Below are 98,293 nucleotides of genomic sequence, written 5' to 3' on the forward strand. Positions count from 1 at the left end.
AAGACAGTTGCTCCCACAGTGGTTTGTGGCGTTAGAAAGTCAGCACTTGCCTTCAAGAATCGCCGCATAACCTTCGCGGTAACTCGGGTATTTCGGCGTCCAGCCCAGCGCCTTCGCACGAGCATTGCTGCAGCGTTTACTGCCAGTGCGGCGTACGCTGGCGTCGTCAGCCCATTCGGTAACCCCCAGATACTCCCGCAGCCAGGCGACCACTTCGGCCAACGGTGCCGGCGCATCGTCCACACCAATATAGATATCCTGCAACGGCTTGCCCTGATGAGCCGCCTGCAGCAGAAACGCCATCAGCCCCGCCGCGTCATCAGCATGGATGCGATTGCCGTACAGCGGCGGCTCGACCGCCACCCGATAACCACGACGCACCTGAGTCAGCAGCCACTCACGTCCCGGGCCGTAGATACCGGTCAGTCGCACAATGCTCGCCGGGATGCCGCTGTTCAGCGCCACTTGCTCAGCTTCGAGCATCAGTCGCCCGGAGTATCCGCTGGCGACAGTCTCTGAATTTTCGTCGACCCACTCCCCTTCCTGCTGCCCGTACACGCTGCTGCTGGACACGAACAGCAGTCGCTCAGGCACCTGGCCAAAGTCATTCAGCCAGCTCAGCACATTCTGCAAACCCTGTACGTAGGCAGCGCGGTAACCGGCTTCATCGTGATCGGTCGCCGCCGCGCAATACACCAGATAGTCCACCGCCCCGAATGGCCAGTTTTCCGGGCAATCTTCCTTGAACAAATCACCAGCGACGCCGATGACGCCGTCCGGCAAACGCGACACATCACGGCGCAGACCCTGCACCTCCCAGCCGGCGGCCAACAATTGCGTAGCCAGACGACTGCCGACATCACCACAACCGGCAATCAAAACAGAAGGCGCGGACATCAAAAAACTCCCGAAAGAAAGGAACAGACTAGCCCTCGTACAGGACGAACGGCTAGCAATGAAGGAAAAAAAGAAACTCTATTACTTTTGTTAACAAGAATTACTTGCAATAATGCACCCCACTTTTGTTCTCGGCCTTACGAGGCCTGGAAGAGCATTACCGTTTTTCTACCTCAGGTCCGGCCAGCATGACACGTAATCAAAACCCCGCTTCGCCAACCAAACGACCTCGCGCCTTCAGCGCAGTGGCGGCCCTGCTGCTCAGCCTGATGCTGGCACCGACCGCCGCTTTCGCCGACGCACAAGCGCCAACCGCTCCGGCGGCCACCGAACAGCACGCACCTGCAGCCGCGCCAGCCACCACCGACCCGGTGCCGGCAGTAGACGCCGCCCCCGCAGACACCCCTGAAGTACTCGAACCCGACAACACCTTGGGCATGGCCCACGACCTGTCGCCATGGGGCATGTATCAGAACGCCGACATCATCGTGAAAATCGTAATGATCGGCCTGGCCATCGCTTCCATCATCACCTGGACCATCTGGATCGCCAAAGGCTTCGAGCTGATGGGCGCCAAGCGGCGTCTGCGTGGTGAAATCGCGGCCCTGAAAAAAGCCGCCACCCTCAAGGAAGCCAGCGCCACTGCGGCGAAGGAAGGCACCCTCGCCAACCTGCTGGTGCACGACGCCCTCGAAGAGATGCGCCTGTCGGTCAACAGCCGCGAGAAGGAAGGCATCAAGGAGCGCGTCAGCTTCCGCCTTGAGCGCCTGGTCGCCGCCTGTGGCCGCAACATGAGCAGCGGCACCGGCGTCCTCGCCACCATCGGTTCCACCGCGCCGTTCGTCGGCCTGTTCGGCACCGTGTGGGGCATCATGAACAGCTTCATCGGTATCGCCAAGACCCAAACCACCAACCTCGCCGTCGTGGCGCCGGGTATCGCCGAAGCGCTGCTGGCCACCGCGTTGGGTCTGGTTGCTGCGATTCCTGCGGTGGTGATCTACAACGTGTTCGCCCGCTCCATCGCCGGCTACAAGGCGCAGGTGTCCGACGCTTCGGCGCAGGTCCTGTTGCTGGTCAGCCGTGACCTCGATCACCAGCCTGAGCGCAGCAGCTCGCAACCACACATGGTGAAAGTGGGGTAATCGGCCATGGGCCTGCATTTGAAAGAAGGCGCAGACGACGATCTGGCCGAGAACCACGAAATCAACGTCACGCCGTTCATCGACGTGATGCTGGTGCTGTTGATCATCTTCATGGTGGCCGCGCCGCTGGCCACTGTGGACATCAAAGTCGACCTGCCGGCCTCGACCGCCAAACCGGCGCCGCGCCCGGAGAAACCGGTGTTCCTCAGCGTTAAAGCCGATCAGCGCCTTTACATTGGCGACGACGAAGTCAACGCCGATACCCTCGGCGCAACGCTCGACGCCAAGACCCAGGGCAAAAAAGACACCACCATCTTCTTCCAGGCCGACAAGGGTGTGGACTACGGCGACCTGATGAGCGTGATGGATAAACTGCGCTCGGCCGGTTACCTGAAGGTCGGTCTGGTGGGCCTTGAGAGCGCAGCCAAGAAATGATCACGACGCGCCATAAGCTGACGCGTTACAGCGGTAGCCTGGCCGTGGTGCTGGGCGTTCACGCGCTGGCCATCGCGCTGGCGCTGAACTGGACCGCCCGCCCGCCCATCGAACTGCCGCCGCAGGCAATGATGGTCGAGCTGGCACCGGTTCCGACCCCGCCACCGCCTGCTCCGCCGAAAGTCGTCACACCGCCGCAGCCACCGACCCCGGTCGAAGAGTTGCCGATTCCGAAACTGGCTGAAGCACCGAAGGCCGAAATTGCCGTACCAAAGCCCAAACCCAAGCCAAAGCCGAAACCGCAGCCGCCCAAACCGGTGGAGAAAAAACCGGAGCCGGTGAAGGAAAAACCTTCCGAGGAAAAACCGGCGGAGACGCAGCCGACCCAAGCACCGACGGAGAAATCCGCCCAGCCGGCACCGGGGCCGTCGCCCGCACAAATGGCCGCCAAGGCCAGCTGGCAAAACACCCTGCTCGCGCACTTGGGCAAGTACAAGAAGTATCCGGCCAGTGCGCAGGCTCGCGGCAAGGAAGGCGTGAACCGTCTGCGTTTCGTCGTCGACGCTGAAGGCAATGTGTTGTCGTTCGAACTGGTGGGCCGCTCAGGCAACGCCGATCTGGATCGGGCCACCCTGGAAATGATCCGTCGCGCACAACCGCTGCCCAAGCCGCCGGCCGATATGCTGAACAACGGCTCGATCGAAATTGTGGCGCCGTTTGTGTACTCGCTGGACCGTCGTCGTTAAGTAGCAAGATCAAAAGATCGCAGCCTTCGGCAGCTCCTACAGGTATTCGCCCCCCTGTAGGAGCTGCCGAAGGCTGCGATCTTTTGTTTTTCAGCTCATCCATAAACGGCAAACTCACATTGCCCGGTGTCGCATTCCTCACTCAGTCTGATAACGTGCGTCTATCGATTGCAGCCGTTATGCTTGGCCCGCAACTTCATGGACGCTCGCTATGACCCTCACAGAATTACGCTACATCGTTACCCTCGCCCAAGAGCAGCACTTCGGCCACGCCGCCGAGCGTTGTCACGTCAGCCAGCCGACCCTGTCGGTGGGCGTGAAAAAACTTGAAGACGAACTCGGTGTGCTGATTTTCGAGCGCAGCAAAAGCGCCGTGCGCCTGACTCCGGTTGGCGAAGGCATCGTCGCCCAAGCGCAAAAGGTGCTGGAGCAAGCGCAAGGCATCCGTGAACTGGCCCAGGCCGGCAAGAACCAGCTGACCGCGCCGCTGAAAGTCGGTGCGATCTACACCGTCGGGCCATACCTGTTCCCGCACCTGATTCCGCAACTGCACCGGGTCGCCCCGCAGATGCCGTTGTACATCGAAGAAAACTTCACCCACGTGCTGCGCGACAAACTGCGCAACGGCGAGCTCGATGCAATCATCATCGCCCTGCCGTTCAACGAAGCCGACGTGCTGACCCTGCCGCTGTACGACGAGCCGTTCTACGTCCTGATGCCGGCCCAACACCCGTGGACGCAAAAAGAATCCATCGACCCGGGCCTGCTCAACGACAAGAGCCTGCTGCTGCTCGGCGAAGGCCACTGCTTCCGCGATCAGGTGCTGGAAGCCTGCCCGACCCTGACCAAGGGCAACGACGGCGCCAAGCACACCACGGTGGAATCCAGCTCGCTGGAAACCATCCGCCATATGGTCGCGTCCGGTCTGGGCATTTCGATCCTGCCGCTGTCGGCGGTGGACAGCCATCACTACGCCCCGGGCGTGATCGAAGTACGCCCGCTGTCGGCGCCGGTGCCATTCCGCACCGTGGCGATTGCCTGGCGCGCCAGCTTCCCGCGGCCGAAAGCCATCGAGATCCTCGCCGACTCCGTTCGCCTGTGCTCGGTGGCCAAGCCCGCCGCGCCGGTCACGGCCGGTTAAGCCAGGGTCATGACCGAGCTGTCGCAAGTGTCGGTGACGGCACTCAAGGGTGTCGGCGAAGCCATGGCCGAGAAACTGGCCAAGGTCGGCCTGGAGAATCTCCAGGACGTGCTGTTTCACCTGCCGCTGCGTTATCAGGATCGCACCCGCGTGGTGCCGATCGGCCACTTGCGCCCGGGCCAGGACGCGGTGGTCGAAGGCACCGTCAGCGGCGCCGACGTGGTCATGGGCCGGCGGCGCAGCCTCGTTGTGCGCATGCAGGACGGCACTGGCGGGCTGAGCCTGCGCTTCTACCATTTCAGCAATGCGCAGAAAGAAGGCCTCAAGCGCGGCACGCGGATTCGCTGCTACGGCGAAGTACGGCCCGGCGCTTCGGGGCTGGAAATCTACCACCCGGAATACCGCGCCATCACCGGTGACGAACCGCCGCCAGTGGATGAAACCCTGACCCCGGTCTACCCACTCACCGAAGGCCTGACCCAACAGCGCCTGCGCCAGTTGTGCATGCAGACCCTGACCCTGCTCAAGCCGAACACCCTGCCCGACTGGTTGCCGACCGAACTGGCCCGCGACTACCAACTGGCACCGCTGGCCGATGCGATCCGCTATCTGCACAACCCGCCCGCCGACGCCGATGTCGATGAGCTCGCCCTCGGTCATCACTGGGCGCAGCATCGGCTGGCTTTCGAAGAACTGCTGACCCATCAACTGTCGCAACAACGTCTGCGCGAAAGCATGCGTTCACTGCGCGCACCAGCGATGCCGAAAGCGACGAAGTTGCCGCCGAAGTATTTGGCTAACCTCGGCTTCAACCCGACCGGCGCCCAGCAACGCGTCGGCAACGAAATCGCCTACGACCTCAGCCAGCACGAACCGATGCTGCGGCTGATTCAGGGCGATGTTGGCGCGGGCAAAACCGTGGTCGCCGCCCTCGCGGCACTGCAAGCGCTGGAGGCCGGCTATCAAGTCGCACTGATGGCGCCGACCGAGATCCTCGCCGAGCAACACTTCATCACCTTCAAGCGCTGGCTCGAACCGCTGGGCATCGACGTCGCTTGGCTGGCCGGCAAGCTCAAGGGCAAGAACCGCGTCGCCGCGCTGGAACAGATCGCCAGCGGCACGCCGATGGTGGTTGGCACTCACGCGCTGTTCCAGGACGAAGTGCAATTCAAGAATCTGGCGTTGGTGATCATCGACGAACAACACCGCTTCGGCGTCCAGCAACGCTTGGCGCTGCGGCAGAAAGGCGTCGGCGGGCGCATGTGCCCGCACCAACTGATCATGACCGCCACGCCGATCCCGCGCACGCTGGCGATGAGCGCCTACGCCGACCTCGACACCTCGATCCTCGACGAACTGCCGCCCGGTCGCACCCCGGTCAACACCGTGCTGGTCACCGACACCCGTCGCGTCGAAGTTATCGAACGGGTGCGCAGCGCCTGCGCCGAAGGGCGTCAGGCCTATTGGGTGTGCACGCTGATCGAAGAGTCGGAAGAGCTGACCTGTCAGGCCGCCGAAACCACCTTCGAAGACCTCACCGCCGCCCTCGGCGAGCTGAAAGTCGGGCTGATCCACGGGCGCATGAAGCCCGCCGAAAAAGCCGCGGTCATGGCCGAATTCAAGGCCGGCAACCTGCAACTGCTGGTCGCCACCACCGTGATCGAAGTCGGCGTCGACGTGCCCAACGCCAGCCTGATGATCATCGAAAACCCCGAGCGTCTCGGCCTCGCGCAACTGCACCAGTTGCGCGGTCGCGTCGGCCGGGGCAGCGCGGTCAGCCACTGCGTGCTGCTTTACCATCCGCCGCTGTCGCAAATCGGCCGCCAGCGCCTGGGCATCATGCGCGAGACCAACGACGGTTTCGTCATCGCTGAAAAAGACCTCGAACTGCGCGGCCCCGGCGAAATGCTCGGCACCCGTCAGACCGGCCTGCTGCAATTCAAGGTCGCCGACCTGATGCGCGACGCCGACCTGCTGCCTGCCGTACGCGATGCCGCGCAAGCGCTGCTGGAACGCTGGCCGACTCACGTCAGCCCATTGCTCGACCGCTGGCTGCGCCATGGGCAGCAATACGGCCAAGTGTGAGCACCGTCGCAGTTTGTGAAGGATCGTTCCGACAGAGCTGGTTATACTCCTGCCATTGTTTCAAAAACGGATACAGACCATGACTGACGCAGCTCTCGCCCCCGAACTCCCGCACGCGCCGTCTGTAATTCGGCTGCTGCTTGGCAAGCTGGGGATCGCCTACGAAGAAGTGCTCGACCACCACGGCCTCAATGCTTCGCGCAAGGTACAAGCCGTGCTGCTGGACGACGCCGTGGGCGCGCTGATGGTGCTGTTTCCGCAGAGCCAGTTGCTCGACCTCAATCGCCTCGCCGAACTGACTGGCCGGCGCCTGACCGCCGTCTCGACCGAGCGCCTGGAAAAGATGCTCGGCAAACACAGCCTGAGCCTGCTGCCGGGCCTGCCGGCGCTGACCAGTTCGCCGTGCCTCTACGAAGAAAGCCTGCTGCGCGAGCCTAAGCTGCTGATCAACTCCGGCGAGCCGGGCGTGCTGCTGGAGATCACCAGCGAAGCCTTCAAGAGCATGCTGACCAAGGCCAGCGCCGCCAACTTCGGCGAAGCCCTGAGCAGCATCCGCCCGAACCTCGACCGCCCGGACGATGACCGTGAGGAAATCACCCAGGCCGTGCAGGCGTTCACTGCACGCCGGATCCAGCAGCGTCTGGAAGCGACCATCGAGATTCCGCCGCTGGCCGAGACGGCGCAAAAAATCATCAAGCTGCGCGTCGACCCCAACGCCACCATCGACGACATCACCGGCGTGGTCGAAACCGACCCGGCGCTGGCTGCACAAGTGGTGAGCTGGGCGGCGTCGCCGTACTACGCTTCGCCGGGCAAGATCCGCTCGGTGGAAGACGCGATCGTTCGCGTGCTCGGTTTCGATCTGGTGATCAACCTCGCGCTGGGCCTGGCCCTCGGCAAGACCCTGAGCCTGCCGAAGGACCATCCGCAACACACCACGCCGTACTGGCAGCAATCGATCTACACCGCCGCCGTCATCGAAGGCCTGACCCGCGCCATGCCGCGCGCCCAGCGCCCGGAAGCCGGCCTGACCTACCTCGCCGGTCTGCTGCACAACTTCGGTTACCTGCTGCTGGCCCACGTGTTCCCGCCGCACTTCTCGCTGATCTGCCGCCACCTGGAGGTCAACCCGCACCTGTGCCACAGCTACATCGAGCAGCACCTGCTGGGCATCAGCCGCGAACAGATCGGCTCGTGGCTGATGCGCTATTGGGACATGCCCGATGAACTGGCCACCGCCCTGCGCTTCCAGCACGACCCAAGCTACGACGGCGCCTACGCCGAATACCCGAACCTCGTCTGCCTGGCCGTGCGCCTGCTGCGCAGCCGCGGCATCGGCTCCGGCCCCGACGAAGACATCCCCGACGCCCTGCTCGAACGCGTCGGCCTGACCCGCGACAAAGCCAACGACGTGGTCAGCAAAGTGCTTGAGGCAGAAGTCCTGCTGCGTGAGCTAGCTTCGCAATTCAGCCAGGCTTGAAAACTTCGCGAGCAAGCTCGCTCCCACAAGGTTTCGGTGACCTCCTGTGGGAGCGAGCTTGCTCGCGAAGAATCCACCCCAATCTACCTGCCTGACACAAAACCTGTGGAGAGGGGATTTATCCCCGACCGACTGCGCAGCAGTCGCAAAACCAGCCAACAAGATATGCCTGACACAACAAGGCCTCAGGGTTCAGGGCCGCTCCGCAGCCCAGCGGGAGCAAGCTCCCTCGCCACAAAAGCTCTTCTCATCAAGACTCGGCTCAAGCCTTAGGCTTGGCCTTCCTCGGCTTCAAATACTTCATCAACCCCTGAAACCACATCACCAGCGCCGGATTCCCCTTCAGCTGGATCGACTTGTCCTGAATCCCCTGCATGAACGCCAGCTGCTTGTTCTTGGCCTGCATCGTGGCAAAGGCATAACCCGCATCCTTGAACGCAATCGCAAACGCCGGCTCCGCCACCACGCCAGACTTGCTGGTAACGCGCTGATTCTTCACTACGAAATACCGCGCCACCTTCCCGTCCAGGGTCTGCAGCTGAAACACCAGATCCTTGTCACCCAACTGCTGCTGGAACGCAGGATTTGTCCGGCTGGCCTTACCCATCAACAAACCCATCATCCACAGAAGAAAACGAAATTTCATGCGCACAGCCTCAAAAGGAAAATGAACGGCCGGGGCAGTGTAAGGGATTCAGACGATAACGCCACTATCGACCGCCATTGGAAGATGATGCAACCCATTTCCCGCACGATGACCACCAAGTCACACTTCTGCACCCACCGTCCTACATCTGTTGAAACACATCCCTGTAGGAGCTGCCGAAGGCTGCGATCTTTTGATCTCCCGGCCTGCAAACCTATGGGAAATTTCCTGCAAAGTACCGCGATACCTATGAACTAGGCAGGTTGGCAGTTCGTCGATAGCCTCTGTGTGTCGCCGCAAAATCGGTGACCGGATGTGCAAGTCCGAAATCCGGAGCAAATCTCTTCTAACTCCAAAGGATTTACGCCGATGACCAACCCGACACCCGACACTGAGGACACCTCGCCCTACGAATCTGTCGATTCAAGAAAACTCCACGAAGCCGCCGAACGCGCCCTCGACCACCACTTCAAACCGCGCACCGAATCCCAACCCAAACGCGAAACCGGCCTCTTCAGCCTCACCCCCGGCACTGACGCCGAAGCCCTCATGGCCAACGCCTCCGAAGACCTCCTGTCCATCAGCACCATCGCCTGCGACCTCGCCGACGACCTCCACGGCTCCCGCCGCTCGGTTGCACTGGCCCTGAGCAGAATGGCGGATGGGGTGCGATTGATGGTGGAAGGGACGCTCGACCATATTGAAGTGCGGAACCTGGCGGCCAAGTCGTAGCGGGATTTGCGGATGAAAAAAGGGGACATTAAGTCCCCTTTCATGAGCTTCGGCATTAGCGACTAGCGAAAGTCTTCTGCGCTTTTTGGTCGTGACTCCAACCCTTGGAGCGCCGCTCGGTTTATGAAGGAATAACTTCCTGCGCCGCATCGCTGCCTGAATACAACTTTTTCCATCCATCACTTCTTCCTGCCGCCAGCATTGCCCACTAACAAACCGATACTCAACGCAATAAAACGCACAAACATGTTCAATTTTTCATTCCCTGAATGACGGAGCGCTCAACTGCACGTTGAGGTATTTTTCGCGCCTTACCTTCGGCGCTCATCGCGTCGCGGTACTGGCTGTAATAGCGTTGCGCTTCATCTTTGCGATCAAGGCGCCAGAGGGAGTCGGCGATGTTCAACATCAGCACTGTGCGTTTACCAACGGTCTCAACGCCGCGATAAAACTTCAGCGCCAGCTCATCTCTACCGCCCTCAGCCAAATAGAAAGCCAAGTCGTTGAAAGCTTGGACATTCCGCGCCGGTGGGTGACAGGCCATATAGGACTCTGGACTTATAGTCCGAAGATTGAATGCGAGTTCTTCCACGCGAGATTGCGGCATCTCAATATTTGAGACCTGCTTCAATAAGTCCTTTGGAGACGGCGTCTGCATGACGAGGTCAGGCGCATCCTCTTCCCCAGAAATCCAACGATTGCCCTCCCACTTGCCGTAGCAAAACTTGGCTACGTGTTGACTGAGCACGCAACCGGTCTCCATTGAAATGACCCCGCAACCAGTTTCCTCTGTGGAGATTTCTTCACCCTCTTGGCCAATGACAACGCCATACAGAGTCTGAAGGAGGAGCAATGTTTTCTTGTCGGGACTTAACCAAGCCTCATGCGTTTCAGTACCCACCGCGGGTACATAGAGGGGAAACGTTTTTCCATTGGCGGTAAACGAGGCAACCGCCGACTCCGCAGCAGGCCTGCCCCATGTCTTTTCCTTCAGCGTCACTAAGTGCTCGCCAACCCCCACGATCTGAATATTTTCAGACAAGGCATTGGCTGAAGCTGACAGGCTCATGACAATCATCAACCACTTAAGGCTGCCCGCGAGAAGACGGTTCATCCACTCACTCCTCATCCATCGGCGACGATTTCACGTCGGTCATGCTCAGCAGCCGAAACTCATTGTTCACAAACTCGTAGTAACGATCCCGGTTAACACTTTCCAACGCATTCCCCTGCGCATCTTCTTCGCCGTCGAGCGTGATGCCGGACACGATGATCAAGCGGCTGTCGGGCTGGTAAACCATACCGAACGTGCTGCCGTCGTAAGCATTCGGCAGACCGCCAACTACTTCACCGGTCTGGGCGTCCAGCACTTCGCCGCAAATGGCGCTACCGCCACAGCCGAGCCTGTGCAGGATGTAATGGCCGGCGAAGTTGACCTTGCCTTTCAGGGCTTGTGCCCGCGCTTGGTCCATCATTGGGCTGCTGTTTTCTTGCGGCACCAGCTTATGGTTGGGGCCGTTGAAAACTGGCGTGACGGTGTAATCCTTGAAGGTTGGATCTGCAGCGAAGGCCATGGCGGTTGAAATTGCCAAGAGACTGCCCGCTACCAGTGACAGCCAGTTCATACGCAACAATAGTGTTTTCACTTCCTATCCTTCGAATTAATCAATTGCAACTCAGCATCCCGATACAACACCTCACACCCCACCCACGCCGGATCCACCTGTGGCATCACCGCCGACGGCTTTCGCAATTCGCGCAGCAACGTCGAGCCATGCGACAACCGCCCACCCATCCGCGCAATCACTGCTCGCGCCGTTTGGTAATGCGCGTGCCGCCCCGGATCGAGGGTGTCTTCGAGCAAAATATCCTCGCCGAGAATGCCTTGCACTTGTCCCGGATAAATCATGAATCCGGTCGCTTGCTCCGCACCTTCGCGACCGTCCTGCCAAAAGCTGCCATCGCGGGTGCGCACGTCGGGATGCGGCGCGAACCAATGTTCGCGATCCGCCATGGGCATGGCGTGGTGCAGACGGAAGAAGATGCGCATCAGATTGTCGCGATACCACTCGCGCACTTGCAGGTAGTAACCGCGCAGGCCCGGCAGGCCGGTCGAATGCGCGAGGCGGATCAGTCCGGACCATTGCGGGAATGGCTGTAGCGGCAGCTCGCTCGACGCAGGTCGAGGGGTGGCCGGGTCCGTTTCCCACGGCAGTCGATGAGGACTGTTTTCCAGATTGTCGTACGCGGTCGGCGGGCGGCCCAGCCAATCGCCGCCGCTGCTGGCCAGTGCCGTGGCGATGCACAGATTGCCTTGCACCACGAACACGTAGAACCGGGTGAACCAGTCTGCTAATTGCTGGCCATCGGCAGCTTGGGCGACCAGTTCGGCAAGCTCCCGATCGAAGCGCTGCAAGCCGTTTTCAAGGTTCAGCAAATGGCCGCGAGCCTTGCGTTGCATACGCAAAAACAGCGGCAACGAACGCAGCATTTTGTGTGGTTGCCACGGCAGATGCGGGGTCGCGCCGCCGACTTCACCTGCATAGTTGCTGGCGCTGATGCCCCAGTCGGCCAACCGGGCAAGAAACAGGTCATTGTTGATGTAGGAAGCACCGCCGAACACAGCAGTGAATGGCTCGTTGTCCTGCAACACTCGCGCATCCCAGCGCGCCATGATCGCCGGGATACTCGCTGCCGCGCGGCGCTGGGCGTACTCGACCAGCACGCTCGGTTGCGGCGGCAGGATCTCGGCGATGTTGGCGGCGGTCAGGTGCCGGCGCCAGCCGTAGTCACTGATCGGCCGGTATTGCAGCAGCCAGAGTTGCGAGCCGTCCCAGGCCCATTCGACGTCGCCGGGCACGTAGTGGAACACGCGCAACACGTCTTGCAGAAAGCGCCACAGCAGGTCTTCGGTCAAGCCGTGGGACGGCATGAACGTGCCGCTGCGCCACGCATCACCTAGCCGCGAAAGCGTTGCTCGTGAGGGGCTGACGTGACCGTCGGCCAACGATTCGAGATGGCCTTCAACCCATTCCAGTTCTACAGACAGATGTCGCACAAAGGCGATCCCGGAAACTACCGGCGTGATGAAGCGCTGCACCACCACTTCCTCGACGCCTTCGGCCGTCAGTTCGGCGATGCGTTTCGACACATTGGCGGTCGGCTCGCGCAGATAGGTTGTGCTCAAACCGGCATTTGCCGAATCGGCCTGATCCTCGCCATAACTGGAGGAGCGCACCGCCCAGGTCACGTCGGGTTGGGCAGCGAGAAATGCTGGCAGACGCGGATCATTGCAATCGTTGAGCGTCAGCGCCGCCGGCACCGCTTGCCGCGCCAGTTCAGCCAGGCGCAAACGCCCGCCCTTGGTGTGCGCGACAAACCCGCGCTCGCCCGACTCCAGCCACTGCGCGAACTGCGCGGGCGAGTCGATCCATGGGTAATGACCCCAACCGGGTTTGAGGCTGATAGTCAGATCAGCGCGAGCGAGAATCGTCGACCACGCCGCCGCTTGCTCGATGCCGAGCACAGCGTCCTGATCGCCCCAGACCAGCTCGACCGGATCGGTGATCCACTCCAGCAGCGGCAGCGCAGTGTCGGCACGAATCAGATCCCAATGCGGAACGAACGCACGGCAGCGCGCATAACCGGCGCCCATGCGCTGGTATTGCGCGGGGGTCCAGGTCTGGTTGGAGAACTTGCGCGCGAACAGCGCGGGTTTGTTCGACAGCAGCCAGTGAATGGTCTTGCGAATCGGCAGCGGCGACATCAGCGCCGGCAACCGCCGCTGCCATAGAAACGCACCGACTGGCGCCAACAAAACGCTGCGGAAGAAGTGCCCCGGCCGACGTTGCAGCGCATGCAGCACCAGCAACGCGTTGACTCCGACGGCCATGATCGCGCTGCCCTTTTGCGTCATCATCAGCAAGGTCTGCGCATAAGCCGCCAGATCCTCGCAGGGCGGCTGCGGGTTGGCGCCGAAACCCGGCAGCTCCAGCGGCACCACCTCGTAACGCTGAAAATGCGGCAGCGCGTCATCCCACCAATCGGCGGCGCTGCCGTTGCCGGCCAACAGGTACATCAGGGGCTTGCTCATGGGCGATCCTCAGGCCAGATCGGGCAGCGCGGCGTCAAGAGTCGGATAGCGGAACGTGTAGCCCGCCTCGCTCAAACGCTGCGGCACCACACGCTGACCGTCGAAGAACAATTGCGCCATCTCCCCCGCCAGCGCACGAACTGGCGCGGCGGGAATGTGGAACCACACCGGACGCTTGAGGACCTTGCCGGCCTGCTCGGCGAACGCTGCCTGACTGACCGTTTCCGGCGCCACCATGTTATAGGTGCCGCGCAGACTGTCGTCATTGAAAGCCCTTGCGATCACCTGAAGCACATCGTCGCGGTGCACCCAGCTCATGATCTGCCGACCATCGCCCATGCGCCCGCCGAAGCCCAGGCGGAACGGCATTAGCAACGGTGTCAGCGCACCACCCGGGCCGAACACCACGCCGAGACGCAGCACCACCTGACGCACTCCAAACTCGGTGGCCGGTTGCGCGGCGGCTTCCCAACGCGCACAGAGTTCGGCCATGAAACCGTCGCCCTTGCTGGCGTGTTCATCGAGGCTTTCGCTGGCATCGCGCACGCCGTAGAAGCCGATGGCCGAAGCTTGAATCCACAGCTTTGGTTTTTGCTCGGTGTTCTTCAACCAAGTCATCAACGCTTCGGTGGTGCCGACTCGACTGGCGAGCAGTTGCGCCTGACGCTTGGGACTCCAGCGTGGGCCAGCGACGGGCGCGCCAGCGAGATTGATCACTACGTCGAAGGTTTCGTCGTGGCTGAGTTCGCCGAGGGAATACACACAGCGGACGCGGCCGTTGAACAAGGTGGCGGCGCTCAACGGATCACGCGTTAGAACGCTAATTGAATGACCGGCGTCGAGTAACTGGTGGACTAAAGCTTCACCTATAAACCCTGTGCCGCCGGTGATCAGTACGCGCTTGAAAGCGCCGCCGGCAAACGGGTTGGACAGGCTCGTTGTCTTTACTGCAGGAGACTTCCGGCGGTCATGGCGATACAGCCAGATCAGCGGCGGCAACAGCATCAGCAGCGCAAAACCGTCAAGCCACAGGTGCGACCAGACCTGTTGTTGCGCCGAGAGCCACATGTCTTGCGGCGCCCATAACAGGATGCCCGCGATCAACCAGCCCCAAACTGCCGGGGCTTTCAAGCGATTGCCCAAGTGCACCAGCGCGAGCATGTACAGCGAATAACTTTGCAGCGTCGCGCCGAACAGCGCGAGCCACCAGACTTGTTGTTCGCGGCCGGCCGCAGGCACCGCATCGGCGCCCCAGAATGCGAGTTCGAGGGTGTGCAAATAGCCGTCGAGTAATCCGGAGTGACCGGCCCAAGTCAGGGTGAGGCCGGCGAGAATGTGCACGATTGCGGCGGCGTATAGCCAGAGTACTAACGCGGGGCGAAGGGAGATCGAGGGGGCTGGCATTCCGTGTCCTGAGCGCATTCCTTGGGGGTGGGGAGTTTAAAGGAAAATCGCAGTCGTCAGATGCTCAAGCATTAAACGTTTTAGCGTGAGGGATTCAGGCTCAACGCGTGCGAAAGCGCATCAAACATGCCCCAAAACTCAGATGCAGCGACTAGCCTTGATCGGCGCGGTGCCTGACGATCCCAATCGCCACACTTGAAGAGGCCCAACTGATTACCTTTGTCAGCCGCCATTTGATAACAGTCTAACGCCCGAGACATATCCTTCGCTCTAAGCTCGCCACAACAAACCGTTTCACTGTGTTCTTCCTTGAGTCATTCAGGCTTTGCGTTTGGAGAACCGGGTGACGCATTGCTTGGTTATGTTCATTTCCCAGTAGGTGCTGAGCAACACTTTACGCTTTTTGTCGACGCGCAAATTAACGAATCCATCGCCGCAATCCGGCTGCAATTCTTCGAAGGTGCCGATTCTGGCTTGGTAAATGAACACCCGGTAGTAGTCGTAAGTACCCATGCCGTCATCAAGCTGCCAGATCGCGAAATCCTGAGCGCCGTCGAAATTGAAATCGTCGAACTGCATGTGGAGTTCGTTTACGGCTTCAAAATCGACCGTCCGCGACTCGTTATGCGTTTCGCCTTTAACCGCGACGTTCAGCGTGGAGCCTTTGAGAACCAGCGTTGTTTCAACGCCTTGGGTTGGGCTGAACGTAGCGGTTTCGGCTAGCGACGGGATCGTCCACAGCAGGCCCAGCAGTGATAACGCTAAAGTTTTGAAATGCATGTACTCGCAGAACAGATCCATTAAAGCCCCGTAGCAAACGTCCCATCAAACAATAAAGTTTCCAAGGCCTAGTCATGACCCGCGAGCCTTAACAGAAGGAGAGTAGTCTGCAACTTCTTCTATTGCTGCGTTGTAGCACGCTGCCTAACCCGATCAGGAACCTTGGCTTGCTTGCCATTCTCGCTCATGAGATCGGTGTATACCTTATAGTTCTTTCCTGCGGATGTTTTATCACCCGCCTCCCAATAAGCATCTGCGAGATTAAGATAGGCAACTGTCCGCTTCGGATTTTCTGAAATAACTTTTTTCAAGAGCCAAATTGCGTCGGTATTGAAGCCTGCTTGCTGCCAAAAAAATGCTACGTCATTGAAAACTTGTTGGCTGGCAGAAGAGTAACCATACTCACCAATGTAGCGTTCAATAAAATCATGTTTCGGAAAGCTAGAAAATCTTGCTTTATCCTTATAAAGGCGCGACGTGGCGTTTTTGAACTCGACCAAAAGTTCTTCTTTTATATTTTTCTCAACACCAGAGACCATTTCTATCTTACTCAGACATTCAGCGCTTTCACATTTCTGCGCTTCATCATGTTCAAGCACTGAATAGCAATATGGTTGTGGTTGCCCCGCAGAGCCAGGACCTTTCTGTAGATACACCAGACTTTGACCACTTGCATTAATTGGTTGGCAATAAGGAACCACACCGAAAGCGTCAGGTACTCCGGATTTATTCTTGATAATATCCACGCCACTTACGATCTTGCTCGCATCAAGTGTTTGCACTTTTCCGTCAGCACTCAAAATCCAGAAGGTGTTTTCCTGAGAGCTACAGTCACATTCACAGCTCAATATATAACTCTGGCTCCTGATATCAAACTTTGCCTTTGGAACGCCATCAGAACCACAGAAGTTCTCAGAAATAGCCACTGAGCAAATATTGGTATCAGGATCGCATGCCAGCTTTTTCCCTTCGCTCCACGCTGGAGACGAAAAAAAAATCAAAATAATAAACCAGCGAAATTTAAAGCTCACAGATGTCACCCTCTACGATTATTCCGTAATTGCCATTTTCTCGCGTGGCAGTATTGCCACTCATTGTAGCGGTATACTTTTGCCCCTGAATGATTCCCATCCGGCGACTGAAGGCATCGGCCCTATACGCCTCTGAGGCTTTTTCCGCTCGTTTTTTACAAACAAAAATCAGTAGCTCTTTTTGGGTAGTAATATTAGCACTAGGGAACTCGGTTCTAATAAGCTGCTCCGCCTTCGCGAGATGATTTTGCTGAACACACAAGTCGTATAGCGCACAGTAAGTACGCAGTTGAATTTTCACCATCAGATTCGGTGCCAATTCGCGCATCAACTTGATACAAGACATCACATTCTCATTATATTTCGCCGCATGATTCAGCTGAATCTTTTGAAACGCTTCGACCTCGCCAAGCTTCTTGAAAGCCGATTTCCATCCTGCATTGTTGCTGGCGATTACTCCCGTCGCCCAACTCATTTGGGCGGCGGTATTCGCAGAGTTCAACGAATTCATCAGTGTCTGGAAATTCATGTTGGCACCAAAACATCCGTCAAACGTGGCTTGATCTGCTCCACGCATCTCCAGCAGAACCGGCCCTAACGTGCCCTGCCCGAAGTTCCACTGAATAACACCGAAAGACATACCTTGACCATCGAAATTACCGGCCAGTGCCTCATAATCCAACTTGCTCTTTCCTTCGTATCCGGAGGAAACCAATAGTGCGATTTCTTTGGCCTTGCTGAGTGGGATACAAACGGCCGACAGCGCATTCGCTACAAAGGCAATCGAATGGAAATGCCATATCAAGTCGGTACTGATAGCAGCCTTTTCTTTCAGTTCATCCCAAAACACATAGCTGCTGATCCTTTCTTTCTCATGCTTCAGTGTCTTCGGGGCGTGCTCAAGCTCAGTATCAAGCCGGCTCCATTTTGGAGCATCTGCTTTCGCTTTCCACTCCGTCGGATGATGTGCAACCAGCTTGGACCATTGCGACCGCGTATCAGGGTTTTTCAACGCCTCGGCCAACTCGGCCGGATCGACGTCCCCGCTCTGGTCTTTATCGACCTTCGTGAACAGATCCTGAAAGAACGCAGGCATGTCCTTTGGATCGAGAAACCCGTCCGCTGTCGCATTGGTTTCTTCGACGATCTGAAACCCCAGCTTTTCCCAATCATGCTGAGTGATAATTTGTGCGCCCACTTTCTTGACTAGGCCATTGACGGCCTGAGCATTGTCAGTAACGGTCACATCGTAGTAATCGTCGGTACCCACTTTGATGACCGGCGTCTTGTTCAAATCAACTGCATGTTCCGTTTTCAGCACCGTACTATCCGTCGCAGGTGCTTTTTTCTTCAGCTCACCTCCAGCCGGCAAATACAGATATTGCTTGCCGATCTTCAGCCCAGCCGTATTCTTGAGGAAGTCTTTTACGTCTGCTTCAGCAGTGAATATCTCGACGTGCACTTGATACTTACTCGCTACACCGCCATCTTCACCGGTCAGGTTTTCAGTCAGTCCCAGGTAGCCAATCGGATCTCCAGCCTTGATTCCAATGCTTGCGGACTCCACAGAGTCAAAGCTGCTCGGGATTACATCCCAAGCAACAAAGTCGTTTTCCACAATTGCCCAGAAGCTGGGAGGAAGGCTTCCTTCCCCAGCCAAGCTACCGCTGCTCGTACATTTCGCCATTCGACGAATTGTCCCTGCAACATTGAGGTTCAGTACCTCTTTGCTTTCAAATTCCACCGAACTTTGAGGGTTAAGTTGCAGCGAGCCAATCTTATCACCGGCATTTTGCCCATTTTGGGCAGAGATAGGACCCTGATAAAGATCCAATCTTGTCAACGCGGTTCCTTTCACCTTACCTTGCCAATATTTTGGCTTTAAACGCTCCGGGATCGGGTCTGCCAGCCATATACGTGCGGGTTTGGAGTTTTTGTAGGGTACTCCGTCTTTCAAGTATGCGAACCAGACCTCCTTTCCAGCCTCGCGAACTTTGTGACCGTTCTTTTTAACGCTACCTGAAAGAATTTTCCCTTTCGCATAGGTAACGTTGCCTAGGGCCTTTTGATCCAGTATTTCAAGTTTGGTCCCCGCAACGAGCTTGCCAACGTTCTGAACGCTACTGGATTCAGGGAAATCGTCGTAAGCGTTGAAGTCACTTACCTTCATGGTCACTTGAGGCTTCGGAGTTTCTTCCTCAGTCAGCGGATAACGCTTGAAGGGCAGAAGGTGCATGTACAAGCTGTAGAAGTTCAGCTTGTTTTGTTTGCCTTTATTCGGTCCTTCTTCTGGGTTTGGCGCAGATTTGTACTCATGTCGCACCAAACAAAACGAGTTGGAATACTGCAGTTTTTTCTCATTTTCGCCGAACGTAGATTCTAGATAGTCTTCGTTAAGCCGATAGGCCACAACCTCGCCGTCAGCCATGCAGCGGATCGGTTCGTTCAAGATGCATTGAGGGGCACTGGCATTGCTAATGTGAATACCACCATGCCAGAACTTATTACTGCCCAAGAGATAGTGGCCCGATGTTTCTTTTTCTAGTGCTTTATATATTTCGTCGGCGCTCTCGAATTGCTTCCCGTCCGCCTTTCTGAACGGGTATTGAAAACTCATGAGCGGTGATCCTGCCGGAGCCGGGGTCGCTGCAGGCGCCGGAGCAGGAGCAGGCGTCGGTTGCGCACCGGTCCTGTACTCCGCCTTCGGCCGGAGGTACTTGTTCGGCATCGGCCAGTAGCCGCTACCCGCACCGTACTTTGCGGACTTTGGCCCGGTCGAACTCTGTGAGCCGAAGAAATTCCCCTTGACCCGGTTAGCGTCCATGTCCTCAATCACGCCGGTATGGTGCATTCCTGTCCATAGCGCGATATCACCCGGCTGAACGCTGTCGAGGGCAATGAACTCGAAATGCGTGGTGTCTGTCGCAAGTTGACTTGTAGTGCGGTAAGGGATGTCATACCCCGCATCACGGAGCATTAGATTTAGTAAGTGGGAACAATCAATTTCCTTCCGACCATTACCGTCTTCGTCCGCAGATCCGCCTTTACCATAACCGTATTCATATCCGCTATAAGGGTATTTCGCGCGCTGTTCAAGTAGACCTGTACTCATCAATAGCATCCTGCTTTAAAGGCAATGAATTGAATTATTTGCGGTAATGCCTTGGGTGCTTAGTCGTTCGACGCCTCTAGCACCTGCCTCATTGCCTTTCTTGTCGGCCTCCTGATAACACGCCATCGCCCGAGCCAAATCACTAGGGATGATTGCGCCGGCTTCATAGGCGCCGCCTAGTTGAATCAATGCACTCGGGGAACCGAGCCGGGCAGAGCTTACAAGAGCCCCCAATGACTTTTCTGGATTTACACAGGCTCGCTTCTCTTCGTAATTGCCTTCATCGCAATAGAAGTCAGCAAGGGCAATCCCTGCTTCAGGTACGCTCTTGGCAGCTGACTCCAGTAGTTTAAGGATCTTTACGTTTTCCAACCGTGGAGCTTGACCTGAAAGGCTGATCCCCGCCGCTGCAAAGGCGGCCTCTGCGGAGCCTTGGTCTGCCCCATGTAAATAACTATTCAGAGCAGAAATGTACAATTGACTGGAAGAAGAGGAGTCGGTATCGATACCCAGCTGGTTATACATCGCCCCTCTTTTTAGTGCGCGTTCACCCGGTGAAGCCTTTAAATTCGGGTATTGAGCATCAAGTACAGCCTCAAGCGACCAGTCTTCAGCACGGGTCAATACCCAACAGTCGTTATGTTTGAAAGTGAAGATCTTGAGCACTTCACCGTTTGAATCGCGAACAATCACGTTGCTCGGCAGCTGGACTTGCATGCTCAGCCCAGATTTCGCGATGTTGTCAGGAGCAAGCATCACCAACGATTGAAGGTCCAACAACCTCGACTTTCGCTCCACCACTCGCGGCTTTGACTCGGTGGAGACTACCTTTTGCTCGATCACGGGCGAGGCGATAAACGCTTGCTGCACCTCAGGCTTGGACGAGAACTCTTTTACGAAATCTGCGAAGTTGTCGCTCGGGCATTGCACGGTGCTAGATTGCGCCGCAAAGGCGTCTGAACAAAACCCAAACGCCAAAAGCACCAGACATTGCAGCTTGAATTGACGCACTCGATTGTTCTTTGTCATCACGAACTCATCACTCAGAAAACACAAAAAAAGCCTTCGGCTTAACCTTCTCAGGCGGCGCATTCAACAACGCCTGATCCATCAAACTCCCCGCCTTATCCTTATCCGCCGCCCCCGGCAGCACCGGCGGTTTGATCCCGATGCCAGTGCCCGCTCCCGGCGAGCCCCCTGCGTTGATCTTCACCACCGGCCCAACCACCGTCACCCCACCGCCATCGAGCTTGATAAAGCTCCCACCCCCAAGCATGGTCAGCTCCGTCCCCGCCTCAATAACAATCTTGTCACCAGCCTTGAGGTGAATCTCTTTCCCCACGCTGGTCAGTTGTGCCGTGCCCAGTTTCACATGCTGGTTCTGCCCAATCGTCAGGTGATCATCCAGCTTCGCTTCAACCTTGCGATCGGAAATCGTGGTGCGATGTTCTTCGGCCTTCAGCTCGGTGTAGGTGTTCTTCACCACAGTGTCGTGGCGTTCATTCCCGACGCGGATTTTCTGGTCGTGTTCGACGTTTTCATCCCAGTCGCGCTGGGCGTGGATGAAGATTTGTTCGGCGCCTTTTTTGTCTTCGATGCGCAGTTCGTTGTACCCGCCGCCCCCCGGGGAGCTAAGGGTCTTGAACACGCTGCGGGTTTTGTTCGCCGGCAAGGCGTACGGCACCGGGTTTTCCTTGTGGTACAGGCAGCCGGTGACGAGGGGTTGGTCGGGGTCGCCTTCGAGGAAGGTGACGAGGACTTCCATGCCGATGCGCGGGATGCTGATCGCGCCGTAGCGGTCGCCGGCCCAGGAGCTGGAGACGCGCAGCCAGCAGCTGGTTTTGTCGTCGGCGAGGCCTTCTCGGTCCCAGTGGAACTGGACTTTGATGCGGCCGTATTGGTCGCAGTGGATTTCTTCGCCTTTGGGGCCGGTGACCATGGCGGTCTGGCTGCCGAGCACCCGCGGTTTCGGGTGTTCGAGAGCCGGGCGGTAGAACACGTCCCACGGGGTGGCGAGGAAGGTGTTGCGGTAGCATTGGTGGAAGTCGTCCTTGTTGTCGGTGGTGTCGCTGGTCACGCCTTCTTCGAGGACTTGCGGCTGTTTGCCTTCGTGGAAGATTTCGGTGAGCAGCCACAGGTCGTTCCACTCGCTGCGCGGGTGGTCGGACATGGCCATGAAGTGGCCGCTGACCAGTTTGGTCTGGTCGCCGCGACCTTCGGCCTGGCGGTAGTCGGCGCGGTGGCGTTCGAGGGCGCGCTGGCTGAGGAACTTGCCGCGCGCACGGTCGATGAAGCGGCCCGGGTAGTCGTAGTCTTCCAGATCCGGTTCAGTGCTCTCGCCATCCGGTTTGTACGCCGCTTCCATTTGCAGACGTGGTTTTTCAAAGTCGTAATCGCGGCGCGTGGTGCGGCTGGTGCGGGTTTCCAGGCGCAGTTTGAAGCCTTTGATCACCGGCTCTTCGGCGACCATGCCGCTGCCCTGTATGTAGGCGGTCGGCTGGCCGAGGTCGGGGAACACGGTCTGGTCGTCGCCGAACACCAGCAGGTGGCCCTTGTCGCTGTGCTGGAAGTGGTAGTGAATACCCTCCTCCTCGCACAGGCGCTGGACGAAGTGCAGGTCGGTTTCGTCGTACTGCACGCAGTAGTCGCGATCCGGGCACGGCTGGCTCAGCTGGAAGCTGTAGGCGTTACCCTTGATCCCGTGTTCGTCGAGGATCAGCGCGATGATTTTCGGCGCCGACATCTGCTGGTAGATGCGCTGGTTGGTGCGGTGATGCAGGTATTGCAGTTGCGGCACCAGCGAGACCTTGTAGCGGGTCAGGCGCTTGCCGGCATCACCCTGGGCGACGCGGTAGATCTGCCCGTGAATGCCTGACCCTTGTGGATCGAATGCGAGGAACGCCTGCTTGTGCAGGAGTTTTTCCAGGTCCAGATCGGGGTTTTCGCTGACCAGTTCGAGGTCGAAACGAAACGGCTGGCTGATGCCTTCAGTGCCGGTGAACGACAGCACTTGCAGGTCGCCCACGTAGTCTTCGACCTTGAGGCTGAAGTGGGTTTCGTTAGCTGGGTTGAACATAAAGCGCTCCCTGTTCGAATGTCGTCCGTTACGCCCGAAGTCGCAACCGTTGCAGCCAGGACGAAGTGGCGCCCAAGGCGTCACGCAATTGATCGGCGGTGATGGTGCGTTCTGCCGCATTGAAGCTCAGCGCGGTTCGCAGCGCTGGCCAGCCGTGTTTCGGTAAGTTCGCCGGGGCTTGCAGCTCGCGCTCCAGGTGCTCGTCGCGGGCCTGGGTCGAGGGCAAGCGGCGGAACGGGTGTTTGCCGCTCGCCAGTTCATAGATCACGCAGGCCACGCCGTACACGTCCGCGCTGGCCGACAACGGTTGGCCCTCAAGCAGTTCGGGGGCGGCGTAGCCCGGGGTCCAGGCATTGAAACGTTCACGGCTCAGGTGTGGCAGACCGGGCAAAACGCCTTCGTCTGCCTGGCCAAGACCGAAGTCGAACAGGCGCAGGCCGTCTTCGCTGAGCATGACGTTGCTCGGTTTCATGTCACCGTGCAGCACGCCGCGACGGTGGGCGTAGGCCAGCGTATCGAGCAGCGGCAGCGCGATGTCGCGCGTTTCTTTCCACGGCAGGCCGAGGGGCCGTTCGCAGAGCAATTTGTCCAGGGTCAGGCCACGCATGTATTCCATGGTGATGAAGGCCCGCTGGCAGTCGGTGTCGACTTCAAAAGTATGTGCACGCACGACGTTGTCGTGGCGCAGGCGTCGGGTCAGGGCGAACTCGCTGTAAAGCAAGGCACTGGCGTCCGGCGATTCGGCAAATTCTTCGCTGAGGATTTTCAGCGCAATGTAAGGATCGGGATCGCCGAACTGCTCGTGCAGCAGATCCCGTGCCCGATAGACCGCGCCCATGCCGCCCGCCCCGAGCAGACGCTCGAGGTGGTAGCGGCCGGCGAGTACGTCCGGCAGTGCACCGATGCTGGCCTTGGTCGGCGCCAGCAACGGCTCGGCGTTGTTTGCCTTGGCGAAGGCGAAGTAGGTCAGGTTGCTGGCCTGCTCTTCGCTCATCAGCAAGTCATCGACTGAGGATTCGATTTCAGTCATTGGCGGATCACCACGGCAGTCAGGTTATCCCGGGCGGCGCCACGCAGGGCGCCGTCGAACAGACGTTCCAGCGCCACATGCGGCGCGCTGAGGCTGAGGGCGTTGCCGAGAGCATCGCTGCTCAGGCCCTGATACAAACCATCGCTGCACAACAAAAACGCATCGCCTGGATAGACCTCGAGTTCGAGGACATCCAGGGTCAGCTGTTCGGCCGCACCGACGGCTCGGGTCAAGGCCTGAGCCGCCGGGTGCGCTGCCGCCTGTTCGACGCTCATTTGCTGTTCGTCGATCAGTTGCTGTTGCAGCGAATGATCCTTGGACAGCTGATACAGCCGCTGCCCGCGCCACATATAGCAACGGCTGTCGCCGGCCCAGATGCAGGCCGCGCGGCTGCCTTCCACCAGCAGCGCCACAACGGTGCTGCCCATGATGCTGTCGTGGCGTCCGGCGGTGACCGTCAACTCTTGCCCCAAGCGCCGGTTCAGCCAGTGCAGGCACTGGCGGATGGCTTTGAGGCGTTCGTCGAAGTCCTCGTGTTGCGGCAGTTCAGCCAGGCTGGCGACGATCAACTGGCTGGCGATGTCGCCACCCTGATGACCGCCCATGCCGTCCGCGACCACCCACAGCCCCTGCTGTGGCGAGTCGAGGAAGGCATCTTCGTTGCGCGCCCGCACCTTGCCCGGGTCGGTACGCGCCGCGCTGCGCCAGGGACTGGCCACCAGCATCAGAGCTGCACCGGCATACGGAAGGTGCGCAGCACGCCCATGTCGAACGGGTTCGGCGTGCGCTGGCTGGTCAGCAGGTAGTTGGCGCGCAGGCCACCCACGTCGGCTTTCAGCACCAGCACGTCGCGACCGGTCAGGTACTCGGTCTGCATCAGGTCGAACAGACGGAACAGCGACCATGGGCCGGAGTTCTTCTCGATACCGATCGGACGCCCCGCCATCTTGTCCATCACCAGGCTGGTGCGACCGTCTTCAGCATCGGTCGGCCACTTGAACGTCATCGGCAGGATCGGACCGTGGCGGTACTCCATGGTCTTGTCGCCGAACTTGAACTCGGAGCGGCTGACCGCCGGATCGAGGGTGTACGGCTCCAGTTTGAACTGCACGGTCGGCTCGGCCGGGTTGATCGAGAAGAAGCTCTGACGAATCGTCAGGGCTGCCGCCATCTGGTCGAGGTACATCTTCGACACCGGCAGGCTGTGACCGTCGACGCTGCGCATCCGGTAGTTGCCCGGATCACCGCTGACGAACGGACGCATGTAGCTGTCGAAGAAGCGGTCGACGGTACCTTGAGCCCGGAAGAACTCGCGGAAGTCGCTGATCGCCACGTCGCTGGTGCTGCTCGCGCTGAACGGATAACGCTTGCTGATGGTTTTGCCATACACGCTGTACAGCTCGTTCTGATAACGGCCGTTCAGGTATTGGTAGGCATCGTTGAGCACCAGGCGCCACGAGTCTTCGGCCAGCACGTTGAACCACACGCTCAGTGGACGCGGCAGGCGACCCGAGGCCGCGCGCAGGTTGGTCAGCGCATCACGCTGGCCGCTCATGCGGGTTTTCGCCATTTCGAACGCGGCTTGTTCCGGCGTGCTGGAGCGGGCCAGACCGGACAGTTGCAGTTGCAGGTCGTTGAGCGCGCTGATGGCCGGGGTCAGGTCAGCGGCCGGGCCGTTGTTGTCATCGAGCAAACGATGCAGCGGCTCGAAGCGCCGTTGCAGCGACTTCTTCGCGGTGTCCGGCAGGCTTTTCGCCACGGCCATCGCCGAAGCCTTGTCCGCCACGGCAGACGCCAGTTTACCGACCTTGCCCAGTTTGCCCTTCTGCCCTGCCAGTGCATCGGCGGCATCACCGGCTTCATCCACCGGATCGGCAGCGGCCGGGAAGCGCGTGTTTTCACGTACTTCAGTGAGCAACGCCAGCACCGGCGAGTTGGCCGACGTCAGGCCCGCCAGTTGCTCGGCGCCTTCACCGGCGTCGCTGATCGGCGGCAAGGCCACCTGGCCAACGGCTTCGCTCCAGTAGTTGGCATAGTCACGGAAGTACAGTTGCTCCAGCTCGACCATCAGGCGACGCAAGTCCATGTCGCTGATGCCCGCACCTTCGCCCAGCACCCAGTTGTCACGCAGGATGTCGGTGACCAGCGCCGAACCCTGCACCGAGAAATACTGCTGATAACCCTGCTGGGTGTAGAACCCCGGGATCACGTATTCGGTGCCGATGAACAGCGAGCCCTGCGGGCCAAGGTGTTGGCTGAAACGGTATTCCGGCAGGTTGCGCGCCTGCTCGCGGAGCATGCGGTAGACCACGGTAGCCAGCGATTCGGCGCGCAGCACCTGACGTGCCTGAGTCACCAGTTGATCGTTCAGCGGGTAGATGAACGGCTGCTTCAACAGGCGTTCGAGGTGGGTGTTCAGACCATTCTGCACCGCGGTGTTGCCGGTGTAGCGCTGCGACCAGTCAGTGGCGACCCAGTCCTTGAGCCACGCTGCGTCACGACGGTCCTTCATGTTCAGCATCAGGTACGCACGCAGGCTGTTGAGCAGCTTGTCGCGGTCCTTCATGTTGGCGCGGATCTGCCCTTCGAGCATCGTCGCGACCCGTGGCAGCAATTGTGCTTCGAGCTCATGCTCGTAGGCTTGCTTGACCACCGGGTTGACGTCTTCGCCCTGATACAGGCCGCCACGCTCGTGGTACGAGACGTCGCCCTTCTTCGGGAACACCTGAGTCGCGGCGTAGCTGGTGTCGAGGGTTTTCAACACGCCCATCGCGTCATCACGCGGGGTCAGCGCCGAACGCTGCTGAGTCCAGTTCTGCGCCAGCGTGCGCAGGTTTTCCAGACGCTCATAGTTGGCCGAGAAACCACCGGCCCAGAGCATGCCGAACAGCGCCAATGCCGCCAGTGCGCCGACGTACAACGCACGCTGACCCCAATGGATGCGGCTGCGCTCGCGTTTGTCGAGGCCGGCCAGATCCGACTCGGGGAAAATCACCCGACTGAACAGATGATGGATGAAGCGCGAACGGCCACTGCGCAGGGTCGGCAGCACACCGGCATTCATGCCGAGGTTGGCGCCGATGCCGGCGGTAGTTGCGTCCATTTCCTGCGTCAGGTGCGGAGCACTGGTCAGGTAGAAACCCCGCAGCAGCGACGCGCGCTGATACCGGTTGCCAGTGAACGCCATGTCGACGAACAGGCACAAGCGCTCGCCGATCTGCCCCAGTTGATGCGGGAAGTCGAGGATGCGGCCACGGCGCTGGGTATCGCGCTCGGAGTGCATGCGCATGATCACCTGATTGTTCAGGCGCCGCAGCAGCTCTTCGAACTCGCCGCGCAGTACCGCGACGTCGGTACCAACCTGATCCTTGCGGAAACTGGTGCCCAGCACCTGATCGCTTTCTTCGCGGGTCAGTTGATCGAAGAACTCGTCGAAACCGAGCAGCTTGTCCGCCTTGCTCAGTACCAGATACACCGGCACATCGACGTGCAGTTTCTGATAGACGTCTTGCAGACGACCGCGCACCTGGCGCGCCAGGGTGTCGATGTCCTGCTCGCTGCCACCGATCAGCGATTCCACTGGAATGGTCACCAGCACACCGTTCAACGGACGCCCGCGACGACGCTTGCGCAGCAACTCGAGCAAGGTGGTCCAGGCACTGCCGTCGACTTCCGCGTCCGGCTGCGTGGTGTAGCGCCCGGCGGTGTCGATCAGTACACCGTGGTCGGCGAAGTACCAGTCGCAATGACGGGTGCCGAGGGTGTCGCGGGTCAGCTTGCGGTCGATCTTGTTGATCGGGAATTCCAGCCCGGAGAAGTCCAGCAGGCTGGTTTTGCCGGAGGCCTGCGGACCGATCAGCAGGTACCACGGCAAGTCGTTGCGCCAGCGTTCGCTGCGGCCGCGATACAGGCTCGAAGTCTTCAGGGTTTTCAGCGCGTCCTTGAAGCGCGCCTTCAACTCTTTTTGTTCTTCTTCGATCAGCTCGTCACGACGGATGCGATCCTGGCCGTCTTCGGTTTCTTCGACGGCTTTCTTGCGGATGCCCGCGCGCCAGCTGACGAAGACCATGGTCAGTCCCCAGATCAGGAACAACACGGCGATGGTCAGCAGACGCGAGGTCGCGCTTTCCCAGAACTTGTAGTCATCCACCGCCAACAACGGGCCAACGAACCACACCAGCAGCGCCACGAACAGCACCAGCAGCAAGGTCCAGACCCAGGTCTGGCGCAGGAAGGCGCCGACTTTCTTGAAAAACTTTTTCATCACACGTCCCTGTTTACGGCTGCGACTGCGGTTGCACCGCGGCCGGATCAAGCGGCTGATAAGGTTGCAGAACGGTGTCGCGCTGCTCGCCCAGGACCCAGGCGAAGCCCGAATACATCACCACCAGGCAGACCAGCGTGAACAGCACCACCATCCACGCCGGCACGATGCGCACCAGGTTGCGGCGCTGATCGTTGAGGCCTTCCCAGTGCGGCGACAACTCGCGCGGCACGTCGCCACGCAACTGACGGATCTGCCGGTACAGGGCGTCGCGGATGCCTTCAAGCTCAAGCATGCCACGGGCCTGCACGCGGTACTTGCCCTCGAAACCGAGGGACAGGCACAGGTACATCAGCTCGAGCATCGGCAGGTGTTTGACCGGGTTCTTCGACAGCCGATCGAGCAGCTGGAAGAACTTCTCGCCACCGAACGTCTCGTTGTGGAAGCTGCTGAGCAGACTCATCTGCGACCACTCGCTTTCGTTACCCCACGGCGTGGTCACCACAGCTTCGTCGACCACGGTGCAGAGCACGTAACGCGCGGCCATCACCTGGCTGCTTTCGGCGCCGTTGTGCAACGCGCGCACTTCAAACAGCTTGAGCCCGGCGGTCAGGCGCTCGTTGAGCGCGTAGAGGTCTTCGCGGGTTTCGCTGTGTTTGAGACGCACCACTTCCGAGAGCAGTTCGGACGACGCCGCCACCAGCGAATTCAGGCTGATGTTGAACGCCTCCGCCGGGCGCAGGCGCGCGGCGTAGATCATCCGTTCTTCCAGTTGCTCGAAGCGCGGCGGCGCGGCGAAGTCGGTCAGCGGACTGGCTGCCGGTCCGTGGCCCTGACGATCGAGCAGGACGGTTTTGTCGTCCTGGTTGTAATCCGTTTCCTTGATCATGTCGGTCAGTTCCTGATGGCCCAGAATTTCAGTTCAAGCTCGGCGAATTCGCCGGACACGTGGAACGCGAAGCCGCCGGAGCGCTCGAGTTGCGCCAGGTCTTCGGAGCTGAGTTCGAGGATGAAGTAGGTTTTGTTCGAGTGGAACGCGATCTGCCGCGGGGCCACCGGCAACGGTTTGACCTTGATCCCCGGCAAGTGCAGGTTGACCAGTTGGCGGATACGCTCCACCGGGCCGACCTTGAGGTGCGCCGGCAAGCGGTGGCGCAGTTCTTCGGAGTCGCAGTTGGCACTCGCCGCCAGCACGAACGACGCCGAGCCGAGCAGTTTGTGGTCGTGCAACGGCGACACGATGATCCCGTACTGACGCGCCTGCAGGATCAGTTCGATGGCGTGCTGTTCGAGCACCATCGACAGCACCTGACGAATCGCTTCCATCAGTTTGCGGAAGCTTGCACCCTGATCGGCGTGGGAATAGCGGCTGTCCAGACGCGGGCGTTTGCTGTCGCTGGAGAAGGTCGCCAGATCGCCGAGCATGGTCAGCAGCGTGCGATACAACTCTTCCGGATGCACCTGCTCCAGACCGAGGTAATGGCGCAGCAGCAGCTCGGTGCGGTTGATCAGTTGCAGCATCATGAAGTCGCCGACTTCCGCGCCACCGACCTTGCCGTTGGAGCGGATCCGCTCGGCAATCGTGTCGCCCCGGTGGTTGAGCATGCTGATGACTTCTTTGAGGCACGACAGCAGATAACTGGACGCGTGAGCCTGAATGTAGGTCGGCACGAAATCCGGGTCGAGGCTGATCACGCCGTCCGGCGTGGTGTCGAGCACGTCGCAGATCTTCAGCTTCACGTAGGCCTGATCGCTCTGCTGCTCGCCGAGCAGCAGTTTGAAGTCCGGGCGACCACAGCTGACCTGGCTGGCGGAATCGTCGCCGGCGTTGGAGTCGGCCACTTCGGCGTCGTACGCGGTGTAACGCGCGAGCACGTCGGACTGCTCCGGGCGACGCGCTTCGATGTGGTTACCGGTGACCAACGGCAGCGCCAGGTAAATCGGCGTGTTACCGGTGTTCGGCGGCACGTCCAGCGCCAGCGGCTCGGTGTTGCCGCCGAGTTCGAACAGGCTGCCGTCCGGCAGGATCCCCGACGCGGCACTGATCACCAGTTTGCCCATGTTGAGGAACTGCAAGTCGATCTCCAGATTGAGGAAACCCCAGGTGTAACCACCCAGCAACTGGGTGCGGGTTTTCATCTGGTGATCGTAATAGCGATCGTTGTGCTGGAAGTGCTGCGGCCGCAGCAGCATGCCTTCCTGCCAAATGACTTTATGGGTATTCATCTTCAGTCATCCGCCTTGGCGAGCGCTTCATGGGTGTTGCGGATCCCGGCCTGATCCAGGGTCAGATCGGCTTCGGTCAGCTCCAGCGGGGTGACCTGAACGGTGTAGCGCCACTTGGTTTCCGGCAGATCGCGGTACGCAGCGAGAACGCCGACGTAGCGGCTGCCCTCCTCCACGCTGAGTTTCATTTCCACGGTTTCACCCGGGCGCAGTTCGAGTTCTTCGCTGGCCACCAGATCCGGGTTGAGGGATTCCTTGGCGCGCTCGTAGAGGCTGAAGAAATCAGCGTTCTCGAAGGTCACCGGGTGCTTGAGTTCGAACAGACGCACCACGATCGGCGAAGGACGGCCGTTGAGGTCCGGGTTGAGCTGATCACTGCCGGTCAGCTTCAGGTTGATCTTGGTCACTTTCGAGTACGGCGACAGCGACGAGCAACCGGCGAGCAGCACCAGCACGGTGAGCGCAGTCAGCGTCTTGAAAAAAGCGGTCGAGCGGCGAGACATGCGCATCATCCTTGGTGGTCGGTGTGTAGGGTAGAAATCAGGCGGATCTGTTCTTCGTAGGCCTGGGCGAAATCGCGGGCCAGCAGACGCTCGCTCCAGTCATCGTCCTGACGCAGGGCCTGGTGGTAACGGCCGAACGCTCTCCAGCGTCCGCCCGAAGTGGCGATCAACGGCTTGTTGTCGCGCTCGAAACGCAGGGTCAGTTGCTCCGGCGAGAAGTGCTCGAGGGTGCCGCGTACGGCGGCGCGGCTGGCGGTCAGCAAGGCCACCTGATGCGCCTGCAGATCCCGGAACGCGCGGGAAATCGCCTGCTCGGCCGGCAGGTGCCCGGGCTTGTGCGGCTGCAACAGAATCTCCAGCGCTTCGCTCGGATCGACGGCGAATTTCAGCGGGTTCTTGTTGGTGCCTTGCACGGTGGTCTGGGCCAGACGCAGTTCGTTTTTCAGCTCCGAACGGGTGCGCAGGCTCTGCTGCAGTCCGCCGATGCTCTGGCGCAACAGACGCGCGGCGTTCAGCGCCAGGGCTTCGCGGGCGTCGTGATCAAGGCCTTTGAGATCCACGCCCAGTGCTGCACCGAAATGCTCCCAGAAGCCTTCACTCTGACGCTCGACGGCTTTCGGGGCCGGAGCTGGCTCGGGTTCAACCGGGGCGACCAGCTCGGGCACCATCAGGCTTTCCATGTCGATGCGCGCGTAGTCGGCACGCTGACGGGAGTCCTCAGGCTTGGCGGTCGGCGCCAACAGTTCGTCGATTTCCGAATAGACGCGCTCTTGCTGTTCGATCGCGTTCAACGGATCAAGGTCGAGGAAGGCGTCGTCCGGAATGATGCTGCCGGCGGCACGCGGACGGCCGACCTCACCGTCGAAGGTCGCCGGGTCACGCACCAGCCGCGCACGAATCTCGAAGTCGCCCAGCACGTAGGTGCTGCCGTGCTCGATGCGCACCGGTTCGCCCTTGTGCAGGCGTGCGCCACTGTCACCGTCCTGGACGCCGTTGCTGCTGGTGTCGGTGAGGAAAAACGTGCCTTCGCGGTAGCTGACAATCGCGTGGTGATTGGACAGATGCCGCTTGCGGTCAGGAATGATCCAGTCGCAGTCCTCGCCCCGCCCGATCACGCCGCCGGCCTGTTTGAAGGTCTTCTGGCACAACTCGGTAGGCACGAACTGCTTGGTGTTCAGCATTTCGAAAACCAGTTCCATGTTTGATGCTCCTTGCGGTCACTTGCCGCGATTGACCGCTTGCGGATCACCCAACGGGCGATAGTCGTTGTCGTTGAATTTGTAATTGCCGCTACAGCCGCCAAGGCCGCATAGAACGACGAGGGTCAGCAGGACAGCGTGCCAGTGACGAACAGACATCAGAGGGTCTCCAGGGGTAGACAAAGCACAAAGCGCCGACCCTTGCGGGCGGCGCTGAAATTAATTCTTTGAGTGGTCTCGAAGGCTCTGCATCGGGGCCTTGAGCCAGACCAGCGAGGCGTACGCACCTCCTGTGGCAAGTGAGCAATTTGTGGTGAGGGAGCTTGCTCCCGCCGGGGTGCGCAGCAGCCCCAAAACCAGACACTGCAGTGCCACAGGGAAACCGAGCTCATCGGGTTGCGACTGCTGCGCAGTCGAGCGGGAGCAAGCTCCCTCGCCACAGGGGAATATTCCGATCCAGAGCACTTCTTCAGGTCAACCATCGAAGTCACCCAGGTTGATATTCAGGCGCCCGAGGCGGTACAGCAGGGTGCGGCGCGGCAGGCCCAGTTCGCGGGCGGCGAGGGTCTGGTTGCCGTCGTTCTTGCGCAGGCAATCAAGCAACAACGTGCGTTCGACTTTCTCCAGGCGCTCGCGCAGATTCAGGCCGCTGTGGTCTTCCGGTATCGGCTCCATGCGCAGGGAGAAATGCTCGGCCAGCAACTCGCCGCCCTCGCACAACAGCACCGCGCGTTCGACCAGTGCCTTGAGTTCGCGCACGTTGCCGGGGAAGGTGTAACCGGACAGGTGCTCCAGCGCCGCGCTCGACCAGCGCACCGGATCACGCTGCAAATACGCGCAGGTCTTGTCGGCAAAGTGCTGAGCCAGTTCGAGGATGTCGCCTTCGCGCTGACGCAAGGCCGGCAGCTCGATCGGGAACTGCGCGAGGCGGTAATACAGGTCCTCGCGGAATTTGCCTTCGCTGACCAGCGTCGACAGATCGCGGTGCGTCGCGGCGATGATGCGCACGTCGATCTTGTGCGTGTCGTTGGAACCCAGCGGGCGAATTTCGCCTTCCTGCAACACGCGCAATATCTTCGCTTGCAGCGACAGCGGCATGTCGCCGATTTCGTCGAGCAACAACGTGCCGCCGTTGGCCGCATCGAACAGCCCCGCGCGGTCACGATCAGCGCCGGTGAAGGCGCCTTTGCGATAGCCGAACAGCTCGCTTTCCAGCAGGTTTTCCGGGACGGCCGCGCAGTTCTGCACGATGAACGCCTGAGAGCGACGCGGGCCGCAATCGTGAATCGCCCGGGCCACGACTTCCTTGCCAGTGCCGGTCTCGCCGCGCAGCAGCACGGTGTACGGGCTGTGCAGGACTTTGCTGATCAGCGAATGGGTCTGGCGCATGGCGGCGCTTTTGCCGATCAAGCCATAACCACTGATGCTCGGCACACTGCGCGCCACCGTGGCCGACTCGGCCAGCGGCTGGCGCAGACGCTGCAGCAAGTGCAATTGACCGAGCACGAACGAGCCGAGCTGACCGAGCGAATCGGCAAAGCCTTGCAGGTCCACACGACGACGGCTGGCGCACAGCAACAAGCCTTCGACCGCTTTGTGCTGATTGACCAGCGGCACGCACAGCAGCGATTGCCACGGTGTCGCCACGGCCGGCAGAAAACTGGTCTCGTGCAGGCTGCCGCTCAGGTCGTCAAGGCACACCACGCGGTTCTGGCACAGGGCAAACTGCAGCAGCTGCTCACCGTTGTAGTCCGCCGGCAGGCTGGTGGCGGCGCGCGGTTGCAGCGCGCCGTCGAGGCATTCGGCGTTCATTCCCAGGCAGGTGTGGGTGGCGTCGAGCAGGTACAGCTGCGTCAGTTCGCAGCCGCTCAACTCGGCCAACCCGCGCACGAAGTCACCCAGCAGCGCAGCACCGTCCGCCGCGCGCGACAGACTGGCAAACTGCGCCAGCAAGGCTTCGGCATAGACCAGTGGCTGCGGCACTTGAGTGAACATCACACCCACCTCAGGCGAACTCGCACGTCACGCTGGCGTTGCCGTCGAGCGTGGCATGCACACGCTTGAGGCTTTCACCGGTGGCCATTGCATCGAGCAAGCGGTCGGCCACCAGCGGCAGCACGTGCTGATCGAGCAAATGGTCGATCAGGCGCGCGCCGCTTTCGCTTTGCGTGCAACGCTCGGACAGGTGATCGACGAGGTTCTGGCACCAGCTGAAATCCAGCTGACGACGGTTGAGGCGTTCGCCCAGACGACCGAGTTTGATCTCGATCAGCTCGCGCAGCACCGGGCCGCCCACCGGGTAATACGGCACCACTTTCATCCGCGCCAGCAGCGCCGGTTTGAAGTGTTTGCTCAGCACCGGGCGAATGGTCTCTTCGAGCAGCTCGGCGGTCGGACGGGCGCCGTCTTCGCAGAGGTCGCTGATCTTGTCGCTACCGAGGTTCGAGGTCATCAGGATCAAAGTGTTGCGGAAGTCGATTTCGCGACCTTCGCCGTCGTTGGCCACGCCCTTGTCGAAGATTTGGTAGAACAGGTTGAGCACGTCCGGATCAGCCTTTTCGACTTCATCGAGCAGCACCACCGAGTACGGCTTCTGGCGCACCGCTTCGGTGAGCATGCCGCCCTCGCCGTAACCGACGTAGCCCGGTGGCGCACCGATCAGACGCGAGACGGTGTGCTTCTCCTGGAATTCGGACATGTTGATGGTGGTGATGAAACGGTCGCCGCCGTACAGCAGGTCAGCCAGGGCCAGCGCGGTTTCGGTCTTGCCGACGCCGCTCGGGCCGACCAGCAGGAACACGCCGACCGGTGCATCAGGTTTGTTCAGACCTGCTGCTGTGGCGCGCATCGAGCGGTCCAGTGCGTGCACGGCTTGCTCCTGACCACGGATGCGCGTGCGCAGGTCGGTGGCGAAACTCGCGACTTTGGCGTTGTGTTCGCGGGCCAGTTGCGCCAGCGGCACGCCGGTCCAGGCGCTGATCACTTCGGCCACCAGACGCGGGCAGACTTCGAAGCTGACCAGACGCTCTTTGACTTGAGCCGCGGTCAGGGCGCTGTGGGTCTGGTGCAGTTCGGCTTCCAGCGCTTCGACGCTCTGGCCTTCCTCGACCTCGGCGGCGATGGTTTCGATCACCGTGCCTTCGGCGTCTTCTTCAACGCTGACGGTCGGCTCGACAGCGGCAGCTTCGCGGGCCTTGGCCAGTTGCTGACGCAGTTCCAGCAGGCGCTCGGCCAGTTGCTTCTGTTCGGTCCACAGACTTTCCAGCGCGACCCTTTCGCTTTCGGCTTCGTCGAGCCGCGCTTCCAGTGCATCCAACGCTTCGTGGTCGATCAACAGACCAGCCTCGGCATCGCGACGCAGAGCCTGACGCTGGCGACCACCTTCAGCCAGTTCGCCACGCAGGCGTTCGAGGCTTTCCGGGGCAGCGGCAAGGCTGATGCGCACGCGAGCACAGGCGGTATCGAGCACGTCGACCGCTTTGTCCGGCAGCTGGCGACCGGCCAGATAGCGGGCCGACAGCTCGGCAGCGGAGACCACCGCGTCATCGCGCAGGTAGATGCCGTGGCTCTTCTCGTAGACCTGCGCCAGACCCCGGAGGATGGTCACTGCTTCGCTGACGGTCGGTTCGTGCAACTGCACCGGCTGGAAACGCCGGGCCAGCGCCGGGTCCTTCTCGAAGTATTTCTTGTACTCGGCCCAGGTGGTGGCGGCGATGGTGCGCAGTTCGCCACGGGCCAGCGCCGGTTTCAGCAGGTTGGCCGCGTCGGAACCGCCGGCATTACCGCCCGCGCCGATCAGGGTGTGGGCTTCGTCGATGAACAGGATGATCGGTTTCGGCGAGGCTTTGACTTCGTCGATCACGCCTTTGAGACGACGCTCGAATTCACCCTTGACGCTGGCGCCGGCCTGCAGCAAGCCCATGTCCAGCGACAGCAGCTCGACGCCCTTGAGCACCTGCGGCACTTCACCGGCCGCGATGCGCGAGGCCAGGCCTTCGACGATGGCGGTTTTACCCACGCCAGCCTCACCGACCACGATCGGGTTGTTCTTGCGGCGACGGGCAAGGATGTCGACCATCTGCCGAATCGCGCCATCGCGGCACAGCACCGGGTCGAGTTTGCCGTCGCGGGCCTGTTGGGTCAGGTTGTGGGTGAAGCGCTGCAGCAGCGATTCGCCCTGCGCCGCCGGCTTGCCGCTGGCGGCCGGTTGCTCCTGTTGCGACAGGGCAAATTCCTTCAGGCGATCGATGTTCAGTTTGGCGAGCAACGGCTGGTAACGGCTGCCGGCGTAGCGCATCGGGTTACGCAGCAGCGCGAGGATCAGCGCGGCGTCTTCCACCGAGGTCTGGCCCAGTTCGAGGTTGGCCACCAGCAGCGCGTCTTGCAGCCACTGCACCAGTTCCGGGGCAAACACCGGGTTGCGCGAGGCGCTGTGTTCAACGCGAGATTGCAGTGCGGCGCTCAGTTCACCGGCATCGACATCCGCATCCTGCAAGGCGCGCGACAGCAAGCCGTTCGGACGCTCCAGCAGGCCCAACAGCAAGTCTTCGACGAGGATCTTGCTGCCGCCACGAGCCACGCAACGTTCGGCCGAACGTTCCAGATCACGACGGGTTTCGGCGTCCAGCGCCTGGATGAGTTGTTGCAGGTCTACGTTGATCATGGCTCACGTCCTTAATGAATTTTGCTGCCCAGGGTGACCACGCCGTCTGCTTTTTCGCAGCCCAGCCAACTGGTCCACCCCAGGCGACAGTCGTTCTTCTCACCAATGCGCAGTTCGCGGATTTCTTCCGGGCGCAGCACCAGGCGAATGTCGTAATCGAGCGGGTCACGCAGGGTGAACCGCACCAGCGCGCACAGCGGCTGGTAACCGAAACCGATCGGCAGGAATTCGTGGAATCGCTCCCAGTCGAGTTCGGTGATGTGAATGCGGAATTTGCCGCTGCGGTCGCGCACCCGCTCGCCCAGCACCAGGTCTTCACCGAGCAGGCTGTTGGCGCGACCGAGGCGGTTGCGCTGCTCGTCGAGGATCTCCACGCGACGCTCGATGCACTGCTCGATGACCAGGTCTTCGTGCTTGAAGTAGTAACGCAGCACGGCTTCGATCAGCGCCGCGGAGTGCGCGCGCAAGCTGAGCAAACCGAGGTACGGCAGCAGGCGTTTCCAGTTCAGCTCCTTGGCCTTGCGGATCTCGTCACCACCCAGACCGATCAGCGCGAACAGCTGCGAAGAGAACGGGTCGATCGCGCCGCTCTGGAAGCTGGCGCGATAGCGGTATTTGCGCCAGATCGGCAGCATCAGTCGTTGCAGGCGATGGTGGAACAGGTCGAGGAAGTTGCGCGTCGGGTTGCCGTCCTCGCTGTCGCCCAGCGCTTGTTCGCCGTAGAACGCCGGCAGCGGCGAACCCGAGCCGACCAGCCCGATCAGGTTGAAACGCATGCGTGCGCGCATCTGCCCGTGCTCTTCGAAAAACTCCACGCGATCAACGTCGCTGCGCGGAAAGCCCAGGCTCGGGTTGGCCTGAAACTCCACCTGATCGTACAGATCGTCTTCGCTCAGGTACGGGTGCGCCTCGCGCAGCCGGTCGATCACCAGCAGCACGGCCTGAAACAGCGAGTACTCGCGTATTACCTTGGTCAGCCCGCTTAAAGCAGGGGCTGCAGGCCCATACGTGGTGTCCATTGGTACACCTCTCCCTGTGTGCTTTTTACCCGCAACTCGTGGTACGAATTGAGACTGGCGTAAAGCGCGAAAAACTCGTTAAGAACCGAGGCGAAAACGAACAGGTCGCCTTCGCCGATATACCCTTCCGGGTCGATGGTCAGTTCGGTGCGCAGACCACGTACCGGCAAGCCACGGTGCAGCCGGTCGACGTGGTGGTGCTTGATGTGCTTGAGGCCGCCGAGCAGGCGTTTGCTGACCTTTTCTGCGTGCTGGTCGTAGTAGCGCGGCAGGTCGTAGGTTTCGAGAATCACCTTCAACGCGTTGACGTCGGCCAGCGACAGATAGTTGAGCGACATGTTGCTGATCAGCTTCCACAGGAAGTCACGGTTCAGCGGCGGCGCAAAGCTCGACGTGGCCGGGGTGATGTTGCGGAAACTGAGGAACTCCGGGGTCTCTTCACAGGCCATGCAGATGTCGCCGAGCTTGAGCTTGCGCGGCAGGTTCTGGTTGGTGCAGATCAGCTCGATCGACAGGGTTTCGTGGGCTTCGGTGTGGCGGATGCCGAAGCTCAGGTAGGTGTCGAGGCCGTCATGCAGCAACGACGAACGCTGGCGGATGCTGTAATGCGGACGGCTGTTGGGCACGTCGAAACTCGGGTCATGCTCGAAGGATTCGAACGGCACGTACTCCTGATAACCGAGGCCGCCGGGCTTCCAGCCGGTGACGGTTTCCACCGAGAACACGCCGCAGTTTTCCAGATCGTATTCCGCCGGCAGCAGCAGGTATTCATCCTGTTTGCCATCGAGGCGGATCGGCAGCGCGTCGTGGGCGAACAGGTTGGCAATCGGCGTGCAGAACAGCTTCACGTTATCCAGGGTCGGCCGCATGCGCATGATGCCGCTCTTGCGAATATCGAAACGCAACTCCAGGCCGCGCATCTGCTTGAGGGTGTCTTCCGGCAGCGCCTTGAGAATGTCCAGACCGTTGACGTCGACAAACAGGAACTTGTCCTGGAAGGCGAAGTATTCCTGCAGGTAGCGATAGCCACGGAAGGTGTTCAGCGGATACGGGATCAACGCTTCTTCTTCGGCAAAGCCCACTGGCTTGACCCGGTCACCCGGAATCTTGAACGCCATCGGCTTGCCCGCCACGCCATCGATTGGCTTGCCGGCGCCGTCGAGCGGGATCAGCTCGATGCCTTCCAGGTTGCGCAGCAGACTCAGGTAGAGCATCTGGCTGATGTAGCGCTCGCCGGCAAAGTGCAGGCGCAGCTTGCTCAGTTCCAGCTCACCGAGGTGACCGTCGGCGCTCATCTCCAAACGCAGACTGAGCAGCGAACCGTCGCCCTTCACCGAGTAGTTCAGCGCGGCCAGATCCAGCGGCAAGACTTCGGTCGGGTAGCAGGTGCGGAAGCGGCAACGCACGTCTTCGATCGGTTTGCTTTCGATCGGCGTATCGCGCTCGACCACCAGCGCCGGCCCCGAACGCTTCAGCGGATCAAACTGCAAAATGCTGAATGCCGGCAGCGGACGCATGTAGTTCGGCCACAGCAGTTGCATCAGCGAGTGGCTGAGCTCCGGCAACTCGTCATCGAGCTTCTGCCGCAGACGCCCGGTGAGGAACGCAAAACCTTCCAGCAACCGCTCCACATCCGGATCCCGCCCGGCCTGGCCCAGGAACGGCGCCAACGCCGGACTACGCTCGGCGAAACGGCGACCGAGTTGGCGCAGTGCGGTGAGTTCGCTTTGGTAGTAGTGGTTAAAGGACACGGGTTACCTGCCTGGTAGTGAAACTCATGGAATAACTGTCCTGCGGATTACGCTCGATGTCCGACCTGGTCATTGGATTGCACCTGCAGGCTGACTTGGCTGAATGCGACCTGCGATGTTTCGCAAAGCCCAACGCAACTCGATGACTTGAGTGGTGAGGATCGCCAGCAACGTGACGCAGCCTTGAGCTACGCCGTAAAACAGGGCTCTTAACGGGTTGTCGGGTAGCATCCAGAGCAGGATGAAGCCCACCATCAGAAAAAGGATGGCCAGCTTGGCGACCAGACCTGGAATCAGCGCAACGATCAGGTTGACGCCCAGAAAAATGTAAAACAGTGCGTAAGTCGCAATGCCGATGGCGACACCATGGGAGGTAAATCCGCCGTTAAAAAGCCTGTAAGCATGCACAACCGCGTCATTCAAAAATGCATACGCCACGCATCCGAGAGCGTGGATTAATAGGCATAGGGCGAGACGAACGTAGCTGTTCATACTGCTATCAATTTTCCAGAATCTCGTAGGGTGTATTACTGATGAAAATATTCAGCCAGTTTTCTTCCCATTGCGGCATGGAAATTACAAAAGCCTTATCTTTCTTTTCGAAGGTGATCCAAGTAATTCCAACCTCAGCATCATCTTCGAATGTGCGCATATCCAACGACTGCGTATCATACAACGGGGTTCGATATACCTTCCCTGGCTCTTTCGAGTCGATAACTCTTAGATACGCCATACCGCCAAGCATAAAGATCCTGCCGACACGCACATTCTCAATTGTGTAGCGGCCCGAGGGGCTAGCTGTAGTTGTACTTGCGGGATACCCTAGCATTGAATTTACGCAATAAACGAGCAATGCAATCAACACCAAGAGCAAACTGACAGGCACTAGCCATTTCTTTTTAAGCGTAGTCATTTTTTCGCCACACCCACTTCAACAGCGATTGTACATGAGCAAAAAATGCGCATCATTTATTCCAAACATTAATAACTGTCACGGGAACATTCTGATATTTGATATCAGACAAAACCTGGAAATCACCGCCTTTTTTAAATTCTGTTCGATATTTTAAAAAATGAGAATTCGTAATATAGAAATAACGCGAGCTTTCTATTTCCCGAAACATCGCCTGAGAGTCTTCTGCACTGATATAGGGGTTTGAAGCGATGTCTGACTTCATCTGCGCCGCACCGGCATTTGCAGTGGCCGCATAAGCCGGGTTAGCTATACCATCGAAGTTCCAGAACCCCAATGGCTGACTGAAATTGTCATCCGGTGCGTCATTGAAGTCATAGGCGTCCTCAGCGTAAAAACCGATTCGCTCCACAAACAGTTGAATGCTGTCTACGGAAACAACCAACTTCCCCTCTGGAAATACGCGGACGTTAAAGTTTGCCAGCGCAGCTCGCAATTCATCAGTCTTCTCTATTAAACCGAACTTAACTGCTCGATTATTACTGTATCCAAACTCTTCAACCTTCCTGGCGCTCGCAAACTTAAAAGGATAGACACCCGGCGCCGAGCCAAGATACTTATCTTTAATCTTCTTGCTTATATTATTGCGGCCTGCAGGATTATCCCAGGCTGACTTAAGCTCTTCAATGACAGCTTTCGCAGGTTCAAACTTTTCCAACCAAGCCATTTTTACGATGGTGTCATTTACGTAGGCGATGTCAGCAAGAGCAATATGGTCTTTAACCTCTTTACTCATGGCACCATCGGCAGTTGGCCATGGTTTGCCATCAAACCAATGGCGCATCAGCTTCGCAGCAACTGGCCACTTCATCTTATCCATTGCATCAGGTATATCTGTGATTTTGAATTGACGGACAGCTGCAGACTTACCAGTTTGGTTACTGGCCGGCGTCAGACTTGATGCTATTTTCGTATCCGCCATAACAAAATCCTTTTATCCAATTACGACTTCAGATTGCTGTTCAATAATCAACTCATAGGACTCCGCTACAGAGGACGAGATTTTTTGCGTCTTCCCGTCGGCTCCCGTGACGCCACTGATAACTTTCCCCGAGGCGGTTTTGAAACTGTATGCCACTCCCGCCAATGGCTTCCCGGAGTCCTGACAATTGATGACGTAGTGCTCGTTAAACGGCCACTTGATCTCCACCGGCAAAGGCGGCACAAACGGCGCCGGCGAATGCGAATTGCCGATAATCACCGTCCCGGAACCCGCCGTGACTTTGTTGCCATGGGTCCCCACTGAATCAACCGTGGCGGCCGGTTTGCCATTGATCAAAACCGTGGTCGCCAGATCGCCAACCAACGCACCACCACACGCCGAGGCATCGCCTTGGCGGGCGGCCGCGAGGCCGTCGAAGAACACGTCGCCGGATCCGGCGGCGATCGGGTTGGTACCGTGGCCAGGAAGTGGGCAAGCGGTGGGGTCGGATACGCGTGCTGCGGGTTTGCCAGACATCGGGAATCTCCTTAGGTGACCTTCACTTGACCGCTGCCATCCAGGCGCGCGGAAAAACTGACCTGACGCTTGAAACCCTCGACTTCCAGCAGGCCTTCGATGCTGAAGGCCAGCCGTAGCTGGTCGTGGTCACGCGGCAGGGAAATGACACGCACGTTGCTCAGGCGCGGCTCGTAGGCTTCGATGAAGTTTTCGATGGCCAGACGGGCCTGACTCAGGGAGTCGTGCAGGCTCAGACGCATGTCATTGAGATCGGGCAACCCGTAGTCGGCCAGCGTTTGCACGCTGCCGGCCCGGGTGCTGAGCATTTTGGCCAGATGGGCAGCCACTGACGCCATGGCACAAGCCTCAAGGCTGTTGCCCTTGCGTAGTTCCGCGTCGCCGTTGAGGCGCTCGAACAGGCTGCCGTATCCGTCCATGAGTCGCTCTTACTCTTTGTCCAGCTTGCCAACCAGCGACAGGGTGAAATCGGCACCCATGTACTTGAAGTGCGGACGCACGTTCAAGCTGACGCGGTACCAGCCCGGCTCGCCTTCAACGTCGCTGACGATCACTTGCGCAGCGCGCAGCGGACGACGGCCACGCACTTCGGCGCTCGGGTTTTCCTGGTCGGCCACGTATTGGCGGATCCACTTGTTCAGTTCCAGCTCGAGGTCGGTACGCTCTTTCCACGAACCGAGTTGCTCGCGCTGCAGCACTTTCAAGTAGTGAGCCAGGCGGTTGACGATCATCATGTACGGCAGTTGGGTGCCGAGCTTGTAGTTCAGCTCTGCCGCCTTGCCTTCTGCGCTGATGCCGAAGAACTTCGGCTTCTGCACCGAGCTGGCGGAGAAGAACGCCGCGTTGTCGGAGCCTTTGCGCATGGTCAGGGAAATGAAGCCTTCCTCGGCCAGTTCGTATTCACGGCGGTCGGAGACCAGAACCTCGGTCGGGATCTTGGTTTCGATTTCGCCCATGCTTTCGAAATGGTGCAGCGGCAGATCTTCAACCGCGCCACCGCTCTGTGGGCCGATGATGTTCGGGCACCAGCGGAATTTGGCGAAGCTGTCGGTCAGCTTGGTGCCGAACGCGAACGCGGTGTTGCCCCACAGGTAGTGCTCGTGGCTGTTGGCAACGGTTTCCTTGTACACGAACGATTTGACCGGGTTTTCTTCCGGATCGTACGGGTTACGCAGCAGGAAACGCGGCACGGTCAGGCCAACGTAACGGGAGTCTTCGGAAGTACGGAAGCTCTGCCATTTGGCGAATTGCGGGCCTTCGAAGTGGTCTTTCAGATCTTTCAGATCCGGCAGGCCGGTGAAGCTTTCCAGACCGAAGAATTTCGGGCCGGCCGCGGCGATGAACGGCGCGTGGGACATGCAGGAAACGCTGGCCACGTACTGCATCAGTTTCACGTCCGGCGAGCTTGGGGACATGAAGTAGTTGGCGATGATCGCGCCGACTGGCTGACCACCGAACTGGCCGTATTCAGCGGTGTAGATGTGCTTGTACAGGCCCGACTGCATGACTTCCGGCGAATCTTCGAAATCGTCCAGCAAGTCTTCTTTGGAGACGTTGAGGATTTCGATCTTGATGTTTTCGCGGAAGTTGGTGCGGTCGACCAGCAACTGCAGGCCACGCCACGACGATTCCAGCGCCTGGAAATCCGGGTGGTGCAGGATTTCGTCCATCTGACGGCTGAGCTTGGCATCGATCTCGGCGATCATGCGGTCAACCATGGCTTTCTTGACCGGCTCACCGTTGTTCTGCGGCTTGAGCAGTTCTTCGATGAACGCCGACACGCCACGCTTGGCGATGTCGTAGGCTTCGTCGTCCGGGGTCAGACGGGTTTCGGCGATGATGCTGTCGAGAATGCTGTATTCGCCGCTTTCGGCGCTCTTCTCTTGTGCTGCGCTAGTGCTCATTGTGTTGGCTTCCTTGGCTGGAGTCTCAGGCGTCCGGGGCTGCGGCGTTCAGGCCCAGCTCACCGAGTACGCGACCGCGGGATTCGTCGTCGGCGAGCACGCCTTCGATCGCTTTACGGAACGCAGGTGCGTTACCCAGCGGGCCTTTGAGGGCCACCAGCGCATCGCGCAGTTCCATCAGTTTTTTCAGCTCAGGCACTTGCTCGACCAGGCTGGCCGGGTTGAAGTCCTTCATCGAATTGACGCGCAATTGCACAGCCAGCTCGTCGGCCTCGCCATCTTCCTGCAGACGGTTCGGCACGCTCAGCGTCAGACCCAGTTCTTGCTTGGCCAACACTTCGTCGAAGGTCATCTTGTCGATGCTGATCGGCTTGCGATCTTCGATTTTGCGATCGTCCTTGCGGTGGGTGTAGTCACCGATTGCCAGCAGCTTCAGCGGCAGTTCAATCTCTTCCTGAGCACCGCCGGTGGCGGGTTTGAAGGTGACGTTGATGCGTTCCTTGGGGGCTACCGAGCCTTCTTTGGCCATGGCTTTTCTCCTTGCGGTTGTGGCCCTGGGGCCTATTCGAGTACCACTTCGAGATCGAGGTGGCACAGCCTGCGATAAATCTCTTCCTTGCGTTCACGCACTGCATGGTTCTGCGGCAACAGCTCGCAGCAACTGTGCAGCAGGTGCAGCACTTCCAATGCAAGATCGGGCTCCCAGGCGTGCAGGCCTGAGTCCTGTAATGTCTGATCGAGGGTTTCGAGCTGGTTCTTGGCCAGTTCGTATTTCTTGGCCATGAAGCACAGCCGCGCGAGGGCGAACTGCCAGAAGAACCGCTCGCGCCCGCCGTGAGCCGTTTGCAGCCCTTGCTTGAGCGTCTGCACGGCAGGCTTGAGGCCTTCCTTGCGCAGCAGCGGCAGCACTTCCTGCAGGGCCTTTTCCCAGGCGGGCTGGGTTTCGACGTCGTCGGTTTCGACCTTGCGCGGCGCGCTGGCGCTTTGCAGGTGCGGCATGACATTGCCGGCGATCCACGCCCGAGTGGACGGATCGGCAAACGGCGCGCCGTCATGGAAGCGACATTCGATGATGCCGGGCAGGCGCTGAACCAAAAGCGCGAAGTGGATTTCCACTTCGCGCATTGCCATCTCGGCGTTGAGGTTCTGGAGACATTCCCAGACCATCCTCTGGCCATCGAACCAGAACGGCGCCTTCGCCAGGCTCGCCTCCAGTTCCACCAGCAGGTCGGCGTATTTGCCTTGATCGAAGCGATCCTGATACTGCTTGAGTTTGTCCACCGGCAGACCGCGCAACACGGTGATCTGCTCGGCGTTGCGCTCGGGCACCGCGTCGATCGGCAGCCACAGCAAGGTGCGGTTCAGACGCAGGGCGCGCAGGTCGGTGGCCTTCTGCTTGAGCCACCAGGCACACAACGGACGCGCGCTTTCCTGCTGGGCGCGCAGTGCCTTGTAAGCATCTTTTTCGTTGTCGATCGGTGCGCCGGGGGTCAGCAACTGGCTCGCGGCCTGCTTGACCTGCGCCACCGCTGCGCCCACCACACCGGGGGCCGGCTGATTGTCGGCGGCACGCTGGATCATGGTTTTCAGGCGACGCGAGAGCGGCAGCAACAGCGGCGCGTCGTCGCCCAGGTGCTCGGTGCACGCGGCATCGAGCCCGGCCAGATGCTCGGACAACTGCCGAAACATCGGCAGCTGTTCCTTGATCGCGATGTTTTCGGTGAGCACCTGCTCCAGACGCGGCACCAGCCAGCCGATGGCGGCGGCACGGGTGCGCGGTTTGAGCGGGTGAACGTCGGTCCAGTGGTTTTCCGACAGATGGTGCAGCAGACCGAGGCCGGCCAGCAGCCCGGGGAAGGATTCACGCTGGTACAACGACCAGGTCAGCCAGGCGCCGACACGCAAATCCTTGGATTGGGTGCGCAGCAGGTTTTCGCTGTTTTCGCGGATTTTCAGCCAGTCGATCTGCCCGCTTTCGTGCATCGACGAGGCTTTGGCCAGCTCGCTTTCCAGCGCCTCGAATTCGCTCGAAAAACGAACGTCTTCGCCCGCGAAATTCTCTTTGGAAACAGAGACTTTTGCGAGTTCGAGGTAATGGGCGGAAAGTTTGCTTGAGTAGGACATCCATGGCCTTTATTCAGGATTACAGTCAGGCGCCTATTGGAGTTACCGCGGCGCGGGACAGTATCGAAGAGCGGTGAAGCGACTCATCCAATTGAGATGTGCTCTTTCAAGTGGGCGCATCGTAATCACTATGATGGCCACTAGCAAGCATCTGATTAAACAACAAGACGAAGTGTTCAGTGGAGCGTGTAAGAGATCGCCCTCTATATGGCAGGGGAATCCCTGATGGCGAATTATATTGCGCGCATTTGCCTCGCCCCCTCAGAACCCTTGATCCAGAGCGGCCTAACCCGCTCTGTGCGAATCGCCTCGAACACCCGTCCCAATACACGGCGGCAAGCATGACAACTCTCGTAAGAAATAGAAGTAGGACTCTTCCGAAAATTCGCGGAATTTTACAAACAATTCGCTGACGACAACGCCGAACAACAAAAGTGCCATCAATTTGATGGCAATTCATTTTTCTGAAACTTTATTCAGCTCATGAATGCTGTACTTCAGTGCCAACTCAATAATTATCGAAGTGCGACCGTCCAACATTCCCTTCAATCCGAACCAGCGTTTCACGCCCAGAATGTTCTCACGAATTTCAGAGATACTTCTTACATCAATTTATTTCCTGCATTGCCAGCTTGCCTTGAAAACTCTCTTAACCCGGCTATGCCGACCAAGCGGGTTGACTGTTGAGCCACAGTCACAAAAGCTGCGTCTCATTTGGCGCCTGAAACGGAGCCGCCCAGGAGCTTTACCTCATGGAATTGAAACCCCTGCTTTTCGCAGCACTGATGTCGCTACCCGTCACTCAAGCCTCCGCAGATACCCCACCACTGGACGGTCATTACTATCTGACCGGCGCAATGGAAATGGGCGCCGAATTGCTGCTGCGCAAGGACGGCACGTTTGACGCAGGCGTGGCATATGGCAGTGCTGACGGCTTTGCCAAAGGCACCTGGCAGGTGGAGAACAACACCGTGACACTGAAGAGCGAGACCAAAGCGGCGTCAAACAGCGATTTATCCGGCCTGTTTCAGGATCTGCAACTGGCAATCGAGCCGAACTGCCTGGCCGTGGATTTCGGCAACGGCAAGGCCTGTTTCCGACGTCAGTAAGCCGATTGGCAGCCACAAAAAATGGGCACCCGACCGCAATCGGTGTGCCCATTTTTATTGCAGTTCTCCCTGCTTGTCAGGGAGTTCGCCGCAACTTAAGGATTGACGCTGTCTTTCAACGACTTGCCTGGCTTGAATGCAACAGTGTTGCTGGCCTTGATTTTCACCGGTTCGCCGGTTTGCGGGTTCTTGCCGGTGCGGGCGCCGCGGTGGCGTTGCAGGAAGGTGCCGAAGCCCACCAGCGTGACGCTGTCCTTGCGGTGCAGAGCGCCGGTGATTTCTTCGAGGACGGCGTTGAGCACGCGGTTGGCCTGTTCTTTGGTCAGATCCGCTTTTTCAGCGATTGCAGCGGCGAGTTCTGGTTTACGCATTAGTGAAGCCCCTTTGACGGTTTTTTGTTGTTATGTCCGTGCTGTTCTCGTTGGAACAGCGCCCAAGGCGCCGCAGGCTCTACTCTGCGGCAGACGGGAGTGAGAATGGCACGCGGATACCGGCGGCGCCAGTCTCCCCGCGACCTTTGTAGGGGCAAAAGCGGGGTGATTCCGACAGAACGACCGGTATTTACGCCAGCAGGGGCGGAAGCTGTTTGTTCAGGGCGAGTTTTTCCATCACCGCCGCGCCGGTCAGCGCGTAACCGAGCAACTGACCCTCGGCACTGTGGCACAGGGCCTTGATGTCGGCGCCCTGCCCTTCGACGGTCCAGACACCTTCGCTGCCCCGAGGCGGTGGCGACACGACCAACGGGCATACCGGGGTTTTCACCGTGATCGGCATCGCGCCGTAGCTCACGGCTGTCGGATTGCCGGCCAGGGTTTGTGCCAGCGCACGCGCACAGCTCATGAGGGGCATCACGTACAACAGATTCAGCCCATCGACCTCGGCGCAGTCGCCCAGGGCGTAGATATTGGCGTGGGACGTTTTCAAATAACGGTCGACGACAACGCCGCGATTGACCTGCACCCCGGCAGCCGCCGCCAGATCGATGCGCGGACGCAGGCCGATAGCCGACACCACCACATCGCAGGCAATCACCTGGCCGTCGGACAGATGCGCTTCCAGCCCATCCGCGACTTTTTGCAGGCGGGTGAGCACCGGGCCAAGGTGAAAACGCGCGCCCAGGCTTTCCAGCCCGGCCTGCACGGCGGCCGCAGCGGCCGGGTGCAGCAGCATTGGCATCACTTGCTCGCACGGCGCCACCAGTTGCACCTCGTAGCCGCCGAGGATCAGGTCGTTGGCGAATTCGCAGCCGATCAGGCCCGCTCCCAGCAGCAACACGCGGCGCTTGCCAGCAGCGGCGGCACGAAAGCGTGCGTAGTCTTCGAGATCGTTGATCGGGAATACCCGTTCGGCGCCATCGCCTTCGATCGGCACCCGCACGGTTTCCGCGCCCCAGGCGAGGATCAGGTCGCGGTAGTACACCGCTTCTTCGCCGATCCACAGGCGCTTGTGGCCGGCGTCGATGCCGCTGATGCGCGTGTGGGTGCGCACTTCGGCCTTCAATTGCTCGGCCATGGCGCCGGGTTCGGCCATGCTCAGGCCATCGGCGTCCTTGTTCTTGCCGAAACCGGTGGAGAGCATCGGTTTGGAGTATGAGCGGCCATCATCTGCAGTAATCAGCAGCAGCGGGGTTTCGCTGTCGAGCTTGCGAAACTCCCGGGCCAGGTTGTAGCCCGCCAGGCCGGTGCCGATGATGACGACAGGTGCGCTCATGCCTTACTCCTTGTTGGTGCTTAGTTGATTTCGATCATTTCGAAGTCGAGTTTGCCGACGCCACAGTCCGGGCACAGCCAGTCTTCCGGCACGTCCTGCCACAGCGTGCCCGGCGCGATGCCGTCATCCGGCCAACCGTCAGCTTCGTTGTAGATCAGGCCGCAGACGATGCATTGCCACTTTTTCATTCAGGTACTTCCTCAGGATTCAGGCTTTGGTCGGCGCGGACGGTCGATGGTGGTTGCGCTGCCGTCCGGCTCAGGGCGTTTTGTACTGAGGGTGCCGGGCAGATGCAAGCCTGTTCGGCGCAACGGCGACCCGGATCCATCAAATTCGCAACACGCCATGTTAAGCTCGCCGCCTCATTTGCGGCCAATAATGACTCATTGTGCACCATTCAAATGCCTGCCCGGCCCCGCTCTGGCTGACTCAAAGCCGACTGACGCCCCTTCCCGATTCGTTGACCCTGAACTGGTTGTTCGACGAAGGCTCGCTGACCCGCCGCCTGACGCGGCTGTCGAATGACGGCTTCAGCGTCACACCGTTGTTCGAAGGCTGGGACACTCTGCGCAGTGACGAATGCGCGGCGCTGGATCTGGCCGAAGGCAGCGAAGGCTGGGTGCGCGAGGTGTATCTGCGCGGTCACGGCGAGGCCTGGGTGTTCGCCCGTAGCGTGGCGTCACGCGCCGCCCTGCAAGGCGACGGCTTGCACATGGACGAACTGGGCAGCCGCTCGCTGGGCGAACTGCTGTTTTGCGACCACGCCTTCCAGCGCCGCGCCATCGAGGTCTGCCACTACCCGCAGGACTGGCTGCCGTCAGAATGCCGCGCGCCGGAACTATGGGGCCGCCGCTCGCGCTTCGACCGTGGCGCCCTGAGCGTGCTGGTGGCGGAGATTTTCCTGCCGACGCTGTGGAGCACCGCCCGCGCCCATCCGGAGAACTGCTGATGTACCAGAGCCTGCTCAAGTCCCTGAACCGCTTGAATCCGCGCGCCTGGGATTTCATTCAGTTGACGCGCATGGACAAGCCGATCGGCATTTACCTGCTGCTGTGGCCGACGCTATGGGCGCTATGGATTGCCGGTAAGGGCTCGCCTTCGCTGGCCAATATCGTGATTTTTGTCCTCGGCGTGGTACTGACCCGCGCCGGGGGTTGCGTGATCAACGACTGGGCGGATCGCAAGGTTGATGGCCACGTCAAACGCACCGCGCAACGACCGCTGGCCAGCGGCAAGATCAGTTCGAAAGAGGCGCTGGTGTTCTTCGCGTTGCTGATGGGCGTGAGCTTCCTGCTGGTGCTGTGCACCAATGCGCCGACCATCTGGTTGTCGCTGGGCGGTCTGGCGCTGGCGTTCACCTACCCGTTCATGAAGCGGTACACCTATTACCCGCAAGTGGTGCTCGGCGCAGCGTTCTCATGGGGCATGCCGATGGCGTTCACCGCTGAAACCGGTGAACTGCCCGCCGCCGCGTGGCTGCTGTGGATCGCCAACCTGTTGTGGACGGTGGGTTACGACACCTATTACGCGATGACTGACCGTGATGACGACTTGAAGATCGGCGTGAAATCCACGGCGATTCTGTTTGGTGATGCGGATCGGGTAATCATCCTGACCCTGCAGACGCTGTCATTGGGCTGTCTGCTGCTGGCCGGGTCGAAGTTCGAGCTGGGGACGTGGTTCCATCTCGGCCTGCTGGTGGCCGCGGGCTGTTATGCGTGGGAGTTCTGGTACACCCGCGATCGCGACCGCATGCGTTGCTTCAAGGCGTTCTTGCACAACCATTGGGCCGGATTGGCGATTTTTGTCGGGATCGTGCTGGATTACGCGTTGCGCTGATCCACAAAAACCTGTGGAAGCGAGCCTGCTCGCTCCCACAGGAACGTAGTTGCTGCAGGAATCAGTGTTTAGGCATGTGCCACATGTCCTTGAACCCTTCCCCCTTCATGTCGCCCGGTTTTTCATCCATTTTGAAGGTGTAAAGCGGCTTGCCGTCATATGCCCACTGCATGGTGCCGTCATCACGCTTGATGGGGGTGAATTTGCCTTCAGCCTTGGCACCCGCCGGCGCCATCATCGGCGGCCAGTTCTTCGCGCAATCGCCGTTGCACATCGATTTACCGCCCGTGTCCTTGTCGAAGGTGTACACGGTCATGCCTTTGTGATCGGTCATCATGCCGTCTTTCATCATGACCGGGTCAGCGGCGAACGCCATCGACGGTAATGCAACGGCAGCAGCCATTAGCAGGGCTTTGAAAGAAGCAGTCATTTGAGTCATGGAAACCTTCTTTTGTGGTTGTCAGGATTCGGACTTAGAGCTTAGCCCAGGATCACGCCAACCGCCGGGCGACTAAAATACTGTCACACGACTGCAATAATTCCGTTATCTAATGCGGCGCAAGACAGTTAAATGACAAGAGGATTAAGGCATGGTTGGCAGGAGCATTCTGATCGTCGACGACGAAGCGCCCATTCGCGAAATGATCGCCGTTGCGTTGGAAATGGCCGGCTATGACTGCCTCGAGGCGGAGAACTCGCAGCAGGCACACGCCATCATCGTTGACCGCAAACCGGACCTGATCCTGCTCGACTGGATGCTGCCCGGCACCTCCGGCATCGAACTGGCCCGCCGCCTCAAGCGTGACGAGCTGACCGGGGACATCCCGATCATCATGCTCACCGCCAAGGGCGAAGAGGACAACAAGATCCAGGGGCTTGAAGTCGGCGCCGACGACTACATCACCAAGCCGTTTTCCCCACGCGAACTGGTCGCCCGCCTCAAGGCTGTGCTGCGCCGCGCCGGCCCGACCGATGGCGAAGCGCCGATCGAAGTTGGTGGCCTGTTGCTCGACCCGATCAGCCACCGTGTGACCATCGACGGCCGTCCGGCCGAGATGGGCCCGACCGAATACCGTCTGCTGCAATTCTTCATGACCCACCAGGAACGCGCCTACACGCGCGGGCAGTTGCTGGATCAGGTCTGGGGCGGCAACGTCTATGTTGAAGAGCGCACCGTCGACGTGCACATCCGGCGCCTGCGCAAAGCCCTCGGCGATGCCTACGAAAATCTGGTACAAACCGTGCGCGGCACCGGCTACCGGTTTTCCACCAAGGCCTGATCCGACCGCCAGACTCGCTGACAAGGACCGTATTTTCCGTGAATCAAAACTGGCATGGCACCCTGATTCGCCACATGCTGTTGCTGGTCACCGCCTGCCTGGTGATCGGCTTGATCAGCGGCTATTACGGCTGGAGCCTCGCTGCAGGCCTGGGCCTGTATCTGGCCTGGACGCTCAAGCAACTGCTGCGCCTGCACGAATGGCTGCGTCTGCACCAACCCGATGAAGCACCGCCCGATGGCTATGGCCTGTGGGGCGAGGTGTTCGACAGCATCTACCACCTGCAACGCCGCGACCAACGGGTACGCGGACGCCTGCAAGCGGTGATCGACCGGGTACAGGAGTCCACCGCCGCGCTCAAAGATGCAGTGATCATGCTCGACAGCGACGGCAACCTGGAATGGTGGAACCGCGCCGCCGAAACCCTGCTCGGCCTCAAGACCCCGCAAGACAGCGGCCAACCGGTGACCAACCTGGTGCGCCATCCGCGCTTCAAGGAATACTTCGAGCAGGACAGCTACGCCGAACCGCTGGAGATCCCTTCGCCGACCAATGATCGTGTGCGCATCCAGCTGTACCTCACGCGTTACGGCAACAACGAGCATCTGATGCTGGTGCGCGATGTCACGCGCATCCATCAACTGGAACAGATGCGCAAAGACTTCATCGCCAACGTCTCCCACGAACTGCGCACGCCGCTGACGGTGATCTGCGGCTACCTGGAAACCCTGCTCGACAATGTCGAGGAAGTGAATCCGCGCTGGAGCCGCGCCCTGCAGCAGATGCAGCAACAGGGCGGACGCATGCAGACGCTGCTCAACGACCTGCTGTTGCTGGCGAAGCTGGAAGCCACCGATTACCCGTCGGACAATCAGCCGGTGCAGATCGATACGCTGCTGCAATCGATCAAGAGCGACGCCCAGCAGTTGTCCGGGCAGAAAAACCAGAAAATCACCCTCGAAGCCGATGGCAAGATCCTGCTCAAGGGCAGCGAGGCGGAACTGCGCAGCGCCTTCTCCAACCTGGTGTTCAACGCTGTGAAGTACACCCCGGCCGAGGGCAACATCCGCATTCGCTGGTGGGGCGACGAGCAAGGCGCGCACCTGAGCGTGCAGGACTCCGGAATCGGCATCGACAGCAAGCACCTGCCGCGCCTGACCGAACGCTTCTACCGTGTCGACTCCAGTCGCAACTCCAACACCGGCGGCACCGGGCTGGGCCTGGCAATCGTCAAACACGTGTTGCTGCGCCACCGCGCACGGATGGAGATCAGCAGCGTGCCTGGTCATGGCAGCACGTTCACCTGCCACTTCGCCCCGGCCCAGGTGGCCCAGGCACGGGCCATCAGCGCCGCCGAGTGATACCGGCCAGCACGCGCCACTAGGCAATCGCCAAGTCAGCCGCTACATTGGCTGACTTGCGTCTGCCTTTCAGGCGCGATTTTTTCTCTCTTACGAATCACACGGAACCTGCAAAACTCCATCATGGACCCTTCCCCTGGCTTGTCCCTCGCTACGATTTTCGCCGATTTCGGCATGATTCTTTTCGCTCTGATCCTGGTGTTGCTCAACGGCTTCTTCGTTGCGGCGGAATTTGCCATGGTCAAACTGCGCTCGACCCGGGTCGAGGCCATCGCCGACAAGAACGGCTGGCGCGGGCACATCCTGCGCACCGTTCACAGTCAACTGGATGCGTACCTCTCGGCCTGTCAGCTCGGTATCACCCTCGCCTCCCTCGGCCTGGGCTGGGTCGGTGAACCGGCGTTCGCGCACCTGCTCGAGCCGCTGCTGAGCGCGGTCGGCGTGCAGTCGCCGGAAGTGGTCAAAGGCATTTCGTTCTTTACCGCGTTCTTCATCATTTCCTACCTGCACATCGTGGTCGGTGAGCTGGCGCCCAAGTCATGGGCGATCCGCAAACCCGAGCTGCTGTCGCTGTGGACGGCAGTGCCGCTGTACCTGTTCTACTGGGCGATGTACCCGGCGATCTACCTGCTCAACGCCAGCGCCAACGCGATTCTGCGCATCGCCGGCCAGGGCGAACCCGGCCCGCATCACGAGCATCATTACAGCCGCGAAGAACTGAAACTGATCCTGCACTCCAGCCGTGGTCAGGACCCGAGCGACCAAGGCATGCGCGTGCTGGCCTCGGCAGTGGAGATGGGCGAACTGGAGGTGGTCGACTGGGCCAACTCCCGCGAAGACCTGATCACCCTCGAATTCAACGCGCCGCTGAAAGAAATCCTCGCGATGTTCCGTCGCCACAAGTTCAGCCGTTACCCGGTGTACGACAGCGAGCGCCAGGAGTTCGTCGGCCTGCTGCACATCAAGGACCTGCTGCTGGAACTGGCGGCGCTGGACCACATTCCCGAGTCGTTCAACCTGGCCGAGCTGACCCGCCCGCTGGAGCGCGTGTCGCGGCACATGCCGCTGTCGCAGCTGCTGGAGCAGTTCCGCAAGGGCGGCTCGCACTTCGCCGTGGTCGAAGAGGCCGACGGCAACATCATCGGCTACCTGACCATGGAAGACGTGCTGGAAGTGCTGGTCGGCGACATCCAGGACGAACACCGCAAGGCCGAGCGCGGGATCCTCGCGTATCAGCCGGGCAAGCTGCTGGTACGCGGCGACACGCCGCTGTTCAAAGTTGAACGCCTGCTCGGTATCGACCTGGATCACATCGAAGCGGAAACCCTCGCCGGGCTGGTCTACGAGACCCTCAAGCGCGTCCCGGAAGAGGAAGAGGTGCTGGAAGTCGAAGGCCTGCGGATCATCATCAAGAAGATGAAAGGGCCGAAGATTGTGCTGGCCAAGGTGTTGATGCTGGATTGATCGCGATTGCAGGACAGCTTTTGTGGCGAGGGAGCTTGCTCCCGCTCGGCTGCACAGCAGCCGCAAAGCCGCGTGCAAGGTGTATCTGATCGAACGCGGTTTCAGGGTTTTGGGGCCGCTTCGCAGCCCAGCGGGAGCAAGCTCCCTCGCCACAGTTGAGCTCCACTGCCTTTATTGTTTGCCCAACGCAAAGTTGGGCAACGCCCCCAGCGGCTGGTTGAACTGATACGGAATCGACACCAGCCCCTGCCCGGTATTGCGCTGCACCACAAAGTGCAGGTGCGGGCCACTGCTGTTGCCGGTATTGCCGGACAGCGCCAGCGGGCTGCCGACCGTCACCCGCTGCCCCTCGCGTACGCTCACCGAACCTTGCTTGAGATGCAGGTACACACCCATCGTGCCGTCGTCATGCAGCACCCGGACGAAATTGCCGGACGCATCATTGCCGCGCCCGCTCTGCGAGTTTTCGGTTTTCACCACCACCCCGGCCCGTGCGGCAATGATCGGCGTGCCGACCGGCATGGCGATGTCCATCGCATACCGGTTCTTCGGCCCGTAGTGACTGTACTGACCGTTGGCGCCCTGACTCAGACGGAACGGCCCGCCCCGCCACGGCAAAGGATAGCGATAGCTCTGCGCGGCGCCTGCAGGGTCACCCAGCGAATACTGAAATTGCGGTGAATACACCAGCGGCTGACCCTGGGTAATCGCTGTGAGCAGCGCCAACCGGGTATTACTGCGCGCAGGCAGCACTCGGCGGATGGTCTGGGCCGGCACGCCACGCACGTTGCTCATCCCGGTAAACGCCAGCGCAATCTCGACCGGTGCATACAGATCGTTGCGCACGAACACCACGTCGGCGCCCTTCTGCTTCTTGATGTCGAGGTACACCTGGCGCTCCAGATGTTCGACCATGCGGTCCTGAAACACGAACACCTGCGAGCCTTTGCTCGGTCGGTCGCTGTACGAGACGACACCGTTGGCATCGGTGGATTTGTAGATGGTCATGGCCACAGTCGAGGTGGAGGCCAGGAAAAGACCACAGAGAAACAGCAGGCGCGCGAGCATGGGCAGGAATCTGTCGAAGGAAGGCCTGGAAAAGAGCCTAGCAGCTGAGACAGACCAGGCTAGTCGACAGATGTTTCAAGTTGCCCAGCGCACAAAGCAAAAGATCGCAGCCCGCGGCAGCTCCTACAGGGAAATGCATTCCAATGTAGGAGCTGCCGCAGGCTGCGATCTTTTCACAGACGCCGCTTACGCGCCCGGAACGAAGTGCTTCTGCGCCGTACCGCGGGCGATCAGGCGGGAGATGTAGTCGAGCTTCTGCGCATCCTGGTCGACGAAACGGAACGTCAGTTGCAGCCAGTCGCTGTCGGCTTTCTGTTCGTGGGCTACGATAGCGTGCAGGTAGCCGTTGAGGCGGGCGATTTCGGCGTTGTCGCCCTGCTCCAGATCGAGCACGGCGCTGTCGAGAATCTGCGGCAGGGCATCGGTGCGTTTCACCACCAACAGCGCTTCCTTGATGCTCAGGGCCTTGATCACGCATTGCTGGGTGCCGCCGGGCAGGCGCAGTTGGCCTTGGCCACGACCGCCGGCCGGCGCTTTGGAGGCGGCCGGAGCCTGGACTGGCGGGCTGTTGAGCAAGCCGCGGGACGGCGCCGCAGCAGGTGCCGCCGCAGCGGCTGGCTTGGCGAACGGATTGGCCGCCGCAGCGGCCGGCGCAGCACCGACCACCGCAGGCTTGCCACCGGTCAACGCGCTCAGGGAATCGTTGCCAAACGCCGAATTCATCTTGGTCGGCGCGCTGTTCATCAGGGTGTCGAGCTTGCCGACCTTGTTCAGCGCCTGCTTGACCTTGGTCAGCAGTTGCTCGTTGGTGAACGGCTTGCTGACGTAGCCGGAAACGCCGGCCTGAATCGCCTGCACTACGTTCTCTTTATCACCACGGCTGGTGACCATGATGAATGGCATGGTCTTGAGATTGTCCTGCACGCGGCACCAGGTCAGCAGTTCAAGACCGGACATTTCCGGCATTTCCCAGTCGCACAGCACCAGGTCGAATGCTTCCTTGGCCAACATGGCCTGAGCCTTTTTGCCGTTGATGGCATCCTCGGTGCGGATCCCCGGGAAGTAATTACGCAGGCACTTTTTCACCAGGTCGCGAATGAACGAAGCATCGTCCACGACCAACACACTGATCTTGCTCATCCAACACCCCTATAAAAATCCCGGCAAGCATACCGCTTTGCTGATGGCACATTGCCAACAATCTTCAGTCACGCCGGGACTTTTCGTTCGCGGGTGCTGCTTTTCAATTCGATTTTCTGTTCAAGCGCCATAAACAAAAACGCCCGGCCAAAGGGCCGGGCGCTTTTCTCAGGCAATCTTACTTATCGTCAGCATCGCCCGGAACATTAGCGGTTTCGCCGCTTGTGCCTTGAACTTCTTCTTTCATGCGTTTGAGGCCCAGGTGGCGCACATCGGTGCCGCGTACCAGGTAGATCACCAACTCCGAGATGTTGCGCGCGTGGTCGCCGATACGCTCCAGCGAACGCAGCACCCAGATGATGCTCAGAACCCGCGAGATAGAGCGCGGGTCTTCCATCATGTAGGTCGCCAGCTCGCGCAGGGCGGTCTTGTATTCGCGGTCGATGACCTTGTCGTATTGCGCCACCGACAGCGCCAGATCGGCGTCGAAGCGGGCAAAGGCGTCCAGCGCATCGCGCACCATGTTGCGCACCTGGTCGCCGATATGACGCACTTCGACATAACCGCGCGGCGCTTCGCCTTCTTCGCACAGCTGGATGGCGCGGCGGGCGATCTTGGTCGCTTCGTCGCCAATGCGCTCCAGATCGATCACCGACTTGGAGATGCTGATGATCAGCCGCAGGTCGGACGCCGCCGGCTGACGACGGGCGAGAATGCGCAGGCATTCTTCGTCGATGTTGCGTTCCATCTGATTGATCTGGTCGTCGATCTCGCGCACCTGCTGGGCCAGACCGGAATCGGCCTCGATCAGCGCGGTGACCGCGTCGTTGACCTGCTTCTCGACCAGCCCGCCCATGGCCAGGAGGTGGCTGCGCACTTCCTCAAGCTCGGCGTTGAACTGCGCGGAGATGTGGTGGGTAAGGCCTTCTTTACTAATCATGTTGGCGTCCTTGGAGCGTCCGGTAAGGTGCGGTGGGCCGCAGCGTCAATTCTGTGAATAACCGCAACTGTCAGCCATAACGACCGGTGATGTAGTCTTCGGTCTGTTTCTTCGCCGGATTGGTGAACAGGGTATCGGTGTCGCCGAATTCCACCAGTTTGCCCATGTACATGAACGCCGTGTAGTCGGAAACCCGCGCGGCCTGCTGCATGTTGTGGGTCACGATGACGATGGTGAACTTTGACTTCAGCTCGTAGATCAGCTCTTCGACTTTCAGGGTCGAGATCGGGTCGAGGGCCGAGCACGGCTCGTCGAGCAGCAACACTTCCGGTTCAACGGCGATGGTGCGCGCGATCACCAGACGCTGCTGCTGACCACCGGACAGGCCGAGTGCCGAGTCGTGCAGACGGTCTTTGACCTCATCCCACAGTGCAGCGCCTTTCAACGCCCACTCGACCGCTTCGTCGAGGATGCGCTTCTTGTTGATGCCCTGGATACGCAGGCCGTAGACCACGTTTTCGTAAATGGTCTTGGGGAACGGGTTGGGCTTCTGGAACACCATGCCGACGCGGCGACGCAGCTCGGCAACGTCTTCACCCTTGCGGTAGATGTTGTTGCCGTACAGGTTGATCGCACCTTCGACACGGCAACCGTCAACCAGGTCGTTCATACGATTGAAGGTGCGCAGCAGCGTGGACTTGCCGCAGCCGGACGGGCCGATAAACGCGGTCACGCGCTGTTTCGGGATGTTCATGCTGACGTCGAACAGCGCCTGCTTCTCACCGTAGAACAGGCTCAGGCCCGGGACTTCGATGGCCACCGTTTCCTGCTCGAGGCTCAGGCTCTGCTTGTCGCGACCCAGGGCCGACATGTTGATGCCGTGGGTATGTGTTTCGTGCTGCATGGGAGGCTCCCTGTGCTAACAAATTCGGTTCGTTGTACCGCCGGACAACGCCAGCGGGTTACTCAAATTCTGTGTCTGTCGCGATTCCTGTGGGAGCTGGCTTGCCAGCGATGGCATCACCGCGGTGTTACTGGCAGACCGAGTCGTCTGCATCGCTGGCAAGCCAGCTCCCACAGGGTTTGTGTTAACTATCCAGTGCTTTGTATTTTTCGCGCAGGTGGTTACGAATCCACACCGCCGACAGGTTCAACGTGGCGATCACCAGCACCAGCAGCAACGCCGTGGCGTACACCAGCGGCCGTGCCGCTTCGACGTTCGGGCTCTGGAAGCCGACGTCATAGATGTGGAAGCCCAGGTGCATGATCTTCTGGTCCAGGTGCAGGTACGGGTAGTTGCCATCCACCGGCAGCGACGGTGCCAGTTTCACTACACCCACCAGCATCAGCGGCGCCACTTCACCGGCGGCGCGAGCCACGGCGAGGATCATGCCGGTCATCATGGCCGGGCTGGCCATTGGCAGGACGATCTTCCACAGCGTCTCGGCCTTGGTCGCGCCCAGTGCCAGCGAGCCTTCACGGACGGTGCGCGGGATACGCGCCAGACCTTCCTCGGTCGCCACGATCACCACCGGCACCGCCAGCAGCGCCAGGGTCAACGAAGCCCAGAGCAGACCCGGTGTGCCGAACGTCGGCGCCGGCAGCGCTTCAGGGAAGAACAGACGGTCGACCGAACCACCCAGCACGTAGACGAAGAAGCCCAGACCGAACACGCCGTAGACGATCGCCGGCACACCGGCGAGATTGTTCACCGCGATGCGGATCACTCGGGTCAGGGTGTTCTGCTTGGCGTATTCACGCAGGTACACCGCCGCCAGCACGCCGAACGGGGTGACGATCATCGCCATGATCAGGGTCATCATCACGGTGCCGAAGATCGCCGGGAAGATCCCGCCTTCGGTGTTCGCTTCACGCGGGTCATCCGAGAGGAACTCCCAGACCTTGCCAAAGTAGAAACCGATCTTGGTCATCGTGCCCATGGCGTTCGGCTGGTAAGCGTGAACCACTTTGCCCAGGCTGATTTCGATCTCTTTGCCGTTGGCATCGCGGGCGGTCAACGCGTCGCGGTTGAACTGCGCATGCAGATCGCTCAGGCGTGCTTCGACGTCCTGATAACGCGCGTTCAGCTCGGCACGCTCGGCGTCCATGTCCGCTTGCGCGGTGGCGTCGAGCTTGCCGTCCAGTTCCAGCTTGCGCCCGTGCAGACGGATGCGTTCCAGCCCTGCGTTGATCGCACCGATGTCAGTCTTTTCCAGCGATTTGAGTTGGGCCGCCAGGCCGTTCACCCGGTTGATCCGCGCTTGTAGCTCAGGCCACGCCGCTTCACCTTCGGCGATCACCTTGCCGTCCTGTTTGACGTTGACCAGGTAGCCGTAGAAGTTGCCCCACTCGCGACGCTCGATCGCCATCAGTTCCGGCGGCGTGGTCTGCTTGGTCAGCCACTCGCCGACCACCCAGGTGAAATCGTTGCCGTTCAGGTCGCGGTTGCCGACCTTGATCAGCTCGCGGGTCATGAATTCCGGGCCCTGATCAGGCACCGGCAGGCCGGCGCTTTTCAGGCGTGCGCGCGGTACTTCTTCTTTCTGTACCACTTCGCCGATGACCAGGTGATTGGCCTGGCCCGGTACGTCGTAGCTGGCGTGGATCAGGTCCGCCGGCCAGAAGTGACCCAGACCGCGCACGGCAATCACCGCCAGCAGGCCAATGGTCATGATGACCGCGATGGACACCGCGCCACCGCTGATCCAGACGCCCGGGGCGCCGCTCTTGAACCATCCATTCAGGGAGTTCTGTTTCACAGACTTCTACCTTTCTTAAAGCGACGAGTATTTCTTGCGCAGACGCTGACGAATCAGTTCTGCCAGGGTGTTCATGACGAAGGTGAACAACAGCAGCACCAGCGCCGAGAGGAACAGCACGCGGTAGTGACTGCCGCCGACTTCCGACTCAGGCATTTCCACCGCGACGTTGGCGGCCAGGGTGCGCAGGCCTTCGAACAGGTTCATTTCCATGACCGGAGTGTTACCGGTGGCCATCAACACGATCATGGTTTCGCCGACCGCACGGCCCATGCCGATCATCAGCGCCGAGAAGATCCCCGGGCTGGCGGTGAGGATCACCACGCGGGTCATGGTCTGCCACGGCGTGGCACCAAGCGCCAGGGAACCGAGGGTCAGGCCACGCGGCACGCTGAACACGGCATCTTCGGCAATCGAGTAGATGTTCGGGATCACCGCAAAACCCATCGCCAGACCCACCACCAGAGCGTTGCGCTGGTCGTAGGTGATGCCCAGGTCGTGGGAGATCCACATGCGCATGTCACCGCCGAAGAACAAGTTCTCCATGTACGGGCTCATGTACAGCGACAACCAACCGACAAACAGGATCACCGGAATCAGCAGCGCACTTTCCCAGCCATCCGGGACTTTCAGGCGGATCGACTCAGGCAGGCGACTGAAGGTGAAGCCGGCGACCAGAATGCCGATCGGCAACAGCATCAGCAGGCTGAAGATGCCCGGCAGATGCCCTTCCACATACGGGGCGAGGAACAGACCGGCGAAGAACCCGAGGATCACCGTCGGCATCGCTTCCATCAACTCGATCACCGGCTTGACCTTGCGGCGCATGCCCGGGGCCATGAAGTACGCGGTGTAGATCGCAGCAGCAACCGCCAGCGGTGCCGCCAGCAGCATCGCGTAGAACGCGGCTTTCAGGGTGCCGAAGGTCAGTGGCGAGAGGCTCAGTTTCGGTTCGAAATCGGTGTTGGCCGCCGTCGATTGCCAGACGTATTTAGGCTCGTCGTAGTTCTCGTACCAGACCTTGCTCCACAACGCGCTCCACGACACTTCCGGGTGCGGGTTGTCGAGTAGCAGCGGTTGCAGCTTGCCGCCGGCCTCGACGATCACCCGGTTGGCGCGCGGCGACAGGCCGAACAGGCCCTGACCTTCGGCCACCGGCTCGACCAGCAACGTGCGGTGCGCGGTGCTGTGGAACACGCCGAGCTTGCCGCTGGCATCGAGGGCAACGAAGCCCTTGCGACGCTCTTCGGCGGTGATTTCAACGATCGGCATGGTGCCCATCTGGAAGGTACGGATCTGCTTCAGGCGCAGTTCGCCATCGGTATCACGGGCCATGAACCACTGGGCCAGGCCACCCTTGGAGTCACCGATGATCAGCGAGATGCCACCCACCAGTTGCGTGCTCGCAGTGACTTCGGCGTCAGCGTTTTCCAGCAGTTTGTAGCGACCGTTGAGGCTCTTGTCGCGCAGGCTGAACACGTCGGCCTGTGCGCGCCCGTTGACCACGTACAGCCATTGCTGGCGCGGGTCGACGAAGATGTTTTTCACCGGCTCGGTCATCTGCGGCAGTTCGATACGCTTCTGCTCGTTGGTGACTTCGCCGGTCATCATGTTTTCTTCGCTGGTCAGCGCCAGCACATTAAGTTGCGCACCGGTCGAGCCGACCAGCATCAGCGTCGAATCGGTGGCGTTGAGGCTGACGTGCTCCAGCGCACCGCCGCTCTCGTTCACTGCGATCGGGGCTTCGCCGTACGGGTATTCGATGGCCGGGGTGATGGTTTTCTTGCCATCGGGATAGCTGACTTTATAGGTGTGACGGAACACCAGCGCCTGGCCGTTGGACAGGCCCACCGCTACCAGCGGATGACCTGGCTGATCTTCGCCAATGGAAGTGACGGTCGCGCCAGCAGGAACCGGCAGATCGACGCGCTTCAATTCAGCGCCACTGTCGATGTCGAAGAACAGCGCCTGGCCTTTGTCGGAAACGCGCATTGCCACCTGATTCTGCTCTTCGAGCGAAATCATCAGCGGCTTGCCGGCGTCCTGCATCCAGGCTGGGGTAATGGCATCTTTCGCGGTCAGGCTGGCACCCTGGAACAACGGGGCAACGACGTAGGCGAGGAAGAAGAAGATCAGCGTGATGGCTGCCAGCACCGCCAGACCGCCAACGAGGACGTACCAGCGGGTGAAGCGATCCTTGAGCGCGCGAATGCGGCGCTTGCGTTGCAACTCAGGCGTGTTGAAGTCAATGCGCTTGGGAGGGTTCGTAGTCATTTTGGAATTGGCCAGATCATTCATGCGCACACCCTAGCGATCCTGTATGACAGAAAGATGACAATGCAGTGACGCAGCAAATCCGCCGCCAGCGGGGCACTGGCAGTGGATAAAAGAATTCGGGGAGTGTGGGGCGAACTTGCTCGCGAAAGTGCCGGTTCTGAAGGCCGCTTCGCGAGCAGGCTCGCTCCCACATGAGTCAGGCGGGGTTTACCCCTGACTCAGTTTGTTACTTTTTTGCGACTTCAGCGCCGCCTTCCTGCAGACCCAGGTCAGCCAGTGCTTTTGCAGCAACCTTGGCTGGCAGTGGGATGTAGCCGTCTTTCACCACCACTTCCTGGCCCTGTTTGGACAGAACCAGTTTCACGAACTCGGCTTCCAGCGGGGCCAGAGGCTTGTTCGGGGCCTTGTTCACGTAAACGTAGAGGAAGCGCGACAGTGGGTACTTGCCGTTCAGGGCGTTTTCTTCGGTGTCTTCGATGAAGTCAGTGCTGCCTTTCTTCGACAGAGCAACAGTCTTCACGCTGGCAGTCTTGTAGCCGATGCCCGAGTAGCCGATGCCGTTCAGCGAGGAGCTGATCGACTGCACAACCGACGCCGAACCTGGTTGTTCGTTGACGTTAGGCTTGTAGTCGCCTTTGCACAGGGCTTCTTCCTTGAAGTAGCCGTAAGTGCCGGATACCGAGTTACGACCGAACAGTTGCACTGGCTTGTTGGCCAGGTCGCCGGTCACGCCCAGGTCGCCCCAGGTTTTCACGTCGGCTTTGGCGCCGCACAGACGGGTAGACGAGAAGATCGCGTCAACCTGTTCCATGGTCAGGTGCTGGATCGGGTTGTCCTTGTGCACGAACACCGCCAGGGCGTCCACGGCCACCGGAATAGCAGTTGGCTTGTAGCCGTATTTCTGTTCGAAGGCCGCCAGTTCGGTGTCCTTCATCTTGCGGCTCATCGGGCCCAGGTTGGAGGTGCCTTCGGTCAGCGCAGGTGGCGCGGTGGCGGAGCCAGCAGCCTGAATCTGGATGTTTACGTTCGGGTATTCTTTCTTGTAGTTCTCAGCCCACAGGGTCATGAGGTTGGCCAGGGTATCGGAACCGACGCTGGACAGGTTGCCCGACACACCAGTGGTCTTGGTGTAGCTCGGGATAGCAGGGTCAACAGCGGCGAACGCGTTGGCAGTCGCAACGCCAGCAGCGACAAAAGTCATTGCCGCCATCAAACGCTTCAGTTTCATGCCTTACTCCTAGCAGATAGGGTGTGTTAAGTCGGGGCCAAGTATCAGCAGGCCGTGTGAACACTCTATGGCTGAAATATGACAATTGGATGAAAGGCCAGCATGGGAGTTTTTAATGGATGATTCGAGTCGCCCCCTTCGCGAGCAGGCTCGCTCCCACAGTTGAAATGCATTCCAATGTGGGAGCGAGCCTGCTCGCGAAGGGGCCGGTACTGCTGGAGGAAATTACGGATCAGCGACCCTTGTTCCAGAGCCACGCGCCAACAAGAATCCCCATCGCGCACAGCACCGCCACATAGTAGGCCGGGCCCATCGCACTCTCTTTAAGCAGCAGGCTGACCACCATCGGCGTCAGGCCACCGAAGATCGCGTACGCCACGTTGTACGAGAACGACAGCCCGCTGAAGCGCACCACCGGCGGGAACGCCTTGACCATCACGTAGGGCACCGCACCGATAGTGCCGACCAGCAGACCGGTCAGCGCATACAGTGGGAACAGCCAGTTCGGGTGGTCGGCGAGGCTGTGGTAGAAAGTCCAGGAGCTGATCAGCAGGCCCAGGCTACCGAAGACAAACACCCGGCCGGCGCCGAAACGGTCCGCCAGGGCACCGGAGATGATGCAGCCGACGCTGAGGAACACGATCGCCAGACTGTTCGATTGCAGCGCCACCGTTGGCGAGAAGTGATAGACCGTCTGCAGCACGGTCGGGGTCATCAGAATCACCACGACGATCCCGGCGGACAGCAGCCAGGTCAGCAGCATCGAGATCGCAATCGCCCCGCGATGGTCACGCAGCACCGCACGCAGCGGTACTTCTTCGGCCAGCGCCTTGCGCAGTTGCAATTCGGCGAACACCGGGGTTTCGTGCAGCCAGCGGCGCAGGTACACCGAGAACAGGCCGAACACGCCGCCGAGCAGGAATGGAATCCGCCAGGCGTAGTCGGACACCTCCACTGGCGTGTAGATGCTGTTGATTGCCGTGGCGACCAGCGAGCCGAGCAAGATGCCGGCGGTCAAACCGCTGGTCAGTGTCCCGCAGGCGTAGCCGATGTGCCTTTGCGGCACGTGTTCGGAAACGAAGACCCACGCCCCCGGCACTTCCCCGCCAATCGCCGCGCCTTGGATCACTCGCATCAGCAGCAACAGAATCGGCGCCCACAGGCCGATCTGTGCGTAGGTCGGCAGCAGACCCATGATCAGGGTCGGCACGGCCATCATGAAAATGCTCAGGGTGAACATTTTCTTGCGCCCCAGCAGGTCGCCGAAGTGCGCCATGACGATGCCGCCCAGCGGCCGCGCGAGGTAACCGGCGGCGAAAATGCCGAAGGTCTGCATCAGGCGCAGCCACTCGGGCATGTCGGCCGGGAAGAACAGCTTGCCGACCACGGTGGCGAAGAACACGAAGATGATGAAATCGTAAAACTCCAGCGCACCGCCCAAGGCCGATAGCGACAGAGTCTTGTAATCATTGCGGGTCAGGGGGCGTGCAGGTTGCTCGGGCTGCGCGAGGCTCGAAGGCGCTGTGGTCATGGCAAGGGCTTCTCTTATAGGCGGATCTACCGCCACAACAACGCTGGCTGTGGCTTGGGCAGGTTCGGCACCATAGCAAATTGTTCGAAAAAGCACATAGAGGCGCGTATTTGACGGTCAAAATCAGAACCCGATGGTCGTCGTGGAGTCTACCGACCGATATACTCGCAACCTTGCTCCGGTTTGTAGGGGGTTGCTGTGCGAAAACGTCGTTGGTCGCCCTGGTGCGTGGATCCAGCCGCTTTCGCAGAGTTTCCCTTTAGACGCCTACGGAAAACGTGACGAACGCAGTATGTTCGGTGCTGAATCGTTTTTCCTGAAGACGGCTACCACCAGCAATACCAACGAAGAGTCACGGGTCAGAGGCACCCCCGGCATGATAGAGCTCGAACAAGAAGATCCGATCCCGCAAGGCGACCTGGCCTTGCAAATCACCGCACTCCCTCGCGAGACCAACGGCTTTGGCGATATTTTCGGCGGCTGGCTGGTGGCGCAGATGGACCTGGCGGGGACCGCGATGGCCAGCCGCGTTGCCGGTGGCCGTGTGGCGACCGTGGCCATCGACCGCATGGCCTTTCTGGTGCCGGTCGCGGTCGGTGCGCAATTGTCCTTTTATACCCAGACCCTGGAAATCGGCCGCAGCTCGATCCAGATGATGGTCGAAGTGTGGAGCGACGATCCGCTGTCCAGCGAGTGGCGTAAAGTGACCGAGGCGGTGTTCGTCTTCGTCGCCATCGACGGCAGCGGTCGCACCCGCTCGGTGCCGCCGCGCGCACGTTAAACCTCGCCGCGGTTTTGCGGTCGATAGTCGTCCCAAGTGTCTGATCGAGAGCTGTCCCATGAACACGCCCAGCGTTGAAGCCGTGAAACTGGATGAACTGAACTGCTGGCGCATCCGCCACGGTCAGGCCGAAGTGCTGGTGGCCCAGCAAGGCGCGCACATCCTCAGTTATCAAATCGACGGCCAGCCGCCGATCATCTGGCTCAACGACAAGGCGGTGTTCAAGACCGGCAAGAGCATCCGCGCCGGTGTGCCGGTGTGCTGGCCGTGGTTCGGCAAGTTCGAACGCAACCCGCAGCACGTGCAGGCCATGTACACCGGTGAGCAACCGGCACCCGCACACGGTCTGGTGCGAGCGATGGATTGGGAGCTGGGCGGCATCGAATCAGAGGCTGACGGCGTCAAGGTCGAATTCAAGCTGCCCTACCCCGAAGGTGGCCTGCCGGGCTGGCCGTATCAGGTCGATCTGACCCTGACCCTGCATCTGAATGATCAGTTGCACATCAGCCTGACCAGCCATAACCGGGGTGTCGAAACCGTCAGCATCAGCCAGGCGCTGCACACTTATTTCGCAGTCAGCGATGTGCGCAACGTGCACGTCGACGGTGTGGACGGTCTGGAGTACATCGAGACCCTGGACAACTGGAACACCCACCACCAGCAAGGCGCACTGCGCTTCGCCGGGGAAACCGACCGCATCTACCTCGAGGCTCCGCCGCAACTGAGCATCGTCGACCCGACCTGGGAGCGGCGCATCGTACTGACCGCAAGCGGCTCACGCACCGCAGTGATCTGGAACCCGTGGATCGACCGCGCCGCCGCGTTCAGCGACATGGACAACGACGGCTGGCAGCGCATGCTGTGCATCGAGACGGCGAATGTGATGAATGATGTGGTGAATCTGGCGTCGGGTGCGAGCCATACGATGGGTGTCAGCGTCGGTAGTAAACCGCTTTAACCAGTACCGCAAAACAAAATGTGGGAGCGAGCCTGCTCGCGAATGCGTTATGTCAGCCACACTTTAAGTGTCTGATACACCGCTTTCGCGAGCAGGCTCGCTCCCACAGTTGTTTTGGGGTGACGATTACAGATCGGACTCCTGCACCACCCGCACCTTGTCCGCTTCCAGCGCATACGCCGCGTCGGCCAGGTCATTGCTGACCTTCTCGATCTTCAGCGTGCCGGTTACCCACAACGGCGTATAGATGTCATCCAGCTTCAAGCCCTTTGGATAACGCACCAGCACCAGTTGATTCGGCGGCGGTGGCGGTACGTGGATGCACGCGCCCGGGTATGGCACGAGGAAGAACAGCGTGCTGCGACCCTTCGCATCGGATTCCAGCGGCACCGGGTAACCACCGATGCGGATGTGCTTGTCGTTCATCGACGCCACGGTCTTGGTCGAATACATCACCGCCGGCAAACCCTTGGCCTGCTTCATGCCGCCCTTCTCGGTGAAGGTGCCGGTGGCTTCCGGGGAATTGTGGTCGATTTCGGGCATGGCCTCGAGGGCTTTCTGGTCCGACTTGGGCATCAGTTCCAGCCAGTCGGTTTCCGGCAGTTCGCCGGCGTGGGCCAGACCGCTGCCCAGCAAAAGGAGAGTCAACAAAAGACGGCGCATGGAGGTGCTCGGTAAAAAATGCTCGGATAAAGGAAGGACGTTGAATCGCCGAGCATTCTAGCCCTCCCTGCCGCGTTGGCAGAGAGGACTTGGTCGCTTGGATCAGTTCTTTTTGATCAGGCCGTAGATCACCAGCAGCACGATCGCGCCGACCAGCGCACCGATGAAGCCAGCGCCTTGACCTGCCTGATAGATACCCAGGGCCTGGCCGCCGTAAGTGGCCGCCAGCGAACCGCCGATACCGAGCAGGATGGTCATGATCCAGCCCATGCTGTCATCGCCCGGTTTGAGGAAGCGTGCCAGCAGGCCGACGATCAAGCCGATAAAGATGGTTCCGATAATTCCCATGGCATTTCCCTCTGACACTCAATAGTAGATATGCCAAAGCCTAGTCAGACTTTGGCATCCTGCCATGAGAGAACGGCGAGCCCTGAATGGTTCCGCCGCTGCCAGATGAAACTGTCGTTACTCGGCGATCAGCGCTTCGACCTTGACGATCTGCGCCTGCAGCGTGGCCATGTCGGCGCAGCGCAGGTTGGCGTGACCAACCTTGCGCCCGGCCTTGAAGGCTTTGCCGTAGTGGTGCAGATGGCAATCTTCGATGGCGATGACTTTCTCCACCGGTGGAACCACACCGATGAAGTTGAGCATCGCGCTCTCGCCGACCTTGGCCGTCGAGCCCAGCGGCAGGCCGGCCACGGCGCGCAGATGGTTTTCGAACTGGCTGCACTCGGCGCCTTCGGTGGTCCAGTGCCCGGAGTTGTGCACGCGCGGGGCGATCTCGTTGGCCTTGAGACCACCGTCGACTTCAAAGAACTCGAACGCCATCACGCCGACGTAATCCAGCTGCTTGAGCACACGGCTGGAGTAGTCTTCGGCCAACGCCTGCAGCGGGTGATCGGTGCTCGCCACCGACAGCTTGAGGATGCCGCTGTCGTGGGTGTTGTGCACCAGCGGGTAGAAGCGGGTTTCGCCATCGCGGGCACGCACGGCGATCAGCGAAACCTCACCGGTGAACGGCACGAAGCCTTCCAGCAGGCAGGCCACGCTGCCCAGCTCGGCGAAGGTACCGATCACGTCTTCAGGCTTGCGCAGGACTTTCTGACCCTTGCCGTCGTACCCCAGGGTGCGGGTTTTCAGCACGGCCGGCAGACCGATCGAAGCCACGGCGGCGTCCAGGTCGGCTTGCGATTGAATGTCGGCGAAGGCCGGGGTCGGAATGCCCAGGTCCTTGAACATGCTCTTCTCGAACCAGCGGTCGCGAGCGATGCGCAGGGCTTCGGCACTCGGATAGACCGGGACGAATTGCGAGAGAAACGCCACGGTCTCCGCCGGGACGCTTTCGAACTCGAAGGTCACCAGGTCGACTTCGTCAGCCAGTTGGCGCAGGTGATCCTGATCGCCGTAATCGGCCCGCAGGTGTTCGCCCAGCGCGGCGGCACAAGCGTCCGGCGCAGGGTCGAGGAAAGCGAAGTTCATGCCCAGCGGAGTGCCCGCCAGCGCCAACATGCGGCCCAACTGGCCGCCACCGATTACACCGATCTTCATCTCAACAACCTCAGGCAATACGTGGGTCTGGATTGTCCAGGACGCTGTCTGTCTGCTCGGCACGGAAGGTTTTCAGTACCGCGTGGAATTGTGGATGCTTGGCGCCGAGGATGCTCGCCGACAGCAGCGCGGCGTTGATCGCGCCGGCCTTGCCGATGGCCAGGGTGGCAACCGGGATGCCCGCTGGCATCTGCACGATCGACAGCAGCGAATCGACGCCCGAGAGCATCGACGACTGCACCGGAACGCCCAGCACCGGCAGGTGGGTCTTGGCCGCACACATGCCTGGCAGGTGGGCTGCGCCACCGGCACCGGCGATGATCACCTCGATGCCACGGCCCTCAGCCTCTTCGGCGTACTGGAACAGCAGATCCGGGGTGCGGTGGGCGGAAACCACCTTGACCTCGTACGGGATGCCGAGCTTTTCCAGCATATCGGCGGTGTGGCTAAGGGTGGACCAATCGGACTTGGAGCCCATGATCACGCCAACCAGTGCACTCATCGTCGCGCCTCTTCTCTCTGGGCGCCCGCAGGCGCGTCAAAAACAACAAGCCACGCAGGATTGCGTGGCTTGATTGTACGAAAAATGGCCGGACGTACCGGCCGAAGGCCGCGCAGTATACCGCAAAGAAAGCAATAAACAGCCCCCGAAACGACCATCTGTCAAATCAGCGAAAGGCCCGGTTTTATTGACTTGAAGGTCAGCGCTCCAGCATCACTCGATACCTGTGGGAGCTGGCTTGCCAGCGATGGCGTCGGATCAGTAACCACAGGCGGTGACTGACCCACCGCCATCGCTGGCAAGCCAGCTCCCACAGGGTTGTTGGGTGGGTTCAAGAAGCCTGCGCAGCGCCGCCTTCAAGCTTGCGCCACAACAACCGCACGTTAGCCTTGCGCACCAGTGCGCAGCGGTACAGGCGAATTTCCAGCGGTACATGCCATTGCGGGCCGCCGCAGACCACCAGTTCGCCGCGGGCCAGCTCGGCGCGCACGCTCAGTTGCGGTACCCAGGCGATGCCGAGGCCTTCCAGGGCCATGCTTTTCAGGCTGTCGGCCATGGCGGTCTCATAGATGGTGGTAAAGCGCAGCTGACGCTGACGCAAAAGACCATTTACCGAGCGCCCGAGAAACGCCCCGGCGCTGTACGCCAGCAACGGTACGCTGACGTCACCTTCCAGATCGAACAGCGGCTTACCCTCGGCATCCGCCGCACACACCGGGAGCATCTCGGTCTGGCCCAGGTGCAACGACGGGAAGATTTCCGGATCCATCTGCATCGCTGCGTCCGGGTCGTAGAACGCCAGCATCAGGTCGCAGCCGCCTTCGCGCAGCGCGTGCACCGCGTCGCCGACGTTGGTCGCGACCAGCCGTGTGGCGATGTTCAGCCCTTCATTGCGCAGTTGCGCAATCCAGCGCGGGAAGAAGCCCAGCGCCAAAGAGTGCGCGGCCGCGACTTGCATCACTTCGCCCTGCCCGCCTTCCAGGTGATGCAGGTGGCGCAGCACTTCGCCGAGCTGTTCGACCACGGTGCGCGCGGTCACCAGAAACAGTTGCCCGGCCGCCGTCAGTTCGATCGGCGTGCGCGAGCGGTTGACCAGCGTCAGGCCCAGCGCCGCTTCGAGGCTGCGGATCCGCCGACTGAACGCCGGCTGGGTCACGAAGCGCCGTTCGGCCGCCTGCGAGAAGCTGCGGGTGGCGGCCAGGGCACTGAAGTCCTCGAGCCATTTGCTTTCCAGATTCATCACGCCCTCCCGGGAACGCACCAAAACAGGTCACACGTCTGCCGCGCAGGCGGCGTCACACGGGCATTATGCCGAATGTGCATAGGCCAGTGTTTAACAGCATTGGCCCAAAAAATCCTGTAAGCCTAGCATTCGCAGCGTTCCGGCATAGACCGGGTCCATATCGAGATGATTTCTATCATGTCCTCCGCTGCATCTTTCCGCACAGAAAACGACCTGCTTGGCGCCCTCGAAGTACCGGCTCAAGCGTATTACGGCATCCAGACCCTGCGAGCGGTGAACAACTTCCGTCTCTCCGGCGTTCCGATTTCGCATTACCCGAAACTGGTTGTGGGTCTGGCGATGGTCAAACAGGCCGCCGCTGACGCCAACCGTGAGTTGGGTCATCTGAGCGAAGCCAAGCACGCTGCCATCAGCGAAGCCTGTGCCCGATTGATCCGCGGTGATTTCCACGAAGAGTTCGTGGTCGACATGATTCAAGGTGGCGCCGGTACGTCCACCAACATGAACGCCAACGAAGTGATCGCCAACATTGCGCTCGAAGCAATGGGTCACCAGAAAGGCGAGTACCAGTACCTGCACCCGAACGACGACGTCAACATGGCGCAGTCAACCAACGACGCCTACCCGACCGCGATCCGTCTGGGTCTGCTGCTGGGTCACGACGCGCTGCTGGCCAGCCTCGACAGCCTGATTCAGGCCTTCGCCGCCAAGGGTGAAGAATTCAACCACGTCCTGAAGATGGGTCGTACCCAACTGCAAGACGCCGTGCCAATGACCTTGGGTCAAGAGTTCCGCGCATTCGCCACCACCATGGGCGAAGACCTGGCCCGTCTGAAGACGCTGGCCCCGGAACTGCTGACTGAAGTGAACCTGGGCGGTACCGCGATCGGCACCGGCATCAACGCCGACCCGCGCTATCAAGCGCTGGCCGTTCAGCGTCTGGCGCTGATCAGCGGTCAGCCGCTGGTACCCGCTGCCGACCTGATCGAAGCCACTTCCGACATGGGCGCCTTCGTGCTGTTCTCCGGCATGCTCAAGCGCACCGCGGTCAAGCTGTCGAAGATCTGCAACGACCTGCGCCTGCTGTCCAGCGGCCCACGCACCGGCATCAACGAGATCAACCTGCCGGCGCGTCAGCCAGGCAGCTCGATCATGCCTGGCAAGGTCAACCCGGTGATTCCGGAAGCCGTTAACCAGGTGGCCTTCCAGGTCATCGGTAACGATCTGGCGCTGACCATGGCAGCCGAAGGCGGCCAACTGCAGCTGAACGTGATGGAGCCGCTGATCGCGTTCAAGATCCTCGACTCTATTCGCCTGCTGCAACGCGCCATGGACATGCTGCGCGAGCACTGCATCGTCGGCATTACCGCCAACGAAGCCCGCTGCCGCGAACTGGTCGAGCACTCGATCGGTCTGGTCACCGCGCTGAACCCGTACATCGGCTACAAAAACGCCACCCGCATCGCCCGTATCGCCCTTGAAAGCGGCCGCGGCGTGCTGGAACTGGTGCGCGAAGAAGGTCTGCTCGACGAAGCCATGCTCGCCGACATCCTGCGCCCGGAAAACATGATTGCCCCGCGTCTGGTTCCGCTCAAAGCCTGAGCCGACGCGTTATTTGTAGCACCGCTCACCAGGTCGAGGGACTAGACACCTCTCACCTTTTGAGGGCTTGGGGATCAGTCCCCAAGCCCTTTTTTTTAACTTCTTTGCGGGCAGGACGTTAAATGTTTTATGTATTTGATACCGCCAAGATCGCAGCCTTCGGCAGCTCCTACATGAACGACGTGTACCTGTAGGAGCTGCCGAAGGCTGCGATCTTTTGATCTTGCAGCACCCTCGTTTCGTCGCTTGCACCACGAGCGTGCAGACGGGCGCCGCACTGATCGGTATAGTGCCGCCCCTCTTCGCGTGAGCGGTCGTCGGTAACGAGGCCATAACCCATGCGAAACCCGAACTAATAACAAACCCGCGAAATGGATCCGGGACGAAACCTTCGCCTCACCTGTCGTGCCGCGCGCAAACCGGTGTAACGCGATGTTTCTGAACATCCAGCATTTGCTTACACAAAAAACAGCGAGGAAAAATCCATGCTCGAAGTCATCAACGACTTCCTCTCAGGGAAAGTACTGATCGTGCTCATTGTCGGGCTCGGTAGCTACTTCACGATTCGCTCGCGTTTCGTTCAATTGCGCCACTTCTTCCACATGTTCGCGGTATTCCGCGACAGCCTCAAAAGCAGCGGCGGGCAACTCAGCTCGTTCCAGGCCCTGATGCTCAGCCTTGCTGGCCGCGTCGGTGCAGGCAACATCGCCGGTGTCGGCATCGCCGTGACCCTCGGTGGTCCGGGTGCGGTGTTCTGGATGTGGGTGACCGCACTGGTCGGCATGTCCAGCAGCTTCTTCGAATGCACCCTGGCGCAGGTCTACAAGCGCGCCGACGGTGACGGTCTGTACCGTGGCGGCCCGGCTTACTACATCCAGCACGGCCTGAAACTCAAAGGCATGGCGGTGGTGTTCTCGGTCCTGCTGCTGGTCACCTACGGCTTCGCCTTCATCGGCCTGCAGTCCTACACCGTGACCCACTCGCTGCAAAACGCCTTTGCCTTCGACCCAAGCCACACCGGGATCGTCCTGGCAGTGCTGCTGGCCATCACCTTCATCGGCGGCATCAAGCGCATCGCTGCCGTGTCCGACCTGCTGGTACCGGTCAAGACTCTGGCCTATATCGGCGTGACCCTGTACGTGATCGGCACCCAGATCGAACACGTGCCAGCGATGCTGGAAACCATCTTCAAGAGCGCCTTCGGTCTCGACCCGGCCTTCGGTGGCCTGCTCGGCAGCGCCATCGTCATGGGCGTGAAGCGTGGCGTGTTCGCCAACGAAGCGGGCCTGGGCAGTGCGCCGAACGTCGCCGCCGTGGCCTCGGTGAAACACCCGGGCGCTCAGGGCGTGGTTCAGGCCTTCAGCGTGTTCCTCGACACCTTCGTGATCTGCACCTGCACCGCGCTGCTGATCCTGCTGTCGGGCTTCTACACCCCGGGCTTCGAAGGTGACGGCATCGTTCTCACCCAGAACTCGCTGGCCGCCGTGGTCGGTGACTGGGGACGCATCTTCGTCAGCGTCGCGCTGTCGCTGTTCGTCTTCACCTGCATCCTCTACAACTACTACCTGGGCGAAAACAGCCTGCAGTTCCTCAGCCGCAACCGCGCGTTGCTGATGGTTTTCCGCGGTCTGGTCCTGGCGCTGGTGGTATGGGGTTCGATGCAAGACCTCTCGACCGTATTCGCCTTCGCTGACATCACCATGACGTGCCTGGCCTTCGTCAACCTGATGGCCCTGGCCATGCTGTTCAAGGTCGGCATGCGTGTCATGCGCGACTACGACGAGCAGCGCCGCGCCGGCATCAAGCAGCCGGTGTTCGATTCCAGCAAATTTGCCGATCTGGATTTGGACTTGAAGGCCTGGCCGACCGAGGCGCCAGCCGTCGGCAAGACCGCAGTCGAGCCGCAAGGCATCCCTGCAGCGCAACGCTGACAGGTGAATGACGGGCGCATCCCCTGCGCCCGTCAGTTACAGTTCGTAAAACTGTGGGAGCGAGCCTGCTCGCGAAAGCGGCGGATCAGTCGACATTCTGGTATCTGACCCACCGCATTCGCGAGCAAGCCCGCTCCCACAGGAACTCATCGTTTCGGAGAATCCTATGAACCCTTCGACTTATCCCGCCGCCCAACACGTCATGGTGCTCTACACCGGTGGCACCATTGGCATGCAGGCCAGCGCCAACGGCCTGGCCCCGGCGTCCGGTTTCGAAGCCCGCATGCGCGACTACCTGCACAGCCAGCCCGAACTGGTGGTGCCGCAGTGGCGCTTCCGGGAAATGTCGCCGCTGATCGACAGCGCCAACATGACCCCGGCCTACTGGCAGCAACTGCGCGAAGCGGTGGTCGATGCGGTGGACGTGCAAGGCTGCGACAGCGTACTGATCCTGCATGGCACCGACACCCTGGCCTACAGCGCTGCGGCGATGAGTTTCCAGTTGCTCGGCCTGCATGCCCGGGTGTGTTTCACCGGCTCGATGCTGCCGGCCGGCGTCACCGACAGCGATGCCTGGGAAAACCTCGGTGGCGCGATGGTTGCTCTGGGTCAGGGTCTGGCGCCGGGCGTGCACCTGTATTTCCATGGCGAGCTGCTGGCGCCGACCCGTTGCGCGAAAGTGCGCAGCTTCGGTCGGCATCCGTTCAAGCGCCTGGAGCGTCAGGGCGGCGGGGTGAAAGCGCCGTCGATTCCAGCCGCACTGAACTACAACCAGCCGAAACAACTGGCCAAGGTTGCTGTGCTGCCACTGTTCCCCGGCATCGGCGCCGAGGTGGTTGATGGCCTGCTGGCCAGCGGTATCAAAGGTCTGGTGCTGGAGTGCTACGGCAGCGGCACCGGACCGAGCGACAATCCCGAGTTCCTTGCCAGCCTCGGCCGCGCACGGGACAACGGTGTGGTGGTGGTTGCGGTCACGCAGTGCCATGAAGGCGGCGTCGAGCTGGATGTGTATGAAGCCGGCAGCCGTTTGCGCGGCGTGGGCGTGCTATCCGGCGGCGGCATGACCCGCGAGGCGGCGTTCGGCAAGTTGCAGGCGTTGTTGGGTGCAGGTCTGGAATCGACCGAAGTGCGCCGGCTGATCGAACTCGACCTGTGTGGCGAACTGATCTGACACACATTTCCCCTGTGGGAGCGGGCTTGCTCGCAAATGCGGTGTGTCAAACAGGCTGATATCGACTGACACGACGCTTTCGCGAGCAAGCTCGCTCCCACAATTGGATCTGTGTGCGGCATACAACTTGCTGCGTTCCAGCCATCCCCAGGCTGGAAGATCACATGCTGCACTCCCACCTCACTACCCTCAACGCCGTCTCTCTTATCCTCAACACCTTCAAAGATGAAGGCCTGTCGAGCGACGCGCTACTGGCCGGCAGCGGCATCAGTGCGGCGGATCTGAACCGCGCCGACACGCGCATCACCACCAATCAGGAGATGCAGGTCTGCGCCAACGCCGTTGCGCTCAAGCATGACATTGGCCTGGAACTGGGACGGCGGATGCATGTTTCCTGCTACGGCATCCTCGGTTACGCGCTGCTGACCTGTGCCACCTTCGGTGACGCTTTGCGCCTGGCGATTCGCTATCCGGCGCTGTTGGGAACACTTTTCGAACTGAGCCTGGAAGACGATGGCGAGCGCGTCTGGTTCGTCGCTGCCGATTACCGCGAGAGCCCGGAGATGGCAGTGTTCAACGCGGAATTCTGCCTGGTGTCGCTGAAGGTCATCTGCGACGACCTGCTCGGGCATCCGCTGCCACTGCTGGCGACGCGTTTTGAACATGCCGCGCCGGATTATCGCGACAGTTATGCCGAGCACTTCGCCAGCCCGCTGCACTTCGCCGCCAAGGACAACGCCTTTGCCTTCGACCGGCGCTGGCTCGATCAACCGTTGCCATTGGCCGACAGCATCACCCACCAGGCCATGGCCGACCGCTGCCGCAAACAAAACATCGAGTTCACCGGACGTCAGGCGTGGCTGGGGCGGATTCGCCAGTTGCTCAGTGCCCAGCTCAATGCAGCACCGGGGCTGGAGGGACTGGCCCAGCAGATGAAATGCTCGCCGCGCACCTTGCGCCGCCACCTCAAGGACATGGGCAGCAGTTATCAAGAGCTGCTCGACGAACTGCGTTTCGAGCGCGCCAAACAGATGCTCTTTGAGGATCAGTTGCCGATCTACCGCATCGCCGAGACCCTGGGTTTCAGCGAAACCGCGAGTTTCCGCCATGCGTTCGTGCGCTGGAGCGGGGTGGCGCCGAGTCAGTTCAGACCGCACTGATGATTCCTGTGTGGGAGCTGGCTTGCCAGCGATGACGTCAGTACAGCCGCCAAAGATCTCGCCTGACACGACGCTATCGCTGGCAAGCCAGCTCCCACAGATTTTGTATTGCCTGCCCATGACAGGTGCAAACCTGCGCCAACAAGGGGCGAATTTCGGTCAGCGTTTTTGGCCATATCGATCCCCTTTTGGCCTTTCCTGCCGTTCTCCGATTCGCCGCGCACCGCAACACTGGGGGCAACCGAATCAGCCCCCTGCGGAGAACAACAAATGCTGACGATCTACTCGGACGATCACCACCTGCACCACGGTCGCTGCGAACTCATCGACGGCCAGCTCAAGCCGTGTTTCGAAATGCCGTCGCGCGCCGACCACGTGCTGCAACGGGTCAAGAACCAAAACCTCGGTTCGGTGGAAGCGCCAAAGGATTTCGGTCTCGAACCGATCGCGCGCATCCACAGCCGCGACTACCTCGACTTCTTCAAAGGTGCGTGGGCACGCTGGACCGAATTCAACACCGACGGCGACTTGCTGCCCTACACCTGGCCCGCACGCACTCTGCGGCAGATCAAACCGACCAGCCTGCACGGCCAGCTCGGCTACTACAGCTTCGACGGCGGCGCGCCGATCACCGCCGGCACCTGGCAAGCAGCCTACAGTGCAGCGCAAGTGGCGCTGACTGCGCAGGCCGAAATCCAGCGCGGCGCCCGCAGCGCCTTCGCCCTGTGCCGGCCACCGGGACACCACGCCGCCAGCGACTTGATGGGCGGTTATTGCTACCTCAACAACGCCGCTATCGCTGCTCAGGCATTCCTCGATGCAGGCCACCAGAAAGTTGCGATCCTCGACGTCGACTATCACCACGGCAACGGCACGCAGTCGATTTTCTACGAGCGCAGCGACGTGCTGTTCACCTCGATCCACGGCCACCCGGAAGCGGAGTTTCCGTTCTTTCTCGGCTACGAAGATGAACGCGGCGAAGGCGCCGGTGAAGGCTTCAACTTCAACTATCCGCTGCCGGCCGGCTCCGGCTGGAAGGTGTGGAGCGCGGCGCTGGAACAGGCCTGCAACGAGATCGACAGCTACGGTGCCGACATCATCGTCGTGTCGCTGGGCGTCGACACCTTCAAGGACGATCCGATCTCGCAGTTCAAGCTCGACAGCCCGGATTACCTGGCCATGGGCAAACGCATCGCCGCCCTCGGCAAGCCGACGCTGTTCGTCATGGAGGGTGGTTACGCGGTGGAGGAAATCGGCATCAACGCAGTGAACGTGCTCGAAGGGTTCGAACAATGAACCGACTCAAGCACTGCATTGCACCAGCCCTGTGCGCGGCGCTGCTCAGCGTCGGCGCCCACGCCGAAGAACGCACCTTGCGCGTCTACAACTGGTTCGACTACATCACGCCCAAGGCGCTGGAAGACTTCAAGGCGCAGAACAGCCAGACCAAACTGGTCTACGACATCTTCGACACCAACGAAGCGCTGGAAGCCAAGCTGCTGACCGGCAACTCCGGCTATGACGTGGTGGTGCCGTCCAATGTGTTCCTCGCCAAGCAGATCGAAGCCAGGGTGTTCCAGCCGCTGGACCGCAGCAAGCTGCCGAACTGGAATCACCTCGATCCGAAACTGATGAAGCTGATCGAGGCCAACGACCCGGGCAACCAGTTCGCTGTGCCGTACATGTACGGCACCATCCTGATCGGTTTCAACCCGGCCAAGGTCAAGGCCGCACTGGGTGACAGCGCGCCAGTGGACAGCTGGGACCTGATTTTCAAGGAAGAGAACATCAGCAAGCTCAAGCAGTGCGGCGTCGCCCTGCTCGACTCGCCGTCGGAGATCCTGCCGCTGGCCCTGCAACACCTGGGCCTGGACCCCAACAGCAAGAAGCCGGCGGACTATGCCAAGGCCGAGGCGTTGCTGATGAAGATCCGCCCGTACGTCACTTACTTCCACTCGTCCAAATACATGGCTGATATTGCCAACGGTGACATCTGCGTCGCGGTGGGTTATTCCGGCAGCTTCTCGCAAGCGGCCAACCGCGCCAAAGAGGCGAAGAACGGTGTCGTGGTCGACATGCGCCTGCCCAAGGAAGGCGCACCGATCTGGTTCGACATGCTCGCCATTCCCAAGGGCGCGAAGAATCCGCAAGACGCCTACACCTTCATCAACTACTTGCTGCAACCGGCGGTGATCGCCCCGGTCAGCGATTTCGTCGGCTACCCGAACCCGAACAAGGACGCTACCGGACTGGTCGATCCGGCGATCCGCAACAACCCCAACCTGTACCCGACCGATGCGGCGATGAGCACGCTCTACACCCTGCAACCGCTGCCGCGTGATGCCGAACGGGCGCGCACACGGGCCTGGACCAAGATCAAGTCCGGCACCTGACCTTCACTTCGGTTTTTTTATTGGCCTGCGTTGATGCAGGCCTTTTTTTGTCCGCGATATCTATATACCGCCATGCCGGCCCCGACGGTCATTACCTTGAGCCCGAACGCGCACCGAACGCCCAACGGTACCCGCGCCCACCTCACAGGAAGTGACCATGAGCGAAGATTCCGCCCCACCCGCCGCCCTCCCGAATGAGCAGAATGACCTGCTCACCCAACTGGTGACGGGGCCCTCGATCAGGGAAGTCGCCACCCAGGCGCTGTTGCCGGCCCTGAAAACCCTCTACCCGCAACTGACCATTGATCCGCGTCTGGCCATGGTGGTGACACCGACCTGGGCCTTTGCTGCAACGCAGGTCATCCCCGGCGCAAGACGCTACGAATCACTGACGGGCGCCCTGGTCCGTCATGGGGTGGCATCCACGCCCGTGCTGTATTTCGATGGCGAGCATTACCTCACCCTGGAACCTCTGGCGCCGGTACCGGTGCAATTGCCGGTCAACATCGAGGCTATCGGGCGCTTGCTCAACGAACTTGCGCCCTTGCTGTTCATTGCGTTTCAGGAGCAACAGCTCAATTACTGGAACCAGCTCACGCGCCCCTCGACGCCACGCTGGAAGCAGTTGTCCCACTCACTGCGCGAGCGCTGGAACATTGAACCCGGGCCATCATGGGATGCCGATCAGGTTGCCATGGCCCGCCACTTGTTCACTTATCCGGAAAAGGGCGCTCGCCTGACCAACGACCGCTATCAATCGCGGGCCTGCCTGATCGACCTCGACCAGGTCGACGACGGTGCTGCAAGACACCTGAACACCCTCGACATGGCGGTGCTGACCGGAACGCTGGGCACTCGCACGCTGATCCTCACTTACACCGTAACCGGTGGTTTTCAGAGCTACGAGTCAATGCAGGCTCTGGGCGAGTCCCTGCTGAGCTACACGGCAGAAAATGACGCCGGCAATGCCTGGCAGTGGCGCCTGATCGAACCCGAAGGCAATTACTTCGACCACCTGGCCTGTAACCTGATTGCCCTGCAAGCCGATGCGATCGGTGCACTGGCGACCGATACCGACATCCGCAACCGCGATCTGGCCCCCCACATCAGTCGGGCGGCAGATGGACACGACCCGACGGACAGGCAGGCACCCTCGCGCTTCAACCGGGTCGAGCAAGGGTTGCCGGACTGGATGCTCAACGCGTCCTCCGTCGATCTCACGGCCTACAGTCGTCATCTGATGGACTTGGCGACCCTTCGCACACAGAACGCCAACCAGTCGTTTCAGGACGGGATCAAGCCGATCCGCGAGTACACCCTGGAGAAACTTCGCGAGGCCATGCTCAAGCAACATCCCGAGGCTGCAGATCTGGATCTGGCAGACATCGAAATCGTGGTCGACAGTGTCGTGGTCTGGGGCACTTTTGTGCCACCGACGGTACCACAACGTAGCACCTTGAGCCTGGTCGATCTGGCGCTGCAAAACCTGATCGCCGTCCCCCTGGGTGACAAGACCGTGCGCAGCAAAAGTGCTTCGACGCTGCCGTCCTGGATGAACGCGGCGTACCTGGAGGCCTTGATCGTCAGTGTCGACATCGGCAAGGCCTACCCGGCCCTGATCAAAGGCAAATTGCTTGACGATCCGCTGGAAAGCCTGCGCCGGCAGAATCTGTTCACCGGCCATATGCGGGTTGAGCTACCGCTGTTGGCCTTGCAACAAAAGATTCGCGGCCAGGGCGGGATCAATGAGCTCGGCTATCGCTATGTCGCGGCCGTGGTGCAGGTGCTCGATGCCAATCGCCGGGTCGACGGCCAGGAAATTGTCATTCGCCCACTGGCATTCAATCCCGGTTGGCGGCTGCTTGCCTCTGCGGACGAAGTGGCCAACATGTTTGTCATCGGTCCTCGGCAGATGGACAAGGGCCCCTGCCTGCTTTACCAGCCGTTACTTGACCAGTCCTTGCGCCAGTACCCGACACCGGCCAACCTGATTTATGCCATCAAGCATTCGGCCACCCTGCGCCAATCGGTGCTTGCCTGGTTACCGGACAGGGTACGCAGCCATTACTCCGACTACGTATTCACCGGCAGCCTGCCCTCGGTCTGGTCGCTCTCGCAGCTGTTGGCAGACCCGCTGACCCCTCTGCAAATGGGCGGCACGCTGTCCCTTGGCACGCAAGTCATTGCCAACGATTACCTGGCTGCTGTGTTCAAGAGCAACGCCTTGGCACTGGTGGATCTGGCACAGCGGCAATCGGTGTCCAACGCGCAAAACCGCTGGGCGACTTTCAAACAGGCGGCGTGGGCGATCCTCAATGCGGCGCTGCCCTTTCTGGGCAGTACGGCCGGTACCGCCGCGTGGATCTGGCAGATTCTGGAGGACCTGCAACAAGGCCTGGACGCCACAGAAACAGGCGACCGTGACCAGCAGAAAGCCGTGATGACCGACCTGTTGCTGACATTGGCCATGGTCCTCGCGCACCGCGGTGCGACGCGTCATACCACGGCCCGCCAGATCGAAGAAAAGCCTGTCGGTGCCATCACGACCGAGATTCGGCAAGCCGTCGAACCGCCACCGGCCTCTATCGTGCAACTGCCCGACAGGGCAGGCGATTCCGCTACTGCCCGGCACCCTGTATCCCTACTGACCGGCCCGGCCCTGAGCCTTAGGGAAACGCTGGACCGTTTCCAAATCAGCAGACCCGAGCCTCTGACTCCGCCCGCTGCCGATAGCGGTGCGTACCGACATCTCTACAGCCACGACAACCGCTACTACACCCAGGTCGGGGAGCGCTGGTTCGAGGTGGCCGTGGAGGAAAACGGCGAGGTCTCGATCATCGACGCTCGCCAACAACCGCCACGCCAAGGGCCGCCGTTGATCGGCAATTCCCGTGGGCAATGGTTCGTCGACACCCGCCTGCGTCTGCGAGGCGGCGGCTTGTCTGCCCGGCGCAAAGCGATCAAACAGCAAAACGCTCAACGGATCGCCGAGCTCAAGCAGCAGTTGGCCGCGTTTGATGAGGAACGCGCCAACGCCAAAACCGAACTGATCGCCGCTTACAACCAGATGAAAGCTGCCAGCACCGAGGCTCGACCGGCATTGCAGCAACAATTTTTAGACCTGCTCGAGCAGCGCAGCAGCCAGTACGAAGCCCCCATCGAACAGCTCAAGGCGCTCAGCCTGCTTGAAAGCTTGCCCAACTACCGCTCCGCCATGACTTCGATGCTGGATACCCAGCTGTACTTCAACCAGAGCTGGCTCGATGAGAACAATGCCACCTTCAGCCGGACACTGCGTGAAACCCTGGCACTGCTGGAGGCGCAAGAGACTGCCGCGGGCGTGGGCGACCGGACGATCTATCGACAGATGATTGATCTCGCTGAAGGCGTAATCGGCAAGATCGAGTTTGCCCACTCGCGGTTCCAGGCGCTGAGCAGGCTAGGCAGAAACGCTGCCGAGATCACCAACAAGTACCGCAGGCAATTACCCGCTTTCAGCGTGAATGACCTCAAGGCGCTGCAAGTTTCACTGGCGCGTGAGGTCTGCTTCGAAGCAGGCGACAGCGTTGCTCTGAATGAGGCGCGAGGCGACTTCACCCGCCTGCTCGACACCACCAACCTGGCGATCCAGACCTCACAGGAACTGATTCAGGAAGACAGCGCCGAGGGGATTATCCAGCGCGCCGAAGCGCTTGATGGCGTGCTGGAGCAGTTCACGGGCATTACTCAAGCCTTCGAAGACATGTCCCTCAGCCACAAGGAAGTGCTGATCCAGCCGTCCTTCGAGCAAGTGCGCAAACGGGTCAGCGAATTCCACAAAGACACTGAAGATCATCTGGCGCAATTGCTGCGTGAACTGCCGACGACGGAGTCACGTTCCGTACCTTCACAACCGCCGCGAACCTCGCGCAAACGGGTCATCAAGACGCGCTTCAAAGGCACCGTGGTCGGCGAAATGCGCCCTTCGGCTCCCGGTGAACCCGTTTTGCTGGAGGTTCGCGCACCCGTGACCGGCAAGGTCATCGCCACCTTTCACGAAAAGACACCCGGGGTCTGGCTGGAACGCATCCCGGCCCCGCGGCGCCGTCCGGTCGCGCCTGCACCGGCGCTGGCAGTACAGCTGGTGCAGGGCCAGGCACTGCTTGATGGCCTGGAGGATTTCATTCGGCGAACCGAAGCCCAATCGAAGAAACCCGGCCGTATCCCGGTGGAAACCGAGGAGCTGTTTCGACAACAAGCCGAACACCTCGGACAAAGCGCCAGTGCCCTGGCGCAAGCCATGACCCCTCTCAGCACGATTGACGGCCAGAGCCAGACCGCCACCCGATTGCAGGCGGCGCTTGAGAAAGCAAAGGAGCGACTGTACGCCGAGGGTTACCGGGTTCGCGTCGACATGATCAAGCGGCAACCGCCGACGGCGGCGCGGGTGGAATGGCTCCTGAGCAAAGGTGAAATCGACATCGTGCGCAACGGTGATCGGCGCCGGCTCAAGGGGCCGCGCAAGGATTTTCTTCAGGAATACGAGATTCGCGAGCGTCGCGGGGCAGCGACTCTCTGGTACGCACACTTTCATTACCCACGGCTCGACGCGGCCATCAACGCCTTTACCGCAGCTCATTTGAAGACCCGGGAGCAGCGCTTGCTGGCCGGGGCTTTCGACGTCCGCGCCGACACTGCAAACCCGCAGCTCATCGCGATTTATCGCAGCGAGATCAGCCCGCAACTGGCTCGTGCCCTGTTCTTTTCGCATGCCTGAAATGTCAAAAAGGAAACTGACAATGACCGACTCTGTCGACAACCTCCGTCCCCCCGTCCTGCTGAAGAAAAACCTCGTCGTGCGGCAGACGAGCCAAGGCCCCACCGTCGACGAAGTGGCGGCTCAAATGCTGCGTAAAGCGCTGAAAGAGAGGTTTCCCGAACGCGATATCGACCCCGACCATACGCTCATCGGCACCCCTCAATGGCAATGGGACGACGGTACGCTGACGGCAATGCCCATCCGGTTCGAGTCTCTGACCCAAGCTGTAGTCCGGCAGTTCTTCACCGCCACCAGCGCCAATTACCTGGAAGGCGAACACTTCCTGACAACCGATCCGCAAGCCACACCCGTGCTGCACCTGGACATCGGCATCGAAGCCATCGCCACCTTGCTCAACGACTACGCGCCCCTGCTTTTCACCGCCTTTGGCGAACGTCAGCTGGATTACTGGAACAGCGCCGGACCCAAGTCAACGCGTTGGCAGGAGTTGTCCGATGCCCTGCGCAAAGCCCTTGATGTGCAGACCGACAGTGGCTGGGATGAAAGCCAATGCCACGTGGCCAGAGCCGTCTCGCAGTTCCCGGACAAGCAGCAGAGGCCGACTCGGGCTCCCGAGGTTTCGTCGATCAAGGCCTGCCTGATCGACGTCGATACGGTCGATGACAAGGGCGAGACCCGGCATCTGATCGTCGGCGGCGCGGCCGTGCTCACGGGGCGTTATCGGCAGCGCGACCTGGTGATGATGTACTCGGTAGAGAAGGGTTATGAGTCGTTCGACACTCTGGAATCGCTCGGAGCGTCTTTATCTGATCGCCTGCCCGAACAATTGGCCGGACGCAACCTGAAGTGGCAGTTGTTCGAGCCTGCAGGCAATTTCTTCGATCACATGGCCTGGGCGTTGATTGCCAGTCAACTCGATGCCATCGCCTCGATCACCAGCGCAGAACTCGCCGCCGATCACACGCCGTACGCCCCGGACTTCACTCGTGCCGACCATCCCCGCGATACCGGACTGGACGACGCCATTCCCGACTGGCTGATCGGCGCCTCGGCGGCGGACATGGAGCGCTACAGCCGATCGGTCAGTGCGCTGGGCAAGCTATACAAACTGGCAGACAAGAACCTGTTCCGGATTGCGTCCATCACGACCTTCGCTGGCAGGTGTATGCGCGAAGCCATTCTGGCCGATAAAAAATCTGCGGCCGGGCTGCCGCTGGAAACCCTTGAAATCACCATCACCAACAGCTTCGAGTCGGGGGGCCTGACGCTGCCCAACCCCAACGATACTCATACGGAAACCCTGGGTGAGTTTGCACTGCAGAACGCCGCCCCCTACCAGGCAAGCCTGCGCTTCAATCCGCCGCAAGCCGTTCCCCGCTGGTTGAACGCGACCTATCTGACAAACATGGCGAGCCAGGTCAACATCGGCACGACCTATCCACAGTTGATCAAGGAAAAACTGATCAATGATCGGCCGCAAGCTGCATTACAAGCACAGTTCTATATCAGACAACTCCAGGCTGTGCTGCCGCTCGTTGCACTGGAGAACAAAATCCGTCGCATCGCCGGTTTCAATGAGCAGGGCTATCGCTATGTGTGCGAATGGCTCAAACCGACACCCGCTCATCCGCAACCGGTGGTGATACGCCCTCTGACCTTCATCCGCTCCGGAGAAAGCATCGGTGATACGGTGGACAACATGTTCATCATCGGCCCCCGTCAGCCCGAGGCCGGCCCCTGCGTGCTGTACCGGCCACTGTTCGAACAATCGCTGATGCAGTTCCCTTCTGCGCAAAACCTGCTGTACGCCTTGCACCAACCGGGAGAGCTGAGGGATTCGGTGCTGGCGTGGTTGCCCGATGCAGCCATCAGCTTCAAATACGCTCAATTCACCTTCCCGATCGGCTTGCCCACCCCATGGCTCGGCGCTGAGTTGCTGCTGGAACCCTGGACCTCCGTGAACTGGGCCGGGCCGGTCGAGCTCGGGTCGCAGGAACTGAGCGGCGATGTATTCGCCAAATTGTTCCAGTCCCATGCCCAAGCGATGGCACAACTGGCTGACCGGCAATCGCAATCCAATGCTGAACGCCGCTGGGCCTTGCTGCGAGACAGCGGCTGGGCCGTGTTCAATGTTGCTGCGAACTTTCTCAGCGGCCCGGCTGGCGCGGCCATCTGGATCTGGCAAAGCCTCACTGAAATCGAACATGCGCTGGAGGCGCATCAACGCGGCGACAGGCTCAACGAATGGAGTTCGGTGGGCGACATGTTGCTGACCTTGGGCATTCTCCTGGCCCATCACGCTGCCGTACGCCGCAAGGCCGGCCCACGCCCATGGTCAGACATCGACAACAACGTAGCCGACTTGCCGCAGAAACCGGCCGTAGCGCCCGCCAAACCTGTCGTGACCCTGATTCCCACGCCACTGACCGATGAACTGCCTCCCGCTCATTACAATTCACTGGAAGCCAGCGGCTCCATACCTCGCAGGAGCCCTGCGGCCTTGATCGCGTATCTGCAAGATGCCGCAGTCCCGGCTCCGGACCTGACTGATCCGAATGTGCAGACCCTGCGGCGCGGTCGTGCCAGCCTGTACAGGCTCAATGATCAGCTGTACGCACAGGTCGGCGAACACTGGTACACGGTGATCGAAAACGATGATCAACAACTGCAGATCGTATTTGCCGGCAATCCGCGGAAAACCGGGCCGCTTCTGGCGCAATTTGCTCAAGGCCAGTGGGTGGTCGATACGCGTCTGCGCCTGCGCGGGGGAGCCGGTGGGCAGAGTCTGCAAAACCGGCTCAGGGCCCAACGCAGGGAGAAGGAGCAACAGCGAAAACAGCTGGAAACCGCGCTGAATGACTTCAAACGCCAGGAACCCGCGGCCGATGCCGCGTTGCAACGGGCGCTGGATGAAATGCTCGCGGCCAGCGGCCCTGCGCACGAGCAAGCCACCGAGCGCTATCTCGCACAGGTTGAAACGCTGATTGGCGATTATGACGCCGCCCTGAAAAACCTCGAGCAATGGCGCCAGAAAGGCGGCAGCGAAGGCTATTTGCATGATGTGCTGCGCCTGACCACGCTGCTGCAGAAAAACCTCGCCCTGTGGCTTTCCCTCAAACGCAACGCCTATGCCAGCCTTGCCCACAAGCTGGTCGAGAACAACGAGATCGAATCGGACACCGCGCTGCAAACTCATATCGAAAATGTCAGACAGACATTGGCATTGAGTCAGGACATGGTGACGCGCCTGCGATTGTCCCAGACCTCACTGGCCGCTCTCGAAACCCTGGGAAGTGCCGGTATCACCGCTGCACAACGCTTGCGCGCGTTGCTGCCGTCATTCACCGAGTGGGATCTGAAGTCCAACGAAATCGGCATGTCCCACGAGCTGTGCATGCGTAACTCGGCCAGCGCAGCGGCCGCGCCGGAGCGTGACGTGGTGGGATTGCTGATCATCGAGGCAGCTACCGCCACCCATCAGCATGCACAATTGCTCAAAACGCCGACCGCGACAGATGCAATCGCGCTGCACATCGAACGTCTGAGCAAGCTGATCGATGTTTATGCCGACACCGATCAGCGCCTCACAGACCTTCCTGGTGAAATGCCGGACAAACTGGAACCGACCCAGCTTGAACGAATACGTGGCCTGATCAACGAGTTCCGGCAACTGGCTCAGGATCAATTGAACGCGCTGCTGCCCGAGAACGTTGTCAGCGCCCCCCCCAGACCGGCCGTTGCGGGGCCCTCCCGCCCAGCCATAAAAGTGACCAAGAGCCGTCCTCGTGAACCGCAATCCATCAACGCTTCAACCACAACCGAACAACCTCTGGAGAGCGTACTGCCGCCGAGGCCGCGTCCGAATCGGCAACCGCCGTTGGCAGACATCGATATTGTCGCCAATAGCCTGAAACTGGTTGATGACGTGCAGACTTTCACGCAACAGACACGCAAGGACGCGTTACGGCCCAACCGGATTCCGGCGGACATGCAGGATCTGTTCGATCAACGAGCAGCGCTTCTGGAGCGAGCGGCGGCCGATGCTGCCCAGGCCCTCGCCCGCATTCGCGCAACTGGCGGCGCAACGCCGCCGGTGGGCAATATCGGGGCGTATCTCACCGCCGATGCCCAGCGATTACGGATCGAAGGCATCAACCTCCGCGCCAGCATGCTCAAGCAGCGCCAGCCTCGTCAGGCTTATCTGCAATGGATGCTGGACAATCATCAAGTGCAAATCGAACGCAATGTTCAGGGAAGGATCAGGACCAAAAAACGTCGCGATTACTTTCAGGAATACCGGATTCTGGATGTAACCAACAAGCATCAACCATTGTGGTTGGCGCATTTTCACTACGACTCGCTGGAGGCTCCACTGGAAAGCTTCACAGCGGCGCACCTGAAAATCGCTGATGCGCATTTGCAGCAATTCACTGCCGAACGCCGCGAGGCACTCGGCACATTGGCACCGATTGACTATGTGCTGCGACGAATCAGCGACCCGGCGCTGTTTTTCAAACTTGAACCCCAGCCCTGACTCAGGCGACGGGGCGGTCTGGAGCCCGCCCCTTTCAATCCACCTGCCAGGCCCTGCGCAACCTGTCCAGCGCGGCGTCGATCGCCGGTTCAGGCACCGCAGCAAACCCCATCACCAGACCGGCGCGCTGCTCCAGCTCAGCGCCGGAGTCTGGCAACCAATAGCTGCTCAAGCCATTGATCTCGACCCCGACGTCACGGGCCAATTCGATCAACTCCCGCTCACGCGCCACGCTGTCCACTGGCACGGTCATATGCAGGCCTGCGGCCACGACGGGCAACGGGCCGACTCCCGGGATGTGCGCCGGCCACCCCTTGAGCAGCGTGTCGCGCCGGCTCAGCGCCGCTCGCCGCATACGGCGGATGTGCCGCTGGAAGTGTCCGCTCGCCATGAATTCGGCCATGACCGCCTGGGTGCTGACTTCGGAATGCCTTACATCCACCGCACGCCGTTGAGCGAACGCCTCCACTAACCCCGGAGGCAGCACCAGATACCCCAGGCGCAATGCCGGAAACGCCACCTTGCCGAACGTGCCGACATACAGCACCCGTCCCTGCCGATCCAGCGCCGCCAAAGGGGCCAGCGGCGCGCCGCTGTAGCGGTACTCGCCATCGTAGTCGTCCTCGACGATCCAGCCTCCTGTGCGCTCGGCCCAGGCAAGCAGTTCAAGGCGTCGGGCAAGACTCATCACCACCCCGGTGGGATATTGATGGGAAGGCGTTACATAAGTCAGGCGACAGTCGTTCAACCTCGTCAGTTCGGCACAGTCGATGCCCTCGTTATCCACAGCCACACCGTGCAGATTCGCACCGGCCACGGCGAAGGCGTGACCCGCTGCTCGATACCCCGGATTTTCAATCGCGACGCCGTCACCCGGCTCTACCAGCAACTGTGCACAAAGGCTTATTCCCTGCTGCGCACCGCTGGTGATCACAATTTGTTCAGCTGTGCATTGCATGCCCCGAGAACTGCGCAGATAGGCAGCGATCATCCCGCGCAACCGTGCATCACCGGCCGGATCGCCATAACACAGCTGCTGCAAATCCGGTTTTCGCCAGAAAGCCGCATTCAGCTTGGCCCAGACGTCGAACGGGAACAGATCAAACGCCGGTACACCGACCCGAAAAGCCCGGGGCGGACCACTGGGCGGCCGGGCCAAATGGTTATTTCTGACCCGGGTCAGCGGATCGTTGTGGATAACGTTGCTGGATGGATCCACAGGTAAATCCGGGCATTTTGTGGATAAGGCTGTGGGTAAGCCTGTTGAAAACCCTGTGGATACTTTTGTGGACAACTTTTTCGCTGGCAACGCTGCGTGAGGCAAATGCGCAACGTAAGTGCCATCACCGACCCGACCTTCGATGAAGCCTTCGGCATACAGTTGATCGTAGGCGCGCACCACACTGTTACGCGAAATGGCCAGCGCCGCCGCCAGATCACGACTGGCCGGTAGCCGCGTGCCGCTGCACAGCCGCCCGTCCAATACGCGCAATCGTAATGCCTGATAGAGCTGGCGGCTCAAGCCTTGGCGGCGGTCGAGTTCGATTCCTGCCGGATTGAACGGCATAGACAGTGTGGTCGGTTCGGGCATGGCAATGGACCTATGAAATTGGTCATCAATGGCTCTTACAACAGACCAATAGCCTGCCTAGGATGCAGGCATTCGCCAAGGAAAATCTCTCCATGTACACGCCCCGCGCCTTCGCCATCGACGACCTGTCGCAATTGCACGAACTGATCCTCGCCACTCGCCTTGCCATTCTTGTGAGTCACGGTGAAAACGGTCTGCAAGCCAGCCATGTGCCGGTGCTGCTGCACCGCGAACAGGGTCCGAACGGCACGCTGTACGGGCACCTGGCAAAAGCCAATCCGCAATGGAAAGACCTGCGCGACGGCGCTGAAGCGATGCTGATATTTGCCGGCCCCGACGCCTACGTCAGCCCCGGGTTTTACCCGAGCAAGGCCGAGCACGGCAAAGTCGTGCCGACCTGGAACTACGTCGCCGTGCACGCCTACGGCCACGCCGAAACCTTCAGCGACGGCGGGCGCCTGCTCGACATCGTCAGCACACTGACCGATCGCCATGAAGCCGGGCGCGCGCAGCCGTGGAAGGTCGACGACGCGCCGGCCGACTACATCGACGGCATGCTCAAGGCCATCGTCGGTTTCGCCATACCCATCGACCGCCTCGAAGGCAAGCGCAAGCTCAGCCAGAACCGCAGCGCCGAAGACATTGCCGGCGTGCGCGAAGGCCTGGCTGCCAGCCCCGACATCAATGACCAGACCCTCGCCCACTTGATGCGTTAAGGAAATCAGCATGAGTCAGATCCAGATCCGCCCGGTGACTGCCGGTGATCACACCGCCTGGCTGCCGTTGTGGCAGGCCTACCTGCGCTTCTACAACAGCGAGTTGCCGGACGCCGTCAGCCACAGCACCTGGCAGCGTTTCCTCGACCCGAGCGAGCCGACCCATGCCGCCCTCGCCTGGGCCGACGGTAAAGCAGTGGGCATGGTGCATTTCATCTATCACCGTTCCAATTGGAGCATCGAAAACTCCTGTTACCTGCAGGACCTGCTGGTGACGCCGGAGACCCGTGGCACTGGCGTCGGACGCCGGCTGATCGAACACGTCTACGCCACCGCCAAGGCCGACGGTTGCTGCAAGGTGCATTGGCTGACCCACGAAACCAATGCCACCGCGATCCAGCTCTACGAGCGCATCGCCGAGCGCCCGGGGTTCATCCAGTTTCGCAAAGCCATTTAAGGAGCCGCGTACATGACCACTTCACTCGCCGACTGGAAAGGCGTCCCGGCGCCCACCAGCAAACTGCTCGAAGGCCGCTTTATCCGCCTGGAAAGACTTGACCCGGCGCGCCACGGCGACGAGCTGTTCAACGCCCTTGAGGGCCCCGGCGCCGACCCGAAGCTGTGGGATTATTTGCCCTACGGGCCGTTTCCGCAGCGCAACGCGTTCAATGACTGGCTGAACAACCATGCGGCCAGCAGCGATCCGTATTTCTTCAGCATCATCGACCGCGCCTCGGGTCAGGTGCAGGGCATTTTGAGTCTGATGTCGATTGTCCCGGCGCAAGGCCGCATCGAGATCGGCCACGTGACCTTCGGCGCGTCGATGCAGCGCTCGCCGAAAAGCACTGAAGCGGTGTACCTGCTCGCCAAATATGCCTTCGCGCTGGGCTACCGGCGCCTGGAGTGGAAGTGCAACAACGGCAACGCCCGCTCCAAATACGCCGCCGAACGCTTGGGCTTCAGCTTCGAAGGCGTGTTCCGCCAGCACATGGTGGTCAAGGGCCAGAACCGCGATACCGCGTGGTATTCAATTCTGGATTCAGAGTGGCCGGCGATTGCGGCAGGGTTCGAGCAGTGGTTGAGCGATGCCAACCAGACGCCGACCGGGCAGGTGAAAGGCTTGGTCGAGTGCCGTAGTTAAATCGTCAAAGCAAAATCGGCAGCTCCTACAGGGTGAACATCAATCACCTGCAGGAGCTGCCGAAGGCTGCGATCTTTTGATCTGTTGTTTACCCCAGTTCCTGCGCCAGCACCGCAATGTGTTCCGGCCCGATCCCGCAGCAACCGCCCAAATGGCTGGCGCCCCGCTGCTGCCAGTCAATCGCCCAGTGCAAATAACCCGGCGGATCCAGGTCATCGCGCAACGGGTCGAGACCGTCATTGGCCGTTGCCTCTTTCGGTTGCGGTGGAAATGCATTGGCATACGCGCCGATGTGAATCTGCACGCCCAGGCGTTCGAAGGTGGCGCGCGCTGCGTCAATCGCCGCGCCGATCACTTCCGGCTGGCTGCAGTTGAACAGCAGCGTCTCGACGCCCAGCTCCGCCGCCACGGCCGCTGCCTCAGCCACCGGCTCACCGGAACGCAGACGCGGTACTTCGTCGGTGTCTTCATCCTTCAAAGTAAACGACAGCCAGAACGGTTTGCCGTCCTGCGGCAGACCGGCACGAATGGAACGCGCCTCGATGATCGAGCTCTGGGTTTCCGCCAGCCACAGATCGACATGCGGCGCCAGGCCGTTCACCAGTGGCGCCAGCAATTCGTTCACCCGCGTCGCTTCGAACAGGTCCGGGCGATAGGAACCGAACAGCGGCGGTAACGAACCGGCCACTCGCACCGCTTTGCCCGACGCCTGCACCGCACGCTGTGCCAGCTCTCCGGCCAACGCCGCCAGAGCCTGGCCTTCAGCGGCAAACCGCGCCTCGCCGATATGAAACGGCACGACCGCATAACTGTTGCTGGTGATCACATTGGCACCGCTGGCGATGTAGGCGGCGTGCACCGCTTCGACCGCTTGCGGCGCTTCGATCAGGGCCAGCGCCGACCACTCGGGCTGCCGAAACGGCGCCCCGGCGCGTTGCAACTCACGGCCCATGCCGCCATCGAGAATTACCGTGCTTGCTGTGCCCATATGCTTTTCGCTCATATGCTTATGAAAATTACTCACTACCAGAGTAGTTCTTATAACTATTTAATACGCACCATTCGGTTAATAACAACCCCTTTTTTCAGGTGTCGACTGTGAAACTTCAACCGCTACTGGCCTTGGGCCTGACGATTCTGGCCGCGTCCACTCAAGCCTTCGGCGGCGCCACACTCGATCGCGTCGAACAGAAAAAAGAGCTGGTCGGCGTGCTGATGGAAAGCTACCCGCCCTTCTCGTTTCTCAATGAGCAGAATCAACTCGACGGCTTCGACGTCGACGTCGCCAAAGCCGTCGCGGAAAAACTGGGGGTCAAGCTGCGCCTGGAAACGCCATCCTGGGACGTGATCGCTGCCGGTCGCTGGAGCGGGCGCTATGACATCTGCATCTGCTCCATGACCCCAAGCAAGGCGCGCGCCGAAGTGTTCGATTTCCCGGTCGAGTACTACGCCTCGCCCGCCGTGATCGTGGTCAACGCCAAGGACGATCGCATCCACGGCGCCAAGGACCTGAGCGGCAAAAAGGTCGGCCTGACCAGCGCCAGCAGCTACGAAAGTTATCTGAACAAGAATCTGGTCATTGAAGGCGCCGAAGACACGCATCTGGAGTACCCGTTCGAGGATGTGCAGATCGCTCCGTACGATACCGACAACGTCGCCTTCCAGGATCTGGGCCTGGGCGCCGGTGTGCGCCTGGACGCCATCCTCACCAATCTGGTGACCGCGCAGCCGCGCCTGAATCAGGATCAGCGTTTCAAACTGGCCGGCGCGCCGCTGTACTCGGAGCCGAACTCGGTGGCCATCGAGAAGGGTGATGCCGAGTGGGACGCCAAGGTGCGCGAGGTGTTTGCGCAACTCAAGCAGGACGGCACGCTGAGCAAGCTGTCGCAGAAATGGATCGGCGCCGATATCAGCCAATGACTGCCTTCCCGACACCTCCACAGCCACCGCAACCGGTGGCTGAATCGCGTCTGCAACGGCTGTTCGGTTTCCGCACGCGCCTGTACCTGACCTGGGCGGCGATGTTCAGCCTGTTCGCCGGGTTTTTCCTGAGCTTCGATCTGAAGCTCTCGATCATCCTCGACAAGCTGCCGAATCTGCTCGGCGTGCACCTGGCGCCCAACGGCTTTCTGCAGGGCGCGGCACTGACCCTGTTTCTCTGCGCCTGCGCCATCGTCGCTTCGTCTTTGCTGGGCTTCGTCACCGCTCTGGCGCGCCTGTCGAAAAGCGCCGTGGCATTCGGGATCGCCAGTTTCTACACCTCGTTCTTTCGCGGCACGCCGCTGCTGATCCAGATCCTGCTGATCTACCTCGGCCTGCCGCAACTGGGCGTGGTGCCCGGTGCAGTGCTGGCCGGGATCATTGCCCTGTCACTCAACTACGGCGCGTACCTCAGCGAGATTTTCCGCGCCGGCATCCTCGGCGTGCCCTATGGCCAGCGTGAAGCTTCGCTGGCGCTGGGCATGCGCGAGAGCGTGATCTTCTGGCGCATCACCCTGCCCCAGGCGATGCGCACGATCATCCCGCCGACCACCAACCAGTTCATCTCGATGCTCAAGGACTCGTCACTGATCTCGGTGATGGGCGTCTGGGAAGTGATGTTTCTGGCGCAGTCCTACGGACGCTCGAGCTACCGCTACATCGAGATGCTGACCACGGCGGCGATCATTTACTGGCTGATGTCGATCGGTCTGGAGCTGATTCAGGCGCGCATGGAACGGCATTATGGCAAGGCTTATGTGCGGCGCAGCTAGGTTAATCAGCACCTTGCGCCAGCGTCGGGTTTTAATTGATCTCTCGTCGGATCCGCACCACGCCCATTTTCAGTCCAAACGGACGAAACACTGCATTCAACGATTTCAATGTCTGATTGCCCTCGCCATGCTCGATATGCACCAGCGTGCGAACCGATATTTTGCACATCCTGGCAAACTGGGTTTGATGCAGACCGGTCACTTCCACGCGTAGACGGCGAACCGCTTCACCGATCTCCAGTGTCCCTTGGGCCAGCGCCTCTTGAATGTTTTCGATGAGCACCGTGCGCTCGGCTACCGTCATGCTCATTTCAGATCCCACTCTTTCAAACGTTGCTCCAGATTTTTCAGATGGATTCCCGGGTGGTTCATCGTTCTGTCGGGCAAACCGCTCGCCGTCAATATGTCGGGGAGCGCCGCCAGACGCTGGGCATCTTCACGCAAGCGTTCGAAAGGATCTGATGCGTCGGTCAAGCCTGCCAAAGGGTCTTTGGGATCGGTGATATCAGCCAATGCGCGGCACACTCCCCGCCAATCGACCTCTCCCGCCCTCTCCAGATCTTTTGGCCATTTGGTTGTCCGGGTCACACCCTCGTCATCCATGACCATCGGGGCCAAGTCATAGATCGGCGCCAGACGAAACGAACTTTCCTGGCGAATTATCGCGATGTTACGACCATGGTTATCCGAGTTACCGAGGATCTTGTTGATCAGGTCCCGACGTAAGTAATCCGTCACAAGTTCGGGGATCTGACTGGCCTGTCCTGCTTTTCGCCAGAGCCCGGCGAGCATGCGGATGACATCCAGATGATTCATTGCACTTCCCGGCGCCGTTACTTCAGCCAGTGAATAGATTGACTCGACAGCAAAACGATTGACTTCACCGTTCGTTACTTCTCGATCAAAGCGCTGCATCCACAAGCTCGGCTTACTCGCTTCTTCTAATGCCAAACCTTCTACCGCGATCGTTTCAATGCCGAGTTTCTGAAGCGCCTTGTAGTAATGGAACTCGCTGCGCAGGATATCTTGATCGACCAGACTTCCTTTGTTTCTGGCAAATTTTATAAACCAATGCTGCCTGACCTCTTCATCGCCCAATACCGCATCGGGGTACAAAAGGCCGGTCTTGTTTTCAGCCAATAGTAGCTTCGGTGCCTCACCGCCTGCCCCTGTAGCACCACCAACTGCCGCGCCTTGCTCATAGGCGTATTCCAGAAAGCGACTGTCGCGGTGAATAACATCCTCACGCCTGAATCCGATGGGTTCACGCTCATCGACAGCCTCGGCCGACTCTTTTATGCGCATATTGCCAATGGGGGCTGGAGTGCTCTGGCCGAGCAGATACAGATCGGCACCGATATGCGCCGGTTTCTCCTGCCCCAGACGCGCAAGCAGAAATTTTTTTGCCGCTCCTGCGGGGGCAATGTCATAGACAAATGCGGGCGTACTGGAGCGTCGCCCTTCCCAATCCAATGGATACAACGCACTGACGGCCTTGGAAAACGGAGAGCCTATGGCTTCAATATTTTCGACAAGGTATGGCGTCTCGTAGCCGAAACTGCAGCGACTTTCGAACCCCATTTCAGGATTGTCGAAACTTAGAATCATGACGTCGTGCCATTTTCCGGCACTGAATATCTGTAATGTCAGGTTGTACATGTCTCAACACCTGCATTTAATTGCATTTAAACAGGAGATTTATTGCCCGTAGATGCAATATAGTGCATTTCGACAGATGATGGGGCATTGCAATATGCAACAAAATGCAGATAAGACTGAGCTTAAGATCATCTGAACGCAAAATAATGCAGGTCATCCTCCGACTTCATTCTGTAAGAACCCCTCGCTATACGAACGGCCCGCTAATAACAAAAGGCCCTCCATCCATGCCCTGCAGCGGCGAGATTGGCACCAACAGTCGCAACTACGGGTTGATCGGGCAGTCGCAGATGAGTTTCTGATCATTACAAGCGGCTAATGGCAATTCAATTTGTAGGAAACGACAACGCGACGGCACGACGCAATCCGCCAGTCTTTGTCGAGCCGCCCTTTTCCGAAGATCAAACAGACGTAGCCCGCAGCACCGGGCGATCCGGCTGACATCGGTGCCTGCAGGCTCCAACTTAGAGTTTGGCCTCCTTCCAAGAGAGGCTGAACTCGATGCCCGTTCAATTCCACTTTCGACCCAAACACCTGACACTGGCCATTACTCTGGCGATGGGATGTGCTGATCTGTCCATGGCTCAGGACACACCGCCCGACACTCAAGGCATCTCTCCCGCCCCCTCTGAAACGTTCAAATCAGCGATCAACGCTTTCGCCAATCATCCGGACACCGTCCAACTGAAGGTCAGCAAAGCGTATCCGGCGCAGGAGGGTGTAGCGCTGGCGCTCGATGGGCGCAACGATCTTGTCATCGTGCAATCTCGCGGCAGTTTCGCCGGTCTGGTCGACGGTGGCGGGGGCGACAATCTGCTGCAACTCGACGCGAACAAGAAAGGCGTGCTGGGTGAAACCCGTAACTTCAGCGGGCTGGAGGTCAGGCGCGGGAGCTGGACCCGTAGCGGACCGGGTGATTTCAACATCGGCGTACTGGTTCATCCGAAGGCAATGCTGGTTAACGATGGGCAAATTCTGGGTACGGCTGTGACCGAGGGTATTCTGATCAACAAAGGAGCGATCAATGGCGGCGCCACTGTCGCGTCTGGCGGAGACCTGACCAACCAGGGCCTGATTGACGGCACGGTGGATGTTCATGAAAACGCCCATATAGCCGGGAATGGTGCGGTAAATCATTTGAATGTGTACGGACGCATGACCGTCGACGATGTCTACGGCGCACCCAAGGTCGCGGGAGATCTGCGCCTGGCCCGTTCTGCCGTGCTGGCCTATGCCGTGGATGCCTCCGGCAACAGTCAGACGGTGGTCGTAAAAGGAACCGCGCATTTGGGTGACGCCACCCTGAAACTCGTCACCGCCGGCGACTATCTGCAAAGCAGTCAGCACACTGTTCTGCAAGCGGAAACGATTGAGGGACAGTTTGGCACCGTTGAAAACGATCTGGCCTACATGACCCCGACGCTGCACTACGAAGCACAACGAGTGGGCTTGCTCTATGCCCGTAACGATGTGCCGCTCGAAAAACTTGCGACCACGCAGAGTAGCCAGGCGCTCGCCCAGAGCATTGACGAGACACCCTCCCCATCTCAGCAACCTCAGCAACCTC

The 98,293-nt window shown here is 60.2% G+C and carries 80 protein-coding genes and 1 pseudogene; 29 read left to right on the plus strand and 52 right to left on the minus strand.

Features of this window, described 5'->3' with window-relative positions:
* Positions 1-39: 39 nt before the first annotated feature.
* Positions 40-897 (minus strand): SDR family oxidoreductase, encoded by an 858-nt coding sequence (locus OC71_RS16790; RefSeq protein WP_041071562.1) that lies wholly within the window; start codon positions 895-897, stop codon positions 40-42.
* Positions 898-1,085: 188 nt separating this feature from the next.
* Between OC71_RS16790 and exbB the strand changes: the two genes are divergently transcribed.
* From exbB to OC71_RS16820, 6 genes are all read left to right on the plus strand, one after another.
* Positions 1,086-2,039, plus strand: coding sequence for a tonB-system energizer ExbB (gene exbB / locus OC71_RS16795; RefSeq protein WP_041071564.1), 954 nt, complete (start codon positions 1,086-1,088; stop codon positions 2,037-2,039).
* 6 nt (positions 2,040-2,045) lie between these two features.
* Positions 2,046-2,474 (plus strand): TonB system transport protein ExbD, encoded by a 429-nt coding sequence (exbD, locus tag OC71_RS16800; RefSeq protein WP_041071566.1) that lies wholly within the window; start codon positions 2,046-2,048, stop codon positions 2,472-2,474.
* Positions 2,471-3,220 carry an energy transducer TonB gene (locus tag OC71_RS16805; protein ID WP_041071568.1) on the plus strand — a complete coding sequence of 250 codons (750 nt, stop codon included), beginning with the start codon at positions 2,471-2,473 and terminating at the stop codon, positions 3,218-3,220. The genes exbD and OC71_RS16805 overlap by 4 nt, the downstream gene beginning before the upstream one ends.
* 211 nt (positions 3,221-3,431) lie before the next feature.
* On the plus strand, positions 3,432-4,361 hold the full coding sequence (locus OC71_RS16810) for a hydrogen peroxide-inducible genes activator (RefSeq protein ID WP_007962352.1): 930 nt from the start codon (positions 3,432-3,434) through the stop codon (positions 4,359-4,361).
* A 9-nt stretch (positions 4,362-4,370) separates the two neighbouring features.
* The gene (recG, locus tag OC71_RS16815) at positions 4,371-6,446 is read left to right on the plus strand and encodes an ATP-dependent DNA helicase RecG (protein WP_041071570.1); all 2,076 of its coding nucleotides are present in this window, start codon (positions 4,371-4,373) and stop codon (positions 6,444-6,446) included.
* A 79-nt stretch (positions 6,447-6,525) separates the two neighbouring features.
* Positions 6,526-7,926, plus strand: coding sequence for an aminoacyl-tRNA deacylase and HDOD domain-containing protein (locus tag OC71_RS16820; RefSeq protein ID WP_041071572.1), 1,401 nt, complete (start codon positions 6,526-6,528; stop codon positions 7,924-7,926).
* Positions 7,927-8,188: 262 nt separating this feature from the next.
* Here the strand turns inward: OC71_RS16820 and OC71_RS16825 are convergent, their stop codons facing one another.
* Entirely contained in the window at positions 8,189-8,572 is a 384-nt protein-coding gene (locus OC71_RS16825; RefSeq protein WP_041071574.1) for an SCP2 sterol-binding domain-containing protein, read from the minus strand.
* Between the two features lie 369 nt (positions 8,573-8,941).
* Here OC71_RS16825 and OC71_RS16830 point away from each other — a divergent pair, with 369 nt between their 5' ends.
* A complete protein-coding gene (locus OC71_RS16830) occupies positions 8,942-9,304 on the plus strand; it encodes a DUF6124 family protein (protein ID WP_041071576.1) in 363 nt (120 codons plus the stop codon).
* A gap of 250 nt (positions 9,305-9,554) precedes the next feature.
* Here the strand turns inward: OC71_RS16830 and OC71_RS16835 are convergent, their stop codons facing one another.
* The 29 genes from OC71_RS16835 to tssA form a co-directional block, all read right to left on the minus strand.
* Positions 9,555-10,418 (minus strand): type IV pilus biogenesis/stability protein PilW, encoded by an 864-nt coding sequence (locus tag OC71_RS16835; RefSeq protein WP_041071577.1) that lies wholly within the window; start codon positions 10,416-10,418, stop codon positions 9,555-9,557.
* 4 nt (positions 10,419-10,422) lie between these two features.
* Positions 10,423-10,878 (minus strand): hypothetical protein, encoded by a 456-nt coding sequence (locus tag OC71_RS16840; RefSeq protein WP_041071682.1) that lies wholly within the window; start codon positions 10,876-10,878, stop codon positions 10,423-10,425.
* A 68-nt stretch (positions 10,879-10,946) separates the two neighbouring features.
* Positions 10,947-13,397 (minus strand): alpha/beta fold hydrolase, encoded by a 2,451-nt coding sequence (locus tag OC71_RS16845; protein WP_041071578.1) that lies wholly within the window; start codon positions 13,395-13,397, stop codon positions 10,947-10,949.
* A gap of 9 nt (positions 13,398-13,406) precedes the next feature.
* Positions 13,407-14,801, minus strand: coding sequence for a TIGR01777 family oxidoreductase (locus OC71_RS16850; RefSeq protein WP_084234218.1), 1,395 nt, complete (start codon positions 14,799-14,801; stop codon positions 13,407-13,409).
* Positions 14,802-15,119: 318 nt separating this feature from the next.
* The gene (locus OC71_RS16855; protein WP_041071688.1) at positions 15,120-15,581 is read right to left on the minus strand and encodes a hypothetical protein; all 462 of its coding nucleotides are present in this window, start codon (positions 15,579-15,581) and stop codon (positions 15,120-15,122) included.
* Between the two features lie 119 nt (positions 15,582-15,700).
* Positions 15,701-16,612 carry a type IV pilus biogenesis/stability protein PilW gene (locus OC71_RS16860; RefSeq protein WP_041071579.1) on the minus strand — a complete coding sequence of 304 codons (912 nt, stop codon included), beginning with the start codon at positions 16,610-16,612 and terminating at the stop codon, positions 15,701-15,703.
* Positions 16,602-19,724 carry a calcium-binding protein gene (locus tag OC71_RS28280; RefSeq protein WP_256198925.1) on the minus strand — a complete coding sequence of 1,041 codons (3,123 nt, stop codon included), beginning with the start codon at positions 19,722-19,724 and terminating at the stop codon, positions 16,602-16,604. Before OC71_RS28280 ends, OC71_RS16860 begins: the two co-directional genes overlap by 11 nt.
* A gap of 15 nt (positions 19,725-19,739) precedes the next feature.
* Positions 19,740-20,753, minus strand: a complete 1,014-nt coding sequence (locus tag OC71_RS16870) for a sel1 repeat family protein (RefSeq protein ID WP_052510601.1) — start codon at positions 20,751-20,753, stop codon at positions 19,740-19,742.
* 10 nt (positions 20,754-20,763) lie between these two features.
* Complete coding sequence (locus OC71_RS16875) at positions 20,764-22,800, minus strand: type VI secretion system tip protein VgrG (RefSeq protein ID WP_041071580.1); 2,037 nt, start codon at positions 22,798-22,800, stop codon at positions 20,764-20,766.
* 28 nt (positions 22,801-22,828) lie between these two features.
* Positions 22,829-23,830, minus strand: a complete 1,002-nt coding sequence (locus OC71_RS16880; RefSeq protein ID WP_027610390.1) for a serine/threonine-protein kinase — start codon at positions 23,828-23,830, stop codon at positions 22,829-22,831.
* Positions 23,827-24,555 (minus strand): PP2C family serine/threonine-protein phosphatase, encoded by a 729-nt coding sequence (locus OC71_RS16885; protein ID WP_041071582.1) that lies wholly within the window; start codon positions 24,553-24,555, stop codon positions 23,827-23,829. The genes OC71_RS16880 and OC71_RS16885 overlap by 4 nt, the downstream gene beginning before the upstream one ends.
* The gene (gene tssM / locus OC71_RS16890; protein ID WP_041071584.1) at positions 24,555-28,094 is read right to left on the minus strand and encodes a type VI secretion system membrane subunit TssM; all 3,540 of its coding nucleotides are present in this window, start codon (positions 28,092-28,094) and stop codon (positions 24,555-24,557) included. The genes OC71_RS16885 and tssM overlap by 1 nt, the downstream gene beginning before the upstream one ends.
* A 13-nt stretch (positions 28,095-28,107) precedes the next feature.
* On the minus strand, positions 28,108-28,983 hold the full coding sequence (icmH, locus tag OC71_RS16895) for a type IVB secretion system protein IcmH/DotU (RefSeq protein WP_003229559.1): 876 nt from the start codon (positions 28,981-28,983) through the stop codon (positions 28,108-28,110).
* Between the two features lie 5 nt (positions 28,984-28,988).
* Entirely contained in the window at positions 28,989-30,320 is a 1,332-nt protein-coding gene (gene tssK, locus OC71_RS16900; RefSeq protein ID WP_007962327.1) for a type VI secretion system baseplate subunit TssK, read from the minus strand.
* A gap of 2 nt (positions 30,321-30,322) precedes the next feature.
* Positions 30,323-30,823 (minus strand): type VI secretion system lipoprotein TssJ, encoded by a 501-nt coding sequence (gene tssJ / locus OC71_RS16905; protein ID WP_007962325.1) that lies wholly within the window; start codon positions 30,821-30,823, stop codon positions 30,323-30,325.
* A gap of 5 nt (positions 30,824-30,828) precedes the next feature.
* Positions 30,829-32,022 (minus strand): type VI secretion system-associated FHA domain protein TagH, encoded by a 1,194-nt coding sequence (tagH, locus tag OC71_RS16910; protein WP_041071586.1) that lies wholly within the window; start codon positions 32,020-32,022, stop codon positions 30,829-30,831.
* A gap of 18 nt (positions 32,023-32,040) precedes the next feature.
* Entirely contained in the window at positions 32,041-32,181 is a 141-nt protein-coding gene (locus OC71_RS16915) for a hypothetical protein (RefSeq protein ID WP_003229566.1), read from the minus strand.
* Between the two features lie 315 nt (positions 32,182-32,496).
* Positions 32,497-34,017 (minus strand): sigma-54-dependent Fis family transcriptional regulator, encoded by a 1,521-nt coding sequence (locus tag OC71_RS16920; RefSeq protein WP_041071588.1) that lies wholly within the window; start codon positions 34,015-34,017, stop codon positions 32,497-32,499.
* A 10-nt stretch (positions 34,018-34,027) separates the two neighbouring features.
* On the minus strand, positions 34,028-36,685 hold the full coding sequence (tssH, locus tag OC71_RS16925; RefSeq protein ID WP_041071590.1) for a type VI secretion system ATPase TssH: 2,658 nt from the start codon (positions 36,683-36,685) through the stop codon (positions 34,028-34,030).
* Between the two features lie 11 nt (positions 36,686-36,696).
* On the minus strand, positions 36,697-37,704 hold the full coding sequence (gene tssG / locus OC71_RS16930) for a type VI secretion system baseplate subunit TssG (RefSeq protein ID WP_041071592.1): 1,008 nt from the start codon (positions 37,702-37,704) through the stop codon (positions 36,697-36,699).
* A complete protein-coding gene (gene tssF / locus OC71_RS16935) occupies positions 37,668-39,455 on the minus strand; it encodes a type VI secretion system baseplate subunit TssF (RefSeq protein WP_007962320.1) in 1,788 nt (595 codons plus the stop codon). The genes tssG and tssF overlap by 37 nt, the downstream gene beginning before the upstream one ends.
* A 69-nt stretch (positions 39,456-39,524) precedes the next feature.
* Positions 39,525-39,947: a hypothetical protein gene (locus OC71_RS16940; protein ID WP_041071594.1), complete on the minus strand. Its 423-nt coding sequence runs from the start codon at positions 39,945-39,947 to the stop codon at positions 39,525-39,527.
* Between the two features lie 7 nt (positions 39,948-39,954).
* Positions 39,955-40,368, minus strand: coding sequence for a hypothetical protein (locus tag OC71_RS27895; RefSeq protein ID WP_041071596.1), 414 nt, complete (start codon positions 40,366-40,368; stop codon positions 39,955-39,957).
* A gap of 52 nt (positions 40,369-40,420) precedes the next feature.
* A complete protein-coding gene (locus OC71_RS16950) occupies positions 40,421-41,350 on the minus strand; it encodes a DUF6402 family protein (RefSeq protein WP_041071598.1) in 930 nt (309 codons plus the stop codon).
* A gap of 12 nt (positions 41,351-41,362) precedes the next feature.
* Complete coding sequence (locus tag OC71_RS16955; protein WP_041071600.1) at positions 41,363-41,887, minus strand: PAAR domain-containing protein; 525 nt, start codon at positions 41,885-41,887, stop codon at positions 41,363-41,365.
* 11 nt (positions 41,888-41,898) lie between these two features.
* Positions 41,899-42,306, minus strand: a complete 408-nt coding sequence (gene tssE, locus OC71_RS16960) for a type VI secretion system baseplate subunit TssE (protein ID WP_041071603.1) — start codon at positions 42,304-42,306, stop codon at positions 41,899-41,901.
* A gap of 9 nt (positions 42,307-42,315) precedes the next feature.
* A complete protein-coding gene (gene tssC / locus OC71_RS16965) occupies positions 42,316-43,791 on the minus strand; it encodes a type VI secretion system contractile sheath large subunit (protein ID WP_003229584.1) in 1,476 nt (491 codons plus the stop codon).
* A 25-nt stretch (positions 43,792-43,816) separates the two neighbouring features.
* Entirely contained in the window at positions 43,817-44,320 is a 504-nt protein-coding gene (tssB, locus tag OC71_RS16970) for a type VI secretion system contractile sheath small subunit (RefSeq protein WP_003229587.1), read from the minus strand.
* A gap of 32 nt (positions 44,321-44,352) precedes the next feature.
* Complete coding sequence (gene tssA, locus OC71_RS16975; RefSeq protein WP_041071607.1) at positions 44,353-45,915, minus strand: type VI secretion system protein TssA; 1,563 nt, start codon at positions 45,913-45,915, stop codon at positions 44,353-44,355.
* Positions 45,916-46,667: 752 nt separating this feature from the next.
* On the opposite strand from tssA, the gene OC71_RS16980 reads away from it, so the two are divergent.
* Positions 46,668-47,024 (plus strand): hypothetical protein, encoded by a 357-nt coding sequence (locus OC71_RS16980; protein ID WP_041071609.1) that lies wholly within the window; start codon positions 46,668-46,670, stop codon positions 47,022-47,024.
* 95 nt (positions 47,025-47,119) lie between these two features.
* Here OC71_RS16980 and OC71_RS16985 read toward each other — a convergent pair whose 3' ends face one another.
* The 3 genes from OC71_RS16985 to OC71_RS16995 all read right to left on the minus strand — a co-directional run bounded on the left by OC71_RS16985 (position 47,120) and on the right by OC71_RS16995 (position 48,922).
* Entirely contained in the window at positions 47,120-47,395 is a 276-nt protein-coding gene (locus OC71_RS16985) for an HU family DNA-binding protein (protein WP_003213368.1), read from the minus strand.
* A gap of 190 nt (positions 47,396-47,585) precedes the next feature.
* On the minus strand, positions 47,586-48,734 hold the full coding sequence (locus OC71_RS16990; protein WP_041071618.1) for an NAD(P)/FAD-dependent oxidoreductase: 1,149 nt from the start codon (positions 48,732-48,734) through the stop codon (positions 47,586-47,588).
* Positions 48,735-48,754: 20 nt separating this feature from the next.
* Entirely contained in the window at positions 48,755-48,922 is a 168-nt protein-coding gene (locus tag OC71_RS16995; protein ID WP_041071620.1) for a rubredoxin, read from the minus strand.
* Positions 48,923-49,122: 200 nt separating this feature from the next.
* Here OC71_RS16995 and OC71_RS17000 point away from each other — a divergent pair, with 200 nt between their 5' ends.
* Together OC71_RS17000 and ubiA are read left to right on the plus strand one after the other, a co-directional pair.
* Positions 49,123-49,683 (plus strand): chorismate lyase, encoded by a 561-nt coding sequence (locus tag OC71_RS17000; protein WP_041071622.1) that lies wholly within the window; start codon positions 49,123-49,125, stop codon positions 49,681-49,683.
* Positions 49,683-50,573, plus strand: coding sequence for a 4-hydroxybenzoate octaprenyltransferase (gene ubiA, locus OC71_RS17005; RefSeq protein WP_041071624.1), 891 nt, complete (start codon positions 49,683-49,685; stop codon positions 50,571-50,573). Before OC71_RS17000 ends, ubiA begins: the two co-directional genes overlap by 1 nt.
* Positions 50,574-50,634: 61 nt before the next feature.
* Here the strand turns inward: ubiA and OC71_RS17010 are convergent, their stop codons facing one another.
* The gene (locus tag OC71_RS17010; protein ID WP_041071626.1) at positions 50,635-51,012 is read right to left on the minus strand and encodes a hypothetical protein; all 378 of its coding nucleotides are present in this window, start codon (positions 51,010-51,012) and stop codon (positions 50,635-50,637) included.
* A gap of 151 nt (positions 51,013-51,163) precedes the next feature.
* Between OC71_RS17010 and phoB the strand changes: the two genes are divergently transcribed.
* The 3 genes from phoB (at position 51,164) to OC71_RS17025 (ending at position 54,678) form a co-directional block, all read left to right on the plus strand.
* Positions 51,164-51,853 (plus strand): phosphate regulon transcriptional regulator PhoB, encoded by a 690-nt coding sequence (gene phoB / locus OC71_RS17015; RefSeq protein ID WP_003229608.1) that lies wholly within the window; start codon positions 51,164-51,166, stop codon positions 51,851-51,853.
* 74 nt (positions 51,854-51,927) lie between these two features.
* Positions 51,928-53,214, plus strand: coding sequence for a phosphate regulon sensor histidine kinase PhoR (gene phoR / locus OC71_RS17020; protein ID WP_217436730.1), 1,287 nt, complete (start codon positions 51,928-51,930; stop codon positions 53,212-53,214).
* 123 nt (positions 53,215-53,337) lie between these two features.
* Entirely contained in the window at positions 53,338-54,678 is a 1,341-nt protein-coding gene (locus OC71_RS17025; protein ID WP_007962298.1) for a hemolysin family protein, read from the plus strand.
* A 171-nt stretch (positions 54,679-54,849) separates the two neighbouring features.
* Here the strand turns inward: OC71_RS17025 and OC71_RS17030 are convergent, their stop codons facing one another.
* The 8 genes from OC71_RS17030 to OC71_RS17065 all read right to left on the minus strand — a co-directional run bounded on the left by OC71_RS17030 (position 54,850) and on the right by OC71_RS17065 (position 65,621).
* Complete coding sequence (locus OC71_RS17030) at positions 54,850-55,746, minus strand: M23 family metallopeptidase (protein WP_041071631.1); 897 nt, start codon at positions 55,744-55,746, stop codon at positions 54,850-54,852.
* A 186-nt stretch (positions 55,747-55,932) separates the two neighbouring features.
* Positions 55,933-56,886 (minus strand): response regulator, encoded by a 954-nt coding sequence (locus OC71_RS17035; RefSeq protein WP_041071633.1) that lies wholly within the window; start codon positions 56,884-56,886, stop codon positions 55,933-55,935.
* Positions 56,887-57,064: 178 nt separating this feature from the next.
* On the minus strand, positions 57,065-57,826 hold the full coding sequence (gene phoU / locus OC71_RS17040; protein WP_007962290.1) for a phosphate signaling complex protein PhoU: 762 nt from the start codon (positions 57,824-57,826) through the stop codon (positions 57,065-57,067).
* Positions 57,827-57,896: 70 nt separating this feature from the next.
* Positions 57,897-58,730 carry a phosphate ABC transporter ATP-binding protein PstB gene (gene pstB / locus OC71_RS17045; protein ID WP_007962289.1) on the minus strand — a complete coding sequence of 278 codons (834 nt, stop codon included), beginning with the start codon at positions 58,728-58,730 and terminating at the stop codon, positions 57,897-57,899.
* Positions 58,731-58,914: 184 nt separating this feature from the next.
* Entirely contained in the window at positions 58,915-60,585 is a 1,671-nt protein-coding gene (gene pstA / locus OC71_RS17050; protein WP_041071636.1) for a phosphate ABC transporter permease PstA, read from the minus strand.
* A gap of 15 nt (positions 60,586-60,600) precedes the next feature.
* Complete coding sequence (locus OC71_RS17055) at positions 60,601-62,634, minus strand: ABC transporter permease subunit (protein ID WP_177327919.1); 2,034 nt, start codon at positions 62,632-62,634, stop codon at positions 60,601-60,603.
* Between the two features lie 454 nt (positions 62,635-63,088).
* Positions 63,089-64,090, minus strand: a complete 1,002-nt coding sequence (locus tag OC71_RS17060) for a phosphate ABC transporter substrate-binding protein PstS (protein WP_034152107.1) — start codon at positions 64,088-64,090, stop codon at positions 63,089-63,091.
* A gap of 232 nt (positions 64,091-64,322) precedes the next feature.
* Complete coding sequence (locus tag OC71_RS17065) at positions 64,323-65,621, minus strand: MFS transporter (protein WP_041071641.1); 1,299 nt, start codon at positions 65,619-65,621, stop codon at positions 64,323-64,325.
* A 376-nt stretch (positions 65,622-65,997) separates the two neighbouring features.
* Here OC71_RS17065 and OC71_RS17070 point away from each other — a divergent pair, with 376 nt between their 5' ends.
* Together OC71_RS17070 and OC71_RS17075 are read left to right on the plus strand one after the other, a co-directional pair.
* Positions 65,998-66,402 (plus strand): acyl-CoA thioesterase, encoded by a 405-nt coding sequence (locus tag OC71_RS17070; protein ID WP_003229628.1) that lies wholly within the window; start codon positions 65,998-66,000, stop codon positions 66,400-66,402.
* A gap of 58 nt (positions 66,403-66,460) precedes the next feature.
* Positions 66,461-67,360, plus strand: coding sequence for a D-hexose-6-phosphate mutarotase (locus tag OC71_RS17075; RefSeq protein WP_041071643.1), 900 nt, complete (start codon positions 66,461-66,463; stop codon positions 67,358-67,360).
* Between the two features lie 126 nt (positions 67,361-67,486).
* Here OC71_RS17075 and OC71_RS17080 read toward each other — a convergent pair whose 3' ends face one another.
* The 5 genes from OC71_RS17080 to OC71_RS17100 form a co-directional block, all read right to left on the minus strand.
* Positions 67,487-68,023 (minus strand): DUF3299 domain-containing protein, encoded by a 537-nt coding sequence (locus tag OC71_RS17080; protein WP_027610367.1) that lies wholly within the window; start codon positions 68,021-68,023, stop codon positions 67,487-67,489.
* 102 nt (positions 68,024-68,125) lie between these two features.
* Positions 68,126-68,371: a GlsB/YeaQ/YmgE family stress response membrane protein gene (locus OC71_RS17085; protein ID WP_003229635.1), complete on the minus strand. Its 246-nt coding sequence runs from the start codon at positions 68,369-68,371 to the stop codon at positions 68,126-68,128.
* Between the two features lie 117 nt (positions 68,372-68,488).
* A complete protein-coding gene (locus OC71_RS17090; RefSeq protein WP_041071646.1) occupies positions 68,489-69,571 on the minus strand; it encodes a 5-(carboxyamino)imidazole ribonucleotide synthase in 1,083 nt (360 codons plus the stop codon).
* Between the two features lie 10 nt (positions 69,572-69,581).
* Complete coding sequence (gene purE / locus OC71_RS17095; RefSeq protein WP_003229641.1) at positions 69,582-70,073, minus strand: 5-(carboxyamino)imidazole ribonucleotide mutase; 492 nt, start codon at positions 70,071-70,073, stop codon at positions 69,582-69,584.
* A 331-nt stretch (positions 70,074-70,404) separates the two neighbouring features.
* Positions 70,405-71,313 carry a LysR substrate-binding domain-containing protein gene (locus OC71_RS17100; protein WP_041071648.1) on the minus strand — a complete coding sequence of 303 codons (909 nt, stop codon included), beginning with the start codon at positions 71,311-71,313 and terminating at the stop codon, positions 70,405-70,407.
* Between the two features lie 180 nt (positions 71,314-71,493).
* Here OC71_RS17100 and aspA point away from each other — a divergent pair, with 180 nt between their 5' ends.
* From aspA to OC71_RS17140, 8 genes are all read left to right on the plus strand, one after another.
* Entirely contained in the window at positions 71,494-72,918 is a 1,425-nt protein-coding gene (gene aspA / locus OC71_RS17105; protein ID WP_003229645.1) for an aspartate ammonia-lyase, read from the plus strand.
* Between the two features lie 485 nt (positions 72,919-73,403).
* Positions 73,404-74,849: a sodium:alanine symporter family protein gene (locus OC71_RS17110; protein WP_041071650.1), complete on the plus strand. Its 1,446-nt coding sequence runs from the start codon at positions 73,404-73,406 to the stop codon at positions 74,847-74,849.
* Positions 74,850-75,015: 166 nt separating this feature from the next.
* Positions 75,016-76,020 (plus strand): asparaginase, encoded by a 1,005-nt coding sequence (locus OC71_RS17115; protein ID WP_041071652.1) that lies wholly within the window; start codon positions 75,016-75,018, stop codon positions 76,018-76,020.
* A gap of 164 nt (positions 76,021-76,184) precedes the next feature.
* Positions 76,185-77,180: an AraC family transcriptional regulator gene (locus tag OC71_RS17120; RefSeq protein WP_041071654.1), complete on the plus strand. Its 996-nt coding sequence runs from the start codon at positions 76,185-76,187 to the stop codon at positions 77,178-77,180.
* 270 nt (positions 77,181-77,450) lie between these two features.
* Positions 77,451-78,476 (plus strand): histone deacetylase family protein, encoded by a 1,026-nt coding sequence (locus tag OC71_RS17125; protein WP_041071656.1) that lies wholly within the window; start codon positions 77,451-77,453, stop codon positions 78,474-78,476.
* Entirely contained in the window at positions 78,473-79,573 is a 1,101-nt protein-coding gene (locus OC71_RS17130; protein ID WP_041071658.1) for a polyamine ABC transporter substrate-binding protein, read from the plus strand. Before OC71_RS17125 ends, OC71_RS17130 begins: the two co-directional genes overlap by 4 nt.
* 157 nt (positions 79,574-79,730) lie before the next feature.
* Positions 79,731-84,329, plus strand: coding sequence for a dermonecrotic toxin domain-containing protein (locus tag OC71_RS17135; RefSeq protein WP_041071660.1), 4,599 nt, complete (start codon positions 79,731-79,733; stop codon positions 84,327-84,329).
* A 22-nt stretch (positions 84,330-84,351) separates the two neighbouring features.
* Entirely contained in the window at positions 84,352-88,866 is a 4,515-nt protein-coding gene (locus OC71_RS17140; protein WP_041071661.1) for a hypothetical protein, read from the plus strand.
* A gap of 34 nt (positions 88,867-88,900) precedes the next feature.
* Here OC71_RS17140 and OC71_RS17145 read toward each other — a convergent pair whose 3' ends face one another.
* Complete coding sequence (locus tag OC71_RS17145; protein ID WP_041071663.1) at positions 88,901-90,457, minus strand: PLP-dependent aminotransferase family protein; 1,557 nt, start codon at positions 90,455-90,457, stop codon at positions 88,901-88,903.
* 92 nt (positions 90,458-90,549) lie between these two features.
* Here OC71_RS17145 and OC71_RS17150 point away from each other — a divergent pair, with 92 nt between their 5' ends.
* The 3 genes from OC71_RS17150 to OC71_RS17160 are packed head-to-tail and all read left to right on the plus strand — an operon-like array spanning position 90,550 to position 92,314.
* The gene (locus tag OC71_RS17150) at positions 90,550-91,173 is read left to right on the plus strand and encodes an FMN-binding negative transcriptional regulator (protein WP_041071665.1); all 624 of its coding nucleotides are present in this window, start codon (positions 90,550-90,552) and stop codon (positions 91,171-91,173) included.
* 10 nt (positions 91,174-91,183) lie between these two features.
* Entirely contained in the window at positions 91,184-91,630 is a 447-nt protein-coding gene (locus OC71_RS17155) for a GNAT family N-acetyltransferase (RefSeq protein WP_041071667.1), read from the plus strand.
* 12 nt (positions 91,631-91,642) lie between these two features.
* The gene (locus tag OC71_RS17160; protein WP_041071669.1) at positions 91,643-92,314 is read left to right on the plus strand and encodes a GNAT family N-acetyltransferase; all 672 of its coding nucleotides are present in this window, start codon (positions 91,643-91,645) and stop codon (positions 92,312-92,314) included.
* Between the two features lie 88 nt (positions 92,315-92,402).
* Here OC71_RS17160 and OC71_RS17165 read toward each other — a convergent pair whose 3' ends face one another.
* The gene (locus OC71_RS17165; protein WP_041071671.1) at positions 92,403-93,302 is read right to left on the minus strand and encodes a homocysteine S-methyltransferase family protein; all 900 of its coding nucleotides are present in this window, start codon (positions 93,300-93,302) and stop codon (positions 92,403-92,405) included.
* A gap of 110 nt (positions 93,303-93,412) precedes the next feature.
* Between OC71_RS17165 and OC71_RS17170 the strand changes: the two genes are divergently transcribed.
* Positions 93,413-94,234, plus strand: coding sequence for an ABC transporter substrate-binding protein (locus OC71_RS17170; RefSeq protein ID WP_041071673.1), 822 nt, complete (start codon positions 93,413-93,415; stop codon positions 94,232-94,234).
* Entirely contained in the window at positions 94,231-95,067 is an 837-nt protein-coding gene (locus OC71_RS17175; RefSeq protein ID WP_041071675.1) for an amino acid ABC transporter permease, read from the plus strand. The genes OC71_RS17170 and OC71_RS17175 overlap by 4 nt, the downstream gene beginning before the upstream one ends.
* Positions 95,068-95,098: 31 nt before the next feature.
* On the opposite strand, the gene OC71_RS17180 is transcribed toward OC71_RS17175, so the two are convergent.
* The gene (locus tag OC71_RS17180; protein ID WP_027610348.1) at positions 95,099-95,377 is read right to left on the minus strand and encodes a helix-turn-helix domain-containing protein; all 279 of its coding nucleotides are present in this window, start codon (positions 95,375-95,377) and stop codon (positions 95,099-95,101) included.
* Positions 95,374-96,726 (minus strand): HipA domain-containing protein, encoded by a 1,353-nt coding sequence (locus OC71_RS17185; RefSeq protein WP_041071679.1) that lies wholly within the window; start codon positions 96,724-96,726, stop codon positions 95,374-95,376. Before OC71_RS17185 ends, OC71_RS17180 begins: the two co-directional genes overlap by 4 nt.
* Positions 96,727-97,227: 501 nt before the next feature.
* Here OC71_RS17185 and OC71_RS17190 point away from each other — a divergent pair.
* Positions 97,228-98,293, plus strand: a pseudogene (locus OC71_RS17190) (autotransporter domain-containing protein); the annotation flags it as partial.

It is taken from the genome of Pseudomonas sp. W15Feb9B (assembly GCF_000828175.1).
GTDB lineage: Bacteria > Pseudomonadota > Gammaproteobacteria > Pseudomonadales > Pseudomonadaceae > Aquipseudomonas > Aquipseudomonas parakoreensis.

Coding starts and splice junctions, on each gene's coding strand:
- OC71_RS16850 (WP_084234218.1), bottom strand. CDS start 14,801: ATGCCAGCCCCCTCGATCTCCCTTCGCCCCGCGTTAGTACTCTGGCTA.
- OC71_RS17155 (WP_041071667.1), top strand. CDS start 91,184: ATGAGTCAGATCCAGATCCGCCCGGTGACTGCCGGTGATCACACCGCC.
- OC71_RS16995 (WP_041071620.1), bottom strand. CDS start 48,922: ATGAAAAAGTGGCAATGCATCGTCTGCGGCCTGATCTACAACGAAGCT.
- OC71_RS16955 (WP_041071600.1), bottom strand. CDS start 41,887: ATGTCTGGCAAACCCGCAGCACGCGTATCCGACCCCACCGCTTGCCCA.
- tssA (WP_041071607.1), bottom strand. CDS start 45,915: ATGTCCTACTCAAGCAAACTTTCCGCCCATTACCTCGAACTCGCAAAA.
- OC71_RS16985 (WP_003213368.1), bottom strand. CDS start 47,395: ATGCGTAAACCAGAACTCGCCGCTGCAATCGCTGAAAAAGCGGATCTG.
- tssE (WP_041071603.1), bottom strand. CDS start 42,306: ATGGACGGATACGGCAGCCTGTTCGAGCGCCTCAACGGCGACGCGGAA.
- tssM (WP_041071584.1), bottom strand. CDS start 28,094: ATGAAAAAGTTTTTCAAGAAAGTCGGCGCCTTCCTGCGCCAGACCTGG.
- OC71_RS17185 (WP_041071679.1), bottom strand. CDS start 96,726: ATGTACAACCTGACATTACAGATATTCAGTGCCGGAAAATGGCACGAC.
- exbD (WP_041071566.1), top strand. CDS start 2,046: ATGGGCCTGCATTTGAAAGAAGGCGCAGACGACGATCTGGCCGAGAAC.
- OC71_RS16820 (WP_041071572.1), top strand. CDS start 6,526: ATGACTGACGCAGCTCTCGCCCCCGAACTCCCGCACGCGCCGTCTGTA.
- ubiA (WP_041071624.1), top strand. CDS start 49,683: ATGTACCAGAGCCTGCTCAAGTCCCTGAACCGCTTGAATCCGCGCGCC.
- OC71_RS16915 (WP_003229566.1), bottom strand. CDS start 32,181: ATGTCTGTTCGTCACTGGCACGCTGTCCTGCTGACCCTCGTCGTTCTA.
- OC71_RS17160 (WP_041071669.1), top strand. CDS start 91,643: ATGACCACTTCACTCGCCGACTGGAAAGGCGTCCCGGCGCCCACCAGC.
- OC71_RS17150 (WP_041071665.1), top strand. CDS start 90,550: ATGTACACGCCCCGCGCCTTCGCCATCGACGACCTGTCGCAATTGCAC.
- OC71_RS17025 (WP_007962298.1), top strand. CDS start 53,338: ATGGACCCTTCCCCTGGCTTGTCCCTCGCTACGATTTTCGCCGATTTC.
- OC71_RS17140 (WP_041071661.1), top strand. CDS start 84,352: ATGACCGACTCTGTCGACAACCTCCGTCCCCCCGTCCTGCTGAAGAAA.
- OC71_RS17085 (WP_003229635.1), bottom strand. CDS start 68,371: ATGGGAATTATCGGAACCATCTTTATCGGCTTGATCGTCGGCCTGCTG.
- OC71_RS17120 (WP_041071654.1), top strand. CDS start 76,185: ATGCTGCACTCCCACCTCACTACCCTCAACGCCGTCTCTCTTATCCTC.
- tssG (WP_041071592.1), bottom strand. CDS start 37,704: ATGGACACCACGTATGGGCCTGCAGCCCCTGCTTTAAGCGGGCTGACC.
- OC71_RS16980 (WP_041071609.1), top strand. CDS start 46,668: ATGGAATTGAAACCCCTGCTTTTCGCAGCACTGATGTCGCTACCCGTC.
- OC71_RS17125 (WP_041071656.1), top strand. CDS start 77,451: ATGCTGACGATCTACTCGGACGATCACCACCTGCACCACGGTCGCTGC.
- OC71_RS16950 (WP_041071598.1), bottom strand. CDS start 41,350: ATGGCGGATACGAAAATAGCATCAAGTCTGACGCCGGCCAGTAACCAA.
- OC71_RS16845 (WP_041071578.1), bottom strand. CDS start 13,397: ATGAGCAAGCCCCTGATGTACCTGTTGGCCGGCAACGGCAGCGCCGCC.
- OC71_RS17080 (WP_027610367.1), bottom strand. CDS start 68,023: ATGCGCCGTCTTTTGTTGACTCTCCTTTTGCTGGGCAGCGGTCTGGCC.
- OC71_RS17070 (WP_003229628.1), top strand. CDS start 65,998: ATGATAGAGCTCGAACAAGAAGATCCGATCCCGCAAGGCGACCTGGCC.
- OC71_RS17055 (WP_177327919.1), bottom strand. CDS start 62,634: ATGCAGGACGCCGGCAAGCCGCTGATGATTTCGCTCGAAGAGCAGAAT.
- OC71_RS16835 (WP_041071577.1), bottom strand. CDS start 10,418: ATGAACCGTCTTCTCGCGGGCAGCCTTAAGTGGTTGATGATTGTCATG.
- phoR (WP_217436730.1), top strand. CDS start 51,928: ATGCTGTTGCTGGTCACCGCCTGCCTGGTGATCGGCTTGATCAGCGGC.
- aspA (WP_003229645.1), top strand. CDS start 71,494: ATGTCCTCCGCTGCATCTTTCCGCACAGAAAACGACCTGCTTGGCGCC.
- OC71_RS16880 (WP_027610390.1), bottom strand. CDS start 23,830: ATGACTGAAATCGAATCCTCAGTCGATGACTTGCTGATGAGCGAAGAG.
- OC71_RS16920 (WP_041071588.1), bottom strand. CDS start 34,017: ATGTTCACTCAAGTGCCGCAGCCACTGGTCTATGCCGAAGCCTTGCTG.
- OC71_RS17060 (WP_034152107.1), bottom strand. CDS start 64,090: ATGAAACTGAAGCGTTTGATGGCGGCAATGACTTTTGTCGCTGCTGGC.
- tssB (WP_003229587.1), bottom strand. CDS start 44,320: ATGGCCAAAGAAGGCTCGGTAGCCCCCAAGGAACGCATCAACGTCACC.
- purE (WP_003229641.1), bottom strand. CDS start 70,073: ATGAGTGCACTGGTTGGCGTGATCATGGGCTCCAAGTCCGATTGGTCC.
- pstB (WP_007962289.1), bottom strand. CDS start 58,730: ATGCAGCACGAAACACATACCCACGGCATCAACATGTCGGCCCTGGGT.
- OC71_RS16790 (WP_041071562.1), bottom strand. CDS start 897: ATGTCCGCGCCTTCTGTTTTGATTGCCGGTTGTGGTGATGTCGGCAGT.
- OC71_RS17130 (WP_041071658.1), top strand. CDS start 78,473: ATGAACCGACTCAAGCACTGCATTGCACCAGCCCTGTGCGCGGCGCTG.
- tssJ (WP_007962325.1), bottom strand. CDS start 30,823: ATGTCTCGCCGCTCGACCGCTTTTTTCAAGACGCTGACTGCGCTCACC.
- tssK (WP_007962327.1), bottom strand. CDS start 30,320: ATGAATACCCATAAAGTCATTTGGCAGGAAGGCATGCTGCTGCGGCCG.
- phoU (WP_007962290.1), bottom strand. CDS start 57,826: ATGATTAGTAAAGAAGGCCTTACCCACCACATCTCCGCGCAGTTCAAC.
- OC71_RS17035 (WP_041071633.1), bottom strand. CDS start 56,886: ATGAGCAAGATCAGTGTGTTGGTCGTGGACGATGCTTCGTTCATTCGC.
- OC71_RS17010 (WP_041071626.1), bottom strand. CDS start 51,012: ATGACTCAAATGACTGCTTCTTTCAAAGCCCTGCTAATGGCTGCTGCC.
- tssH (WP_041071590.1), bottom strand. CDS start 36,685: ATGATCAACGTAGACCTGCAACAACTCATCCAGGCGCTGGACGCCGAA.
- OC71_RS16885 (WP_041071582.1), bottom strand. CDS start 24,555: ATGCTGGTGGCCAGTCCCTGGCGCAGCGCGGCGCGTACCGACCCGGGC.
- exbB (WP_041071564.1), top strand. CDS start 1,086: ATGACACGTAATCAAAACCCCGCTTCGCCAACCAAACGACCTCGCGCC.
- tssC (WP_003229584.1), bottom strand. CDS start 43,791: ATGAGCACTAGCGCAGCACAAGAGAAGAGCGCCGAAAGCGGCGAATAC.
- OC71_RS17100 (WP_041071648.1), bottom strand. CDS start 71,313: ATGAATCTGGAAAGCAAATGGCTCGAGGACTTCAGTGCCCTGGCCGCC.
- OC71_RS28280 (WP_256198925.1), bottom strand. CDS start 19,724: ATGAGTACAGGTCTACTTGAACAGCGCGCGAAATACCCTTATAGCGGA.
- OC71_RS17075 (WP_041071643.1), top strand. CDS start 66,461: ATGAACACGCCCAGCGTTGAAGCCGTGAAACTGGATGAACTGAACTGC.
- OC71_RS16870 (WP_052510601.1), bottom strand. CDS start 20,753: ATGACAAAGAACAATCGAGTGCGTCAATTCAAGCTGCAATGTCTGGTG.
- OC71_RS17090 (WP_041071646.1), bottom strand. CDS start 69,571: ATGAAGATCGGTGTAATCGGTGGCGGCCAGTTGGGCCGCATGTTGGCG.
- OC71_RS16825 (WP_041071574.1), bottom strand. CDS start 8,572: ATGAAATTTCGTTTTCTTCTGTGGATGATGGGTTTGTTGATGGGTAAG.
- phoB (WP_003229608.1), top strand. CDS start 51,164: ATGGTTGGCAGGAGCATTCTGATCGTCGACGACGAAGCGCCCATTCGC.
- OC71_RS17030 (WP_041071631.1), bottom strand. CDS start 55,746: ATGCTCGCGCGCCTGCTGTTTCTCTGTGGTCTTTTCCTGGCCTCCACC.
- OC71_RS17180 (WP_027610348.1), bottom strand. CDS start 95,377: ATGAGCATGACGGTAGCCGAGCGCACGGTGCTCATCGAAAACATTCAA.
- icmH (WP_003229559.1), bottom strand. CDS start 28,983: ATGATCAAGGAAACGGATTACAACCAGGACGACAAAACCGTCCTGCTC.
- OC71_RS27895 (WP_041071596.1), bottom strand. CDS start 40,368: ATGACTACGCTTAAAAAGAAATGGCTAGTGCCTGTCAGTTTGCTCTTG.
- OC71_RS17115 (WP_041071652.1), top strand. CDS start 75,016: ATGAACCCTTCGACTTATCCCGCCGCCCAACACGTCATGGTGCTCTAC.
- OC71_RS16990 (WP_041071618.1), bottom strand. CDS start 48,734: ATGAGCGCACCTGTCGTCATCATCGGCACCGGCCTGGCGGGCTACAAC.
- OC71_RS16840 (WP_041071682.1), bottom strand. CDS start 10,878: ATGGCCTTCGCTGCAGATCCAACCTTCAAGGATTACACCGTCACGCCA.
- OC71_RS17165 (WP_041071671.1), bottom strand. CDS start 93,302: ATGGGCACAGCAAGCACGGTAATTCTCGATGGCGGCATGGGCCGTGAG.
- OC71_RS16810 (WP_007962352.1), top strand. CDS start 3,432: ATGACCCTCACAGAATTACGCTACATCGTTACCCTCGCCCAAGAGCAG.
- OC71_RS16830 (WP_041071576.1), top strand. CDS start 8,942: ATGACCAACCCGACACCCGACACTGAGGACACCTCGCCCTACGAATCT.
- OC71_RS17145 (WP_041071663.1), bottom strand. CDS start 90,457: ATGCCCGAACCGACCACACTGTCTATGCCGTTCAATCCGGCAGGAATC.
- OC71_RS16805 (WP_041071568.1), top strand. CDS start 2,471: ATGATCACGACGCGCCATAAGCTGACGCGTTACAGCGGTAGCCTGGCC.
- tagH (WP_041071586.1), bottom strand. CDS start 32,022: ATGGAACTGGTTTTCGAAATGCTGAACACCAAGCAGTTCGTGCCTACC.
- OC71_RS17110 (WP_041071650.1), top strand. CDS start 73,404: ATGCTCGAAGTCATCAACGACTTCCTCTCAGGGAAAGTACTGATCGTG.
- recG (WP_041071570.1), top strand. CDS start 4,371: ATGACCGAGCTGTCGCAAGTGTCGGTGACGGCACTCAAGGGTGTCGGC.
- OC71_RS16875 (WP_041071580.1), bottom strand. CDS start 22,800: ATGTTCAACCCAGCTAACGAAACCCACTTCAGCCTCAAGGTCGAAGAC.
- OC71_RS17135 (WP_041071660.1), top strand. CDS start 79,731: ATGAGCGAAGATTCCGCCCCACCCGCCGCCCTCCCGAATGAGCAGAAT.
- OC71_RS17065 (WP_041071641.1), bottom strand. CDS start 65,621: ATGACCACAGCGCCTTCGAGCCTCGCGCAGCCCGAGCAACCTGCACGC.
- OC71_RS17175 (WP_041071675.1), top strand. CDS start 94,231: ATGACTGCCTTCCCGACACCTCCACAGCCACCGCAACCGGTGGCTGAA.
- OC71_RS16855 (WP_041071688.1), bottom strand. CDS start 15,581: ATGCATTTCAAAACTTTAGCGTTATCACTGCTGGGCCTGCTGTGGACG.
- OC71_RS16940 (WP_041071594.1), bottom strand. CDS start 39,947: ATGAACAGCTACGTTCGTCTCGCCCTATGCCTATTAATCCACGCTCTC.